The following is a 111,233-nucleotide window of genomic DNA, read 5'->3' on the forward strand; positions in this document are numbered from 1 at the left end:
TGGTCAGGGAGTCGGTAGAAATCTACAATACCCGGCGTCCGCATCTGTCGTTAAAATACAAAACGCCCGATGAAGTTCATCAGGCATTTTAAGGCTGAAAAGTGTCAACCTATATCAGGACTAGTCAATGCCATCAAGCATCCCACATTGTAATATTTATTAAACAACCAGCCATTTACCCTCCCCTGCCCACGCACTACACTAAGGCCTGCTTTTTATCTGAGGTGGTAATGAACGATTACAAAATGACGCCCGTCGAGTTACGTGCGACGTGGGGTTTAGGCACGGTATTTTCACTACGCATGCTCGGCATGTTTATGGTGCTACCGGTTCTTACTACTTACGGAATGGCGCTACAGGGTGCCAGTGAAGCGCTAATTGGTATTGCCATCGGCATCTATGGTCTTGCTCAGGCTGTCTTCCAGATTCCTTTTGGACTGCTTTCAGACCGTATTGGCCGCAAACCGCTAATTATCGGCGGCTTGCTGATTTTCGTGCTTGGTAGCGTTATAGCAGCGCTGTCTGACTCTATCTGGGGCGTTATCCTTGGCCGGGCATTGCAAGGCTCAGGTGCAATTGCTGCGGCTGTAATGGCGCTGCTTTCGGATTTAACCCGCGAACAGAATCGTACCAAAGCCATGGCGTTCATCGGCGTGAGCTTCGGCGTCACTTTTGCCATCGCCATGGTACTTGGCCCAATCATCACCCATAGCCTCGGCTTAAACGCACTGTTCTGGATGATTGCCGTATTGGCAAGTTGCGGCATTTTAATCACCCTGTGGGTGGTGCCAAACACCAAAAGCCATGTGTTGAACCGCGAGTCTGGCATGGTGAAAGGCTGCTTTAGCAAAGTGCTGGCCGAACCGAAACTACTGAAGCTGAACTTCGGCATCATGTGCCTGCACATCATGCTGATGTCGACGTTTGTCGCACTCCCAGGCCAACTCGAGCAGGCGGGTTTCCCGGCGTCTGAGCATTGGAAAGTTTACCTTTGCACTATGTTGATTGCTTTTGCTTCGGTGGTGCCATTTATCATTTATGCGGAAGTAAAACGCCGTATGAAACGTGTTTTTGTGGGCTGTGTTGCATTATTGCTAATCGCTGAAATTGTTCTGTGGGGTTCCGGCCCGCACTTCTGGGAACTGGTGTTGGGTGTCCAATTGTTCTTCCTCGCCTTTAACCTAATGGAAGCTATTTTACCGTCGCTTATCAGCAAGGAATCTCCGGCAGGCTACAAAGGCACAGCGATGGGGATTTATTCCACCAGCCAGTTTTTAGGCGTAGCCATTGGCGGTTCACTGGGCGGATGGATTGACGGGTTATTTGATTCGCAGACGGTATTCTTGATGGGCGCATTGCTGGCAATGGTGTGGCTACTGGTGAGTAGCACTATGACTGAGCCGCCCTATGTGGCAAGCCTGCGAATTGAACTACCGGAATATGTGACCGCAGATGAGTCACTAAAACAGCGTTTGCTGGCTCAACATGGCGTGAGTGATGTGAATATTATCGCGCAGGAACGCAGCGCTTACGTGAAGATAGACAGTAAGCTAACGAATCGATTTGAGATTGAACAGTTGGTGAAAGGGGCATAAAGCCCCTTTAAAAATCAGTCGCGGAAGTTTTTAAACTGGAACGGTTGCCCCAAATCACCACCACGAACCAGCGCCATTGCGGCCTGTAAATCGTCGCGAGATTTGCCGGTTACACGCAGCTCTTCGCCCTGAATCTGCACCTGAACTTTGGTCTTGCTGTCTTTAATCAGCTTCACAATTTTCTTGGCGATAGTCGATTCAATGCCCTGCTTGAGCTTCGCTTCAACGCTCCAGGTTTTACCGCTGTGCACGAACTCTTCCGGCACATCAATTGAAGCCCCTTCGATACCGCGCTTAAGCAGCTTGGCACGAAGAATATCCAACAGTTGGTTGACCTGGAAGTCAGACTCGCTGGCAACTTTGATGGACTGATTTTTCTCATTCAGTTCAAATGTTGCCGGCACATTACGGAAGTCAAAACGAGTAGCAACCTCACGTTCCGCGTTTTCAATCGCGTTACGCACTTCCTGGATATCAATTTCAGACACAATGTCAAAAGATGGCATGCTTTCTTCTCCCTCTCTTTTTGTTGCGTTGCATAATACCTGCTGGGCCGCGCAAAACAACCCGTTAAAGCAGGAGAGAGCCCTGTATAATATAGATTAAGCAAAACATCTGCTGCCAGGAGGCAAAATGAAAATCACCGTGCTAGGTTGCGGTGCGCTCGGCCAACTCTGGCTGGCATCGCTTTTTAAGCAAGGACATGAAGTTCAAGGATGGCTGCGCGTGCCGCAACCTTTTTGCCATGTCAATCTGGTCGAAACCGATGGTAGCGTGTTCAACCAAACTCTTATCGCCAACGATCCTGATTTTCTCGCAAGTAGTGATTTGTTGCTGGTAACACTTAAAGCATGGCAGGTTTCTGGCGCTGTAAAAGTCCTGGTGGGAAGACTACCGGCAAACAGCCCAATTCTGCTACTCCACAACGGTATGGGGACGCTCGAAGAGTTACGCAGCATACATCAACCCATTTTACTGGGCGTCACCACGCACGCGGCACGCCGCGACGGTAATGTGATTATCCACGTCGCCAATGGCATAACGCATATTGGGCCAGGAAACGCGGCGGGCCATAATTTCAGCTATCTCGCCGATACCCTGCACAATGTGTTGCCCGAAATAGCCTGGCACGACAACATCCTGCCTGCCAGTTGGAAGAAGCTGGCGGTAAATTGCGTGATTAACCCTCTCACCGCACTCTACAATTGCTCGAATGGTGATTTACGCCAGCATCAAAATGAAGTCAGCGATATTTGCCATGAAGTCGCTATGGTAATGGAACGCGAAGGCCACCATACAACGCCTGAAGACTTGATTTATTATGTCGGCGAAGTTATCGAAAGCACAGCGGAAAACATCTCGTCGATGCTTCAGGATGTGCGGGTCGAACGCCACACCGAGATTGATTACATTACTGGTTATTTACTGCAACGCGCGCGCGCCCATGGCCTTTCAGTGCCGGTGAACAGCCGCTTGTATGAGCAAATAAAGCGTAAGGAGAATGAATATGAGCGCTCGAGCACTGGTTTGTCTGGCTCCTGGGACTGAAGAGACTGAAGCCGTCACCACCATCGATCTTCTGGTCCGTGGTGGTATTAGTGTTACCACCGCAAGCGTTGCCAGCGATGGGGATCTGACGATTACCTGTTCGCGTGGGGTAAAACTGCTGGCTGACGCGCCGCTGGTTGAAGTGGCGGACGGTGAGTTCGATATCATCGTGTTGCCGGGCGGCTTAAAAGGTGCGGAATGTTTCCGCGACAGCCCACTACTGGTTGAAACCGTGCGCCAATTCCATCTTTCGGGGCGCATCGTTGCAGCTATATGTGCTGCAGCCGGTACGGTATTGGTTCCGCATGAACTGTTCCCAATCGCCAATATGACTGGTTTTCCGGGGCTGAAAGAGACGATTCCAGAAGCACAATGGCAAGATAAACGTATGGTCTGGGATCCGCGTTTTAACCTGTTGACCAGTCAAGGGCCAGGAACAGCGATGGATTTTGCCCTGAAGATAATCCATCTGCTGGCAGGGAAAGAAAAAGCCGCTGAAGTAGCGGCTCAGGTTGTATTGCCTCCGGGTATTTTCGATTATCGGGTCTAATTTGTAAGCGCCCTAAAACCAGGGCGCTCCGCTCATGACGTTGCCATAAAACAACATCCTTCCTGCAAATTCACCCGATAGAATTATCACTACCAGCAATATCCCTGCAAATAACGGGATTTTTCTACTGCCCGCGCGGGATAATAGCCAGCCACTTACGACAAGACTTGCCAGCAACTGCCACCAGAACAACGCACTGCCGGCATCCGCGCCGGGAATTCTGTATCGCATCCACAGGGACATTGCGACCAACGTGATTCCCAGCAACAACCCAACCTTAAGAGTAGCCGGGAGATTTTGCTGAACATAATTTGCCATGACGCTGACACTGGCAAATCCGAGCAATATTGAGGTGCCAAAGAAAGCGGACGGCGTGGCGAGTGTGTTCCACAATGGGTGCAGCGTCATCTGGTAATAGATCTGAGAACTGACAAGTATTGCGCCAATGCCCAGTAAACAAACGGCCCAGTTGGCGGCTTTCATCCATACTGAATCGTTCGCAAACCAGCACATTATGAGCCACAGCGTCAGAGCGCCATTAAGCAAAATAAAGGCAACGACTTCACGACTAAGCCATGAACGCCCTATACCAGCAAAAGCCCGATAGGCTCCCAATGGCGACCCCAAATGTGCCAAAGAAGCACAGGAACCTACTACGGTTACCAGCCAAAAAGCTGATGCAATTTTACGCATTGTTAGCGTATCAAAAACCCTATCTCTCCCGACCAGGCAAAGAGTTAAAGCGATGACACCACCTATCCCCCATTGCGCCAGAACAGTAAAAAATACGAGCGGTAATTCATAAATTTCCATATAAGCCCCTTATTCATCCGCAGGAATGATCACGATATTAGGCCCACTGATCCGGTGGTCAGGGAGACGATAACGTTTCTCCAGCCTTTCCCAGGGAGTTTGATACTCCGCTCGTAGTGCCGAAATTTCGCCAAAGCGCAGTACGCCTGCAGGGCAAGACTCAACACAACGCGGTAATAAACCTTCATCTAGCCTCTCGGCACAAAGATTACATTTACTCGTTTTACCTTCATTGGGATCGAACACTGGTGCGTTATATGGACAAGCCATAATGCACATACGGCAACCGATACAGCGCTCGTGATCCTGTACTACGATGCCATCAGGACGTTTATGGTAGGTATTCGCCGGGCAAACTTTTATGCATTGAGGATCGTCACAGTGGTTACAGGACATCGTAATAAATGCCTGACTATTTGGATCATCCGTTCGACATTCCCTTACACGTCGCCAAAGCACGCCCAGAGGTGTTTCGTTTTCTGATTTACACGCCATGCTGCATGTTTTGCACCCATAGCAGTTTTTCATATCGATGAGAAAACCATATTGTTTAGCCACAGTTACGCCTCCCTTCTCACATCAACTAACGTGCTGTTACAGCAATGTCCGTTGCTTAATGGTTCCACATGATCATTCGTCACATGACTACTACTACCGCCCTGCTGTTCCCACCAACCGTTATCTAACGACACCACACCACGCTTTATATGAGTGGTTACATCCGCAATCGCCCGATGTTCGCCGCGATGGTTATAAACAACCACCCATTCACCAGCGCTGATATCGCGCGAGCGCGCATCATCGGGATGAATCATCACGTTTGGACGGTTACGTTGAACCTCGAGGATCCATTCATTCATGCCGTGGCTAGAATGAACGCTGCGGGCCAGCTTTCGCTGCACCGCCATTAGAGGATATTTTTTCGCGAGCTCAGGAGAGCCTTTTACTGACTCAGAAACCTGCTTCCAGGTGACCACTGGTGAAAAGTTTTTCTTTTGCCACTCTTCTATAAACAGATTTGCTTTGCCAGTACTGGTCCGGAATTGCCCGTCTTTGAATGGAATCCAATCGCCCTCCGTTGGGCGAACAGGCCCTTTAGCCAGCATCTCACGAGTAATACCCGAACCTTCCAGGCAAGCATCGATGTAATGCTCTATTGGCTGGTTGAACACCTCACCAAACCCAAAGCGCTCTGCGAGTCGGGCAAAAATCCAATAATCAGGTTTCGCTTCACCCGGCGGTTCCACAGCCTTTTCCATCAATTGCACGTAATGACTACGCACACCAGCCATCAGGCTAACATCTTCAAAAATGGTCGTAACTGGAAGCACCAGATCCGCATACAGCGCCGAGGAAGTCATCAAGTTGTCCGCAACCACAACAAAAGGAACGCTTTTGAAGGCTTCCCGAACCTGGTTGGTATTGGGGAGTTGGGTCATAGCTCCCATCGTCATGTTCCACCAGAACTTAACAGGATGAGGTTTCTGCTGGACAATCCATTCCCCAATTTTCGATACCGGGATTGGAGCGATTTTTTTTGCATTTGGTGCTGGTGGGATAATGGGAGAGAACTTAGCCATCTGCCTTGCGCCACCGGCATCGCAAACACCTGCACCCCGTTTACCGATATTCCCAGTGAGCAATGCCAGATAGAATTGGCTTGCAGCGACATAAGTCCCAAATTCAGTGCGCTGCGCACCGGACATATTCTGGATAATCATCGAAGGTGTTGTGCTGGCATAATCACGAGCAAGGCGCAATACCGTATGTTTAGGGATATCCGTTTCTTCTGTTACTCGTTGAACATTCCAGGGCTCTGCTTCTTGTTTTATCTGGTCAAGAACGGTGGTAAACGCGCTGCCAACTGGCAATTCGTTGCTGAAAAGAGCAGGCATTACTCCGGGTAAGTCATGACGCACAACGCTCTGACTGTGGGTATCGAAGACCAGATAGCTATCCGGATCTTCAGCTTTTTCACGCAATAATTTTTGCTGTGCGTCTACCAGATAAACTGCACCGGTATGTGCCCTCAAAAACTCCGCGTCATAACGCTTTTCATCAATGATGATTTTGATCATCCCCAAAGCCAAAGCAATGTCAGTACCCGGAACAATAGGGATCCACTCATCTGCTTTTGCCGCCGTTTCATTGAAACGAGGATCGATAACCACCATGCGTGCGCCATTGCGCTGCGCCTGACTGTAATTTTTGAAATAAGCATGCATGGTTACTGCTGGATTGTTCCCCCAGCAAAGAATGTAACGACTGTCAGCTATCGTATCGCGTGTATCTGCATAGCGTAGGCCCAGCATTGGTATCATGGCTGCGGTCACCGCTGCACAGCAAAGAGATCCCGCCTGTTTAGTTGACCCTCCCAGATAATCGAAAAAGGCTTTCCCCATATCATTCTTGATGGAGTCCATATTCCCGGCATGGGTAGTGATTAACAGCCCTTCATTGCCATGAGCCTCAATCGTGTCACGAATCTTGTTTTCGATAAGATCGAGAGCTTCATCCCAACCGATCGGTTTAAAAATCCCTTTGCCTTTCTCACCGGTACGCAAAAGTGGCTGGGTCAAACGTAGTGGGTGATATACCCATTTGGTACGGCTAATACCGCGCAGGCAACATTTCACATTGAAATCTTTGCTTGCCTCGATTTTCATCAGACGGTCTTTCCAGACAAAGGCAGTCAAATTGCAATGCAAGCACTCCATTGCACAGGTGGAGCGGTAGGTCTTGTAATCCGAGAGTTTCAGGCGCACCCGGGGTAGTGGCTCGCCGTTTGCCTGACGTAAACCCAACATACAGGGTGTAAGTGAAGCTAACCCAATAACTCCCATCCCTTTAAGTAACATTCTTCGTTGTAATCGATATTTGCTCAACGCTTCCATGAAATACCTCCTGTTTTTAATCACCATTAGTGAATCACGGTAAACCAATGGTGAACTTGAGAGATGTCAACGATCGTTTAATCCCGCAATCAAGGTTTAAGGAATGTGAAGTCGGATCGATATCAGGGGGTTTAGTGATAGACTCAGCGAAGATTGAGAACGGGATATACCATGCCAGAAACGATACAAGGTGTTAATTCAGTCGATATTGCGGTCTCCATTATGGAGTACATCGCCACTCAGCATGGCCGGGCTAGAGCAACGGATATAGCAAAAGGTTGCGGTTTATCAAAAAGCCGTCTGCATAAGTATCTTGTTTCACTTTGCCGGACGGGAATGTTGTTTCAGGATGGCAGCGGGCAGTACTGCTTGGGTGACACGATTGTGCGGCTCGCCAGCAGTGCAGCAACTCACGCCGATCCACTCTCTTTGATCAACAACTTGCTGTGCGAGTTTCGCGATCGGATGAATCTCTCAACTGGTATGGTCATTGCTCAATCGGGCAATCTTGTTCTACGCCACTATCACCGCAGTTTTCGAAATGTCGAAATTGATTTTCGCGATAATACGCCAATCCCGCTTCACTTAAGTGCTGCCGGGCAAGTGTATATGTGCTTTGGCAATTACACGCCAGCGAATGAGCGAGAACAGCAATTAATAGAAGAGACAACAAAATTGGGATACGCCGTGCGTTATAAACCTGCGCAGGGAATTCCTGGCGCGCAATCAATCGCCTGCCCGATACTGAATCGTAAAGGCAACCTATTGGCTATTGGTGTCACAATGGGATTCTTCGAAAAAGAACAGATTCCTGATATTGCACGGGAATTGAATCAAGCGTTATCGACGCTGGAGTTGTGAAAGGGTCCTCCTGTGAGAAAGACCCTTGTCGAATCATTTAAGCGCGGTAAACCTTCACGTTCTCAAAACCTTGCTCACGCAAATACAGCGCCTGCAAACGGCTCATCACACCACGGTCGCACCACAGCAGATAGTTTTTGCTCTGGTCCAAATCGCCGAATGCAGTGCTCAGTTTATAGAATGGCAGTGATGCCACTTCCACGCCTTCTGGCTTAAATGGCTTATCGTCTTGTTCATCGATAGAACGAATATCCAGCAGCACGTCATTCGGGCCAAATGCATCAACGGTTTCAACTTCCGTTACCACTTCTTTGCTCTGATTGGCAATTTCACGGATATCGATGTTGCTGGCTTCTTCAATCACGCGATCGAGGATTGAGAAGTCAAAGTTAGCTTCTTCCGCTTCAATCTTCGCCTTCACCGCTTTAACGGTTGGGCTTTTTGAAATCACACCGCAATATTCCGGCATGGTACGCGCAAAATCAGCGGTACCAATTTCACGAGCCAGATCGATGATGTGCTCTTTATCGTGAGAGATCAGCGGACGCAGAATCAGCGTATCGGAAACGTTGTCGATTAAACGCAGGTTGGTCAGCGTCTGGCTGGAAACCTGGCCCAGTGCCTCACCGGTCACCAGTGCCTGCACGCCGTAGCGTTCAGCAACACGAGAAGCTGCGCGCACAAACATACGCTTAAGCACGACGCCCATCTGGCCGTCTTCGACTTTCTCGAGGATTTCGCCAACAACAGGTTCAAAGTTGATCGCCACGAAGCGCACACGGTGGGAGCTGCCAAAGCGGTTCCACAGATAGTGAGCAACTTGTTTAACACCGATTTCGTGCGCAGCGCCACCGAGGTTAAAGAAGCAATAGTGCACGCGGCAGCCGCGACGCATCAGCATGTAGCTGGAAACCCCGGAGTCGAAACCACCGGAAATCAGCGACAGCACATCTTCTTGCGTACCAATCGGGAAGCCGCCGATGCCTTCGTAACGGCCTTTCACCAGCAGCAGGCGATCGTTTTCGATTTCCAGATTCACGGTCACTTCTGGCTTAGTCAGTTTTACGCGCGCGGATTCAATATGCTGATTCAGGCCGCCGCCGACATAGCGTTCAACTTCAATCGAGCTAAACTCATGCTTACCACGACGTTTCACACGCACACAGAAGGTTTTGCCTTCCAGTTGCTCGCGATAAAGTTCCAGCGCCTGTTCGAAGATATTGTGCAAATCGGTAAACGGCACATCTTCAACTTCAAGAATGTGGTGAATACCGGGAATGCGGGTCAATGCTTCACGAATGGCAATACGCTGATTTTCATCTTTAGCGCGAACTTCAATGTTGTCCCAGTGGCGTACAACCGCCAGATCTTCATCGTAGTGTTTTAAAACGTTGCGAATGTTCCCAGTGAGCATCTTAATAAAGCGTATGCGCACAGATTGACTCTTGATTGTGATTTCCGGGAACAATTTAATGATAAACTTCATGGCGGCTTAGGTTCGATTCGTTGATGAGCCGTGCACGATGGCTATGAATCATGCGGGCTGAAAGACTTAAGAATTGCAACGGCAATAAGCGCCGCTACATCCGAGGCGCAAAAGTATATCACTAACAGCTTGCCATGGCGTTACACAAATGACTCCGCTACCATGGTGGGGTCGCAAAAATTATTAGAGTCAGACATTCACTATGCCGAAAAAAACCGAAGTCCCGGCCAGTTTTGAAACTGCGCTTGTGGAGCTTGAGCAGATTGTTACTCGTCTTGAAAGCGGAGATTTAGCGCTCGAAGAGGCGTTAAATGAATTTGAACGTGGGGTGCAGCTTGCGCGCCAGGGTCAAGTAAAACTGCAACAAGCAGAGCAACGCGTACAAATCCTGCTAAACGATAGCGAAGACGCCCCACTCAAGCCTTTTACCCCGGATATCGAGTAAATGGATTTTAACCATCAGTTGCAGGCCCACGCCGAGCGGGCCAACGATGCGCTGCTGCGTTTTCTGGCACCGCTACCGTTTCAGAACACTCCTCTGGTTGAGGCAATGCACTATGGCGCACTATTTGGTGGCAAGAGACTGCGCCCTTTCCTGGTTTATGCGACCGGGGAAATGTTCGGCATAGCGCAAGAGACGCTGGATGCACCTGCTGCGGCAATCGAATGTATCCATGCTTATTCATTGATTCATGATGATTTACCCGCCATGGACGACGACGATTTACGTCGTGGGCAACCGACTTGCCACATTAAATTCGGTGAAGCCAGCGCCATTTTGGCCGGAGATGCCCTACAAACGCTGGCGTTCTCTATACTCAGTGATGCCCCGATGCACGGCGTTGCTATTGCTGACCGACTGGCAATGGTGAAAGAGCTGGCACATGCCAGCGGTGTTGCGGGCATGTGCGGTGGGCAAGCGTTAGATCTGGAAGCCGAAGGCAAGCATGTCGATTTGCAAAGCCTTGAGCGTATTCATCGCCACAAAACCGGCGCGTTAATTCGTGCGGCGGTTCGCCTGGGCGCATTGAGTGCCGGGGATGCAGGCCGTAACGCCCTGCCATTGCTTGACCGTTATGCGGAAAGCATCGGCCTGGCGTTTCAGGTTCAGGACGATATTCTCGATGTCATCGGCGATACCGCGACACTGGGTAAACGCCAGGGCGCTGACCAACAGTTGGGTAAAAGTACTTATCCGGCCTTGTTGGGGCTTGAAAATGCCAAAGCTAAAGCTTGGGATCTCTACCAGGATTCTCTCCGGGCGTTGGAAGGCCTGGCTCACCAGTCTTTAGACACTACCGCACTGGAAGCGTTAGCGAGCTATATAATCCAACGTGATAAATAATTATTAACTTACCCTTTGGCATTCGGGCGCAGGCTTGAAGGATGAAGAGTAAACACCACGATGAGTTTCTAATGAGTTTTGATATTGCCAAATACCCGACCCTCGCACTGGTGGAATCAGCCCCTGAGCTACGCCTGTTGCCAAAAGATAGCTTACCGAAACTGTGTGACGAGCTGCGTCGTTACCTGCTCGATAGCGTAAGCCGTTCCAGTGGGCACTTTGCCTCTGGCCTTGGCACGGTCGAACTGACCGTAGCGCTTCACTACGTGTACAACACTCCGTTCGACCAGTTAATCTGGGATGTCGGTCATCAGGCTTATCCGCATAAAATCATTACGGGTCGTCGTGACAAAATTGGCACTATCCGCCAGAAAGGTGGTTTGCATCCGTTCCCGTGGCGCGCCGAAAGCGAATATGACGTATTGAGCGTGGGGCACTCTTCAACCTCAATCAGCGCAGGAATTGGTATTGCCGTTGCCGCAGGAAAAGAAGGCAAAGACCGCCGCACAGTTTGTGTGATTGGCGATGGCGCAATCACTGCGGGTATGGCGTTTGAAGCGATGAACCATGCCGGTGATATTCGCCCGAACATGTTGGTGATTCTTAACGACAACGAAATGTCGATTTCCGAGAACGTCGGCGCGCTGAACAACCACCTGGCGCAACTGCTTTCCGGCAAACTCTATTCCTCGCTGCGTGAAGGTGGCAAGAAAGTTTTCTCCGGCGTACCGCCGATTAAAGAACTGCTCAAACGTACCGAAGAACACCTGAAAGGCATGGTGGTTCCAGGAACGCTGTTTGAAGAACTCGGCTTTAACTACATTGGCCCGGTCGACGGGCACGATGTGGTCGGGCTTGTGAACACGCTCAAAAACATGCGCGACCTGAACGGCCCGCAATTCCTGCACATCATGACCAAAAAAGGTCGTGGTTATGCGCCTGCGGAAAAAGACCCGATCAGCTTCCATGCGGTGCCTAAATTTGACCCGCAAAGCGGCACGCTACCGAAAGCGTCTGGCGGCCTGCCGAGCTATTCGAAAATCTTCGGTAACTGGCTGTGTGAAACCGCCGCGCATGACGACAAGCTGATGGCGGTCACGCCAGCGATGCGTGAAGGTTCGGGTATGGTGGAGTTTTCACGCCAGTATCCGTCACAATATTTTGATGTCGCAATCGCCGAGCAACACGCCGTCACGTTCGCCGCAGGCCTGGCGATTGGCGGTTATAAGCCAGTGGTCGCGATTTATTCGACCTTCCTGCAACGCGCTTACGACCAGGTGATTCACGACGTCGCTATCCAGAAACTACCGGTGTTATTTGCTATCGACCGCGCAGGCATCGTCGGCGCTGACGGGCAAACTCACCAGGGTGCGTTTGATATCTCCTTCCTGCGCTGCATTCCAGAAATGGTCATCATGACACCAAGTGATGAAAACGAATGCCGCCAGATGCTGCATACCGGCTATCACTACAACGATGGCCCATCTGCTGTGCGTTATCCGCGTGGCAACGGCACAGGAGCTGAGTTGCAGCCGCTGGAATCCTTGCCAATCGGTAAAGGCGTGAAGAAACGTGAAGGTGAAAAAATCGCCCTGCTGAACTTCGGCACTTTGTTGCCAGAAGCTGAAGCGGTTGCGCAATCACTAAATGCAACGCTCGTCGATATGCGTTTTGTGAAACCGCTGGATGAAGCACTGATTCTTGAACTGGCCGCCAGCCACGAATCATTAGTGACTATTGAAGAGAATGCCATTATCGGTGGTGCAGGTAGCGGCGTGAATGAAGTGCTGATGGCAAACCGTAAAGTGGTTCCGGTTCTCAATCTCGGTCTGCCGGATTACTTTATCCCGCAGGGCACCCAGGAAGAAGCGCGTGCGGCTATCGGCCTGGATGCTCCAGGCATAGAAGCGAAGATTCGCGACTGGCTTAAATAATCCCCTGCTCCACTCCTGCTATGCTTAAAGAACCTGAATAGCCGGAGTGGAAGCATGCAATACAACACGTTAGGAAAAACAGACCTCAAGGTTTCCCGTCTTTGCCTGGGTTGTATGACCTTTGGTGAGCCAGACCGTGGCAATCACGCCTGGACGCTTCCCGAAGAGAGCAGCCGCCTCATCATCAAACACGCCATCGATAACGGCATTAATTTCTTTGATACCGCCAATAGCTATTCCGACGGTAGCAGCGAAGAGATTGTCGGGCGCGCTCTTAAAGATTTCATGCGTCGCGAAGATGTGGTTCTCGCCACCAAAGTCTATTTCCCGGTGGGTGATCTAACCGAAGGTCTTTCCCGTGCGCAGATACTGCGTTCAATCGACGACAGCCTGCGCCGCCTCGGAACCGATTACGTCGATCTCCTACAAATCCACCGCTGGGACTACAACACGCCCATTGAAGAGACGCTTGAAGCGCTCAATGACGTGGTGAAAGCGGGTAAGGCGCGTTATATCGGTGCGTCGTCGATGCACTGTTCGCAACTCGCACAGGCGCTGGCCTTGCAGGATCAACACGGCTGGGCGCGTTTCGCTACCATGCAGGATCACTACAATCTGATCTATCGTGAAGAAGAGCTGGATATGCTGCCGCTATGCTACGAGCAAGGGATCGCAGTGATCCCGTGGAGCCCACTGGCGCGAGGCAAACTCACCCGTCCCTGGGGCGATACTACCGCACGTTCAGTATCCGATGAAGTGGGTAAAAACCTGTACGACGGCAGTAAAGACAACGATGCGATGATTGCCGAACGACTGGCAAATGTGGCTGACGATAAAGGCGTGTCGCGGGCGCAAGTTGCGCTGGCGTGGCTACTGAGTAAACCGGGCATTGCAGCACCGATTATTGGCGTTTCTCGTGAGCATCAACTGGATGATTTGCTTGGCGCGGTAGATTTAACGCTGAAGCCGGAAGAGATTGCCGAGCTGGAAACGGTTTATCAGCCGCATGAAAGGGCTGGATTTAAGTAAAAAAATGGGCGGGTAACAGTAGTTATCCGCCCATTTCACATCAGAACAACCCAATCGGCCAGTGGTGCCCAATCAGGTAAATAATCCCCGCGGAGAAAACGCCCGCGACAATATCATCCACCATAATCCCCATTCCGCCGTGAACGTTACGGTCGAACCAACGGATTGGCCATGGTTTCCAGATATCGAGAATACGGAACACCACAAACCCTGCGGCTACCCAGCGCCAGTCGTTGATGGGCAGCGCCATCAGCGTAATCCACATGCCGATGAACTCATCCCACACGATACTGCCGTGGTCATGAACGCCCATGTCGCGTGCGGTCTGGTGGCAAAGATAAACGCCGATACAAATACCGAGCATAATGACCATGGAGTAAACCTGCCACGGCAGGAAGGTCATCAGGTACCAGAACGGGATCGCTGCAAGCGACCCCGCCGTTCCCGGCATAATCGGGCTTAAGCCACTACCAAAACCGGTAGCCAGTAAATGCCAGGGATTGCTGAGCTTGAGACGGCTTTTTGCCACATCTTTAGAGCGACGCAAAGTGGTCATATCCTTTTAAGTTCAACGTTACAGGTTTGCCGTTCTGCAAGAATTGTAGCCCTTCGGACTCAGGCCCAACCTGGCCGATGCAAGTAAATGGAATCCCAAGATTGCCAATGGCAACATCCAGCGCACCACGGTTAAGTTCCGGCACGGTAAAGCACAGCTCGTAATCTTCACCGCCAGAAAGCGCCCATTGCAGGGCCTGCTCGGCGCTGACGTTTGCTTTTACGGCGTCCGAATATGGCAGAGTGTCGAGATCGATACGCGCTCCGCATTCGCTGGCTTTAAGGATATGACCCAAATCGGAAATTAGCCCGTCTGAAAGATCAATCGCGCTGCTCGCTAAATCACGTAATGCCTGACCATGAAGGATTCGCGGCGTCGGTCGCAAATGGCGTTTTTTCAGATACGCAGATTGCGTAGCATCTTTAACGGCTAAACGATCCTGCAAAATAGCCAGACCTGCCGCGCTATCGCCAGGTGTGCCGGTGACATAAATCCAGTCGCCAGGGCGCGCTCCGCTACGTTTAAGCGCACGCCCCACCGGCACCAGGCCGTGGATACCCAGCGTCATCGCGAGCGGACCACGGGTGGTATCACCGCCGATGAGCTGCATATCGTAGTATTCGAGTTGTTCAAACAGACTATCGCTGAAGGCTTCAAGCCAGCTTTCATCGACTTCAGGAAGGGTAATAGCCAGCGTCAGCCAGGCCGGATCGGCGCCCATAGCAGCCAAATCGCTTAGATTAACCGCCAGAGCTTTGTAGCCCAAATCGCGAGGATCGATATCCGGCAGGAAGTGGATACCTGAGACAAGCGTATCGGTGCTTATCGCTAAAAGTTGCTTCTCGGCTACCGTCAGCAATGCACAATCATCGCCGATTCCGGTTTCCACATCGCGACGGGAACTGCTTACGCGATCAAAATAACGGGCAATTAAGGAAAACTCACCGCATGCCATTCGTTACGCCTCTGAATATACCCGTCATTCTGCAAGCTGCGGGGTTGTTCGCTGCAACTCGAATACTAACGGATATAGAATAAAAAAAGGCCGGGTATTCAATATTCTTTAGGCTACAGCGTTGTTAGCTGTAGCTCAAAAACTCATGAATAATCACCGGCCAGAAGATTACTTTTTGCGGGGACGAATCTGTGGAGCAGCCTTATCAAGCACACCATTTACGAACTTGTGGCTGTCTTCGGCACCGAAGGTTTTCGCAAGATCGATGGCTTCGTTGATTGCCACTTTGTATGGCACGTCATCACGTTTAGACAGTTCAAACAGTGCGATACGCAGGACCGCTTTTTCTACCTGGCCCAACTCTTCGAGTTGACGGGACAGGTAAGGCTTCATGAGCCCATCCAGATACGCGCTGTTAGTAGCCACCCCGATCAACAGCTCGCGGAAGTAGACAACGTCAACGTCTTTGACGTCCTGTTCCGCCAGGAACTGGTATTCGACATCAGCGATGTCATTTCGAGATAACTGCCAGGAGTATAGCGCCTGAACGGCACACTCACGGGCACGGCGACGAGCAGCAGGTTTCACAGATTTCCCCTTACAAAAAATCAGGCCTTGATGGCTTTCAATACATTAATCATTTCAAGCGCGGTCAGTGCAGCTTCTGCACCCTTGTTACCGGCTTTTGTGCCAGCGCGTTCGATGGCTTGTTCAATACTTTCGGTGGTCAGCACGCCAAAGGCGACTGGAATACCACTTTCCTGCGCAACATGTGCCAGGCCATTGCTGGCACCACCAGCAACATATTCAAAGTGAGCTGTGCCGCCACGGATAACCGTACCCAGCGCAATCACCGCGTCATAATTACCGGTTTTCGCCAGTGCATCTGCCGCCAGTGGCAACTCATAAGCACCCGGAACCCAGACCACGGTGATATTTTCATCCTTAACCTGGCCGATACGTTTCAGGGCGTCAAGCGCACCATCCAGCAGGCTGTCATTGATGAAGTTGTTAAAACGCGCGATGGTGATGGCGACGCGAGCGTCTGGAGTAGCAACGGCTGCTTCAATGATGTTCATATTCTTCCTTTACGGTTCTGTTTAGCCCCGTTAGGGGGGCGGATTTTATCATAAACTTTTCGTGCCCGCTTACGTTTTACTAGCGACTGTATCGCGGCGTCAAATGCAGGCACAAATCAGGGCCGACCTGGCGGACTTCACTAAAGCTAAATTCTGGCGCATCGGCTAATTTTTCAAGCCCTGGCAGGTTACATAAGCCACGTGCGTCGTTACCTAATAATTTCGGCGCTACATACACAATCAACTCATCAACCAGACCGGCTTGAAGTAATGCCCCACCAAGTGTTGCGCCCGCTTCCACCCAAATGGAATTCACCTGGCGTTTGCCCAGTAACATCATCATGACGACCAAATCGAGATGACCGTTATGCTCTGGCACGATAAATTGCTCAACACCATCAGGCCATATTTGCTCATCCGCTTTACAACGTGCAAGCCAGGTTTCACCTGCCTGAGCGACAATTTTGTGTTGCGGCGTCACGAGATTTTCACGATCGAGAATAATGCGCGTTGGCTGGCGTAAGTTTTCTTCGGCGTAAACTGCCTGAGTCGCGCTGTCTAATTCATTCCAACGCACAGTTAAAGACGGATCGTCAGCCAACACCGTTGCACTGCTGCTTAGAATCGATGCACTTTGCGCACGCAAGCGCTGCACATCACGGCGTGACGCAGGGGAAGTGATCCACTGACTTTCACCACATGCCATTGCGGTGCGTCCGTCCAGCGACGCGCCGAGTTTAAGTTGGATATATGGAAAGCCAGTGCGCATACGTTTCAGGAAGCCACGATTAATTACCTCAGCCTCGTTCATCATCAAACCATGGCTGACTTCAATGCCAGCTTCTTTCAGGCGATACAAACCACGCCCGGCAACTTGTGGATTCGGGTCTTGCATCGCGGCAACCACACGCGAAACACCAGCCGCAATTAACGCATCGCAGCATGGAGGTGTGCGACCGTGGTGACTGCAAGGCTCCAGCGTGACATACGCTGTTGCACCTTGTGCTTTGTCACCCGCCATCCGCAATGCGTGAACTTCTGCATGAGGTTCGCCGGCACGAAAATGGAAACCTTCACCGACGATTTCGCCATCTTTGGCGATCACGCAACCGACATTTGGGTTCGGCATGGTCGTAAAACGGCCACGCTTTGCCAATTGCAACGCGCGAGCCATAAACTTTTCATCAAGCGACATCAGCATTAATCCTGTAAACGGGCAATTTCTTCGCCAAATTCGCGGATATCTTCAAAGCTGCGATAAACTGAAGCAAAGCGGATATACGCCACTTTATCGAGTTTCTTAAGCTGTTCCATAACCAGATTGCCGATCATTTTGCTGGGTACTTCACGCTCGCCCGTGCCACGCAATTGGGATTTGATATGGTTTACTGCCATTTCAACGTCGTCAGAGCTCACTGGGCGTTTTTCCAGTGCTTTTAGAATACCGCTACGTAGCTTGTCTTCATTAAACGGTTCGCGAACATCATTACTTTTCACGACACGTGGCATCACTAGTTCCGCCACTTCAAAAGTCGTGAAGCGTTCATGACAAACCAGGCATTGACGGCGGCGACGCACGGATGACCCTTCGCCGACAAGCCGGGAATCAATCACTTTGGTGTCTACTGCGAAACAGAATGGGCAATGCATGGCGCGTCCTGAAGGATTATTTAAATGAACAATAGTTTACCGCGAAGTAGCGGGAGTACAAAGGTAACGCCACATCATCCCAACAAATATGACTTTTCATGAGCGACAAGCTACGCTTAAAACAGGACAGAACTTCAAGGAAAAATTAGATATGACAAAGAGTTACCTAAGAATCCTCCTGGTTACCAGCCTGGTGAGTCTCAGCGCCTGTGCCCAACAAACTGAAGTGCGCCAAATGAAGAGTGAAGTAGGCTCATTGAATAAAGAAATGACAAAGCTCACTGACCAGACAATCAAGTTGACGCAACAAAATGCGCTGAATGCGAAATCAACGACTGGCGTCTACTTGTTACCAGGTTCTAAAACCCCGGCACGCCTGAATAGTCAGTTAGGCAATTTGCAAATGTCACTGAGCAGCATGACTCCAGAAGCAAATGGCACCCGCGCGATGCTCGTTATCAAAGGCGAGTCTCACGATCCTCTGCCCGCTTTTACCGGCAAGGTAGAATGGGGACAAATTCAGGGCTCCACGGATAACTACCAGGAAGTGAACCTCCAGTCGCAGCAATTCAGTGCGCCAGCTAGCGTGTTAGCACCGAGCGATGTCAGTATCCCATTGTTGCTTTCAGGTCTTTCGCCGGAACAATTAGGTTTTGTGAGAATTCACGATATACAACCAGTCGACCCTTCTCAGGCACTACCAGCCCAATAATTGATAATTGCCTTCGCGCTTGCGGGGGTAACCCTCAGTAACATCTGCGTTTTTTGTTACAACTAAACAAATGAAACACGATCAGCGCCTTTCACTTCAGTGAATAAATCTAGTGATCTTAATCACATATATCTGTAACAGCGGACCAGCTATTTGCTTAAATTTCAGAAGCAGGTAGAATCTCGCCCGTTTTTAATGTGCGCAATTGAGAACGCAATCGATTACGTACTTAACGATAATGTGAAATGAAACATATTTTTGTGAGCAGGGATTTCTATAATAGGCGCGTCAATAAAAAGCCAAGTTAATGGTTGATGACCTTAGGTGATAAAACACCTCCTGCCCTCACGGGATCCATGTAAAAAACAGTGGCATATAAAATGAAAAAAATTATTTTGGCGGCTAGCACCGTCCTGGCGCTTTCAAGCTCTTTCACGGCTCAGGCTGAAGAAACAAAAAATACCGAATACCTCTCTGATTGGTGGCACCAAAGCGTTAACGTTGTGGGCAGCTACCACACCCGTTTCGGACCACAAATCCGTAACGATACCTACCTGGAATATGAAGCTTTCGCTAAGAAAGACTGGTTCGACTTCTATGGTTACATGGATGCACCAGTATTCTTCGGTGGTAACACTGACGCGAAAGGTATCTGGAACCACGGTTCTCCGCTGTTTATGGAAATCGAACCGCGTTTCTCTATCGACAAACTGACTGGCACTGACCTGAGCTTCGGTCCGTTCAAAGAGTGGTATGTTGCAAACAACTATATCTACGATATGGGTCGCAACAAAGATGGCCGCCAGAGCACCTGGTATATGGGTCTGGGTACCGACATCGATACTGGCCTGCCAATGAGCCTGTCCATGAACGTGTACGCGAAATACCAATGGCAGAACTATGGCGCATCCAACGAAAACGAGTGGGATGGCTACCGCTTCAAAGTGAAATACTTTGTACCGATTACTTCCCTGTGGGGTGGTAACCTGAGCTACATCGGTTTCACCAACTTCGACTGGGGTTCAGATCTGGGCGATGACAATTTCCTCGACCAGAAAGGCAAACAAGCTCGCACCAGCAACTCTATCGCTTCCAGCCATGTTCTTTCTCTGAACTACGATCACTTCCACTATGCAGTTGTTGCCCGTTACTGGCATAACGGTGGCCAGTGGAATGATGACGCAGATCTTAGCTTTATGAATGAGAACGTGCGCTCTACCGGTTGGGGTGGTTACTTAGTGGTTGGTTACAACTTCTAATAGCTGTCTGAATCTTTAAAAAGCCGATCCGCTAATTGCCGGTCGGCTTTTTTGTTTCTGGAATAGAACCTTCAATTTGCTGCAACTCAATAAAATGGTTTAGAGAACGGTCGGAACGCTCTGAGAAGTACAATCCTGTAGTTTTGACCGACAAGCAGCGATCCAGATCCACTCGAAAACTCCGATAAACTAGTCCCTCCTGACAGCATACTGTCAGCAGACTTTTATACTGGCGAAAAAAAACCGCAGCACCATGGCCGCGGTTTTTGATATCAGCAAATACCCTGACTATTAAGGCAGAATCGACGGTTGATCCGCACCTTCTTTCTCTACTTTCTGCTGCAACATGTGCTCACGCTTCATGCCCAGTTTCAACGCCAGTGCAGACGCCACGTAGATAGAAGAAACAGTACCGATAGAAACACCAATAAGCATGGTCAGTGAGAAGCCTTTCAGCATCGCACCACCAAACAGATAGAGCATCAGAATCACGACTAAGGTAGTACCGGATGTAATCAACGTACGATGCAGTGTCTGCGTCAAAGAAACGTTGAAGATTTCGTAAGGTGTTCCGCGACGAATCTTACGGAAGTTTTCACGAATACGGTCAGATACTACGATACTGTCATTCAGTGAGTAACCGATAACCGACATCAAAGATGCAACGATTGTCAGGTCAATCTCAATGTGGAATAACGACAACACACCCAGCGTAATCACCACGTCGTGCATCAACGCGATAACCACACCCGCAGCCAGACGCCACTCAAAGCGGAAGCCTACATAAACCAGAATAGAGATCAGTGCCGCTAACAGCGCCAGAGCACCATTCTGCGCCAAATCCGCACCCACGCTTGGGCCGACGAATTCGATGCGTTTTACACCGGCATTCTGGTTAGTCGCTTCGTTAATCACCTGAACAACTTTGCTGCCCAGCACTTGCCCGCCGGTTTCCCCTTGAGCAGGTGGCATACGCACCATAATATCGCGGCTGCTACCAAAGTTCTGAACCAGCGGCTCAGCAAAGCCAGCCTTCTGTAGTGCTTCGCGCATCTGGTCTAAATCCGCTGGTTTTTCCAGCGAGATTTCGATAACCGTACCGCCAGTGAAATCCAGACCCCAGTTAAAACCTTTCACGCCGATAATCACGACAGAAAGGATTAGCAGGAAACCGGAGATACCGAAAGCCCAGAAATCCCAGCGCATAAAGTCATGGACTCTACGGCCGTAGTTCAATTGTTCAACAGTATATTCCTGTGCCACAACGCACTCCTCAGATAGACAGCTTGTTGACGCGTTTGCCGCCGTACAACAGGTTTACGATGGCACGGGTACCGACGATAGCAGTAAACATGGACGTCGCCACACCAATACCGGTCGTGATCGCAAAGCCTTTAATTGCCCCGGTGCCTACGGCATACAGGATGATGACCTTGATAAGCGTCGTAATGTTGGCATCGAAAATAGAGCTGAACGCGCCCTGGTAGCCCTCGTGGATAGCCTGTTGTACCGAACGTCCGTTACTAAGTTCTTCCTTAATACGTTCGTTTATCAGTACGTTGGCATCGACGGCGACGGCAAGGGTTAACACGATCCCCGCAATCCCTGGCATGGTGAGCGTTGCCCCTGGCAGCAGGGACATAATCCCAACAATCATTACCAGGTTAACCAACAGTGCAGAGGTCGCAATCAGGCCAAACTTCTTATAGAAGAACAGCATAAAGATGATTGAAACGGCCAGACCTGCCAGACACGCTTCCAGACCTTGCTTGATGTTTTCCATACCCAAAGTTGGGCCGATGGTACGTTCTTCAACAATCTGAATTGGCGCAATCAGAGCACCCGCACGCAACAGCAGAGAAAGCTGGCGAGCTTCATTTGGATTGCTAATACCGGTGATACGGAAGCTGTTACCCAGACGCGACTGAATGTTCGCCACGTTAATAACTTCTTCTTGTTTCGCCAGAATTGCACGACCTGTGGAATCTTTCTTACCGCTGTCTTTGTACTCCACAAACAGGGTTGCCATCGGTTTACCGATGTTGTCCTTGGTGAAGTTAGACATGATGTTACCGCCAGCGCTATCAAGTGAAATATTCACCTGTGCCTGGTTGTATTCATCGGTGCTGGAAGTGGAGTCGGTGATATGGTCACCGGTCAGAATCACACGTTTGTACAGGACAACCGGTTGACCTTCACGGGTCTGTTTCACTTCGGAATCACCCGGTACACGGCCAGAAGCCGCAGCGGAAGCATCCACATTAGTGTTGACCAGACGGAATTCAAGCGTTGCAGTCGCGCCAAGAATCTCTTTCGCACGCGCAGTATCCTGAATACCTGGCAGTTCAACGACAATACGATCCGCACCCTGACGCTGTACCAATGGTTCAGCAACACCCAGTTGGTTTACACGGTTACGCAGGATATTGATGTTCTGTTGAACGGCATACTCACGCGCTTCACTCAGGCGAGCATCTGTCATTACAGCGCGCATTGCGTTGCTGCCTTGAGCAGAAATCACCAGATCACGATGGCGTGGAGTTAAATAGGAGATAGCTTGATCACGCGTTTGGCTGTCACGGAAAACAACATTGACGCCATAGTTATCGGCTTTACGCACGTTGGTGTACGCAATGCTCTTATCGCGAAGATCGCTACGCAGGTTATCGATGGTTTGTTCCTGCAACTTGCTCAGCGCGGTATCCATGTCCACTTCCATCAGGAAGTGCACGCCACCACGTAGATCAAGACCGAGTTTCATCGGTTCTGCGGAAATAGCTGATAACCAGCGAGGAGTGGCCGCAGCTAAGTTAAGTGCCACAACGTACTTATCGCCAAGGACGCTCATCAGAGCCTCACGAGCACGAAGCTGTGTATCAGTGGTGTCAAAGCGTGCAAGAATTGCACCCTCTTCCAGGGCCACAGACTTAGCGGGGATTTTTTCTGCGTTTAAGGTGTTCTGGACCTGGATCAGCGTTTGCTCACTGGCGGCGACGCCGCGCGCGCCAGTGATCTGAACTGCCGGATCCTCACCATATAGGTTGGGAAGTGCGTATAGCAGACCGACGATAAACACGACGATCAGCATGATGTACTTCCACAAAGGATAGCGGTTTAGCACGGTAGTTCCCTTAGGGAAAAACGAATATTACAGCGCCTTCATAGTGCCTTTCGGCAGAACGGCAGCTACGAAATCACGCTTGATAACCACTTCAGTGGTGTCGTTTAACGCGATAGAGATATAGCCAGTTTCAGCTACTTTCACTACGCGACCAACCAGACCACCAGTAGTCAGCACTTCATCCCCTTTAGAGATGGAGTCCATCAGCTTTTTATGCTCTTTGGTACGTTTTTGCTGTGGGCGCAAGATCATGAAATAGAAGATCAGACCAAATACCACCAGCATAAGAATCAAAGAGTACGGGCTACCCTGCGCCGGAGCACCTGTTGCAGCAACCGCATCAGAAATGATAAAGCTCATTAAAAATCCCTCATTATTAAATTAATCAACGTTCAAAGGTGGAACTGGTTTACCGATTCGCTCGTAAAAATCACTTACGAACTGCTCTAATTTACCCTCTTCAATGGCCTTGCGTAAACCTGCCATTAAACGCTGGTAATAGCGCAAGTTATGAATCGTGTTGAGGCGTGCACCGAGTATTTCGTTGCAACGGTCAAGATGATACAAGTAGGCACGTGAATAATTGCGACACGTATAGCAATCACACTCAGCATCCAGCGTCGAAGTGTCATCTTTATGCTTCGCATTACGGATTTTCACCACGCCATCAGTGACGAAGAGATGACCATTACGTGCGTTACGGGTTGGCATCACGCAGTCGAACATATCAATACCGCGACGAACACCTTCAACCAAGTCTTCCGGTTTCCCTACGCCCATCAGGTAACGTGGCTTATCAGCAGGAATTTGCGGACAAACATGTTCCAGAATACGGTGCATGTCTTCCTTCGGTTCACCTACAGCCAGGCCGCCGACAGCGTAGCCATCAAAGCCAATCTCTACCAGACCTTTTACCGAGATATCTCGTAAATCTTCGTAAACACTGCCCTGAATAATGCCGAACAGCGCATTTTTATTCTCAAGAGAATCAAAGCGATCGCGACTACGCTGTGCCCAACGCAAAGACATCTCCATTGAACGCTTAGCGTAATCCCAGTCAGCTGGATACGGGGTACATTCATCGAAGATCATTACGATATCGGAGCCGAGATCGTATTGAATTTCCATCGATTTTTCTGGATCGAGGAAAATTGCATCGCCGTTGATTGGGTTGCGGAAGTGCACACCAGCTTCGGTAATCTTCCGGATGTCACCAAGGCTAAAGACCTGAAAACCGCCGGAGTCAGTCAGAATTGGGCCTTTCCACTGCATAAAGTCATGTAAGTCGCCGTGCAACTTCATGATTTCCTGGCCTGGACGCAACCACAGGTGGAAGGTGTTACCCAGAATAATTTGCGCGCCAGTGGCTTCAACTTCTTCCGGCGTCATCCCTTTCACGGTGCCGTAAGTACCAACAGGCATGAACGCAGGCGTTTCTACAACGCCACGGTCGAACACCAGGCGGCCACGACGAGCGCGTCCGTCGGTAGTATTTAATTCAAATTTCACATTTCCTCCAGCATCAGAGAAACAGTCTGATGGTTAAGACAAAACGCCGTCGGAGTAACCGGCGGCGTAGAATTTAGTGATTACGCGCCTGGGCGCTCATCAATAGCCTGCGGATTGTACGTGATGAACATGGCATCCCCGTAACTAAAAAAGCGATATTCGGAACTTACGGCTTCTTTATAGGCGTTCATGGTGTTTTTATAACCAGCAAACGCAGAAACCAGCATGATCAGAGTCGATTCCGGCAGGTGGAAATTGGTCACCAGCGCATCAATCACTTTGTATTGATAACCTGGGTAGATGAAAATTTGTGTATCGCCAAAGAAAGGTTCGATCAGGTCATTTTTTGCGGCCTGTGCCGCGCTTTCTAACGAACGAACTGATGTCGTGCCAACCGCGATAACGCGATTACCACGTGCTTTACAGGCTAATACGGCATCAACAACATCTTGTGGCACTTCCGCATATTCGGAATGCATGATGTGGTCTTCGATGCTATCAACGCGCACTGGCTGGAATGTCCCGGCCCCTACGTGCAGCGTGACAAACGCTTGTTCAATACCCTTGCTGCGCAGTGCTTCCAGTAACGGCTCATCAAAGTGCAGACCCGCAGTCGGAGCCGCAACCGCACCTGGTTTCTGGCTATATACCGTCTGGTACAGCTCGCGGTCAGACTCTTCATCCGGACGGTCAATATACGGTGGCAACGGCATATGGCCGATACTGTTTAAAATATCGAGCACGCTGCGCTCGTCCTCAAACTGCACTTCGAACAGCGCATCGTGGCGCGCAACCATCGTGGCATGTACGCTTTCATCATCGCCCAACAACAACTCAGCGCCCGGTTTCGGTGCTTTAGAGGCACGGATATGCGCCAGAATGCGTTTGTCATCAAGCATGCGCTCGACCAGCACTTCAATCTTACCGCCGCTCGCTTTACGGCCAAAAAGGCGCGCCGGGATTACGCGGGTATTGTTAAAGACCAGCAAATCTCCAGGGTTGAGCTTACCGAGCAAATCGGTGAAAGTGCCATGCGTTAAATTACCCGTCGGCCCTTCCAGCGACAGCAAACGACACCCACTACGCTGTGCTTGTGGATAATGAGCAATCAAGGATTCAGGTAATTCAAAGGAAAAATCGGCAACGCGCATGGTTTAGAACTCAAGACTTAAAAAGTGGCGCTACAGTCTAGTGCCAGGGGACTTTCCCTGCAAGGAATAAGCCGCCCTTACGCTATTTACGAATAAGGTTACTATGAATTTTCTCGCCCATTTACATCTCGCAAGCCTTGCTGACAGCTCACTTCTGGGTAATTTGCTGGCTGATTTCGTACGTGGCAACCCGGATGAAAGTTTTCCAGGCGATGTGGTGGCAGGCATCCGAATGCACCGTCGTGTGGATGTTCTGACCGACGGTTTACCGGAAGTGGCGATTGCACGTCAATGGTTCCGCCCTGAAACGCGCCGTGTCGCACCGATTACGCTGGATGTTATGTGGGATCATTTCGTTTCACGCCATTGGCAAACGCTAAGCCCGAATATCCCACTACCAGAGTTTATCTCCAGCGCCCGCGCCAATATTGAACCGTTCTTATCGGACACCCCACCACGCTTTATCAATCTGAATCAATATCTGTGGGAAGAGCGCTGGATGGAGCGTTATAGTGATATGGCATTTATTGCTAATGTTCTCAATGGCATGGCTAGCCGTAGACCAAAACTAGATGCTTTGCGAGCTTCCTGGCAAGATCTTGATGCTCACTATGATGAACTTGAAGAGCTGTTCTGGCAGTTTTACCCGCGCATGATGGCGATGGCCGAGCAAAAGAATTTGTAGCCTGTCGCAGCCTCACGATTAAATTCTTGCCCTTTTACAAAAAAGGGCTATTTTGGATCGCCGCTGTGCCAATATTCATTTTTTGATAGGTAAATCCTATCTGATTAATCGGCGCAGTGTGCTTGAGTTAGAGGGATTGCCACCCCTATACTCCCCCCCGTTGCGTTAACACTCACTTTAACAAAATTAACAGGAGTACATATGGTCCTGGTTACTCGTCCAGCCCCTGACTTTACAGCTGCAGCCGTTCTTGGTAGCGGTGAAATCGTTGAAAACTTCAACTTCAAAGCACACACCAATGGTAAAACCACCGTTGTGTTCTTCTGGCCAATGGACTTCACTTTCGTTTGCCCGTCTGAGCTGATTGCTTTTGACAAGCGTTACGAAGAATTCCAGAAACGTGGCGTAGAAGTCGTTGGTGTATCTTTTGACTCCGAGTTCGTTCACAACGCATGGCGTAAAACCCCTGTTGAAAACGGCGGCATCGGTGAAGTGAAATACGCGATGGTTGCTGACATTAAGCGTGAAATTCAGAAAGCTTATGGCATCGAACATCCAGACGCAGGCGTTGCGCTGCGTGGTTCTTTCCTGATCGATAAAGCCGGTATCGTGCGTCACCAGGTTGTTAACGACCTGCCGCTGGGCCGTAACGTTGATGAAATGCTGCGTATGGTTGATGCGCTGCAATTCCACGAAGAGCACGGCGAAGTGTGCCCAGCTCAGTGGGAAAAAGGGAAAGAAGGCATGAACGCGTCTCCAGACGGCGTTGCTAAATACCTGAGCGAAAACGTTTCTAGCCTGTAATAGCTAAACGTTTTTGACAACAAAGGCCGCGCAAGCGGCCTTTTTTATTGCCTTTAAATTGCGCCTAAAACGCAAAACACGAACATCCCATCACGCCCCAGAAAGCACCTTCATCAGAAACCTGAATTGTCGATTTACGCGCTGCGTCATGTTGATGACCATGCACATTACAACTGCCACAACACTGATGAACCTGCGCCGTCATACCCACTTTTGCCGCAGCGGGCGGGTCAGCGCGATAATGCCCCGGAACGTTAACCACCGGCGACCATTCTGGCAGCACAGGAATCGACGGCGGTGCCAGTGGCGTAAACATGCCAGCGGCGTAAACCACTTTGCCATCCACCAGCGTCAGCACCGATTCGATGCCTTTGATTTCTTCTTCCGTCACCTTGAAATAATCTTTTGAAAGGACGACTAAATCGGCAAGCTGCCCGGCTTTAATGCGCCCTTTCTTGCCTTGTTCGCTGGAAAACCATGCACTGCCCGCCGTCCATAGCTCAAGCGCCACGTCACGCGACAGGCGATTGTTATCGTCGTACATTTGCATTCCGCCGACGGTGCGCCCCGAAACCAGCCAGTACAGCGCCGTCCACGGGTTATAGCTGGCGACGCGTGTGGCATCCGTCCCCAGGCCGACAGGTAATTCTGCCGCCAGCATTTTGGCAATCGGCGGAGTTTGTTTTACAGCTTCCGTTCCGTATCGCGCGGCATAATATTCCCCCTGAAACGCCATGCGATGCTGTACGGCAATCCCACCACCCAGCGCCTTTACGCGCTCAATGTTCTTCTCGCTGATTGTTTCCGCGTGGTCAAACAGCCAGTGCAAACCGTTAAAAGGAATATCGTGATCCACCTTCTCAAACACATCCAACATGCGGCTGATGGACTCGTTGTAGGTCGCGTGTAGACGGAACGGCCAGCGATGCTCAACCAGATGGCGCACCACACGTTCCAGTTCTTGCTCCATGCCGTCGGGCAAATCTGGGCGCGGCTGCAAGAAATCCTCAAAATCAGCGGCGGAAAACACCAGCATTTCACCCGCGCCGTTCGCACGATAGAAATCCGTTCCCTGCCCCGGTTTGAGCATATCCGTCCATTTTTCAAAATCTTCCAGCTCATGCTGTGGGCGCTGGGTAAACAGGTTGTAGGCAATGCGCACCGTCATCTGTTTTTGCGCGTGAAGCTGGTCGATAATCTGGTAATCCTCCGGGTAATTCTGGAACCCGCCCCCGGCATCAATCGCGCTGGTGATGCCCAGCCGGTTGAGTTCGCGCATAAACTGGCGCGTGGAATTGACCTGCATTTCCAGCGGAAGTTTTGGCCCTTTCGCCAGCGTCGAGTACAAAATCATCGCATTCGGTTTGGCTATCAACATTCCGGTTGGGTTGCCATTGCGGTCGCGCATGATTTCACCGCCCGGCGGATTTTGCGTCTCTTTGGTGTAACCCACCGCTCTAAGTGCCGCCTGGTTTAGCAGTGCACGGTCGTAAAGATGCAGCACAAAAACGGGCGTATCTGGAGCCGCCTCGTTGAGTTCTTCAAGCGTTGGCATACGGCGCTCAGCAAACTGAAACTCAGTCCACCCTCCAACCACACGTACCCACTGCGGCGAAGGGGTACGCAAAGCCTGCTCTTTTAGCATCCGCAGTGCATCCGCAAGAGATGGCACACCTTCCCAACGCAGTTCCAGGTTGTAATTGAGCCCACCACGAATAAGGTGCAAATGTGAGTCATTAAGGCCGGGTATTACCGTATGGCCTTGAAGATCAACTCGCTGTGTTTCCCCACTCGCAAAGCTCATCACCCACGACTCATTTCCTACTGCGATAATTTTGCCGTCTTTGATAGCCACCGCTTCAGCCAGCGGCGCTTCGCTATCGAGCGTGTGAAACTGCCCGTTGGTGAGAATTAGTGAAGCAGATTGCGACATAACCTGTTCTCCTCGGTGAAACGTTATTTTTTCAGCCAGCCCGCAAACAGACGCGTCATAATGGGCATCCACAGCCATACCACCAGCGCGACGACCAGCGCATCGTTGATAAAGTGCAGTAACAGCGAGCCGTGCATAGAGGGAAAAATCAGCGCAGTGATTCGCGGAACGATATTGGTGCTGGGGAAAATCACGGCCAGCGTTATCAGAAATTGCTTCCACTGTGCCGGACGGTTGATCGTTGGTGTTTCCGGGGTGAACCAAAATGCATTTTCGGTGCGCACTTCCAGATGATCGTCCTGGCTGAGGATCGGTTTGATCTCATCAACCAACGCTTCACGCTCAGCCGATTTCGTCCAGGTGGTGAGATTTTCTAGCGTGTCGAAGCGGATAACGATGTTGTACACATCATTTCCAGCCGTGGGGCGAATAACATGCACGCCGCGATGACCTGGATAACGAGCGGCTGCAGGCATGATTTTCTCAAGCCACTGCTCATAACGCGCGGCCTGCCCCGCTTTAAGGGCGTGAGTAATCACCAGCGTAACCGTGTTGTTGTCCGCCATAGATCAGGCTTTCCGTTCCGGCGCACCATGAACCATGGTGTAGGCGTAATCGACCCCAATGCCATACGCGCCGCTGTGCTCGCGTACCAGATCCATCACCGCATCGTAAGTGTCGCGTCGCGCCCAATCGCGTTGGTATTCCAGCAATACTTGCTGCCAGGTCACTGGCACCGCACCCGCCTGCACCATACGATCGATTGAGCGCTCGTGCGCATCCACCGACGTGCCGCCTGAGGTATCAGTCACTACGTAAACCTCGAAGCCCTCTTTTAGTGCCATTAGCGCCGGGAATGTCAGGCATACTTCGGTCCACAGCGCAGAGATAATCAGCTTCTTGCGCCCGGTCGCTTTCACCGCTGCAACAAAAGCAGCATCTTCCCAGGAGTTCATTGAGGTGCGTTCGATTGGGGTTATTTCAGGATGAACAGCCAGCAGTTCGGGCCAGATGTAACCGCTGAAGCTTTTAGTTTCGACCGAGGTATAAATGGTAGGAACGTTAAAGATCTTGCCCGCTTTTGCCAGTGCTACCGTGTTGTTTTTCAAAACTTGGCGGTCAATATTGGCGACGCCAAAAGACATTTGTGGCTGATGGTCGATAAAAATCAGAGTGGAGTTGTTCGGGTCGATCAGTTCACGTATAGACATAAAGTTTTCCTTAAATTTCATCTGATTGATTAGGGAGATAGTCCAAGCGGCTGCCTCCCAAACGGTATGAGATCTGGAAATGTCTAACTTAAGGGGATCTTATTGAAGGGAACGAAAACTAAGAATAGCACCGGTTTTCCCCTTCGCTCGGCAAAAGGGAAACCGGTTTCAGGGTACCTAATTACGCCACACTGAAACTGAAACCGCAGGCAGCAACAGTTCGCAGTTTTCAAACGTCGCTTCACCTTCCAGCTGCGTCCAGACTTTGTCGTTTAACAGCGGTTCCCACGGCAGCGTGAGCGCCGTTTGTTCACCACGGTTGAGCGCCACCAGTACGCGCTCGCCCTGGTAAACACGCACAAAGACCACCACGTCGCCTTCGGCGTAAATCACCTGACAGCCGCCGTGGCGCAAAGCACGGCTTTTGTGGCGCAATTTGCCAAGGCGCTGGTAAAGCGCCAGCAAATCCTGATCCTGCCGATCGGGGTCCCATGGGAATGGCTTGCGGCAGAACGGGTCGTTATTACCATCCAGACCGACTTCATCGCCGTAGTAAACACAAGGCACACCAGGCCAGCAATACAGCCACACTACAGCCAGCGGCAATCGCGCAACATCCTTACCGAGGATCGACTTGAAACGTGCAGTGTCATGACTATCAAGCTGGTTAAACATGCGCAATTGCTGCTGCTGAGAAAGCCCCGCACGATATTCATCCATCCAGGCCATACATGTTTGTGCGTCGATATGCTGCGGATCGTAAGAAATATCGGTGTTAGCGAGGAATCCCCAAATTGGGAAAGTAAATCCGCGATAGTTCATCGCCGCATCTTCGGCATCAGTCTGCAACCACTGGCGCGCATCGCCAAAATGCTCACCCAAAATATAGGCTTCGGGATTGGTTTCTTTCGCCGCTTTGGTGATACCGCTGACGTGCAGCAAATTGTTTTTTGCCCCGCCCGCTTCACCAAGCATATGCACCACATCAAGCCGCCAGCCGTCGATACCCCACGGTTCACGCAGCCAGTGGCGCACAACGCTGTCTTCGCCCTGGTAAATTTCATCAACTAGCGTGGCAGATTGATAATCGAGCTTTGGCAAACTGGAGTACCCAAGCCAGTCGAGCGCATGCCCCTCCTGGTTATAGCTGTAAAAATCACGCCATGGAGATTGTGGATTGTGGCTCGCCCCCTCTCCATGAGTTTGCTGCCTGTCAAACCACTGATGCGTATCACCACTGTGGTTAAATACCCCATCGAGCATCAGGCGCATACCGTATTTCTGAGTATTTTTACGCAAACGTAAAAAAGCGTGATCGCCGCCGAACTGCACATCTACGTGGCGATAATCCTGAGTATCGTATTTATGTACGCTCGGCGCGGTAAAGATCGGATTGAGATACAGCGCGGTGACACCCAGCTTTTTCAGGTACGGCAGGTTTTCGCTAATCCCATCCAGATCGCCGCCATAAAATGTCGATCCGCCGGCATCTCCACTGAGCGGTTCGTCCCAATTGCGCAAAACAATGTCGCGTTTTGCCGCATGGTGATAATAAACCTGATCCTGCTCGGGCGAGCGTTGCTCACTACGCGCAAAACGATCGGGGAAAATTTGATAGAAGATCTGATCTTGTACCCATTGCGGGCCGTCATCCGGAAGATCAACCGCAAACTGCTCAAGCCTTGCAGGTGGAATTGATCTCAAACCTTGCGGTGTTAGCCAGCGCTGTTTATCCAACCACAGCAGCTTGAAGCTGTAGCGTCGGCGCGGCTGCCCTTCGGTTAGATCAATCACGCCGCGCCATGCCACCACTCCCTCTTCGGGAGCCACTTTTTGGCGCGTCATCTGTATTGAGGTTTCTTCATTATCCTTTTCGTAACGCAGAACTACACGCTGCGGTAAATCATCGCCAGAAACCCACAGCGTGATATACAACTTGTCTTTACGTGTTTGTATGAAAGGGGGCACCGGAAGGTGCCATGCATTCAACATAATCGTATCCCCAGAAAATTTATTGCCGCCACCTTGCCACAGCGTAGTTGGCTATCACTCATCGTTGCTATTTTTATTGGGGGATGAAAGCGGGGGATGAGAAATTGAGCCGTTTGCTTAATAAGTTAGCGCTACCTATAGTGAGAATATTCTCACCGTTCAGGAGACCGTTATGTCTATCGTCCGAAATATTACGCTGCTTCTTTGCGTGGTCTGGTCTGCCAATTCTCTGGCAAATTCGGCTTACGAATCTCTGCAGTTTGGCAAATATAAACAGCAAATTATCAGTGACTTGAAGAAGACTTGCCACCCGCAGAAGAAGACATCTGATGAGGTTTGGGCGAATAAAATCCTCTCTAACGAGGATAACAAAGCCTATATCCGTGATGCGAGGATTGCGCTTGAGCGCAATAACGAGAAAAACTACTGGGATGCAATAAGTAAAGTGGAATGCCCGGAGATGTAAGCAAGAAGGTGGATGTCGCTTTCGCTAGTCCACCTGACAACGGTGATTATACTCCGTTGCTGCTTTCGCTTGCGGCGAGTATCTGGCGGCGTTTGAATAGCCAACCGACCAACAGCAAAACTATCCACACACAGCCAACATACAGTGAAATGCGGGTGTCCGGGTGCCAGCCGATAAGCGCGATAATAAACACCAGGAACACTAGCCCGACTGCTGTAGTTGCAACGCCGCCCGGTACCGGGAATTTCAGCGCCTTTGTTTGTTCTGGTGAGAGTTTGCGGCGGAAAGCAATCTGCGACAGCAAAATCATAATCCACACCCACACGGTGGCAAAGGTTGCCAGCGACGCAATCACCAGGAATACATTTTCTGGAATTAGGTAATTTAACACTACCGCCAGCAACAACGCGAAACACATCACTAAAACCGTCACCCAAGGGATGCCGTTACGTGAGGTTTTAGCGAAGACTTTCGGCGCGCTGCCCTGCTCCGCCATGCCGTGTAACATGCGACCCACGCCAAATACATCGCTGTTAATCGCAGAAAGTGAAGCGGTGATCACCACAAAGTTCAGAATGCCTGCCGCAGCCGTTATCCCCATATGCTGGAAAGTCAGCACGAACGGGCTACCTTCCGTCCCTACCTGGTTCCACGGGTAAATCGACATGATGACAAACAGCGTGCCCACATAGAACACCAGAATGCGTAGAGGAACAGAGTTGATCGCACGTGGAATCGACTTCTGCGGGTCTTTCGCTTCACCAGCAGTAATACCAATGATTTCAATACCGCCGTAAGCAAACATCACCATCTGCAACGACATAATCATGCCTATCCAGCCATTGCTGAAGAAGCCGCCATTGCTCCATAAGTTATGAATACCTGTTGGCTTGCCGCCGTTACCAATACCCCACACGATGATGCCAATGCCGGCAGCAATCATGATAATGATGGTGGCAACCTTGAAGAATGAGAACCAGAACTCCAGCTCGCCGAACACCTTCACGCTCATCAGGTTAATGGCACAAATAATCAGCACCACGCTCAATACCCAGACCCAATGGGGCACCGCGGGGAACCAGAGACCCATATAGATACCGAAGGCGGTAACATCCGCAATCGCTACTATCAGGATTTCAAAACAGTAGGTCCAGCCAGTGATATATCCGGCTAATGGGCCAAGGTTGTCTTGCGCATAACGTGAGAATGAACTGGCTGAAGGGTTATGAACCGACATCTCGCCGAGTGCACGCATAATGATATATGCCGCCACCCCGCCAATGATGTAAGCCAGCAATACACTTGGGCCAGCCATTTTAATTGCGTCTGCCGAGCCATAAAACAGCCCGGTGCCAATTGCCGAACCCAACGCCATAAAGCGTATGTGCCGGGTACTCAAGCCGCGCTTGAGTTTATTAGCGTTTTCCATTGATTCCATACCTGCTTAACAATAAAAAAAAACCACGGAGCTAAGCCCCGTGGTTGAACATAATTTTAATTTTTAGTGGGCGGCGGATGCCACCTGTCGCCCTGCGGCACGGTCCCAAATAATGGCAATAACCACCATGATGACCGTTGGTGCTAGCCATGCCAACCCTTGATCAGCAAGCGGCAAACGCGCCGTCCACGCTGGTAAAATATCACTGATTGCCGAAGCTTTAATCCCATCAAGGATACCGAACAAGGTACTGATGAGCATCGCCGGAGCGATAACGCGAGTTGAATTATGCCACCACGGACGGGTGAAACTCAGTACCACCAGCGCAATACACGGTGGGTAAATCGCCGTCAGCACGGGAATCGAAATCTGAATCAAATGGCTCAGGCCGAGGTTAGAAACCACCATCGAGAACAGGCCAAGGATAAACACCAGCGAGCGGTAAGAAAGCGGCAGATACTGGCTGAAGAACTCAGCACACGCACAAGTCAGGCCAATCGCCGTTACCATACACGCGAGGAAAATCAGCGCGGCAAGGAAGAAGCTACCGGCACCACCGAAGGTATGAGCAACATACGCATGCAGAATTGCGGCACCGTTCGCGTTTTGATCGCTAACCAGCGATGCGCTGTCAGAACCCAGACGGAACAGAGCAAGGTAAATCAGCGTTAAACCAACACCTGCAATCAGGCCAGCCCAGATTGTATAGCGCGTCAGCAAGCGAGATTCCGTAACGCCACGTGAACGCGCTGCGTTAACAATGACAATCCCGAAGACCAAAGATGCCAGCGTATCCATGGTCAGATAACCATTGACGAAGCCGTTAGAAAACGCCGCATGTTGGTACGCTTCCGTCGCGGTGCTGATACCGCCTGCAGGCCACAGAATCGCGCCGACTGACAACGCCAATAACGCGACAATTTTTACCGGAGCCAGCACGTGACCGACTGTGTCCAGCAATTTGCCCGGATACAAAGAGATGGCCATAACAATGGCAAAATAAACCAGGCTGTAGATAAACAGAGCAAGTTCACTGCTGCCAACCAGCGGCGCAATCCCCACTTCGAAGGAGACAGTCGCTGTACGAGGTGTCGCAAACAGCGGACCAACGGCCAGATAACAAACGGTGGCCAACAGCACACCAGCACGGCGGCCAATTGGCGAGCTCAGGCTATCAATACCACCACCAACGCGGGCGATAGCGACAATAGTCAGAACGGGCAGGCCAACTGCTGTGACCAGAAAGCCAAGGGAGGCAATCCAAACGTGTTCACCAGCCTGTAACCCCACCATTGGCGGGAAAATGATATTGCCTGCTCCAACAAACAGCGCAAAGGTCATAAAGCCCAGTGCGAGGATGTCACGAGATTTCAAATGATGGGTCATAAAATTTTGCAGCCTGTGGATGTGTGGTGTTGTTTGAAAGTATTCAAATTTCTATGTCTGGAAACTCAGCATAAAACCGGCAATCAGGAGTTACGACAGCGGAAAATCCTTTCCGGGATCGGTGGAGAAGAATAGTTGTTTGAATTACCACTCAAATCCAGTCGGTCTACTAATTACAGGGGCGCAATTAAAACGCTTATAGCGTTTGAAGGCAAGAAGGGATCCTAAAACCAGATTGATATCCTTAAATTAGCCAGGAAGTTAGAGGATAAGTTTATCCATCAGAAAATATCATGGTCGTTTGTGCGGTCAAATTATAACCGATCGAGGATTATTGATTTACATCTGAGCAAAAAAAACACAGACCAGAAAACTGGCCTGTGGAAAGTTTTTTTGACACTACGAGAGCAAACTACTCTGCCTGAACCACTTTTTCGTTAACGATAAGACGCTCAGGCAGTACAAAGGAAAAGGTGGTTCCTTTACCCAGTTGGCTTTCAATATGCAGACGTGCGTCGTGGTGGCTCAAAGCATGTTTCACTATCGCCAGTCCCAGCCCACTGCCACCGGTTTGCCGTGAACGCGCTTTATCCACGCGGTAGAAACGCTCGGTCAGGCGCGGAATGTGTTCTGCTGAAATGCCCGGCCCCGTGTCTGCAACACTAAAACACGCCCCGCCCGCCGCCCGTTTCCAGCTCACCGTAATATGCGTGCCATCTGGCGTATGGTTGACTGCGTTGTACACGAGGTTCGAAATCGCACTGCGCAGTTGCTCTTCGTTACCAAACACTTTTAAAGCCGGATCAATATCAAACTGTAACGTCTGTCTTTGTTGGCTGAGAGTCTGCGCTTCGCGCTCCACCACACGCAACATCAGTGGAACATCAATCTTTTCATTGAGCACCATCGCAGGTGCTGCTTCAATTTTTGATAGCGTGAGAAGCTGCTTAACCAGCCCTTCCATACGTGAAGTTTGTTCGCGCATCGTGCCCAGCGCTTTCTCGCGCAGCGGGCCTTCAAGGGTTTGATCCTGCATCATCTCCAGATAACCTTGCAGCACCGTTAACGGCGTACGCAGTTCATGGCTGACGTTGGCAAAGAAGTTGCGACGCGCTCCTTCAAGCTGGTGCATCTGAGTCACATCACGCGCCACCAGCAGCCACTGTTCGTCGCTATAAGGCATTACGCGAAATTCCAGATGACGGCCATTATTGAGTACGAGTGTCAGCGGGCGAGCAAAATCTTTCTGCGACAAATAGCGGGTAAATTCAGGGTAACGCAGCAAGTTCAGGATGTTCTGCCCGTTATCATCCGGCCAGCGCAAGCCCAGCAATTGTTGAGCCAGGCCGTTACACCAAAAAATCGTCCCTTCTTCGGTGGTGAGCACAACCGCATCGGGCAATGATTCTGCACCGCTACGAAAGCGCTTAATCAAATTGCCTAATTCTTTACGGCGCTTTTTATTACGCAGTTGCATCTGGTGAAGGCCGTACAACAGCGGGTCCCAACTCCCCCGCCCCGGCGGTGGCGTCATGCTGCGATCAACCCACAACCACCACGACAGACGCAGCAGATTCCAGAAATGCCAAACCAGCAGCCCAGTGACTGCCAGTAATAAAAACCAGGGTAAATGGCCAAAAATAAGGCCTAAAATGACGGCCGGTATACAACAGAGCACCAGCTCCAGTACCAGCCTTTTCCATGACAACCGTTCCAGCACGCGTCACTCTCCTGATAAGGAATTAAAAGCGGGTTGAGAACCGATAACCCGTACCGCGTACTGTTTGTACCATTCTGTCATGCCCACTATGTTCGAGCGCTTTGCGTAACCGCCGAATATGTACGTCCACCGTTCGGTCTTCGACATACACATTGGTGCCCCATACATGGTTTAGCAATTGTTCACGGCTATACACCCGCTCCGGGTGTGTCATAAAGAAGTGCAGTAGCTTAAATTCTGTTGGCCCCATATCCAATGGGTTTTCCCCGGTCATCACGCGATGCGACGACGGGTCGAGAATAAGCCCCTGCATATCGATCACTTCTTCTACTGCCATCGGAGAGATACGGCGCATCACAGCTTTAATACGCGCCACCAACTCTTTCGGAGAAAACGGCTTAGTAATATAGTCATCGGCCCCAACTTCGAGACCTCGCACACGGTCTTCTTCTTCCCCACGCGCAGTCAGCATCATCACCGGTATATCACGCGTCATAGCTTCACGTTTCAGGTGCTTAATAAACTGAATACCGGAGCCGCCTGGCAGCATCCAGTCCAGCAGAATCAGGTCGGGGAAAGGTTCGATAAGCAAGTTCACTGCACTGTCATAATCTTCCGCTTCAACTGGCTGAAAACCGTTTTGCTCAAGCACAAAACTGACCATCTCGCGGATTGGAGCTTCATCTTCTACGACCAGAATGCGTTTCGCCATGATTTGTCTTGTCCAGGGAATAATTATTGTTGTTTCAATGCGGTGCCATTATGCGTCAGATTTATGACAGATTTATGAAAAAAATGACCGTTCAGCAACCCATCAATTTCATTTATGACACAGAGACATATGCCGTTTTTTACCTTGTCCCCTTATAATCGGGACTTCATTGTTAAGCCACCGGACAGGTCATGCGCATAATTCACACATCAGACTGGCATCTTGGTCAAAATTTTTATACCAAAAGTCGCGGTCCTGAGCACCAGGCTTTTCTTGAATGGCTGCTCAAAGCTGCCGTTGAAAATGATGTGGATGCCATAATCGTCGCGGGTGATATTTTTGATACCGGCTCGCCACCAAGCTATGCGCGAGAACTCTACAACCGTTTTGTGGTGCAGCTCCAGGCGACGGGATGCTCGCTCGTGGTGCTGGCTGGAAACCATGATTCAGTGGCGACGCTCAACGAATCCCGCGAGCTTATGGCCTGCCTGAACACATATGTGATTGCCAGTGCCCGCCATGATGCCAGCCAGCAAGCTATCGTTCTTAATACCAAAAGCGGCAAGGCGGGTGCGATTCTCTGTCCAATCCCATTTTTGCGCCCACGCGATATTCAAAACAGCCAGGCGGGGCTGTCCGGCCATGAAAAACAGCGTTCTTTAATGGAAGCCATTAGCGAACATTATCAGCAGTGTTATCGCGCAGCCTGCGATTTGCGCGCTGACGCGAAGCTGCCGATTATCGCCACCGGGCATTTAACGACCGTCGGCGTGACAAAAAGCGATGCAGTACGTGACATCTATATTGGCACGCTTGATGCCTTCCCGGCGCAGCATTTCCCGGATGCCGATTACATAGCGCTTGGCCATATTCATCGTGCGCAATTAATTGGCGGCACCGAACATATCCGTTACAGCGGTTCACCTATTCCGCTAAGTTTTGACGAAACCGGCAAGACCAAGAGCGTTTATCTGGTTGAGTTTGCCGAGGGTAAACTTCATGAGGTCACCCCACTGACTGTTCCTGTTAGCCAGCAGTTAGCGGTCATTAAAGGTTCGCTGTCTGAAATTGAACAGCAACTAGAACAGTGGCGCGATGCCCCCGCAGAACCCAAAGTGTGGCTGGATATCGAAATCGCCACCGATGAATACCTGCATGATATGCAACGCCATATCCAGCAAATCACCGAAACGCTGCCAGTAGAAGTGGTGTTGCTGCGCCGTAGCCGTGAGCAGCGTGAACGCGTAATCGCCCAGCAGCATAAAGAAACCCTGAGTGAACTCACCGTTGAGGAAGTTTTTGAGCGCCGCCTGGTTCAGGAAGAGACCACGGAAGAGCGTGCACAGCGTTTGCGCACACTGTTTGCTCAAACCGTTGCCAGTCTGCATGACACGGAGGAACAGGCATGAAAATCCTTAGCCTGCGGTTAAAAAACCTCAACTCCCTGAAAGGGGAATGGAAAATTGATTTCACCAGCGAACCTTTTGCCAGCAACGGATTGTTTGCTATCACCGGGCCAACCGGTGCCGGGAAAACCACCTTGCTGGATGCGATTTGCCTGGCGCTTTACCACAAGACTCCGCGCCTCAATACCGTCTCGCAGTCGCAAAATGATCTGATGACACGCGATACAGCCGAATGTCTGGCAGAAGTGGAGTTTGAAGTTAAAGGTGTTGCCTACCGTGCTTTCTGGAGCCAGAACCGGGCGCGCAACGCGGTAAACGGCAATCTACAAGCCCCGCGTGTCGAGCTGGCAGAAGTGGAAAGTGGCAAGATTGTCGCCGATAAAGTGAAAGATAAGCTCGATATCACGGCAAAACTGACTGGGCTGGATTACGACCGTTTCACCCGCTCAATGATGTTGTCTCAGGGGCAGTTCGCCGCATTTTTAAATGCCGATGCCAATGACCGTGCCTCGCTGCTCGAAGAACTGACCGGCACTGAAATTTACGGCACCGTTTCTGCGGCCGTTTTTGAAAATCATAAAAATGTGCGCAGCCAACTTGAGAACCTGCAAGCCCAGGCTGCTGGTGTAGCGTTATTGAGCGAAGAGCAGCGCCAGCAGCTTGCTGAGAGTTTGCAGGCACTTACTACTGAAGAAAAAGTACAGCTTGCAGAACAACTTAAACTCCAGCAACACCAGCAGTGGCTCGGCCTGCTTTCACAGCTCACACAGAAGCATACACAGACCCAACAGGCCTTGAATGCTGCAACCCTCGCAATAACAGAGGCGGCACCGCAGTTAGAAAAACTCACCCGAGCGCAACCCGCAGAAAAACTGCGCCCGGACTGGAAACGGTTACAGGAATTACAAACCACTCTACAAGCCACGCGCATTAAAACTGAGGAAGTGAACACTCGCTTACTTCAGACAAAGGCACGCCGCCAGCAGACCCGGCTCGCAGCAGCAAGCCAGGCTGCAAAACTGACTGAAGATAATACTCAGCTTCAGGATTGGCTGAAAACCCACGGACATTTTCGCTTGTGGGGTGCAGAACTGGCAGGCTGGCGCATGGCTTTCGGCCAGCAACAGCGTGATGCCACTCAGCTACAAACTTTGCTACGAGATATAGACGCCAGCCAGAAAAAACTCGCTCTGCTGCCCGTCATTGAATTGTCTCTTAGCGCAGATGAAGTTAGTGCTCATTTACAGACGACGATTGCCGCACGCCCTCAGCGCCAGAGGCTTGCAACGCTTCAACCGCAGCTCTCCTCATTACTCAAGCGCAAAGCTCTTCAGCAACAAGAGCTCGCCATTCTTGAGAAACAGATTACCGAGGGCGATGCGCAGCTGGTGCTTAAACGCCAGCAATATAAAGAACGCCACCAGCATGAGCGTGATTTGGAGAAACTCTGCGAACGTGAAAAGCTTATTGTCAGCCTGGAAGCTGAACGCGCCCTTTTGCAGCCTGAGCAACCCTGCCCATTGTGCGGCTCCACGCAACACCCGGCGGTCGCTGATTACCAGGCGATACAACCAGGTGAAAACCAGCAGCGCCTGGATAAATTAAAACTGGAAGTGGCAAGCCTTGCAGAAGCGGGCTTTGCGATGAAAGGTCAGCTTGATACACAGCGTAAACAACGTGAAAACCTGATTCATACCATCAAGACCCTGGATGAAGAGGAAAATGAGCTACGTGCTCACTGGCAACAACTGTGTGCCAACCTGCAATTGGTGCTGGCACCCGAAGATGATATTCAGCACTGGCTCGAAAGTGAGGAGCAGCGCGAACAACAGCTGCATCAGCTTAGCCAGCGCATTGTGCTGGAAGAACAGCTAACTCAGGCGAAAGTCCAGCATCGTAAACTTGCCGATGAAATTGCAACCCAACGCGATGCGTTGAACACCGCCCTGGAAAATGTTGGCCTGCAACATCCCGCTCACGGTGAAGAAAATAACTGGCTGGCACAGAGACAGCAGGAATCGCAACTCTGGCAGCAACGCAGTGAACAGTTACCGCGTTTGCAGCAACAACTGGCGACCCTTGAGAGTGTGTTAAATGCCTTTGTTGATGATGGCACCCTGCCAGCGTTGCTATCCGAAAGCGAACAAATCGCAGCATTACAAAACTGGCACTCGTTGCACAGCGATTGCATCGCACTAGAGAGCCAATGGCAAACACTGCAACAGCAACTGCAACAAGAAGAAACCCGTGTTGCTCAGGCAAACACACAATTCCTGAGTGCGCTTGCCGCAAGTCCCTTTGCCGACGTGGAATCATTCCAGGCGGCTTTGCTGGATGAAAATGAACGCCAGATGCTTGAGCAGAAAAAGCAGCAGCTTGAGCAACAACACCAGCAGCAAACCGTGCTCTGCCAGCAGGCTGAGAAAGCGCTAGCGGAGCATATTGCGGCTCGCCCGCAAGCGCTGGCGGAAGATACACAGCTGAGCGAGCTGCAAGAACAGCTGGCTCAATGCAACCAACAACTGCGCGAGAACACCACTCAGCAAGGGCAAATTCAGCAACAGTTACAACATGACGTGGAAAACCGTCAGCGCCAACAAGGGCTGATGCAGGCAATTGTTGAGTGCCAGCAACAAGTTGAAGACTGGGGTTATCTCAATGCGTTGATTGGCTCAAAAGAAGGCGACAAATTCCGTAAGTTTGCCCAAGGGCTGACGCTCGACAACCTGGTATGGCTTGCCAACAACCAGCTCAACCGACTGCACGGTCGCTATTTGCTACAACGAAAAGACAGCGAAGCGCTGGAATTACAAGTGGTGGATACCTGGCAGGCTGATGCGGTGCGTGACACGCGTACACTTTCTGGTGGCGAGAGCTTCCTGGTCAGCCTCGCGCTGGCACTGGCGCTCTCCGATCTGGTGAGCCATAAAACGCGTATCGATTCGCTGTTCCTCGATGAAGGCTTTGGCACGCTGGACGCTGAAACATTGGATACCGCGCTAGATGCGCTGGATACACTTAACGCCAGTGGAAAAACTATCGGTGTTATCAGCCATGTTGAAGCAATGAAAGAGCGCATTCCGGTACAGATCAAGGTTAAAAAAATCAACGGATTGGGAGTGAGTCGCCTGGCGAAGGAGTTTGCTGTCGGGTGATTTTTGTCGATGACGCTGCGCTTATCTGAGCTACAGGCACAGCGTCATAGGCCCGCTTTTATTTCTCTAATGGCCACAACCATGCAGCACCACGGACACCGCTGGAATCACCGTGCACCGCTTTACGAATTGGGGTTTCGCACTCTCCACCAAATACCCATGGTTTCACTAGCTGCGGCACCGTTTTGTACAAGCGTTCGTTGTTGCTCATCCCACCGCCCAATACGATCACATCGGGATCGAGAATATTGACGATGTGCGCCAGTGATTTTGCGAGACGCATTTCGTAACGCGCGATCGCCAGCTCAGCGACAGGATCTTGTTGATCGACTAAATGCATGATCTCATTGCCTTTGAGCTGTTTTCCGCTCAGGCGATGGTAATCCGTGCCAAAGCCGGTACCGGAAATAAAGGTTTCGATGCACCCTTGTTTGCCACAGTAGCAAGGCACTTCCTCGCGAAAACGTAGCTCGTCTTCGTCCATCCACGGTAATGGGTTGTGCCCCCATTCGCCCGCAGTACCGTTACCACCAATCAAACTGCGACCATTAATGGCAATACCTGAGCCACAGCCGGTTCCGATAATCACCGCAAAAACAATCGCTGCCCCTGCTGCTGCACCATCTATGGCTTCGGAAACCGCCAGGCAGTTGGCATCGTTTGCCAAACGCACTTCACGGCTTAGCGCATCGCATAAGTCTTTGTCGAAAGATTGGCCATTGAGCCAGGTTGAGTTGGCATTTTTTACCACTCGGGTGTAGGGCGAAATCGAGCCTGGGATACCAACTCCGACCGTTCCCTTCTCACCTGTGGCCTCTTCAGCCAGGCGTACCAATTCAGCAATGGTGCCAATGGTTTGCTGATAATCATTTTTCGGTGTTGGCAGGCGATGACGGAAAAGTTGTTTACCATCATCCGCCAGTGCGATCACTTCTGTTTTTGTTCCACCTAAATCGATACCAATGCGCACAGCGATGCCCTCATTTAATTAGTGTTATCAACAGAATAGAAGTGTGGCCCTGTAAAGGCAATGAAACACAGCCGCTGATTCGCTATCATGCCCGCTGCGTTTAACTGACAGTCCGGGAAATAATCATGCTGTGGTTCAAAAATTTAATGGTTTACCGTTTAAGCCGTGACATCACGCTTTCAGCGGATGAGATGGAAAAACAGTTGGCCGCGTTTACTTTCACCCCATGTGGCAGCCAGGATATGGCAAAGACCGGCTGGGTGTCGCCAATGGGTTCGCACAGCGATGCATTAACCCATGTAGCCAACGGGCAGATTGTGATTTGCGCCCGTAAAGAAGAAAAAATCCTCCCGGCCCCGGTGATTAAACAAGAACTGGAAGCGAAGATCAGCCGTCTTGAAGCCGAACAAGCTCGTAAGCTGAAAAAGACCGAGAAAGATTCCCTAAAAGATGAAGTGCTGCACTCTTTGCTGCCACGCGCTTTCAGTCGTTTCAATCAAACCATGATGTGGATCGATACCGTCAACGGTTTGATCATGGTCGATTGTGCCAGTGCTAAAAAAGCTGAAGATACGCTGGCACTGCTGCGTAAAAGCCTCGGTTCGCTGCCTGTTGTGCCATTGGCGCTGGAAACCCCTATTGAGCTGACGCTGACTGAGTGGGTGCGTTCTGGCGACGTGCCTCCGGGCTTTGCGCTGATGGATGAAGCCGAGCTTAAAGCTATTCTCGAAGGCGGCGGTGTGATTCGCTGTAAGCAGCAGGATCTGGTTTGCGATGAGATTGCAGCCCATATCGAAGCTGACAAAGTGGTCACCAAACTGGCTCTCGACTGGCAAGAACGCATTCAGTTTTTGATTGCTGACGACGGTTCGATTAAGCGCCTGAAGTTTGCCGATACCCTGCGTGACCAAAATGAGGATATTGACCGTGAAGATTTCGGTGCTCGTTTTGATGCAGATTTTATTCTGATGACGGGTGAACTGGCGGCGTTGATTAAGAACCTGGTGGAAGCACTGGGCGGCGAAGCTCAACGCTAACATTTTTCAGAAGAGAATGTTTTACCCTAAATAATTCGAGTTGCAGGCAGGCGACACACCTGCAACTTGAAGTGTGAAGGGTAAATTATTTATCAGCTAAATAACGGCAAAGATACGACGTAGGTTCAGCGACTTGTAAATGGAATTCACTGTGTCCAGGAACATGGAACACGGTGCCCGCTGCATAAGTTTTCCACTCGGTTTCACCCGGTAGTAAAACGTGTAATGCACCACTGATGACGGTCATTTCTTCTGGTTGAGCCGTGCCAAAAGTGTATTCACCTTCAACCATGACCCCAACACTCGCGCGGCCAGTGCTGCTGCTTGTAAAACCAATAGATTTCACTTTACCGGAAAAGTACTCATTACTTTGAAGCATGACCAGGCCCTTTTTAAAATAGTTGAAAAAACAATATAGAGGGGAACTTGAGAGCCTGTCACGCAAATTATTACCTGTCGTTATGCGAGCAATTCCGAGGCTAAACGTGCAATCAACACGTTCGATAACAATACCGGGACATCTAATGATTTTTGCAACAAATCGCGATGTTTTTGATGGAATCCAAGGCAGTCCAGCACCAAAACATCTGCACCACTTTCTACCAGTTTTTTTCCTGCATCGATGAGATCTTGCTCAGTTCCATGAACAGGGTTAGCCAGTTCATACAGCGGCTCAATGGGGAGTAACTCCCATTTTTTATTCTGATATTTCATCATTTCGGGAACGGGAAGAATGATACCGACCTGGTGTCCATCGACTATTGAAGCCACAAGCGGTGGAATAATTCGCTCAGGCTCCAGCAAGATACCTTTACGCACCGAGAGGTTGGCTAAGCGGTGTGTGCTCATCAATAAAATGACATCGAAACCCTGGTTATCCAGCACCTCAATAACACTTTGCAACGCTCGCTCTACTTTCTGCTTCCCCACGTAAGCCAAAACATTACCGGTTAACAGCGTCAGAAGTTGTTCTTCATCGGGTGACGGTGAAAATTCTTCCATCACTTCGCCATAAGAAAGATTACCTAACAGACTGAAAGTTTTAATTTGTTCTTCAGAAATATGGTCTGTGAGTAACGGCAGTATTTCACTGACCGGGACGACACCAATGGTGAGAATTGCCAATGTTTGTTTCATGTTTCGTTCCGCCCTTGTCCCATATCAGTCCTTCACTGCTGCACTGGTATCTTTCCTGTGAATGATACTCTGCTGAAGGTCGCTCAATAATTAACCACAAAGCGTAGCAGCATAATTGCAGAGCATCTGCCGGAATGTTCAACGAAACGTCAACGACATATATACAACATCACGATAATGATTTGTTAACAACAAGATTAAACGAAAGGTGTGATTAGTGACCAGGTCATTGAGTTAATTCGGAAAACAGGGGGGTAATCATGGCGTCCATGCCGAGGTATTACGTTTTTTGCGGATCTTCATAACGCCGCTTCGCATCCAGCGCTTCTTGTTCTGTTTCGTGTTCACTAATCAGCGTATCAGGATGGGGATGGTCAGCACGGAGTTGATACCAGGTCACGGTCTGGTCAGTAGCGCCTTTTTCAACAGTAACAATTCGTGCTTCTCGGGGATAGGGAGGATTGCTCGCCATCGCTCTTCCTTAGGTTATGGATGAGCGTTAAGTATAGACAATGATTAGCTGGCACGAACCGTATGCAATGCTGTAATCACCGCTTCGACAATCTCGGCTGGCGGACGAGTGGCATCAATCACATGGTGTGCAGCCTGGTTGTACAGCGCTTCACGCGCCGCGAGAACATCAACGATTTCGTCGGTAATAGGTCTGCCAGTCAGTGTTGGGCGTTGGCCCTCTTCCGGGAAGGCTTCTAAACGTGAAGCAAGGATTTGCGCCGGTGCACGTAAATAGATAACCACACCATGTTCACGCATAAACTGGCGATTACTTTCAGCCAGTACCATACCGCCGCCGGTTGCGATGACCGTATTGGGGGCCGTGACACTTTTCAGTGCGCCAGATTCTCGGCGACGAAAACCGTCCCATCCTTCTTGCGCCACAATATCAGCAACACTCATCTTGGTGCTGGTTAAAAGGTAGTGGTCGGTATCAACAAAGTTACAGCCCAATGCCTGCGCTAATGCAACACCGACGGTTGTTTTGCCACAACCTCGCGCGCCGACTAAATAAATGGGTTGAGTCATCGGTGGCTAATCCTTAGAAGTCCGCCAAAGGTTGCCATCATACCAGCAAGCTAGTACGTGGAATAGAATTACATCGGTATTAAGCGCTTTTTGAACGACCGGCGACAAGCAGCCATTTCTCCAGTTCATTGGCAAACATCTGGCGGTCGCGCTGATTAAGACTATCAGGCCCACCAGTTTGCACTCCACTGGCTCTTAATGTATCCATAAAATCGCGCATCGTCAGGCGCTCACGGATGGTAGCAGGTGTGTAAAGCTCACCGCGAGGATTAAGAGCAATCGCCCCCTTTTCCAGCACATCCGCTGCGAGCGGTATGTCAGCCGTGACCACTAAGTCACCTTTTTCACAACGGCGCACAATTTCGTTGTCAGCCACATCAAACCCCGTCGCTACTTGCAGGGTACGAATAAAGCGTGAAGGTGGGGTTTTCAGCCCCTGATTGGCTACCAGTGTTACCACAATTTGCGCACGTTCAGCCGCACGAAACAGCACTTCTTTTATGACTTTTGGACACGCATCGGCATCCACCCAAATTTGCATGACGACTCCTGATTGTCAGTGGGAATGGGGCGATCTTGCCGTGATTTTCCGTCAATCGCCAACTTTATCTTTGCTTGCTGTTCCGCCTGGACGTAGCGTGAGCGCCTGAAAGCACGGTAAGCTATGCTCATCACACAACTCAAAAGATGGAGTGAGACTTTGGATAAGAAAATTGGATTTATTGGTTGCGGCAACATGGGAAAAGCCATCCTGGGTGGCCTGATAGCCAGTGGACAGGTACTTCCAGGTAATATCTGGGTCTACACACCGTCGCCCGATAAAGTGGAAGCATTAGGCGACCAGTACGGTATTAATGCGGCGCAAAGTGCACAAGAAGTGGCGCAGATCGCCGATATCGTCTTCGGTGCAGTGAAACCCAATGTGATGATAAAAGTTCTCGGTGAAGTTAATTCCAGCCTGAATAAAGATACCGTGGTGATTTCAATTGCCGCAGGCATTACGCTGGATTCGTTGGCTAAAGCATTAGGCCATGACCGCAAAATTATCCGCGCAATGCCTAACACACCAGCATTAGTGAATGCAGGTATGACCTCGATTACGCCAAACGCCCTGGTTACTTCAGAAGATATTGCCGATGCGGTGAATATTTTCCGCAGCTTCGGGCTTGCCGAAGTCGTCTCTGAAAACATGATCCACCCGGTCGTTGGTGTCAGTGGTTCAGCACCGGCTTATGTCTTTATGTTTATCGAAGCTATGGCTGATGCCGCAGTGCTAGGTGGAATGCCGCGCAAGCAAGCGTATCAGTTTGCAGCACAGGCAGTGATGGGTTCAGCCAAAATGGTATTGGAAACAGGCCAGCATCCTGGTGAGTTGAAAGATATGGTGTGTTCACCGGGCGGTACAACGATTGAAGCGGTAAAAGTTCTGGAAGAAAAAGGGTTCAGAGCCGCAGTGATGGAAGCCGTAGTGAAATGTATGGCCAAATCCGAGCACTTAGGTAAATCATAATTTTTCTGCCCTCTCCTGTAATCGGAGAGGGTTTTAAGCCGCTATATCGGCGACCTCTGTGCGGCTACGACCCAGGTTTTTGGCTTTATACAGCGCCACATCGGCCGCTTTTAGCCATTCGCGATAATTAATCATACTTTTATCAAATTCCGCCACTCCTACGCTGATGCGCAGCGAAATACGCGGTGCATGAGGTATGCGAAACTCTTCAAGATATTCCCGTACTCGTGCCATCGCCTGTATTGCGCTTTCTTGAGCCGTGCCAGACATAATTACGCCAAACTCATCCCCCCCAAAGCGCCCGATAACATCGGTAATACGCAGAGTCAGTTGCAGATGCTCGGTAAGCGCCAGAATAGCCTCATCCCCCACATCGTGCCCGTATGAATCATTAATTGATTTAAAGTAATCAATATCAATGAGTAACAAAGTGGCACTACGCTGGTAACGCTGGCAGTTATCATACTCGCCATGCAGCAGATGCTCCCAGTGGCGGCGGTTATATACACCCGTCATGCCATCGCGAGTGCTCATATACATTAAACGCCGTTTATGTTCGGAGAGTTTGAGGGCAGTTCGGTAACTGACCAGGCCAAAGTAAGTCGGGTAAATCAGCAGGAATGGCAGACAAATCCATACCTGTGATGGCATGGTTTGTAGATTGAGTGGCATGTGAAACAAACCCAACGTCAGCAGACAACTCAGCACAATTACACCCAAGCCACCCAGGAACAATTTCAATCCACCACAGCCGACGTTGTTCATACACAACATTGCGAGAATTAGCGCTGATGGTAAAGCGTTCAACCCCATCACCGCAATCCACACGCCACCCATCAAAGAATCGACCATTAAGTTACGGATTTCGGCTCGGGCGGGATCGGATGCACGATCTGCAGTTTGCCATGCGAAGTGTGGCCAGATAAAACTATAGGCGACCAATAGCAACCACCACCACCCCGACACCGGTTGCATAACGAGCACTGAGGAGACACAGAAAAAACCTGTCGCTAATCCTATGATTCGAGGGATGTAAAGTCGTCGGGCAAATCGTCGCGCCGAGCGATGCTTGTCCTCATCAAGGTACGTTGAGCTATCCATAAATCCCCCACGAAGCCATCTTCCAGAACTGTGTTCATCTTTCATGATAATTAGGAATATTCTGAAATATTTTCCGTAATTATAGAAAGCTTAATCCGGGGGAAAGTATGATTTTATGAGTGAGTCAGCGAACCGACTCACCCATTTAGGCTATCAGGATTGTTTTTTCAGGCAATTACTCATAAAAGTTTTTCGTGTATCACCGGATAATGTTTTTTTGCCTGCCTCAGCGTTACAGTCTTTCATTTTCTGCTGCTGCGGCGTCAAACTTTTATCTGCTGGCGCTGACTGACTATTTTTCAGGCAATTGCTCATATACGTTTTACGGGCGTCCCCTTTCAGAGTTTGAGAGGTCGCTTGTTGGTTACACGACGTCATACGTTGCTGCTGCGGCGTCATCGCTTTATCTGCTGCCGCAGCCGACCCTATCACACCCGCCATTAACACCATTATCAATACAGTTTTCATAGCACCATCCTTTTTATTGTGGTGCATTAATTTTGGTCTGTAGTTGGAAAAATGGCGAACCGGCAGGCCGTGTATTGCTCTGTCTATTGCTTAAGCGAAGCGATAAAGCGCAGCAATCGGCACAAGGTTTCAGGAGGATTAAAAAGTACCCGGAGAGATAAGATAGCTGGATGCTAATGTAGTTTAGTTATTCTAATTAATAATAAGAAAATAAATAATGTGAAACTCCCACAAAAGAAATTAAGAATAGATCAAATCAAGTAGTCAGAGGAGTCAATAATCGCGATAAATATTGTTTAAGCACAGTATTATCATTAGCAGTCACTGAATCATCAGGCTGAGTTTCATTTAAAGCATCTTCAATATTTGTGATTATTGCTAGTCGTTCGCTGCGCTCCATTCTTTCGAGCATGGCGAAAATCACTATTTCCAGGGCTTCTATCTGTGCAACAAACTCTTTTGACTCTTCTTCTTTTTCAGCGAGTTTAGTCAGTAACTCAGAAATAAGGTTTTTCATAGTTCTAACCACCAGGGATTTGAAGCATGACGTTAGCATTATGATTTCAGATTGCCTAGAGGCTGAAGCGAATATTTTTATATGACTTATTAAATATGTGCCGGAGCCCAAAAATATTATCAGGTAACTATTCCGACACTAAAATGAATGACAACTATGGTATAGTAATTTCATGACTGACCATTTTTTAAGCAAAAAATAAAAAAATAGCTTCAGAATAAATGGGATAAATTATGAGCCAAACTGTTTTCTCTGGGCATCTTGTTGCTTTTTGCGCCGTAACATTACCGCCAGTTGCCAGACATTCAGCAATACAACCAACGCGGTAGCAAGAAATACCCAACGGTAACCCGCCATCGCGGAAACGCCAGCCCCCATGAGCGGCCCAACAACGTTTCCAAGATACATAAATGACTGATTATATCCAAAAATTCTTCCTGTAACCTGGTCACTGGAATACTTAACCAGCAAAGTTTGAACCGCAGGTAGCATCGCACCATCTGCAAAGCCAAGTAAAAAGCGCAATACAGCCAATTGCAGCGGTGATGTTACCCAGGACATAGCAAAAAATAATATTACTGCAAAGATTAGCGTCGCCATTAATACTCTGGCTGTGCCGATTCTGTCTCCTAACTTGCCTAATCTGGGAGCAGAAATAAGAGCTGATATACCTGGAACGGCAGCAATAAAACCACTAATGAATGCAATATTATTGCTTTCAGGGGAAAGATGCTTGATGAAAAGGGCAAGTATTGGCCCGACTGAACCATTACAAAGTTGAATGACCATCGTAGTGACGAACAGACTTATCATTAATTTAGGATAAGGTAATGACGCAAACACAGCTTTACCCGATAAACGATCGGCCTTGCTAATATTGGGACGCGCGCCTTCTTTTATCAGAAATAACGTCACTAAAAAACTTACCATCAACAATGCAGCCGTGACGTAGAAGACCATCCGCAACCCAAGGGTATCAGCCATATATCCACCCAAAAGTGGACCAACAATAACACCACTGATTTGTGCGGTGGAAAGTGTACTTAACGCCCAGCCACTGCGTTCTCTTGGAACTTGAGAAGCCACCAGCGCCATCGCGTTTGGAATATAACCGGAGGTTAACCCCATCACAGCGCGTAAAATAAAGAGTTGCCAAACATTAGTCGCAAATGCCTGTAGCAAAATAGCGACCGCCATACCCAGAGAAGCACGCAGCAGCATTAATTTTCGGCCTTTGCGGTCAGCAAGGCTTCCCCACATCGGAGAAACAATGGCGGACACCAGAAACGTCACGCTAAAGGTCAGACCCGACCACATTGATAACGCCTCGTGAGAAGTCACACCAAGTTGTTCTACATAAAGCGGTAAAAACGGCAGTATTTGGCTAATGGCAAGCCCGGTAAAAAAACAACCGAACCACACCGAGATAATGTTGACCTTCCAGGATTCCATACCGTTTACGCTTTATTAATGGGATAAAAAGATCTGCAGAATAATGTGAAGTTTATCATACAAATTAATTTTATCGACAAAGCCCATGGCCGCGCATCCCCATATGAAAATGATTGGCATGAGCAGCGTTATATTCGGGCCCCAACGCATTGCCAAAAAATGAACAACCGTTTTCGAATACCATATGAAGATATTCACGTTCCTTCCCAGTACTCCTCCAGTCTTTCAGGACACTGATTTGTTGCTGATTGGCAAAGCTAAAACCGCTGATATCCAACGCATCTGCTGTAGCATGCTCACTGCGTCGAGCCCCTTCACGGTTGTAGATATTTCGACAGGCAAAACTCCCCAGATGGTTAATGCGCGTAAGCCTGCTGCCCATTTCAGCTTGTGCCAGCGGAACGGCGCGTTGATGAATAAACATCGTGCTGCTGAGCGCAAGCGAGCAACTTGCCAGAAAGCTGCTGTTAAGCCCTACGCTGCCAAAATCCACCACCCTAACTACGCCAGTTAGTGGGCAATTACCTTGGGTATCCGCAGACTTGCGGAAATTTATCTGTCCACGCGCCTGCGCCTGCTGCAACAACGCAAGGCAGCCTTGCGGATCGTTAACCATCTGGCGCAATTTGTAGCGAGTAACCTGCGTTGGTGGATCATCAATAGATAGTGGCGCAAAGGGATTGTATTGCGCAGGCAGGCGCTGATAGAGCCAGAACCCCACTGCGGCCATAATGGCTATGACAATCACAGTTTTCACTCCTTTCACCATCCTTTCACCCGATTTTGTTTACGGAATAATCATTATAGAAGCCGGTCGGTTTTAAGAGGCAGGAAGCACATGAATCCTCGTTATGAGCGTGGTATGTTGTCCGCCTTTGTACTGTTTAAGGATGGATTTTGGCATGGCAAAACTGCGGGTTGGTATCGTGTTTGGGGGCAAGTCAGCTGAGCACGAAGTATCATTACAGTCGGCGAAAAATATTGTCGACGCCATTGATAAATCAAAGTTTGAAGTCGTGTTACTGGGTATTGATAAACAAGGCCAGTGGCATATCAATGATGCGTCCAACTATCTGTTAAATGCAGAAAACCCGGCATTAATCGCTCTGAATCGCTCAGGGACAAATGTTGCCGTGGTGCCTGGTCAAACAGAAAACCAACTGATTGAATCCTCCTCCGCTGCATTTTTAGCGCCTGTAGATGTCATTTTCCCGATTGTTCACGGCACTTTAGGCGAAGATGGCTCTTTGCAAGGTATGCTGCGCATGGCAAACCTACCATTCGTTGGCTCCGGTGTGCTGGGTTCAGCCGTAAGCATGGACAAAGATGTCACTAAGCGTCTATTACGTGACGCTGGTCTGAATGTTGCTCCATTTATTACCCTCACCCGTTCAAACCGAAACAAAACCAGCTTTGCCGAAGTCGAAGCAAAACTTGGCCTGCCATTGTTCATTAAACCTGCCAACCAGGGTTCTTCCGTGGGCGTCAGCAAAGTAAATACCGCTGAGCAATATGAAACGGCAGTCACGTTAGCCTTCGAGTTTGACCATAAAGTTGTGGTGGAAACCGGCATTAAAGGCCGTGAGATTGAATGTGCTGTGTTGGGTAACGATGAGCCACAAGCGAGTACCTGTGGTGAAGTGGTGGTAAGCAGTGATTTCTACTCTTACGACACCAAGTACATTGATGATAAAGGCGCGCAAGTTGTTGTTCCTGCGTCAATTCCGGAAGATATTAACGACAAAATCCGTGAGATTGCAGTACGTGCTTATCAGACCCTGGAATGCAGCGGAATGGCGCGAGTTGACGTATTCCTGACAGCTGATAATGAAGTCATTATCAATGAGATCAACACACTGCCAGGTTTTACCAATATCAGCATGTATCCAAAACTGTGGCAGGCAAGCGGTTTAGATTATCAGACACTGATTACCCGTTTAATTGAACTGGCTCTTGAGCGCCATCGCCAAGATTGCGCTCTGAAGAGTTCGATTACCGCCTAAGCCCTACTCTTTCGCCGTCTCCGTATCCTCGGGTTCCGGACGACGGCGAATAATAAACCCAGCCAGCCAGAAACAAATTACCCACGTCACAAGCCCAACAGCATAATTTTGCCAGCCTTCGGTTTTAAACCCCAGCAAGCCAATCACACCATTCAAAATAAAGATCAAACCAATCGCTACAGCGTAATAGTGCCAGTCACGGCGCATTTTTAAAGAGAGTGTTTTCGCAGACATGGTGCAATCCGTCAGGGCAAAAAGAGGACTTATTGTGGCATAGGCTTAGACGAGAATCCGCACGTTAATGCGTCTCCCAAAGGATATTGTTACAGAAATTTCACCTAAGTTACAAATATGTGATCTCAAACATACATTCACAAACCAGGAGCATTCCGCCCGCTAAATTACCAACAATCTGATATTGACAACCCATATGACCTGCCAAACTCAACGCAATTGAAGTAGCAGGCCGCAGCCTGAATCGTTTTACTGTTGCATGGGAGGTCGTGATGGCTGATATGAGTTTGTCGAAACAGGTTGTTCCTGTAATAACCACGATTTCAACAACGAAAGCAGAGGGATCTACCCAGAGTAATCTGGCTTACGCTGTGTTCATTTTGTTCTGCTTTTGGGTCGGTACGCAGATACTGGGTTTGATAGTTCACTCTCCTGGAGTGCTTGAACATCTCGCGCAGGGTAATGATGCGTCACGTCCGCACATTGAAATGGGATTCGCAGTAAGCACTGTATTTGGTCTGGTACCATTCCTCGCGGGATGTACGGTAATCGGTTTGATTAGCCTTGCGCTAAAATTCTACCAACGCCACCATTTTTAAAGGTGTCTTATCCAATGCAGAGTCGAAAACTTCGTTCGTAGGGCGGGTAAGCAAAGCATCACCCGCTTAGCCACCCTACCAGTCTGACTTACAATTTCATACACGCCGCACGCCGCTCATCAACCCGCTTTGCAAACCATGCTGTCGTCAAATTTCGAGTAATTTTCGGACTCTCAAGCGTAATACCCGGCAACATTTCACGCGGCAATTTCTTGCCGGTTTTTTTCTCTGCTATCGCATAAACCTGCTGGTATAAGTCCGTTTTCTCAAAATCTATACTGTCACCTTTCTCCAGCGCGCGATGAATCTGGCTTTCACTCATATCGAGTTTGCCTGCCAGTTTCCTTACAGCCAACTCAGTGCTGCCTGCTTTATCGGTGTTGTACAGAATTAAATCGCCATCCAGCGCCAGTTTCACACCGGTTGCCTTACTGACCGCACTCTGGAATGCAGCATTACGGCTGGCATACCATCCCGCATTGAAGTCGGCAAAACGATATAGCGGCTGAGTATAATTTGCCGGGTAATTCAGCAAATGATAGGTACCGAACCATAATCCACCACGCCGAGTGAACACTTCCTGGCGCACTGTGCCTTCCATCTTCCAGGGGTAACCTGAAGTGTGCTGCTCAGCAAAGGCAATGCTGACTTGCATTGGCCCGCCAGTGTGTACCGGGTTAAGATTGCCGAAAAGTTTCTGCCCCATTGGTACCATGTCGATAAAATCATCAAATATCGCACTCAGCTGTCCTTCTGTTTTCACATTATCCAGGCGCTCGCTGTAGCTCTTTCCATTTGGCGATTCAATTAATAACGCGGTGTGGACCAGAAAAACCGGGATATGCATTTTTTCAGCGCGACGGTCTATCTCCTTCCAGGCAATTTTGCTCAGATTGGGCACCGCAGGATCAGCAACCAGATTGGATTCCTGCTGTGCGACTGCCAGTACCGAGCAAATATTCTCTTCGCTAGGCGCAATATTCTGGCTCTTGAACGTGACCGCTAAATCTTTCGCCCAACTGTTGCGGTCTTTCACGCTGGCAGGGATTTTTTGCTTCACTACACTTTCAACATCAACAGGTTTTTGGGTTTCTGAAACAGAGGGTGTGCTTTTAGTGGTACACCCCGCCAGGACAAAAATAGCACCGAGGCTGAGGGCAAAAAGCCCATGCTGTCTGCTTAAAGTGACTGTGGTCATAACGTTCCGTTGTAATTGTTTTCTAAGGCAGGATGAAACAATAGCAGTTCTGCAATCTGCCGTTTATCAGAGATTGACTGATATATGCTAAGGGCCATCGGCTCGCTGACATAAAGTGCGATCTTCTTGACATAAACTTGACACTTGATTGCCTGGTCAGTAATTTCACATGTAATTACTGACCAGGCAAATATCATGAAAAACAATCCGGGTATTATCGACAACAAATTTCATCTCGGTTTGCTTATCCACCTTGCGAACCAGTTTAAAGACCAGCTTATCAGCCAATACTTCTCTGGTATGGATATTACCGCCGCACAATTTAAGGTGCTGATTAATATTTATAAAGGTGTCACAAGCCCGGTCGAAATCAGCAAAACTCTAGTGATGGATGCTGGCGCAATGAGCCGCATGGTTGATCGTATGGTCAAACGTGAACTGATCGTTCGCTCCCCAAATCCACACGATAAGCGCCAGGTTATTCTGGCTCTTACAGATAAAGGCCAGATGATTTGCGATCGTTTTCAGAACGAGGCACTCACCTCAATTATCAGCGACCTTACCGCACGCCTGACGCAGGATGAATCCCAACAGCTGGTGACTTTGATTACCAAAATGCTGCCGGATGACATTACAGCGCCGCACCGATAACACCGAATAAAGGCCAAAAGATGGAAACCACCCCAGAAGAACACGTTAAGCGCTCCAGTAAACGCAAACGTAACTTTATTATTCTTATCCTGATTCTCATGCTGGCAGCCGCGGGCTGTCTGGCATGGTATTTCTTATATGCTCGTTATTACGAATCAACAGATGACGCCTACGTAAATGGCAACCAAGTGGCGTTAACGCCACAGATTGGTGGCACAGTGACTCAAGTTACTGCTGACGAAGGAGACTTTGTCGAGAAAGGCCAGCGACTCGTGTTGCTAGACCCAAGCGATACCAAAATTGCGCTTCAGCAAGCAGAAGCAAACCTTGCCAATACCGTGCGCCAGGTTCGCGGTTTGTACAGCACGGCTGATAATTACCGCGCTCAGGTCGCAGCAAAACAGGTTGCTCTGCAAACTGCACAAAATGACTATGCTCGCCGCCAGAAAATTTTCTCAACCGGAGCAATTGCGGCTGAAGATCTCTCGCATTATCGCGATGCAGTATCTAGTGCACAAAGTGATTTGGCTGCCGCACAACAGGCGTTACGCACCAACCTTGCGATGGTTGATGACACGGTGATTGATAGTCACCCTGAAATCAAAACCGCAGTAGCGACACTGCGCCAGCGCTATCTTGATAATGCGCGTACCACCATTGTTGCCCCTGTCAGCGGCTATGTTGCGAAACGCGCGGTGCAGTTAGGGATGAGAGTGACTTCCGGTACAACATTACTTGCCATCGTGCCACTGAATGAGGTTTGGGTTGATGCCAACTTCAAAGAAAGCCAAATGAGCACCATGCGCCTTGGGCAAAAAGTGACGCTTAGTGCCGATCTCTACGGCGATGATGTTGAGTACCACGGAACCATTGAAAGTCTGGGTATCGGCACCGGCAGCGCGTTCTCTTTGTTGCCAGCCCAGAACGCCAGCGGTAACTGGATCAAAATCGTTCAGCGTTTACCTGTGCGCATCACGCTTGACCCGCACGATATGCAGAAGCACCCGTTGCGCGTTGGCTTATCGATGAATGCCCGTGTAGATATTCGCAACAATGAAGATGGCCATCTGCTGCCACAACAAACTGTTAGCACGCCTCGCTTTACCACCGATGTTTATAAAGATTCGCTGGAAGCGGCAGATAAACTTGTGGCAAAAATCCTTCATGACAACAGCAATGCGGTAGCTTCAAGCGCCCATTAAGAGAGACGTTATGCAAGATAAAGCCGCATTTACGCCTCCCAATATGTGGCTGGCGGTGCTCGCGCTATCGCTGGCTACATTTATGCAGGTGCTGGATTCCACCATCGCCAACGTGGCGTTGCCGACCATCGCCGGTAATCTCGGCGTGAGTGCGGATCAAGGCACGTGGGTTATCACTTCGTTTGCGGTGTGTAACGCTATTGCCCTACCGCTGACCGGCTGGTTTACCCGGCGCTTTGGGCAGCTCAAGCTGTTTATTGGCTCGGTGGTGATGTTCACCCTCACCTCGTTCCTGTGCGGTTTTGCACACAGCATGACCGAGCTGATTTTCTTCCGCGCCCTGCAAGGTTTCTTCGCTGGCCCAATGTTCCCGATGTGCCAGACGCTCCTGCTGGTTATCTTCCCCTCCAGCAAACGCAGTATGGCGCTGGCGCTGTTATCGATGGTGACCGTGGTTGCGCCGATTGTCGGGCCGATTACCGGCGGCTGGATAACCGATAATTACTCGTGGCCGTGGATTTTCTATATCAACGTACCAATCGGGATTTTTGCTTCTATCGTCGTCTGGACGCAACTGCGTAGCCGTGAAGAAACCACGACTCATTCGCCCATCGACTACATCGGTATCGCTCTGCTCGTCCTCGGTGTTGGGCTATTGCAGGTAGTTCTGGACAAGGGAAATGATCTCGACTGGTTCGCCTCGTCGCACATTATTATCATGTCAACGATCTCCGCTATCTCGTTGGTGTCGTTTGTTATTTGGGAATTGGGTGAGCGCCATCCGATTGTTAACCTACGTCTGTTCAAGGACCGCAACTTTGCCATCGGTACGATTTCGCTGACGCTGGGCTACGCCGCGTTCTTCGCCATCAACATCATTTTGCCCCAGTGGCTGCAAACGCAGATGGGTTATACGGCTATCTGGGCGGGTCTTGCTGCCGCGCCAATGGGAGTGTTGCCGCTAATGATGACGCCGATTATCGGGCGCTACGCCAGCAAGTTTGATTTGCGGATCCTGGCCTCGCTGTCATTCCTGACCATGGGGGCTTCGTGCCTTATCCGTGCGCAATTCAATACCGATGTGGATTTCCGCACTATCGCCGAAGTGCAGCTGTTTATGGGGATTGGCGTAGCCTTCTTCTTTATGCCTATTACCACGATTGTGCTGTCGAACCTGAATGGCGCACAAGTGGCAGAAGGTTCCGGTCTGGCAACGTTCTTCCGTGTGCTGGGTGGTTCTTTTGCGTCATCACTCACTACGTGGATTTGGTCACGCCGTGAAGTGTTCCACCACGCAAATCTGACCGAAAGCGTGTCGATTTATAACCCTTCAGCGGTTGATTATCTGGATAAGATGGGTGGCGCGACGCAGCAGCATCTGGCGTTTGTAGATAAGACCATTGAACAGCAAGCCTACATGATGTCGACCATCGACTACTTCTGGATTTTAGGTTGGGGGTTTATGGCGCTGATTGTCGTTATCTGGTTCGCTCGACCACCGTTTGTACGTTCGGGCGCACCAGGTGCTCAGTCTGCGGGGCATTAAATCAATCTGGCGGGAATACCCGCCAGATTTCTCTTTTTAGACCGACTCACCTGCCGCTTCTACCGGAATATCCTGCAACGTGCGCTCAAAACTACGCAGACGTTTATAGATAGACATCAGCTCAACAAGCGTAGTCCACGAGCTAATCAAATACTGGAATGAACCACGAACCTGACCGAACACGTTGGTGATTTGCGTCATCAGGCCAAGCGTAATAGTCCCAGCCACAATCGATGGGAATAGCAGGAACAAGCCGAACACATTATCAACCTGCAAGTAGAGAATACGAGCAATGTTGAAGTACATGTAGTGGAAATAGAGTCGGAAATAGTTTCTGCGCACGCCATCAAACAGCTCTTTTACAGTTGGTGGAGAAGCACGAGATGGGTCGTCCTCGCCATAAACCAGCTCTTTACGATACGCCGCTTCAACACGCTGATTTTTGAACTCAAGCCCTGGCAGTTTAATCCCTACCACAGCCAGCAATCCTGTGCCCAGAAGTGACCAGATAATGGCAGCAATCACCAGGCCGTAAGGAATATGCCCAACGATCGGTAAATCTGGAACGTGAGCTGACAGAGTGACTAACACAGGCAGGAAGGCAATTAACGTCATAATCGCGTTAATAAAGCTGACACCCATATCTTCGAGAGTGGAGGCAAAGCGCATGGTATCTTCCTGCACACGCTGCGCGGCACCTTCGATATGGCGCAGCATCTGCCAGTTCTCCATGTAGTATTCGTTCATCGCGGTACGCCAGCGGAAGACATAGTGGCTGACGAAAAAGTTATTCATCACGCCAACAATCACCGCAATCAGTGCAATACCGAGAAATACGCCAACTTCATGATAGAACTGCTCAATAGTCACTTTATGGGGAGAACTAAGCGCAGTCTGAATTAAATCGTAGAATGGGGCATACCACGCATTCACCGCCACCCCCACTTCCACCAGGAACCAAGTCACGAAAATAATCAGCGAGGAGCCGAGAATGGACCAATACTGCCAACGGTGCGGGCTGTAGATAAACCAGAATAGTGCAAATATACCTACGCAAAGAGCGTAGTAGGCGTAAAACACCAGATAGCCCATCGACCAGAAACGAGCAGCACTGATTGGCACTTCGCCACTCGCGCCGGTGATATGCTCAAGCCAGTTGCCTCCACCAGCCTGCCAGAAAATAACGGCGATCATTGCCCAGATAAAAGCCGACAGGAAAAAAGCTGTCGGGCGTGGGAAAAACGATTTAAACATTACAACACTCCTGAAAACACACTCTTATTGTTATAACTTTCCCGGAAAAATAAGGCTCACTGAATGTTGTATCAAGAGATGTAAGGGTTAGTGCAGCTCTACCATTGCTCAAGGATTTCTGCGGTAGATTTTACCCGCAGGGTATTTCCAGGAATCGTAAAGTTACGCCAGACATCGTTGTAATGCTCGATCAACACTTCAGCAAGAGCCGCCGGACGATTTGCTGTGGTATGGGCGTCAAGGGCAACAGTCATGGCATAGCCGCGACTGGCTCCATTTTTAATAGTAGCGTCCACGCAATAATCTGTGGCACAACCGCACACCACAAATTCGTTTATTTTGTGGCGTTGAAGCAGTTCATCAAGTTCCGTGCGATAAAAAGCGTCACAGGCTGTTTTGGTTACATACAGCGCATCGGCTGGCTGTATTAGCTCAGGTAACAAACTAAACGCCGTGCTCCCCTGCTCAAAACCAGGTTCTGTATGTTGGATGAAAATAACTTTTTCTGCGGCATCGATCAGTTGGTTAATACGAGTCGTGCAGGTTTCACGGTTAAAACGTGGGGTATCAAATACCCCGTTTTGCATATCGATAACCATCAGTACACGTTGGGCAGGCATAATTAAGCTCTCAATGAACAAGGAAGTCATGAGCGTAGCATAAGCCTGGTTTTGCTTTAAACCGTGTAAAGTTTGGGTTGACCGTCAGGCCGGGTTTTAAAACGACGATGCAACCAAAGGTACTGTTCTGGCGCACGCATAATTTCATGCTCAATTTTACGGTTCATATATGCCGCTGCGGCTTGTTCATCATCGAGCGGGTAATCATTCATCTCAGGCCCAATAACCAACTGATAACCTGAGCCATCCGATTTACGGTACAGAACAATTGTAAGAAGCACGGGCTTCGCCAGACGGGCAATAGTGTAAGTCCCGTTAGTGGTTGCTGCCTGCGGTACAGCGAAGAAGGGTGCAAATGAACTGCCTTTTGGGCCGTAATCCTGATCGGGTGCAAACCACACCGCTTCACCGGACTTAAGCGCCTTCACCATGCCTTTCAAGTTACGCCTGTCGATCATGGCTTTATTGGAACGAGAGCGACCACGGGTCTGCACGAACTCCATCGCTTTATTATTGTGTGGGCGATACATCGCCATCATTGGTCGGCAAAGGCCCATGACGCGGCCACCTAATTCCAGCGACATGAAATGCACGCCAATGGCCAGAACACCTTTCCCTTTATCACTAGCTGCAGTGATGTGTTCAAGGCCGCTAACATCAAACCATTTCCGAACCCGCGCATCAGGCCAAAACCAGGCCATTCCTGTTTCAATCAACCCCATCCCCAACGAGGAGAAATTCTGCTTAACGAGTTCTTCAATTTGCACGTCGCTATAATGCGGGAAACAAAGTTTGAGATTCTGACGAGCAATAGAAACCCGGCGTTTAAGAAAACGCATTGATGCCCGACCAATTAAGTCACCCATTTTAAGCAGCACGGGATATGGCAGTTGCACCCAAAGCCACAAGATGGCAAGACCAAACCAGGTCAGCCAATAGCGAGGGTGAAGGAGATCTTTTCGAAATGACGGTTTGCTAGACATTTTCTGCTTCTTTATGCGTAATTGGTGTGTATCGCATAAGGAGTTAAATCATTAGCGGTACAGCGAGGTGCCATAACTAAGACGCGATCGGGCAGTAATAGTTGCAGCACAGTAATCAATGTTCCGCTGATGATACGCATTTTCTGATCAAGCTATGTATAGGAGTTGTCAGTTTTTTTGCTTATTTCCTACAATTACATCAGCAACAGGCGTTATACGCACTTTTAAGCTCAAAAAACAGACAACAAAAGTCTGATTTTGTTCTTTCTATGGTAAAACGCAACCAATCACTCCCCCATTTCTGATGAATAAATTTTCATCTTTTCACCTGTCGCAAACCGATATTTGTGCCAATACTTATTGGGATTTCCCTACATACTTCAGGAACCTGGCCCTATGAAAAAACTAACATTAGCCTTACTTTCAAGCACTCTTTTGTTCGCATCCGCAGGAGCATTTGCCGAAAACCCAGCTACCAGTACCTCAGGTATGCAGGCTGAGAAAGAACAACTCAATAACCCGGGCCATATTATTGATGACTGCCGTGCAGCTGGAAACGAAAACAAAAAAGGCTGCGAATCAGGGCACGAAATGCGTTCTGAGCACAAAGGCGACGATAAAATGCTTAAAAAAGGCGGCACAACTGACGACGTAACGCAGAAAGACGTACAAAAAACTAACTAATATCAGGTGCACCACGGCGACAAGCAGCGGTGCATTACTGAGCGAAAAACTCGTTGAAATGGCGCGTTACGCTTTTTCTTATCACATTCCTCATTTTCCGCGTTTGCGCAGCGCCATAGAGTAGTATAAATACGATCAATATCGCTTCTCTTCGTTTATGGATTACCTGCGTTGAAAATTCTTCTCCCGCGTCTTGCGGCGCTCGTTATTGCTGCGCTGCCAATTTTGAGCTTTGCACAAACATCTCCCGATCCGGTTTTTGCCTCCGAGATTGCAGACCGTTATGCCAACCATATTTATTACGGCAGCGGAGCTACCGGTATGGCGATGGTAGTGATTGATGGTAATCAGCGCGTTTTCAGAAGCTTTGGTGAAACACGGCCCGGAAATAACGTCCGTCCGCAGCTTGACTCTGTTATCCGCATTGCGTCGTTGACCAAGCTGATGACCAGTGAGATGTTGGTAAAAATGTTGGATCAGGGAAAAGTTCAGCTTAATGATCCATTAAGTAAATATGCCCCGGCGGGAGCCAGAGTCCCAACATACAATGGTAACCCTATCACTCTTGTTAATCTGGCTACGCATACAAGTGCCTTACCCCGTGAACAACCCGGCGGAGCGGCTCATCGAACTGTGTTTACCTGGCCGACACGCGATCAACGCTGGAACTGGCTTGCCACTGCAAGTTTAAAGAGCTCTCCAGGCACTATCGCCGCTTATTCAAACCTTGCTTTTGACTTGCTGGCTGATGCCCTGTCTCAGGCAGCAGGGAAACCGTATCCCGCACTGTTCGAAGAACAAATAACTCGCCCACTAGGGATGAAGGACACCACGTTCACTCCTTCACCTGACCAGTGCAAACGCCTGATGGTCGCTGAAAAAGGAGCGAGCCCGTGCGATAACACACTTGCGGCAATTGGAAGTGGTGGTGTTTACTCCACGCCTGATGACATGATGCGCTGGATGCAGCAATTCCTGAGCTCTGATTTCCATCGCCGTAATACCCAGGCAGACAGAATGCAGACGCTTATCTATCAACGTACTCAACTGACTAAAGTGATCGGCATGGATGTCCCAGGAAAAGCAGATGCTTTAGGGCTTGGCTGGGTATATATGGCGCCTAAAAATGGCAGACCAGGTATTGTGCAGAAAACTGGTGGTGGTGGTGGCTTCATCACTTATATGGCAATGGTCCCGGAAAGCAATGTCGGCGTTTTTGTCGTTGTCACTCGCTCATCATTAACTCGCTTCGTGAATATGAGTAACGGTGTGAATGATTTAGTTTCAGAATTAAGTGGGTTTACCCCACAGACTAGCCCCGCCTCTTAAGTGGTAAAGCAGGTCGGTATACCGACCTGCTTGTTTTTTAATAGCTAGTCGGTAAACGATTGACTGATTTAAGCTTGCCTTTATCCATCTCAATATAATTACCTTTGCGTAGAGCAGATAAAATTTCTGCAATAACTGAGCGTGATATTTTAGTTCTTTTTTGTACAAACGTTATGACACCGGTACGCTCACGTAATTCAGGGCTCCATGAGTCCATAATGAGCAAGGTTGCTCGAATTTGAGAATACTTTGTTGCACCAATGAAACGAGCATCACGATTCTCAAGATTATGTAAAAGGAAGGTTGTCCAGTGACAAACCGGTTGCCATAGTTTATTTTTTTCGATGATTTCAAAAGCATGGCTTATAGGAATAGTAAATCCCTGACAATCAGTTTGAGTAATTACTCGATATTTAAACTGAGAGGGCTTCAATATATTCGCCAGACCAATACATGTTGGTGCCGATACAAGATCCATCAATAGGTCATCCATTTCCCGATGTAGTACAATCGTTCCCTCACTAAAAAACAAAATAAGTTGTTCGTTATTTTCATTGAACATACCTAATTCACTGTCTGCTGGCAAATTGAAGCTCTTGCCCGCGTCCACCAACCTGCTGCGAATAGCTTCGAGCTGGGTTAATGGTTTCATATACATATCGATATTCCTTTATCTTAAGAACCACAAGAAAATGCCTGTCTCTATTCGAGACAGGCATTTATTACTGTTAATTTATTCAGATTAGATATGATTCATATTATCCCTTGAACCATATCGCTCATTATATTATTACCAGATGTATTTAACACCAACGTTTGCTGACCAATCCTGATCAACATCGCCACCACCAAGGTAGTTAGTGTCAGCATAAGCTGCGAAGTTTTTGGTGAAGCTGAATTGACTACCCAGACCTACACGTACAGCAGAACCTTCAACGCCATTGTCGATGTCATCACCGTTGACATTAGCACTGTTGCCGTTTGAATCATCATAGACATACGCCAGTTTGAAGTAAGGAGTCAGAGCTTGATCACCGTAGTTGAAGGTGTAACCCGCATCCATACCCAGTTCATAACGCATGCTGTCATAAGACTGGCTTCCCACTTTCATATCATTGCTGAGCTGATAGTTGTCGCCATCCTGGAACAAGCCAGAAATAGAAGCATATGGAGTCAAGTAACCTTGCTGATTAATCTGCCAGTCATAGCCGAGTTTCATACCGAAGCCCCAGGCATCAGAAGAAATATCGCCATCAACCGCAGATCCGTTACTCATGCGTGCAGTCAGATCATTGCTGTAGTGGCTATAGCTCAACGTAGAATCCAGGAAAATATTGTTCTGGAAACGAGCTGAAGAATAGATACGAGCAGATTGGCTGTCTTGATCGACATTACCGCTGTTATCGCTGATGCTGCCTTTCGCAAAGCCTGCTGCTGCACCGACAGTCCATTTAGCAGAGTTGCCGTCGATCTGCTTATCCAGACCAACCATGATGCCATTAACGTCTTGATCGTAGTTCAGCGTACCGTTATCGCCAGAGAAGCCACCGCCGATATAAGTAACCCATGCACCACCAGTATCACCATTTGGAGTATGGCGACCATTCGCCAGACGAGTCGCCAGAGCGTCTTGTTCCAGATTCCAGGTATTAGTGTTAGCAGAAGGGATGCTTAATGCCATATTAGCGTAATCAGTCAAACGATCCTGCTTCAGAACTACAGTATTACCTTTCTGCTCAGCTTGGTAGGTATAGGCACCCAAGTCAGCTTTATTAGCAGCAGAGAAGGTTGCACTGCTGTTCTTATCGTTAACATAGATCAGCTCATTACCTTTATAATCAGCAACAGAACCGGTACCAGTCGCGTTATCGACACGCACTTTATAGTTGCCGGTAGCAGCAGCTACAACGTCACCTACGTTATCAACTTCGTTTTGGCCTGCTTCTGTCTGATTTGTGTCATAAGCGTCGCCATTACCATTAATGGTCAGGTGACCATCAGAATTCATAGCGATAACACCATAGCCGTAGTTAGACTTAGAAGTATCGTTGGTGCGGTCATTGCTCAGATCAGCATCGAGCACATAACGGTTACTGTGAATGTCGAATGTACCTGCATGGATATTGCCAGCACTATCAGTTGTACTGGTTACATTCAGTACATCAGTACGGAACGAACTAACATTAGACTGATTAGTTTTCACATCAAAAAGACCATTGTTGGTCACAGTGATTGTGTTTGCATACAAAGCAGCATCATCCGTAGTCCAGCCCGCAGACACATCACTAGCAAGAGATACTGTACTATTATTGATAGTCAGAGAATCTGTTGCAACATGACCGTCTTCACCGATATTCAGAGAAGAACCGCCGGTCAAAGCAATAGAGTCAGAAACCAAGGAAGAATCTACAACATTTACCCGAGAACCGCTGTTGATGCTCAACGTATCAATCAGAGATGCTTTAGTCGTATCCCATTCTGAACGCCCATTCAACGTAACATTGAACAGACCGCTCTGATAAACTCCGTTACCAGCAACGTGACCTTCATTGTATGCAGTATCAGAGTTATCGATACCAATAGTTGATGATGGCCACAAGCTGTTAGCTGTGATATCGATCAATCTTGCAGTTGCATCGGTACCTGATGCATAAGTGTCGAACACACCATCACCATCAGTATCCACCTGATGTACAGACATTGCTGCACCGACCCATTTGCTACCATTATTTAGGGTAACATCCATACGGTCGGTACCATCCCAGCCGTTAGTATCAACATTGGCATCGGTATCGCGATAAGAATCAGCACCGTTCGGGAAGAAGTTCTCATCAAAGTTACTTGAGAAGAGAACATCACCCATCAGCGTGGAATTACTGAGGTTAACAGTTGTCTGCATGGCATTGTCAGCATACGGGTTGGCAATCGCAGAGATCGCAATATCATTACGAGTATCAGTGTTGCTATAATCACTTGCATTTTTGGTATTACCAAACCAGCCAGATGTACCTTCATCTGTCCATGAACCTGAAGTCACGGTAGAATCGGCCACAGTAATGGTATTATTGAACACCTCACCGCTATTTACGCCAGTGCTAACAGTGTTGTCATCAATATCTTCCCACTCATAACCCTGAGTCAGCGTAATACCCGCAACGTGTGAGTTATTTTTAATGGACAGATCAACTTCCTGATCCAGAGTGATGGCTGTACCTTTATTGTATACATTTATAATATGCGTATCTGCTGCATCATTATACGTACCGTTATAGGTATAGTGTTCGTAGTTGTCATCAATCGTTGAATTATCAACGGTCAATGCCAAGCGATCGTAGACATAACCAGTAGTGCGTTCAACACATTCAGTGGTCATACAATCGGAAGTTATCATACCGTGAATGGTACTATTTGCGATTGTCAGACTATTTTTATTGGTGTTGGTAGAAATACCATCATCCAGGTAATACGTGGAAATAACACCATTTACGGTAGATTTATTGATTACTGGGTAAATATCACCATTGTAAACACTGTCAGTACCATAGTTATTCCAGCCCGCATACCCCTGATAGTAAACACCGTCAGCGAAAGTAGAATCATTATAGTGAACGAAAGTATTGTATGTCGTACCTGAGATATCTTTAACTTGCAGCATGTGCCTGAGAAGCAATTGCCAAAGTGCAGGCTAATGCAAGTTGTGATACAACGAGTTTCTTTTTCCAAGAGTGCATTTATCATCCCTCCTCAGGGACTAGATCTTATGTTGGTCCATCAATAGTCAATGCATTAAGCGGTTATCACTAATAGATGTAATGATGTTAGCGGAAAGATTATTATGCCCCGATAGCGAATGGTTCAATTAATTTATTTAGTAAGTACGAAAAAGGACAAATAAAACAAAAATGCTGCAAGCACTTAGAACCAACAATTGTTTACATATTAACGACATGCAAAAATAAAAAACAAATCATACATAAAATGAATCAATTATCTTTATTAATATATTATTTAAATGAAGAACATTAACATTAGGTTAGCGTGATATATAATATTGACAACATGTAAATTACTGATGGTTTTTATACGCAGAAGTACAGAATTGAACAGTAAAGATATTGATTCATTTAAGAATCAAATGTGCTAGATGCATTTAATTTAAGAAAGTGATGGGTAATACATATAAGCTTATAATTTCCAGATTTATATGTATTACCTTTATATCAATTATTCACGAATGGTATCGTCGCCGAATCCGATCCATTTATAAGTGGTTAGTGCTTCAAGACCCATTGGACCACGTGCGTGAAGTTTTTGCGTACTTACAGCCACTTCAGCACCTAAACCAAACTGGGCGCCGTCGGTGAAACGCGTTGAAGCATTCACGTAAACAGCTGAAGAATCGACTTCATTCACAAAGCGATTCGCATGGCTTAACGTACGCGTCAGAATTGCATCTGAATGCTGTGTGCCATGCTGCCGAATGTGATCGATAGCGTCATCGATATCAGCAACAACTTTCACATTCAGATGGAGTGACAACCATTCATCGTCGTAATCTTCTGCTTTCACTAGCAGCACTTCTGCCGGGCCGTTTTGCAAAAGCAGCAACGATTTTTCATCCGCATGTAACGTAACGCCAGATTCTGCCATTTGCTTACTTAAAGCCGGAAGGAAGGTTTCGGCAATTTCCTGATGCACCAGCAAAGTTTCCACCGTGTTACAGGTACTTGGGCGTTGTGTTTTCGCGTTTACGATGATTTTAAACGCGGGAGAAAACTCCGCACTTTCATCGACAAAAATATGACAAACACCGATACCACCCGTTATCACCGGAATGGTGGATTGCTCACGGCAAAGTTTATGTAAACCAGCACCACCGCGCGGAATTAACATGTCTACGTAGCGATCCATACGCAGTAACTCGTTCACTAAGGCACGATCCGGGCTTTCAATTGCCTGAACTGCCGCCGCAGGTAAACCGCACTCCATGAGAGCTTGCTGAATAACTTTTACCGTCGCGGCGTTTGTACGCCATGTTTCTTTACCACCACGTAGAATCGCTGCATTACCTGTTTTTAGACATAATGAGGCTACATCAACCGTTACGTTAGGACGGGCCTCATAAATTACCCCTACGACACCTAATGGAACACGGCGACGTTCGAGACGCAGGCCGCTATCAAGTAAGCCCCCATCAATCACTTGGCCAACAGGATCGGCCAGATTACAAACCTGGCGAACATCATCGGCGATGCTTTTCAGACGTGAAGGTGTAAGTTGTAGGCGATCGAGCATAGCTTCGCTCAAACCATTGTCTTTTGCTTCAGCTAAATCCTGCTCGTTGGCCGTTAAAATTCCTTCGGCTTGTTCTTCCAGATAATCTGCAATTCGTTCCAGCGCACGATTTTTTTCACGACTGGAGAGCAGGGCCATCTGATAAGAAGCCGCTTTAGCGGCTTTGCCCATTTGTTCCAGCATTGCCTGCTCCTTAATTAACAATCATATCGTCGCGATGAACCGCTACTGGGCCGTATTCGTAGCCAAGGATTTCACCGATCTTTTGAGAGTGATACCCCGCAATACGGCGTAACGCATCGCTGTTATAGCGGCAAACCCCATGGGCAATATCACGTCCTTCGAGGCTACGAATGCGAATAACTTCTCCACGAGAGAAGTTGCCTGTCACATTCTTGATACCCTTCGGCAGTAAAGAACTACCACGTTCAAGAATCGCGGCCAGCGCGCCATCATCAACCGTAATTTCACCTGCTGGTGGTGCGCCAAATATCCAACGCTTACGATTTTCTAATGGGGACTGCTGCGCATGGAAACGTGTTCCGACAGGAGTCCCCGCCATCACATCACCAATAACGCCAGGTTTGCTTCCTGCTGCAATCACAACATCTATGCCAGCGCGGCAGGCAACATCTGCAGCTTGTAATTTCGTGCCCATACCGCCGGTCCCAAGCCCGGAAACACTATCACCGGCGATGGCGCGCAACGCATCATCAATGCCATGGACTTCTTTAATTAATTCAGCGGCTGGATTATTACGTGGGTCAGCAGTAAATAACCCTTGTTGATCTGTCAGCAGGAGCAACTTATCGGCACCCGCAAGAATAGCGGCCAGCGCAGAAAGGTTATCGTTATCGCCAACTTTAATTTCTGCTGTCGCAACAGCATCGTTTTCATTGATTATAGGTACGATATTGTTGTCCAGCAGCGCTCGCAGGGTATCACGTGCATTCAGGAAACGTTCGCGATCTTCCATATCGGCCCGCGTGAGCAGCATCTGCCCAACATGAATGCCATAGATAGAAAATAGCTGTTCCCAGAGTTGGATCAGCCTGCTTTGACCTACGGCGGCCAGTAATTGTTTCGACGCAATAGTTGCGGGGAGCTCGGGGTAGCCCAAATGCTCACGTCCTGCGGCAATCGCCCCAGACGTCACAATAACGATACGGTGCCCGGAGGCATGAAGTTGTGCGCATTGGCGCACCAGCTCAACAATATGAGCCCGATTCAGGCGGCGTGAGCCACCGGTTAATACGCTCGTGCCTAGTTTTACCACCAGCGTCTGACTGTCACTCATGATTCTCTGCCGTGTTAGCGAAATTGGAAATTTAAAATGCCAAATGACGTTGTAACAGGAGTCGCGATGAATGCCAACTGCCCCGGCACGGAAAACGGTTAACTTCGCGTAAACGATCGATAACCGTAACGGTAAATTTTGACAATTTTATGACAAATATAAATTATTACGTTTATTTAAACTTTCTCTTACCATGTCATAAAACTTTCATCTCAAAGCGATAAAACTCTCTGCGTTTTTTAACGGGATATTTCCCGATTAAATTTTAGCGCGTATACATTTTTGGGATGAGAAAATGAAAAAAAGCACACTGGCATTAATGGTATTGGGTTTTCTGGCGTCATCGACTTCTTCGCAGGCAGCGGAAATTTATAATAAAGATGGCAATAAACTCGACCTTTACGGAAAAGTAAAAGCAGAACACTATTTAAGTGATAATAACGCTGTAGATGGCGATCAATCTTATGTCCGCCTGGGGTTTAAAGGCCAGACCCAAATTAACGACCAACTAACTGGTTTCGGGCAGTGGGAATATCAAGTTGCCGCTAACAAAGCCGAAGGTGATGTTAATACCACCAAAACTCGTCTGGCATTTGCTGGGTTAAAAGCGGGTGATTTTGGTTCATTTGATTATGGCCGTAACTACGGCGTGTTATACAACATCGCTTCCTACACCGATATGATGCCAGAGTTTGGTGATGATTCTTACACCAAAACCGATAACTTTATGACTGGTCGTGCTAACGGAGTTGCTACCTATCGCAATAACACCTTCTTTGGTCTGGTTGATGGCCTGAAACTTTCCCTGCAATATCAAGGAAAAAACGAGAATGACGGTCGTGCAACCAGCAAACAAAACGGTGACGGTTTTGGTACTTCACTGTCTTATGATATTGGCGATACTGGCCTGACAGTTGGTGCTGGTTATGCCAACTCCAACCGTACTTTGGCGCAGAAAAATCAAGCTTACGGCAAGGGTGACAATGCCGAAGCCTGGACTACCGGCGTGAAATATGACGCGAATAAAGTATATCTGGCTGCAATGTATGCCGAAACACGTAATATGACGCCAATTTCTGGTACTGCATCAATTAATGGCATAAATAGTAGCATCAGCGGCTTTGCAAATAAAAACCAGGCGTTCGAGGTTATTGCACAGTATCAATTTGACTTTGGTCTTCGTCCATCAGTGGGTTATGTCCAGTCAAAAGCCAAGGATATTGAAGGGGTTGGTGATGCCGATCTGGTGAAATATATCGATGTCGCGGCTACTTATTACTTTAACAAAAACATGTCTACTTATGTTGATTACAAAATTAACCAACTCAGTGATGATAATGCATTAAATCTGAATAGTGATGATGTTGTTGCCATCGGTATTGTTTATCAATTCTAATTAGCAAAAGAAAACCCCCATCCTTCATGGGTGGGGGTTTTTTATTTCAGACCGAAAGCTTTACTGGTTTTTCCGCAAAGTTTTCTGCGGGCACCAAATCCAGACCCAGAGTGCTTAATAACTCGCGCAGACGCTCATGGAAACCACGCAGTGTTTGCTCAAGTCTTTCATCTACTTCTTTATCTTTTGCTGCTGTTGCAGTCCACTTACCATCTTTGTCGAACAGACCAAAACGGTATGTATAGGTAAATTGCTTTTCCTGTGCTTCCAGTTCCATCCACCAGCCCCAGAATTCACGTTTTTCTGGTGCAGGCTTCACATTAACGCACACAGCCAGGCAATCGAAGAAGAAACGGTTATCTTCACATTGCTCTTCCCGGATATATGGGCCAAGCGAGGCGAATTTTTTAATCAATCTACTTTTCGGGTGTCCACTCGGTAACGTCATTGCGATCTCCTGTTGTGAAGCAACTGTTTTACCAAACCAATGAAATTTAGCAAATCATTAACGTAATCTATGCTTGATCCATCCGGTAATTTCTTTCAGCGCTTTGTCAAAGTTGCGATACACCGGGTTAAACGGGATCGCTAGCAACTTACCATCCGCAGATGACGAAGCGATTAAACGAGAGTCTTCTTCCGGGCTGAATGGATCGTTTGCCCAATAACCAGACAGCATTGGCGTTGGGCAATGGCGCCCTAACAGTCCCTGGGTTTTTAATGAATAGCGATTCAACTCCACGCGCAAGGCGCTATCTGATGCATCATTCATCCCAAGGCGACTCGCCAGTACATCAATATACATCTCCGGCACCTGTGCCTGACGTGATGCATCGCTCAGTAAGCTGTGAACAACGGGCCCAAGGCATGCCACAGCTTTCAAACGTGGTGCTTCGATATATCCCAGCCGTACTGCTACGTTAGCACCAAACCGAAAACCAAACGCCGCAACACGAGTGTGATCGACCCACGGAATATTCGGTAACGCCTTCAGAACGTGCTGGTGTAAAAGACTGGAATCCTGAGTCAGTTTCCATTTTGAAGAGAAGCCAACCGATGGCATATCGATGGTCAACATCGCCATACCTTCAGGTGCAAAATACTTATCAAACAAGTTGTAATAATCGCTCTGCAAAGCGTCAAGGCCACCGCAAATTAACACAGTCGGGAATGGCCCCTGCCCCTCTTTTGGAAGGTGTAAGAATCCGGTTATTGTTCCGCCACCAGGAATTGGGAACTCAAGTTCGCGCAAGCCTCCGGAAAGACGCGGAGCCGCTTCTTCATACGCGCGATTTGCCAGAACTTGTGCCTGTTCTGCAAGTTGATCACCTTTCAGATGCGGGTAGGCTGCAATGCTATAAAGATTAGCGGCCTGTAACCAATACTTGCCGCTAAGTACCTTGTCTGTTTCCTGGTTAGCTCGCTGTTGCCATTGCATCGCTTGCTTTGACCATTCATAGATCCAGTTCCCACCACGATAGCCAATGACCGTATCAAATAACTCATCATTGGTACGTTCGGCCTGGCAAATGGCAATTCGCGACTGTACTTCGAGGATTTCGAGAGGATCGACACCGCGCCAAACCCAGAGCAGGCGGTTGATCATACGATACCACTGGGGGGCTGTTGCACCGTCCAGAGCAGACTGGATAACGGGGGCCGCTTGATGCTTAGCGCGCCGAACCAGAGTTGAAGTTTCGGGGTGCTTAAATCGTGGTTTAAACAGGGTTTCGCTAAGATTGGCCTGTGACATCGTTTCTGCCTCCATACAAACGTCAGGAATGAGGCTATTGTACTCTGTCAGCATCCAAATAACACAAACGCCCGGCTATGCCGGGCGTAAATCACTGCAAATACTTAAACTACCAATAACCTAAATCATTTGAGCTGTAGCTAACGCCACTGCGACTCAAAAGGATGACGGTTATTAACGACCAGCTAAAGGTGGCACGAACACAACGCCCATATCCCACGGCTGTTCAATCCAGGTATCTTGCGGGATATCGATAACATAATCGTCAACCAAAGGCTGACCAGCAGGCTTGGCGAAGATAGTTACGAAATGCGCTTTTGGATACATTTCACGGATAGCAACAGCGGTACCCCCAGTGTCTACCAGGTCATCGATAACGATGAAGCCTTCACCATCACCTTCAGCACGTTTCAGCACAGTCAGCTCACGCTGGTTGTCGTGGTCATAGCTGGAGATGCATACGGTATCAACATGACGAATCCCCAGTTCACGCGCCAGCAGTGCGCCAGGAACCAGGCCGCCACGGCTAACAGCAATAATGCCTTTCCACTGTTCAGCAGGAAGCAGACGGCTTGCCAACTTACGCGCGTGAATCTGCAACATGTCCCAGGTGACGATGTATTTTTCGCTCATGTGAAATTATCCCAGCCAGTTATTAACGGCTTAAAAATGTTCAAAGGGGTTTTGGTTGCGCGAGATTATAGAGATCTGACGCACTAAAAACCAGTACTGTAGGCCAGTCCCCCTCGTTTTTACGTGCTTTAGGTCGTCACAGCCTTAGTTATAGTGGTATTCTCAGGCCAGCGCACAATGCTTACTTGTGTTGTATTTCATTAAGATCAATCCTGCGCTCTGCGAACCAAAATTGTCAGCAGAGTCTGATGTCAAGGAGACTTATCGTGTCTGAATTGTCTCAATTATCTCCGCAACCGCTGTGGGATATTTTTGCCAAAATCTGTTCTATTCCGCACCCTTCTTATCATGAAGAACAACTCGCGGAACATATTCTGTCCTGGGCAAAAGAAAAAGGCCTGCATGTTGAGCGTGACCAGGTTGGTAATATCCTGATCCGCAAACCTGCAACAGCTGGTATGGAAAACCGTAAAGCGGTCGTCCTGCAAGCTCACCTTGATATGGTGCCGCAGAAAAATAACGACACTGTCCATGATTTCACCAAAGATCCGATTCAGCCGTATATCGACGGCGAGTGGGTTAAAGCCCGCGGCACAACGCTGGGTGCGGATAACGGTATCGGTATGGCATCTGCATTGGCAGTGCTGGCTGATGACTCCGTGTCTCATGGCCCGTTAGAAGTCCTGCTGACCATGACCGAAGAAGCGGGTATGGATGGCGCTTTTGGCCTGCAAGCTGGCTGGTTACAAGCTGATATCCTGATCAATACCGATTCTGAAGAAGAAGGTGAGATCTACATGGGTTGTGCTGGCGGGATTGATTTCATCTCCACGCTGCCACTGCAACGTGAAGCGATTCCAGCAGGTTACGAAACCTACAAACTGACCATCAAAGGTCTGAAAGGTGGTCACTCTGGCGCTGAGATCCATTTAGGTTTGGGCAATGCAAACAAATTGCTGGCGCGTTTCCTGTTCGCTCACGCAGCAGAACTGGATGCTCGTCTGATTGATCTGAACGGCGGTACGCTGCGTAACGCAATCCCTCGTGAAGGTTCAGCTATCCTTGCTGTACCTGCCGATAAAGCAGCACAACTCAAGCAATTGGCAGCGCAGTTCTTGTCAATTCTGCAAAATGAGCTGGGTGCCGTTGAGAAAAACACCACCGTTCTGGTTGAAGCGACCAGCACAGAAAAATCTGCGCTGACAGTAAAAAGCCGCGAAACTTTCATTAATTTGCTCAACGCAATGCCGAACGGCGTTATCCGCAATTCCGACGCTGTAAAAGGCGTAGTTGAAACCTCACTGAACGTGGGTGTGGTGACAATGACTGACGAAAGCGCAGAAATCATCTGCCTGATTCGTTCGTTGATTGATAGCGGTAAAGATTATGTGGTGGGCATGCTTCACGCACTGGGTCAGCTTGCTGGCGCAGAAAGTGTTGCCAAAGGCAGCTACCCTGGCTGGCAGCCGGATGCTAAATCCCCGGTAATGGCACTGGTTCGTGAAACTTACGAAAAGCTGTTCAACAAGACGCCAAACATCATGGTTATCCATGCCGGTCTGGAATGTGGTCTGTTCAAGAAGCCTTACCCTGAGATGGATATGGTTTCTATTGGGCCGACCATTACAGGTCCGCACTCGCCTGATGAACAAGTTCATATTGCAAGCGTTGGCCAATACTGGATCCTGCTGACTGAGTTGCTGAAAGCGATTCCAGCTAAATAAGCCAAATACATGTTGATCAAAACCCTCCATTGAGAGGGTTTTTTTATAATCCCAGAACAAGTTGACGCTCCAACTGTGGGTCAAGTAACGTGACATGCAGCCCCACCAGCCTTACGCCTCGCCCTCCCCGGCGCTCTTCCCATGTTTTCTTCGCCGTTGCGATTAAATCGGCTTTATTTAGCTGCGGCCAGACATGTTCCTGAGTGGTTTGCTGGAAATCATTAAACTTGAGTTTGACTCCCTGACGAGCAATCAATAAATCTGGTTTCACCTTTTTCAGCCGTCGCTCAAGTTCAGCATAAAGCTGCTCAATAATGGCTTCACACTCATGCCATTCATGAATATCCTCAGCCAGGGTTTTCTCAACGCCGACTGATTTGCGCTGCCGCTCGTTGTTAATCTCACGCTCATCAATACCCTGACTCCTTTCCCAAAGTACACGCCCAAATTTCCCAAAACGTTTCAGTAACGAAGCTAAATCAGTTTTTTGTACATCGGCACAGGTGTGCAGCCCCAGGCTTTCCAGTTTTCCAGCGGTGACTTTGCCCACGCCTGGAATCTTACCCAACGGCAAGGTTGCTAAAAATGCAGGGATTTCATCGGGCGTAATGACGTACTGCCCGTTAGGCTTATTAAGATCGGAAGCAATTTTGGCGAGAAATTTTACCGGGGCTATCCCCGCAGAAGCTGTGAGATTAAGTTCGTCAGAAATCGTCTGACGAATTTCCTGCGCCATGAGCGTTGCGGAGCCGTGGCAGTTCAGGCTATCGGTAACATCCAGATAAGCCTCATCAAGAGATAGCGGTTCAATAAGATTGGTGTAGCGGCTAAATATCTCACGAATATGATTTGATGCATCTTTGTATGCGTCAAAACGCCCAGGTAGAAGTGTCAGGTGTGGGCATAATTTGAGTGCCAGCGCTGTCGACATTGCGCTGTGTACACCGAATTTTCGTGCTGGGTAATTTGCGGTACTGATCACTCCACGTCGCTGCGCGCTGCCGCCAATAGCTAGCGGGATATCCCGCAGGTTGGGGTTATCACGCATCTCCACCGCTGCAAAAAAGCAGTCCATATCGACATGAATGATTTTACGCATACTTTTTCACACCAGTTATTTCACTGGATAAGTATACAGTCAATTAGTGAGAGGGGGAAAGTCTGTATCAAAGAAATCCTCCCGAAAAGCGGGAGGATTTAAGAGGCTCATATGATGCGATTTTGCTGAATTTTTGCCAGTCGTTCGGCTTTCGCCATACGTTTTTTACGCGCATCGCAAGGTTCAGGACAGTTGCAAACCTTCTCCATACCGAGTGCTGCAATGCCACCACAGCTACCCTGAAGCGCTTTGCGCTTCACGATAACGCCCAGTGACATACCAAATATCACCAGCAAAAATATAACGAAGGTGGCTAAAAATACCGTCAGCATAATGGCTCCCGTCAGCCGCCAAAGTCGTCGAGCATGATGTTTTCATCCTCTACGCCCAGATCTTTAAGCATTTTAATCACTGCGGCGTTCATCATCGGCGGCCCACACATATAGAATTCACAGTCTTCTGGGGCCGGGTGGCTGCGAAGATAGTTTTCCAGCAATACGTTATGGATGAAACCGGTGTAACCCGTCCAGTTATCTTCTGGCTGTGGATCAGAAAGCGCCACATTAAAGCTAAAGTTCGGGTTCTCCTGCGCCAGCTTTTCAAACTCTTCTTCGTAGAACATTTCACGCAACGAACGCGCACCGTACCAGAAGCTGATTTTGCGCGTGCTATGCAGGCGTTTAAGCTGATCAAAAATGTGCGAACGCATTGGTGCCATACCGGCACCACCGCCGATAAACACCATTTCTGCATCCGTATCTTTGGCAAAGAATTCACCAAACGGCCCGGAAATTGTCACTTTATCGCCGGCTTTCAGCGACCAGATATACGAGGACATAATACCCGGAGGTGCATCTGGCACATTTGGCGGCGGAGTCGCGATACGCACGTTCAGCATGATAATGCCTTTCTCATCCGGGTAGTTCGCCATGGAGTAAGCGCGAACACAGGGTTCTTTCACCACAGATTTGAAACGGAACAGGTTAAATTTATCCCAGTCGCCACGGTATTCCTGCGGAACATCGAAGTCCAGGTAGTTAACTTCATGAGGTGGGCTTTCAATCTGGATATACCCCCCCGCACGGAACGGCACCACATCGCCATCAGGAATACGTAATTTAAGCTCTTTAATGAACGTCGCTTTGTTATCGTTGGAGATAACTTCGCATTCCCATTTTTTAACGCCAAAGATTTCCTCTGGCAGCTCAATTTTCATATCCTGCTTAACGGCAACCTGGCAGGCAAGACGGCAACCCTCTTTCGCTTCACGCTTGGTGATATGCGAAAGTTCGGTAGGCAGAATATCACCCCCACCTTCTTTAACCGTGACACGGCACTGGCCGCAAGAACCACCACCACCACAAGCCGAGGAGATAAATATCCCTTGGTTTGATAACGTGTTGAGCAGTTTGTCGCCCGCCGGAGCATGGAACTTTTTGTCTGCTTCGTTGTTAATCTCAATCAGCACATCGCCGGAGTTAACAAGCTTTGACTTAGCAAACAGAATCATCAGTGCCAGAGCCAAAACAATAAGCGTGAACATCACCACGCCAAGAATAATTTCCATACCTTTCCGCCCTTATAGCTGCACACCGGAGAATGACATGAAACCTAGTGCCATCAATCCAGTGGTGATAAAGGTGATTCCTAAGCCACGCAATCCTGCGGGCACATTGGCATATTTCATCTTCTCGCGAATACCGGCCATCGCGACGATAGCCAGCATCCAGCCCACACCGGAACCGACACCATAAACGATGGATTCGCCAAAGCTGTAATCACGCTGCACCATAAACGATACGCCACCGAAAATGGCGCAGTTAACGGTGATAAGCGGCAGGAAGATACCCAGCGCGTTATAGAGAGCCGGGAAGAAACGATCGAGGATCATTTCAAGGATTTGCACCAGCGCTGCAATCACACCAATGAAGGTGATGAAATTCAGGAAGCTGAGGTCAACACCTTCAACCAATGCACCGTCGCGAAGCACAAGGTTATAAACCAGGTTATTCGCCGGAACAGCAATCCCTAAAACAACGGTAACCGCCACACCCAAACCAAATGCCGTGGAAACCTTCTTGGAAACCGCCAGGAAGGTACACATGCCAAGGAAGAACGCGAGCGCCATGTTTTCAATAAACACGGCACGCACAAACAGACTAATCATATGTTCCATAGTCAGTTAGTCCTTTTCCTGCTGCGCAGGCTTCAGCGTACGCAGTGCCCAAATCAACAGGCCGATAATGAAGAACGCACTCGGCGCCAGCAGGAACATCCCGTTTGGCTGGTACCAGCCACCGTTTTGAACCGTTTCAAGCACCGTGATACCAAACAGTTTGCCGCTTCCTATCAGCTCACGCAGGAAACCAACCAGCAGCAGAATCACGCCATAACCCAGGCCGTTACCGATGCCATCCATAAAGCTCGCCAGCGGCGGTGACTTCATGGCGTAGGCTTCGGCACGCCCCATCACAATACAGTTGGTGATGATTAGGCCAACGAATACCGAAAGCTGTTTGGAGATCTCGTAGGCGTAAGCACGCAGAATCTGATCTACGACGATAACTAACGAAGCAATGATCGCCATCTGTACGATGATTCGCACACTGTTTGGGATCAGGTTACGGATCATCGAGATGAACATGCTGGAGAACGCTGTCACCACTGTTACCGCGATGGTCATTACGAATGCTGTTTCCAGCTTCGTTGTTACAGCCAGCGCCGAACAGACACCGAGTATTTGCAAGGCAATAGGGTTGTTATCCACAAGAGGACTAACCAGTACCCGTTTGACCTCTTTCATGTCTGAAATATCAGCCATTGTTGAGCGCTCCTTCACGTACTTGTTTCAGGAATGGACCAAAACCAAGTTCACCCATCCAGAAATCAAAAGTGTGTTGTACACCGTTTGCTGTGAGCGTGGCACCGGATAAACCATCTACCCCGTATTCATCGCCCTGACGCGCACCACCTTTCACAACACGAATTGCAGGCTTGCCATTATCATCAAGCAGCTTCTTGCCAATCCACTGCGCACGCCAGTTCGGGTTTTCAACTTCACCGCCCAAACCCGGGGTTTCACCCTGGTCATAGTAAGTGATGCCTTTAACCGTACGGCCATCGGTTTGCAGAGAAACGAAGGCATACATCATCGACCACAAGCCTTTGCCATACACGGGCAAGACAACTTCCTGGATTTTGTTTTGCTCATCTCGCACCAGGTAAATCTCAACAATATTGCTGCGATTTTTTATCCCGGCACGATCTTCGTCAGATGTGAGTGCTTTGCTCTGATTAGGGTCACGTAATGCTGCCGCCTGGTCGAATTTAGACGAGTCTGTATCCAGTAACTCGCCACTTTTCAAATCCAACAAACGCGGTGTAATGCGTGATTCAAAGACTGCTTTAACATCTTCACCTGTCATTTTTGGTGTGGCTAAGCCCGCAACATCAAGAATGTTACGTTGCTTATCGAGGGCTTTTTGCTCTTGCTGACGAGCTTTAAGCCCAACAGCAGAACCTGCCACCACAACGGAGCAAACCAGGCAAAGCACCAGCACCACCAGCAGTGTTCTGCCAATGCTATCGTTACTTTTTACTTCAGCCACGCGACTTCCTCCGCTTGATATTGGCTTGCACCACCAGGTAATCGAACAACGGTGCAAAGAGGTTGGCGAACAAAATCGCCAGCATCATCCCTTCTGGATAGGCCGGGTTTACAACTCGAATTAACACACACATCAGGCCGATGAGTGCCCCATACCACCATTTACCTTTGTTGGTAAACGAGGCCGAAACCGGATCGGTCGCCATAAACATCATGCCGAAAGCAAAACCACCCAGCACCAGATGCCAATACCACGGCATCGCAAATAACGGATTGGTTTCAGAACCGATGAAGTTAAACAGGGTTGCAGTGGCAATCATACCGAGCATAACGCCCGCAACGATGCGCCAGGATGCGACTCGACCGAACAGGATAATCGCCCCGCCAATCAGAATCATCAGCGTTGAGACTTCACCAATCGAACCGGGAATGTTGCCGAGGAAAGCATCCATCCAGGTGACAGGCTGGCCAGAGACAACATTAACCAGCGCTTCACCACCGCCATGGGACCATTGTGAAAGCGGAGTTGCTCCAGAGAAACCGTCAGCCGCGGTCCACACCAGGTCGCCCGAGATTTGCGCTGGATAAGCGAAGAACAGGAATGCACGGCCAGCCAGTGCAGGGTTCAGGAAGTTACGGCCTGTTCCACCGAAAATCTCTTTGGCGATAACCACACCGAAACTGATACCGAGGGCGGCTTGCCACAAAGGCATAGTTGGTGGCACCACCAGCGCAAACAGAATCGAAGTCACGAAGAAGCCTTCGTTAATCTCGTGTTTGCGAATGATAGAGAACAGCACTTCCCAGAAACCGCCTACCAAAAATACCGTGATGTAGATTGGCAGGAAGAAGACAGCGCCCAGCGTCATCATGCTGAGCCAGCCAGCATCAGGCGTAAAGTTCACTCCCAGCCACTGCGCAATCACATAATGCCAGTCGGATGAAATCACCTGCTGGAGTTGTTCTGCGCCATACATCTTGTTCAGGGCAGGAATAGTTTGCAGCCCGACGTTGTACATGCCCCAGAACATTGCCGGGAATACAGCGAACCACACCAGGATCATCATGCGTTTCAGATCGATAGCATCACGAACGTGGGAGGCGCCAGGCGTAACGATACCAGGCGTATAAAACAGAGTCGCCGTCGCTTCAAAGAGCGGATAGTACTTTTCTAGCTTTCCGCCTTGTGTGAAGTGCGGCTCTAGTTTTTCAAATAAATGCTTCAAGCCCATGACTTATCCTTCCTGCTCGATGCGGGTTAATACCTCGCGTAGCACCGGGCCATACTCATATTTCCCCGGGCAAACGTAGGTACAAAGCGCCAAATCTTCTTCATCCAGCTCCAGACACCCCAGCAATTGAGCGCTGTCAGTATCTCCTGCCAGTAAGTCGCGCAATAACATCGTGGCCAGAATATCCAGTGGCATGACACGTTCATAGTTGCCAATCGGCACCATTGCGCGTTCGCCACCATTGGTATCGGTTGAGAAGTTAAATAGTTTGCGCTTCAGGAAGTGGCCAACCGTGGTGCGTGTAATTGAATATTTATCGGCACCCGGCATTACCCAGCCAAATAGTTCTTTTTCACGCCCTTCTTTCAGAACCGTGACCTGCAGGTGGAAACGACCAAGCCAGGCTCGAGAACCAGCGGCCATGGTTCCACTTAATACAGAACCGGATACGATGCGGTTTTCACCTTCTTCCAGCTCACCGGCTGTGAGTACTTCCAGACAGGCCCCCAGGCGAGTGCGAATCAGGCGTGGTTTTTTAACCTGCGGACCGGCTAACGCAATAACACGTTCGGTCCACAATTCACCTTCAACAAACAATTTGCCGATGGCAATCACATCCTGGTAATTAAGATGCCATACCGTTTTTTGCAGGCTAACGGGCTCAAGGAAGTGAATGTGTGTGCCCACTAACCCAGCAGGATGAGGGCCAGCAAATTCATTAAACGTCACTTGTCCGGAAACATGGCTGCCCAATTTACCGCCACCAGCCTGGCAGACATGGACTTTTCCATCAGTGAGCCGTGACAACAGTGTTAAGCCCGCGTCAAACATTTCGCGATGTGCACGAATAATGGGTTGCGGATCGGCCGCCAGCGGATTGGTATCAATAGCGGTCACAAAAATGGCCGCGGGAACACTCGCAGGTTGCGGTGCTTTACTGAATGGTCGCGTACGAAGTGCAGTCCACAGGCCCGAAGATAGAAGTTGTGCCTGAACTGTTTCACGCGGCAGTTTGCCAAGGTTTTCTGGTGCAAATCGTTCAAAAACGACCTGTTCATCACCCTGAACCTCAATAACCAGCGATTGCAGTACGCGACGTTCACCACGATTAATCGCCGTGACCGTTCCACTCGCAGAAGCGGTAAAGAGCACGCCACGGTTCTTTTTATCTTCGAAGAGAGGCTGGCCTTTCAATACCTTGTCGCCTTCCTGCACAAGCATAGAAGGGCGCATGCCGACATACTCTTCTCCGAGCAGAGCCACGAAAGGTATCGCTGGGCCGTCATGGATTTGCTGTTCCGGTAAACCGGCAATAGGCAAGTCCAGACCTTTTTTGATTTTTATCATAAGGTTATCACGTTTAAAATTGGCTTAAACATACCGACAAAAAACTGTAGCCGACAACGGATGGGTCGAATAAGGGTTCAACCGATGCGACATATAAGGCAGATAAAACAGGAAACGCATCCATTCACTATTACGAGAGGGAGGTATAAGTCGCCCGAGTAACCGGAACAACTGACTTATGGATAGTTTCCTTTCATATCCGCAGGTCAACATTCGCGAAGGATTTTAGCATCATTAGCCCGCTGAAGGGGCAGAAATCAGCATAGAGATATCCAGCAATGCGAGCTGTTACGCAAAACGCGTGCTCTCCCGCTATCCAAAAGTATTCTATAAAGTCCAATTTTATAGCTTAATACGCTCTGCTTTAGGGTTGCGAAAATTCATAACGATGCTAATGTGAGCGCTCCTAATACAGAGTAATCTGATTTCGGGTCTCTTTTTGCCGTCCTGGCATTTGGTCTAAGCTTTATCAAGGAATCAAGCAGTATGCGTAAGATCGCACTTATTATTGCGATGCTTCTGATACCGTGCATGTCGTTTGCCAGCCTTTTAAGCGGCAACTCGTCTAACACGCCTGTCAGTAAAGAATTCAAGCAACAACTTATGGGCTCTCCGGTTTATATTCAGATATTTAAGGAAGAGCGCACGCTAGAGTTATACGTGAAGATGGGCGAGAAGTTCCAGTTGCTCGACAGCTATAGCATCTGTAACTATTCCGGTGGATTAGGTCCAAAACAGCGTCAGGGTGATTTTAAAAGTCCTGAAGGTTTTTATAACGTGACTCGCAGTCAGTTAAAACCTGATAGCCGCTTCTATAAAGCCATTAATATCGGCTTCCCGAACGAGTTTGATCGCCAGCATGGTTATCAGGGTCAATATCTGATGATTCACGGTGCTTGTGTGTCCGTCGGCTGCTACGCCATGACCGACACCAACATTGATGAGATTTTCCAGTTTGTGACCGGCGCGTTAGTCTTCGGCCAGCCGAGCGTACAGGTCAGCATCTATCCGTTCCGCATGACAGATGCCAATATGCAGCGTCACAAGTACTCTTATTACATCGACTTCTGGAAACAACTTAAGCCGGGTTATGACTACTTCATGGCGAATCACCAGCCGCCGGGCGTTTCAGTTGTTAGCGGTAATTACGTGGTTAGTAAGCCGGTTACGCCATCGACGCAACCGCAGTTGGCATCAAACTACGCGATCCCCGAGACAAAATAGTTCAGACTCACCTGGTGCAATTTTGTGCCAGGTTTCGTTGCCAGTCAGGGGCTGAGTCGCAATTACAGTGACCACATCGTTGAGTGTGGTCTCTTCCTGAAAATCAATTTCCACATCCTGGTCCAACAGTTTTGCCACGCCAAACGGTGCCCGTCGGGTTATCCAGTATAAATTGGTGGAACAGAACGCCATCACGTAGCGCCCATCCGACAACAACATATTGAACACGCCCTTCTCACGCAATTGCACCGCAAGTTCGGTGATGTAGCGGAACACCGCCTCCATATTGCCAGGTGTGCGTGGATAACGTTGCGTCAATTTATGAAGCAGCCAGCAAAATGCTTGCTCGCTGTCGGTTTCACCAATCGGGCGAAACGGGCCGGTATCGAGTGAACGATGCCCTTTGAGCTGGCCATTGTGGGCATAGGTCCAGTTACGACCCCATAACTCGCGCGTAAAAGGGTGGGTATTTTCAAGCGCCACTTTGCCGCGGTTAGCCTGACGAATATGCGCGACCACTGAACAAGATTTGATCGGATAATCTTGCACAAGTTTTGCGATGGGAGAGTTAAAACTCGGTTGCGGATCTTTGAACGTACGACAGCCTTTACCTTCGTAGAAAGTAATACCCCAGCCGTCTTTATGCGGCCCCGTTCCCCCGCCACGCTGCACCAGACCGGTAAAACTAAAGCAAATATCCGTCGGCACATTGGCGCTCATCCCGAGCAGTTCGCACATCTTAACCTCCCACAACTTAATACAACCCTCTCCGTTTCGGGAGAGGGGAACTTGTTAAGCCTTAACCATCTCTTTTTCAATCAACTGAATCAGGATATGAATCACTTTGATGTGAATTTCCTGAATACGGTCAGCGTAGCCAAAGTGTGGAACACGAATTTCAACATCCGCTGTTCCATCCATTTTGCCGCCGTCTTTACCGGTCAGGGTAATGACTTTCATGCCTTTCGCACGCGCAGCTTCAATGGCTTTAATTACGTTGCCGGAATTGCCTGAAGTGGAGATCCCCAGTAACACGTCGCCTTCACGCCCTACCGCTTCAACATAACGAGAGAAAATGTGGTCGTAGCCAAAATCGTTGCCCACGCAAGAGATGTGGCTAACATCAGAAATCGCAATCGCCGGGTAACCCGGACGGTTTTCGCGATAACGCCCAGTCAGTTCTTCAGCAAAGTGCATGGCGTCACAATGTGAGCCACCGTTGCCGCAAGAAAGCACTTTACCGCCCGCCTTGAAGCTATCAGCCAGCAGCACCGCCGCACGCTGAATGGCGTGAATGTTAGCGTCATCTTTCAGGAAGTTAGCCAGCGTTTCAGCCGCTTCATTCAATTCATTACGAATAAGATCCTGGTACATGAGGATGTCCTTCAGTATTTTTCGATTGATTAACCCCAGCAGTTTACCGGATAGCGCGAGAAGCGCCATATCCTCCTGCTTTTGCTGTTCCGTGCGGTAACAATGTGAGCTGAGTTGTAATTATTTTGTGAATATATTGCTAAAAAAAACCACATGAACTAAAACCAATACATCCAAGTGGTCAGACCTCCTACAAGCAAGGGAGTTTCCTTTATGTTGATTTTGAGTATTGTCGCAACCGTTGTTCTCCTCGGTGTGCTGTTCTATCACCAGGTCAATTTGCTGCTCAGTAGCGCAATTCTGCTGGCGTGGACAGCCGCGCTTGGTTTTACTGGTATATGGTCTATCTGGGTATTGGTTCCGCTGGCGATTATTCTGGTGCCGTTGGTCTTTACGCCGATTCGTAAATCTTTGATTTCCGCTCCGGTGTTCAGCAGCTTCCGCAAAGTCATGCCGCCGATGTCGCGTACGGAAAAAGAAGCTATCGATGCTGGTACCACCTGGTGGGAAGGCGATCTTTTCCGCGGTAAACCAGACTGGGAAAAGCTGCACAACTATCCGCAACCAAAGCTGACTGAAGAAGAACAGGCCTTTATCGACGGCCCGGTTGAAGAAGCCTGCCGTCTGGCGAATGATTTCCAGATCACCCACGAAATGGCCGATTTGCCGCCTGAACTGTGGGCATATTTAAAAGAACATCGCTTCTTCGCGATGATCATCAAGAAAGAGTACGGCGGCCTCGAGTTCTCTGCTTACGCACAATCTCGCGTGCTGCAAAAACTGTCTGGGGTTTCCGGGATTCTGGCGATTACCGTCGGTGTGCCTAACTCATTAGGCCCGGGCGAATTGCTGCAACATTACGGTACTGACGAGCAGAAAGATCATTACCTGCCACGCCTGGCGCGTGGGCAAGAGATCCCATGCTTTGCACTGACCAGCCCTGAAGCAGGCTCCGATGCGGGCGCGATTCCAGATACTGGCGTTGTGTGTATGGGCGAATGGCAGGGTCAGCAAGTTCTCGGTATGCGTCTGACCTGGAACAAGCGCTACATTACGCTGGCCCCTATCGCTACCGTTCTTGGTCTGGCATTCAAACTGTCTGACCCGGATAAACTGCTGGGCAATGAAGAAGATCTTGGCATTACCTGTGCGCTGATCCCAACGCACACGCCGGGCGTAGAAATTGGCAAACGCCACTTCCCACTTAACGTACCATTCCAGAACGGTCCGACCCGCGGCAAAGATATTTTCGTACCGATTGATTACATCATCGGCGGCCCGAAAATGGCCGGTCAGGGCTGGCGTATGCTGGTTGAATGCCTGTCCGTTGGCCGTGGTATTACCCTGCCATCCAACTCTACTGGCGGCTTGAAATCTGTGGCGATGGCAACGGGTGCTTACGCGCACATTCGCCGCCAGTTCAGGATCTCTATCGGTAAAATGGAAGGGATTGAAGAGCCATTAGCGCGTATTGCCGGTAACGCTTATGTGATGGATGCGGCGGCTTCGCTGGTGACTTACGGGATTATGCTCGGTGAAAAACCGGCGGTGCTGTCGGCTATCGTGAAGTACCACTGTACCCACCGCGGCCAGCGCGCGATTCTCGACGCGATGGATATTCTCGGCGGTAAAGGCATTATGCTCGGCAACTCCAACTTTGTGGCGCGAGCGTATCAAGGCGCTCCAATCGCCATCACTGTTGAAGGGGCGAATATCCTGACCCGCAGCATGATTATCTTCGGTCAGGGTGCGATTCGTTGCCATCCGTATGTTCTCGACGAGATGAATGCGGCGCAAAACAATGACGTCAACGCGTTCGATAAGCTGCTGTTCAAGCATATCGGCCACGTCGGCAGCAACAAAATGCGCAGCCTGTGGCTTGGCCTGACTAACGGTTTGACCAGCGCCACGCCGACCAAAGACTCAACCAAACGCTACTACCAGTATATGAACCGCCTGAGCGCCAACCTGGCGTTGCTGTCAGACGTTTCCATGGCGGTATTGGGCGGCAGCCTCAAGCGTCGCGAGCGCATTTCTGCTCGCCTGGGTGATGTGTTAAGCCAGCTGTACCTCGCCTCTTCCGTGCTGAAACGCTACGACGACGAAGGCCGTAACGAAGCAGATTTACCGCTGGTTCACTGGGGTGTGCAGGATGCGCTGTATCAGGCCGAGCAAGCGATTGACGACCTGCTGCGTAACTTCCCGAATGCATTTGTGGCTGGCATGTTGCGCGTAGTTATCTTCCCGCTGGGCCGTCGTTACGATGCTCCATCGGACAAGCTGGACCACAAACTGGCGAAGATCATGCAGATCCCATCCGCTACCCGTTCACGCATTGGTCGCGGCCAGTATCTGACGCCAAGCGAGTTCAACCCGGCTGGCCTGCTGGAAGAAGCATTGATGGACGTGATGGCTGCTGAGCCAATCCATCTGCGCATCAGTAAAGAAACCGGGCGTAACCTGTCGTTTACCCGTCTTGATGAGCAGGCCAAACAATGGCTGGCAGAAGGGAAAATCAACGCTGAAGAAGCAGCGATTCTGACCAAAGCTGAAGCGAGCCGTCTGCGCAGTATCAACGTTGATGAGTTCGAGCCGGAGGAGCTGGCAACCATGCCGGTAAAGGTGCCGGAAAAGCATCGCAAGATTGAAGCGGCATAAGCCTTCTTAAAACCCCGTTCGCGGGGTTTTTTCTTTTCTACTCATGCTAAAGTGAATGAAACACTGTTTATCATGAGGCTTCCGATTGTGTCTGGTTTGAAAATCACCGTTCTGCAACAACCGCTGGTCTGGATGGACGGCGCGGCAAACTTGCGTCATTTCGACGTGCTGTTAGACGACATTCTCGGCCGCGACCTGATTATCCTGCCGGAAATGTTCACTACCGGTTTTGCAATGGAAGCCGCAAAACAATCGCTTGCTGAAGAAGAAGTCATCGACTGGATGCAGTTTAAAGCCCAGCAAACTCAGGCGATGATCGCCGGAAGCGCTGCCCTGCAAACCGAACGCGGGCCGGTAAACCGTTTCCTGCTGGTTCAGCCCGACGGCAAAGTCCATTTCTACGATAAACGCCATTTGTTCCGCATGGCGGATGAACATCATCATTATCAGGCCGGTAACGAGCGTGTCATCGTCGAGTGGCGTGGCTGGCGCATTCTGCCGCAGGTTTGTTACGACTTACGCTTCCCGGTTTTTTCACGCAACCGCAACGATTACGATCTGGCGTTATATGTGGCGAACTGGCCAGCCCCGCGCTCTTTGCACTGGCAAAGTTTGCTGGTGGCTCGCGCCATTGAAAACCAGGCGTATGTCGCAGGCTGCAACCGTGTTGGCACCGACGGTAACGGGCATCATTACCGTGGCGATAGCAAAATTATTAATCCGCAGGGTGAAATTCTGGCGAATGGCGAAACCCATCAGGCGATGCGGCTCGATGCCGATTTATCGCTGATTGCATTGCAAGAATACCGCGAGAAATTCCCTGCCTGGCAAGATGCCGATCCGTTCAGCCTTTAACTACGAACCTCTGTAAGTCGACCACGACCACGGGGAAATCAGAAACGGCAGGTGATAATGCCCGCCGTTTTGCGGTATCACGAAATCGATTTGCGCGGTGGGATACAGGGTTTCTCTGTGTGTTGCTGCGAAATAAAGCCCGATTTCTGCCGTCAGCCGATATCGCCCCGCCGCCAATGGTACCGGGGCGAAATCTTTTAGCCGCCCATCGGTATCCGTAACACCCTGCCCCACAATCTCCCAGGTATCGCCAAGCTGTTGCTCAAGGCGAATAGCCACATCTGCCGCCGGTTTCCCTAGCGCAGTATCAAGAATATGCGTACTTAACTGGCTCATTGGGCAAACACTCCTTCGAGACGTAGTAACGTGATTTGGCGTAATTGCTCCAGCGCTTCAGTTTCTTCCTGTGCAGGGGAATTGTTCAGGCGGCGATGGAGTTCAGTGAGAATATCTTCACCACTTCGCCCTTTCGCACGAATAAGAAACACGCGCCCAAACCGCTCTTCATATTCAGCATTACCCTGTGCCAGTGCGAGAGTTAACGCGCTATTTTGCGTATCTACAGCAGACTGCTCGCCTTTAGAAAATAGGGCTTCTTTGCCGTCGCCCTGTGCTTTTTCACCGATACGCGGATGTGCCGCCAGCGCATGATTCAACTCCTCCCCTCCCCAGTCCAGCGTCAGTTGCGAAGCGTAATGCTGTAACACGTGGACGTTTAAATATGGACGCGCTGCTACCAGCTTTTCGGTCCATGCAGGAATTGCCACACATGGTGCTATCAGGTTTAGGGCTTCATTCTCTGAGCCATCGTTAAATTCAATCAGGGTATTTTTCGCAGCCAATGCCATAACCGTTTGCGTATAAGCCCTCACAGCTTGCATCACATCAGCTTCCATCACTGACTCTGCAGGATGGTGGCTAATTCCACGGTCACAACGCGCAAACAACATACCCACTGGCCAGAGTTGTGCAATGGCGATAGCATCATGCCCCGCGCCACTTGGCAGAGATAAACTACGCCCCTGCACCGAAGCAATGGCTGATGTTAACTGGCGCTGTAAACCCGCGTCGCATGGCGTGGCGGGAATCGAATAATAGATTTCAGAGTCGAACGTCACACCTCGTTGAGCGGCGATTTGTTGCGCTTCGCTTAACAAGTTTCCCAGCAATGCTTCCAGATCTGCATCTCTCGGGCTGCGAATATCCAGCGTGAGCAGGACTTCACCTGGAATAACATTCGCCGCGCCCGGCAAGCATTGCAGCGAGCCGACTGTCGCAACAATATCTGGGGCGTAAATGGCAGTCGCGCTTTCGATGTAAGTCATCCAATTAGCGGCGGCCGCGAGCGCGTCTTTACGAATAGTCATCGGCACCGTGCCTGCATGCCCTGCTTCGCCAACAAAGCGGCATTTCAGACGGCGAGCGCCGTTAATGGCGGTCACCACGCCGAGCGCCAGATTTTCACGCTCCAGCACCGGCCCTTGTTCAATATGCAGTTCGAGATAGGCACTAAACTCTTCCGGACTACGGGCAGCACTTTTAATTCGTGAAGGGTCAAAACCGGCATTGACCAATGCTTGTGCAACGCTAATCCCTGCAGCATCAACACATGCCAGCCAGTTATCCGGCCAGGTTCCGGTCACCCCACGGCTACCTAATAGCGTGATACCAAAGCGCGTCCCTTCTTCATCGCCAAAGCCAACGATTTCAATCGCCTGCTCTAATTGAAGATTGTTTTCATAGAGAAATGCGACCACTTCCAGCGCGGTGAGTACGCCCAACATGCCGTCGTAACGCCCGGCATTGCGCACCGTGTCGAGGTGCGAACCCAGCAAAATAGCCTGAGCGCCTTCACTTGCCCCTTCGTAACGCCCACAAATATTACCCACTGCATCTTGCCAGGTGGCCATACCGATTTGTTCCATCCAGGCCCCAACCATGTGGTTGGCCCGCAGATGTTCAGGGGAGAGATAAACCCGCGTGAGCTGGCCCGGTGTTTCGCTAATTTGCGCGAGTTCATCCGCTCGCTGCATAACCCGGCTAGCGGCGGCGCTGGCCTGCGCGGCATTCATGACATGTTTAACCATCAGCGATTTTCCTGAGAATACACGTCCCACGCCGACTGCATTGCTGCCCCTTGCGTCGACTTGAACCCAAGACGATTAAGCACCGCCTCCAGCGCCGTCAGCGTTTGCAGCACACAATCTTTGCGCGCGTTATAACCCATGGTGCCAATGCGCCAGATCTTGCCTTGCAGCGGGCCAAACGAGGTGCCGATTTCAATATGGAAATCTTCCAGCAGCATTTTGCGTACTTCTTCGCCGTGAACGGCGGAAGGAATAACCACGCCAAGTACGTTATTCATTTTGTGTTGGAGGTTTCCGAAGGTTTCCAGACCCATACCTTGTATACCGGCCACCAGCGCCCTCCCGTGCAGTTCGTGGCGAGCAATCCCCACATCCAACCCTTCTTCCAGAATAATGCGCGCGCACTCACGGGCGGCGAACAACATACTGGTCGCTTCCGTGTGGTGGTTCAGGCGCTCCGGGCCCCAGTAATCCATCACCATGCCGAGATCGAAATAATTCGAGTAGATCATTTCGTCATCGCCATCCTGATGCGCGGAAGTACGAATGCCCTCTTCCACACATTTACGGCGGCGGATCACTTCTTCCATTTGTGCGCTGAGGGTGATCGGCGAACTGCCGGACGGGCCTCCGAGGCATTTTTGCAACCCTGCTGAAACCGCATCTAAACCCCAGGCGTCAGTTTCCAGTTTGTTGCCACCAAATGACGCCGTGGCATCGGTGTAAAACAGCACGCCGTGGCGGCGGCAGATTTCACCGAGTTCTTCCAGGGGCTGTAGCATGGTGGTGGATGTATCGCCCTGAACCGTCAGCAGCAAACGCGGTTTTACCGTTTTGATAGCATCTTCGATTTGGTCGGGTGTGAATACTTCTCCCCACGGCACTTCAATGGTGTGAACTTCAGCACGGCATCGACGTGCTATTTCACAAAGCAGATGGCCGAAACGGCCAAATACCGGCACCAGCACTTTGTCGCCGGGGCGAATCGCAGAAAGCAAAATCGCTTCGATGCCGGAGCGAGAAGTGCCATCCACCAGCATCGTCCAACGGTTTTGGGTACGGAAAAGTTCGCGATACAGCACCATCACTTCATTCATATAGCCAGTCATCACCGGGTCATACTGCCCAATCAATTGGCTCGCCATAGCTCGTAATACGCGGGGATCGGCATTGATTGGACCCGGCCCCATCAACAAACGGTGTGGCGGATTAATTTGCGCGAAGTGCTGAATATCTAACATGGCATTTCCTTTAGTTCAAAATGAAACAAAAGATTCTTTATAAAAATATTCTGCAACTAATGTGCCATTCATTTTCATCAGTGGCAAAGAAACAAAAGCCGATACTTAGCGTAAATAATGATACTTACCAAACCAGGTTAATGAACCAGAATGGTTCCCACGATGTGTGCAAAAGCACCATCATGGTGCACTAGCGTTGCTCTAACTCATCAAGCTCAGTATAGAGTTCGGCAATATGATGAATGCGCTGACGACCAGTGGTTAACGCTTCATGTAGCACTGCGTTGGCTAACAGATTCACCAGACTCATCGCACTGCTGTAACTATCGAAAGCTGAAACGCTGTCCAGCGGGGCGGCAAAATGCCAGCGGCAATAAGGCGTCAGGCCCGAACCCTGCGCTTCACTCATTACCAAAAGCGGCACCTGCCGCTGATGCAGATTCGCCAGCAGCGGCTTGATAATGCGCGGACGCCTGCGGAACGCGATAGCGATAACACAATCTTGTTCGCTGATATCCACCACTTCTTCGGCCAGCGTCTGCCCCGGCTGCGGCAATAAATAAACGTCGCTACGTACCTGCAATAACTGTTGGCGCAGGTGCATTGCGACCGGCCACGAGTTTCTTAAGCCGATAATAAAAATACGTTTTGCCGTCGTCAGCGCCGTCACAACTTCGGAAAATTGCTGCGTTTCGAGCAGGCTGACCCACTGCGTCAGATTCGCCATTTCCTGTTTATAATGCCGCGCCAACAGCGTGTTACCTTGCACCGCATCACGGTTTTCTGTGAGCGGCATTCCGCTCTGACGCAGGTTGCGCAGTTCTTCACGCATATCTTTATAACGGTCGTAGCCAAGGCGCTTAAACAGACGGCTTACCGTCGCTTTTGATACGCCAGAAAGACGGGCCAGTTCGGCGCTGTTGTAGCTAATCAGGTCATCAAAATGATCGACAATAAACGCAGCAACTCGCTGTTCCTGCGGGGAAAGCTGTTCGTATGTCGCCCTTAAGCGTTCATCTAATTGTTTCATCATGGCCTCTGTAACTTTTGTTTCACTCGAGCCTGGCACAGTGAAACTAACCGAGTCAACCTGGAACATCTCTTGCTAGAGATACACTTAAGCTTCCATTCTGAGAGATAAAACGATGATGCAAAGCAATATGGCCCCGTCCGGTATGGCGGTCACACCGCACCATTTAGCCAGTGAAACCGCATTATCCGTGCTGCGCCACGGTGGCGATGCTATCGAAGCGATGGTGGCTGCGGCGGCAACGATTGCCGTGGTTTATCCCCACATGAATGGTATTGGCGGTGATGGTTTCTGGCTGATAGTACCGCCGGAAGGTGAGCCGATTGCGATTGATGCCAGCGGTGCTGCGGGCTCGCTCGCATCGCTGGCATTTTACGCAGGCGAAACATCGATTCCTCATCGTGGCCCTAAAGCCGCGTTAACCGTGCCTGGAACCCTTAGCGGTTGGGACGAAGCGCTAAAAATTGCCGCACAGCTTGGTGGTGGGCAACTACCGCTCTCGCGCTTACTGGCCGATGCGATTCGCTATGCGGCTGATGGCATTCCGGTGACCCAATCTCAAACGCTTGCAACCCATAGCAAATACGACGAGCTGGTTAATATCTCCGGTTTTGCTGAGACTTTTTTAAATCGCGGTGAAATTCCGCGAGCGGGTAGCCGCTTCACCCAGCCACGTCTTGCACAAACGCTGACACGCCTTACCGTTGAAGGGCTTGATAGTTTTTATCGTGGGCCGTTAGCCGCGCTAATCGCCGAAGAGTTAGCGGATTTAGGGATGCCGATAAATTTGCAGGATCTCGCGGCACAGCGTGCTAAACGCCGTATTCCTCTGCATCTTAGCCACCAGCAGGGTGATATTTATAATATGACGCCACCCACTCAGGGGCTGGTGTCGTTGGCGATCCTCGGGATCACCGATCATTTAGATATGGTGCAGGCAAACGAAACTCAAACTGTTCATCGCATCGTTGAGGCCACCAAAAAAGCTTTTGCACTGCGCGACAAATACATCACCGACCCACGCCATATCACCACTTCAATTCAAAGCCTGCTGGAGCCCGAGCCACTCACCGCACTGGCCGCAGAAATTGACGACACCAAAGCTGCCAATTGGGGAACCGGCAAAGGCCCCGGCGACACGGTCTGGATGGGAGTGATTGATAGCAGCGGGTTGGCAGTGTCGTTTATTCAAAGTATTTACCACGAGTTTGGCAGCGGCGTGGTGCTGCCCAAAAGCGGTGTTCTGTGGCAAAACCGTGGTGCGGCGTTCAGTCTCAAACCCGAAAGTTTATTAAGCCTTGCTCCAGGAAAACAACCATTCCATACCCTGAATCCGGCAGCCGCCCGGCTTGCCGATGGCAGAACGATGGTTTACGGCTCGATGGGTGGCGACGGGCAACCGCAAACTCAGGCGGCTATTTTTACGCGCCACGTAATTCAGGGCATACCGTTGCAAGAAGCCGTAACCGCGCCAAGATGGTTATTAGGCAGAACCTGGGGGCAAGCCTCCGACAGCCTGAAATTAGAAGGTCGGTTTAGCCCGGAAACTTTCAAAGCACTGCGTGAATTGGGTCATGAAGTCGAAGCATTGCCAGATTTTAGCGAAGCTGTGGGCCATGCCGGAGCCATCGTGCGCCATACCAACGGCATGCTTGAGGGCGCATACGATCCACGCAGCAACGGCAGCGCCGCCGGATTTTAAGGAGAACAAAATGCTATTAAATTCTATCGACTGGCCCGCGTACATCAAAGTCATGGAGCAACTGCTTGACGTTCCTCTTGATGAGCCACGCCGCCAGGAACTTGAAGTGCAATTGACTCGCATGGAGAAACTGGCAGAACCGCTAATGGATTTTCCATTGCCTGAACGCCAGGAAGTCGCGGGGATTTATAAGCTATGAATGCACTCTCCATTCGCGATATTCAGCAAGGATTAGCTATTGGCGAGTTTTCCGCACAGGAACTGGCGCAGCTTACGCTTGCGAAAATCGAGCAAGCCAATTCTGAAATTAACGCGTTTACGGAAATCACCGCCTCGCGTTTATTGCAAGAAGCCGCCGCCATTGACCAACTCCGTGTGCGCGGGGAAACGCTGCCGCCATTGGCTGGCGTGCCTTATGCGGTAAAAAATCTCTTTGATATTAAAGGGGTCACCACGCTTGCAGGTGCCGAGATTTTTAGTACCCAGCCACCAGCACTTGACGATGCGTTTGCCATCAATCAATTGAGTGCCGCCGGAGCAATGCTCACAGGCGCGCTGAATATGGATGCCTACGCATACGGTTTCACCACCGAAAACAGCCACTACGGAGCTACCCGAAACCCGCTTGATTTAGCCAGAATTGCCGGCGGTTCATCCGGAGGTTCAGCAGCAGCCGTTGCCGCTGGGATGGTGAACTTTAGCCTGGGCACTGATACTAACGGTTCGATTCGGGTTCCGGCTTCGCTGTGCGGCGTGTTTGGTCTGAAACCTACTTTCGGCCGCCTTTCGCGTAGCGGCAGCCAGCCGTTTGTTGCCAGTCTCGACCATATCGGCCCATTGGCACGTAACGTGGATGACTTAGCCCGTGTATATGACGCGCTTCAGGGAAGCGACGCAACAGACCATTTCCAGTCATCCCGCAATATCGAGCCCGTGGCCGATAAACTGGAAAAAACCGCTGGCTTGCGTAGCGCCGTATTAGGAGGCTTCTTTGAAACCTGGTGCGATAATGATGCAAAAGCGGCGGTGGCAAGAGTGGCTAAAATACTTGGGACCGACGAATGCATTATGTTGCCTGAAGCTGAATTAGCTCGCTCGGCAGCATTTTTGCTCTCTGCCGCTGAAGGTGGAAACCATTACTTACCGGCACTACGTGAACAGGCAGAACGTTTTGAGCTTAACTCCCGTGAACGCCTCCTGGCTGGAGCGATGACACCATCAGCCTGGTACACTCAAGCGCAACGCTTCCGATCATGGTTCCGGGATAAAACGTTAACGCTCTTCGAAAAGTATGATCTGCTTATCGCACCAGCAACACCCTGTAGTGCCACACTAATTGGACAGCAAACCATGCAAATTAACGGAACGGATCTTCCCGTGAAAGCCAGCATGGGTATGTTGACACAACCTATTTCATTCCTTGGTTTACCAGTCGTCACGGTGCCATTGATGAGTGCAAGTGGGCATCCCATCGGTGTGCAGCTCATTGCACCACCATGGCGGGAAGATATCTGCCTGAGAGCTGCCCATCAGCTTGAAATACAGGGTATGCTGGCAGGGAAAACCACCAGGTAAGGTAAATACTATGATGCGTGACAATATTGATCGCCCGGCAATCGTGAATGAGGTGAGTGCCGCTTTTTACCGCTACGAACAGGCGTTGATCAGCAACGATGTTGCGGTCTTAGATGAGTTGTTTTGGGCCGATCCCCGTACCGTTCGCTTTGGTGCGAGTGAAAATCTTTATGGTATCGATGAGATAAGAGCTTTCAGAAATGCTCGCTCATCTCAAGGGCTAGACCGGCTTTTGCAAAATACCACCATCACCACCTATGGCGATGATATGGCTGTTGCCAGCACTGAATTCACCCGCGAGGGAAGCGACAAAATTGGCCGCCAGATGCAAACATGGGTCAAATTTCCTTATGGCTGGCGAATTGTTGCCGCACATGTCAGCGTGATGGGTTAAAGACCGTGGGCGGGAAACGAAATGTCACCCGCCGCCACATCATTTATTCACAATATGGATGCGTCTTCACCCAATGCTCGGCAATATCCTGACGACGGCAAATCCACACATCATCATGCTGTTGCACATAATCAAGAAAACGCTGCAACGCTCTGAAACGACCCGGCCGCCCCAGTAAACGGCAGTGCATACCGATAGACATCATTTTCGGTGCAGTTTCCCCTTCTTCGTACAACACATCAAAGCTGTCTTTCAGATAGGTATAAAACTGTTCGGCGGTGTTAAAACCCTGCGCGGTTGCAAAACGCATATCGTTGGCATCAAGCGTGTAAGGCACCACCAAATGCGGTTTTGTCGAACCATCGCTACAGCTAACTTTGCTCCAGAATGGCAAATCGTCGCCGTAATAATCGCTGTCGTAAAGGAAGCTGCCATTTTCCACCACCAGCCGACGCGTATTCGGACTATCGCGGCCGGTATACCAACCGAGCGGTTTGCTGCCGAACAAATCTTCGAGGATTTCGATGGCCTGGTGCATATGCTGGCGCTCAGTTGCCTCATCCAGATTTTGATAGTGGATCCAGCGCCAGCCGTGACTTACCACGTCGTAATCAGCTGCTTTTATTGCTTCAACAATTTCAGGGTTACGCGCCAGTGCCATTGCTACGCCAAATACCGTCATGGTCAGGCCACGTTTTTGGAACTCGTTATGGATGCGCCAGAACCCGGCTCGCGAACCGTATTCATAGAGAGAATCCATCGACATATGGCGGTCAGGGAAACTGGCCGCACCGATGATATCGGAAAGAAATTGTTCCGAGCCGCTGTCACCATGCAGAACGTGGTTTTCCCCCCCCTCTTCAAAATTGAGAACGAACTGCACAGCTACGCGTGCGTTATTTGGCCATTGCGCATGTGGCGGCTTACCCGCATAACCTTTCATGTCACGCGGGTAGTTTTCAGTGAAGTGATAGTTTTTAGTTTTCGGTACTTCATTCATGGTTCGGTTCCTTATGAGCCGAGCCAGAATTTCAACTCAGCATGTCAAAACAGCCTGATAACGGCTTTTTATTCGGATACGCGAGGTCACCATGTTTGCTGGTTCCAAGCCCAAGAGCGATGAGGGACTCGACCATTTTCACAGCTGCTGTTACGCCATCAATTACGGGAATACCCAACTCAGCAGTCAGTTCCCGTGCAAGATTAGCCATTCCGCCACAACCGAGCACAATCGCTCCGCTGTTATCTTCTTTCATGGCTTGTATACAACGCTCGCGCACCTTCATCTGAGCAAGACCCGTGCCATCTTCCAGAGCAAGTACCGGTAAATCGATCGCATGCAGCGCTGCGCAGTGGTGCTCGAAGCCATACTGGCGTAATAAATGACGCGCAATAATCACAGTGCGCGGCAAAGTGGTGACGATAGAAAAACGTGTCGCAACCATAGTTGCAACATGCATCGCAGCTTCGGCGATGCCGATAACCGGGCCACTGGCGAGTTCACGTGCGGCCAGTAAACCAGGATCGCCAAAGCAGGCGATGACGTGACCACTGACCCCCTGCTCTTTGCCAAATTTGATTTGCTCAAGCACACCAATAGCCGCTATCGCTTCATCAAAATGTCCTTCTATTGACTCCACGCCCTGTGATGGGCAAACCGCGATGATTTCGCTGGAAGGTGCAGCGACACTGCGCGCCGCTTGCGCGATGGTGTGCGTCATTGCCACGTTAGTATTCGGGTTAATCACCTGAATCAAATGTTTCGTCATGTTGAGTCCTCTGTATTTTTGCCACCGGTTTAGCACCAGATCCGGGCAACGAAATGTTCAAATGCACCATAGTAAAGCGCAATAAGTAATCACACGGCCTTATTAATGCACCAAAAAGCCTGAATAATCCATTTGTTCCACAAAACATGAAACCTGGCCCGGTTAATGCAACTAAAGTTGCAGACATTCCGTCAGCATCTGTTTTTAAAGGAGCAGATTTCATGCCAAACAATGAAAATACGTCATCAGCTTTGACCGAGAGCGCCAATGCCGGCTACAGCCCGCGCCTGTGTAATGATGATCTGGCGCCAACGCGCAACCAGACATGGTCCTGGTACAATATTTTTTCTTTCTGGATGTCCGATGTTCACAGCATGGGTGGCTATGTGGTGGCTGCCAGCTTCTTCACACTAGGGCTGGCAAGCTGGCAGGTTTTGCTTTGCTTGCTGGTAGGGATTTGCATCGTACAGCTGTGCGCGAACCTGGTAGCAAAACCTAGCCAAATGGCGGGCGTACCCTACGCAGTAATTTGCCGCCAGGCATTTGGCGTGTTCGGTGCCAATATTCCGGCAGTGATACGCGGGTTAATCGCGTTCGCCTGGTACGGTATCCAGACTTATCTGGCCGCAAATGCATTGATGCTCGTTATGCTGAAATTCTGGCCCTCGCTTGCGCCAATGACCACCGGGCATTTCCTGGGGCTGTCGCATCTCGGCTGGGTTTGCTTCGGCATTATGTGGGTGCTTCAGGCGATGGTGTTCTGGCACGGCATGAACGCTATCAAACGATTTATTGATATTGCAGGGCCTGCGGTATACATCGTGATGATGGCGTTGGCGGGCTGGATTTTGTATCAAACTGGATTTGACGGAATTTCATTTACGCTTGCCAGCAAACAACTTAGCTCTGGTGAGCAGACGTGGCAGATGCTGACCGCAACAGCACTGGTCGTTTCATACTTCTCAGGCCCATTGCTAAACTTCGGTGACTTTTCGCGTTACGGCAAGAGTATGAAAGAGATCCGTCGTGGTAACCGCTGGGGGCTGCCGTTTAACTTCCTGCTGTTCTCTATCGTGACCGTGGTGATTGTTTCCGGTACACAATCCCTGTTTGGCAAAATGATCACCGACCCTATCGAAACGGTAAGCCATGTGGGCAATAGCCTCGCGATGGCCATCGGTTTGCTGACCATGATCACCGCCACTATCGGTATTAATATCGTGGCAAACTTTGTATCACCTGCTTTCGACTTCTCGAACTGCTCGCCGCAAAAAATCAGCTTCCGTACCGGTGGGATGATTGCAGCCGTGGGATCTGTACTGCTGACACCGTGGAACTTGTTCCAGTCACCAGAACTTATTCACTACACGCTGGATGTGTTGGGTGCGTTTATTGGGCCACTGTTCGGTATTCTGCTGACTGACTTCTACATCATTAAACGCAGCAAAATCTATATCGACGATCTGTTTGATGACACGCCAAAAGGCCGCTACTGGTACAAAAGTGGTTTCAACCCAAAAGCGATTCTCGCACTGCTGCCATCGGTTGCCATTGGCTTAATCATCAGCTTTATTCCGGCACTGCATGAGGTGGCTAACTTTAGCTGGTTTATCGGCGCATTCCTAAGTGCAGGCTGTTATCGCTGGTTGGCACGTGCAGATAAAGTGAGTGACGTTGCGGGATACAATGGACAGGTTGTAGTTTCGAAGGAATAAAACGACGAAAGCCTGAATCATTTCTGATTCAGGCTTTCTAATTGTGGCGGAACGGACGGGACTCGAACCCGCGACCCCCTGCGTGACAGGCAGGTATTCTAACCGACTGAACTACCGCTCCGCGTTTTGTTCCCCGTCGGGAACGAGGCAGATAATACGTATAGGGCTGATGAGCGTCAACGTTTTTTCTTATTAAACTAATCGTTTGCCGTTAATTTCACCCAAACGGTGATTTTTAATGCATTTGCGCTGCTTTTATAAACGCCACAGGCAACTTCCGCCCTTTTTTTCCACCAGGTCGAGTCGCGATTCATGCGCTTCCAGTTCTGCATCGCTGGCACGAATGACGCGTATACCCGAACTGCGGCGTACAACACGTTGAATTCCGTTATCTCCACTACGCTGTTGCACATCCCCTTCCATCGCAAACTTCAGAGAAGTTTGTCCACCCGTCATCATTAAATAGACGTCGGCCAGAATTTGGGCATCGAGCAATGCGCCGTGCAACGTTCGCTTGCTGTTATCTATTTCATAACGTGAGCAAAGTGCATCGAGGCTATTACGCTTGCCCGGGAACATTTTTCGGGCGAGAGCGAGGCTATCGGTAACTTTGCAGAAGGTATTAGTTTTTGGAATATCGCGTTTGAGTTTGCCGAACTCATAATCCATAAACCCGATATCAAACGATGCGTTATGGATGACGAGCTCTGCGCCGCGAATATAGTCCATAAACGAATCAGCAACCTGGTCGAAGGTTGGTTTGTCTGCCAGAAACTCATCGGCAATTCCATGCACGCCAAAGGCTTCCGGGTCTACCAGACGATCAGGTTTCAGGTATACGTGGAAATTATTACCCGTCAGGCGGCGGTTGATGACTTCAACCGCACCGATTTCAATAATGCGGTGCCCTTCGTAGTGAGCACCGATTTGGTTCATACCGGTGGTTTCTGTATCGAGGACGATCTGTCGTGTAATTGCTGTGCTCATGGCGCTCGTTTATGTCAGACTTGGTTTTTTAATCACAGGAAGTCTACCAGAGATGCGCAAACAGGTAGAAATTTTCACCGATGGCTCTTGCCTCGGCAACCCGGGCCCGGGTGGATATGGTGCTATTTTACGCTACAAACAGCACGAAAAAATTTTTAGCGTCGGCTTTCGCCTGACCACAAACAATCGCATGGAAATGATGGCGGCAATCGTTGCACTTGAGGCGTTGGTCGAGCCTTGTGACGTTGTACTTAGCACCGACAGCCAATATGTTCGTCAGGGTATTACCCAATGGATTCATAACTGGAAAAAACGTGGCTGGAAAACAGCCGATAAAAAACCAGTCAAGAATGTCGATTTATGGAAGCGACTGGATGCTGCCTTAAGCGAGCACAAAATCAGTTGGGAATGGGTGAAAGGCCATGCCGGTCACCCTGAAAACGAACGTTGTGATGAACTCGCCCGTGAAGCAGCTTCTAATCCAACTCTCGAGGACGTGGGTTATCAGCCAGAGACGGCGAAGCCTTAGTTGCTTCACGAAATTGCCGTGTTGCCCCCACAGCTGAGCGGATTTGCGTTTTTGCTTTCCGGCTTTTCATTGGATTGAGCGTAAGAGGCAATGTCCGCTTACGCGCCACAATGACATGCATGCATCCCAACGCAGGAAGATGGGTACTGAGCATTTTCCCGCCTTGTTTACTCCAGGGTAAAACCTGAAAACTGCGTTGGTGCATCACTTCAAAATTCAGCAATGCCAGCCAATCGAACATCCTCATCGGCGTAAACATTCGGCAGTGGTATGGCGCACGTTTGCGGATAAATGGCACGACTTTACCTAAACCTAATAAACTCACCGGGTTGAAACTGCTGATAATTAGCCAGCCATCATCAATTAATACCCGGTCAGCTTCACGCAATAACCCATGAGGATCCTGGCACCACGGCAATGTATGAGCCAACATACATGCATCGACTGATTTACCCGCAAAAGGCAAATACAGCGGATCGGCATTCACCTGGAGTCGTTCGCCTTGTAAGGCAACATTCACCTGGTGTGAAATAGCACAGGCTTCTGTGTTGATTTCGGTGCTTAAGTTACCGATTTTCAGTAAGTGGAAACCAAACATCTTAGCAAACCACGGCTGAAGTTGGGATTCCAGCGCCTCACGGTAGTACTCGCCCCAGGGCAGTTCTCCCCAATGATGCGGTGAAATGAAATTTACAGGTATCCTTGCCGGTTTCATCACTACCTTCTTAGCGCAATACAGAGAGGTTGAATTATGAATCTTAACAGTATTTCTGCGTTCCAGGATAACTACATCTGGGTTCTGAATGATGAGCAAAGCAGATGCATCATCGTCGACCCGGGCGAAGCTCATCCAGTACTAAAAGCCATTGAAGATAACCACTGGCAACCAGAAGCTATTTTACTGACCCACCACCACAACGACCACGTTGGCGGCGTAAAAGAACTTCTTAAAAAGTACCCAGGCCTTGTGGTATACGGGCCCGAGGAGACACAAGATAAGGGAACGAACCGGGTAGTTAAAGACGGCGATCTGGTCAATATTTTGGAGTATGAATTTACTGTAATTGCCACACCGGGTCACACTTTAGGACATATCTGTTTCTATAGCGCACCTTATCTTTTTTGCGGTGACACGATGTTTTCTGGCGGCTGCGGAAGGCTTTTTGAAGGCACGGCTAGAAATATGTATGATTCTTTTCAAAAACTTAACAAATTACCCGCCGATACGTTAATTTGCTGCGCACACGAATACACTCTTTCAAATATGAAGTTTTCCTTATCTATCCTTCCAGACGATGAGAAGTTAAACCGATACTGTCGAAAAGTTAATGAGTTACGTGCAAAAAACCAATCAACCTTACCAAGTTCTCTGGCAAATGAACGTGAAATAAATTTATTCTTAAGAACAGATGATATTGATTTAAAAAGAAAAATAAACAAAGAAACAAACTTGCAACAACCACAGCAAATATTCGCCTGGTTACGGACAAAGAAAGATACCTTCTGAATTTTTTGGTTGTGTTGTTTTAAAGTGGAAGGTATTCTTGCTCGTCTTTTAAGCAACCATTTGACACACACATGAAGGCAAAAGCGATATTACTCGCCTCTGTTTTGCTTGTGGGGTGCCAGGCGTCAAGGCATGACGGCAACATCCAACAGCACGCACAGAGTCTGTCTGCAGCTGGTCAAGGTGAAGCAGGAAAGTACACAGGTTCGCGATGGATGGACGATGGGACATACCTCGCGGATAACCAAAACTTGTGGAACTTCATTGGCGACGAGCTAAAGATGGGGGTACCGGAGAATATCCGGATCCGCGAACAGAAACAGAAGTACCTGAAGAATAAGAGCTATCTCCACGATGTAACATTACGGGCAGAGCCGTATATGTACTGGATTGCCGGGCAAGTTAAGAAACGTAACATGCCAATGGAACTAGTACTGCTACCCATAGTGGAGAGCGCTTTTGACCCCCACGCTACCTCTTCTGCGAATGCCGCTGGCATCTGGCAGATTGTACCGAGTACGGGTCGAAATTATGGTTTAAAACAGACCAAAGCATACGATGCACGTCGTGATGTAGTGGCTTCCACCACTGCCGCACTCGATATGATGCAGCGTCTGAACAAGATGTTTGACGGCGACTGGTTATTAACCGTGGCGGCGTACAACAGCGGCGAAGGTCGTGTACTGAAGGCAATGAAAGCGAATAAAGCTCGTGGTTTACCAACGGATTTTTGGTCGCTTTCACTGCCACGGGAAACCAAAATTTACGTACCAAAAATGTTGGCTTTGAGTGATATTCTCAAAAACAGCAAAAAGTACGGCGTACGCTTACCAACTACTGACGAAAGCCGTGCATTAGCACGCGTAGAAGTCAGCGATCCGGTTGAGCTTACGCAGGTTGCCGAAATGGCAGGTATATCATTAAGCACGCTGAAGACATTCAACGCCGGGGTGAAAACTTCCACCGTTGGCAAGAATCAGCGTTATGTAATGGTGCCTAAAAAGCATGCTGATCAGCTAAAAGCCTCTTTGGCTTCTGGTGAAATTGCAGCAGTGCAGCCTCGGCTAGTCGCTGATAACCGCAGTACTGCAGGTGGCAGCAAATCTTACCGTGTTCGTTCAGGTGATACCTTGTCGAGCATCGCTTCACGCTTAGGCGTGAGTGCAAAAGATTTGCAAAGCTGGAACGGCATACGCGGCGCGCACATTAAAGTCGGCCAAACACTCAGCGTCAAAAATGGCGTACAGAGTTTAGCTAAGAACGATAGCATCACTTATAAGGTGCGTAAGGGTGACTCGTTGTCGAGTATCGCGAAACGTCACGGTGTGAACATCAAGGATGTTCTGCGCTGGAACGACGATACAGACGATCTGAAACCTGGAGATCAGTTGACGCTATTCGTTAGCAACAACTCTACACCTGATACTTGATTGTTAATCAAAGAAAAAGGCACCTTTTTGGGTGCCTTTTTTATTTCTATTTCAAAACATCAAACCTTTTTGGCTTCCACCATAATAATGTCACTGGTGAAAGAGCCATCTCCCTGCAACTCAAAATAGTGCTGCACTTCGTCTGATGCACTCTGTTGGTAGATTCGAATAGCGTCAGCCAGAGCTTCAGGTGTTCTCATTCTGGCAATCCAGGATGTGAACTCCAGATTCAATCGGTCGCATAAGAGGTTTTGCGAGACCAGGCCCGCATCATTAAACAGGCTCAACCACTCGCCACTGGAATAATTCCGAACGTGAGATGTATCGCGCAATGCTTCAACCGTTTGCAGCCAGATATCGAGAACTGGATGGCCTGGAGACATCACATCCATAAAAATAACTACACCACCTGGTTTCAGGACTCGTTTTACTTCACGCAATGCTTTACCAACATCATGCCAGTGATGAGCTGAATAGCGGCTAATCACCACATCAAAAGAGCCATCATCAAACGGCAACACTTCTGCATAACCCTGTCGAGTCGTGATGTTGAAGATGCCACGCGTTTTAGCAGCATCATTGACCACACTCAGCATCTGTTCTGAGAGATCATAAGCAATCACCTCTTTCACCTGAGCGGCCGCAATAAAGCTCGCATGCCCCGCCCCACACCCCATATCGAGCAGACGTGCATCAGGGAAATCAGCCAGACGCGCGCTTAGACGCTCCAGATCGCGGCCAGCAGCGTGCACAGCACTTTTCAGATAGGCACTGGCCTGCGAGCCAAACTGTTGATCGACTTTGTCATGGTGAGATTGTGTTGTCATTGTATTGTCCTTGCAGATGATTGTAAGTAAGGGCAGCACATAGTCTGCCCAATGGCAGACCTGACTTACCTTACTTCAGCTCAGGTTTGCCGGGACGGAATTCGACTAGTAGAGGATTGTGATCGGACGCACGAGTGACCAAAACAGAGGCTTCCGCAACGTTTAAACCACGGTAAAACACGAAATCAAGCGGACGACCGAAAGCACGGCGGCGATGGTCATCGGTGAAGCGTACTTCCCGCAAAGTCATTTCACGAGCGAAGCGGTAAAGCGCATTCATACGTGGACGGCTCCAGGCGTTAAAATCACCCGCCATAATAACCGGCCCATTATGGTGACCAATTTGATCGCCAATCGGCCCAAGCTGTTTGCTGTAGACATCGACACCAAGACTGAAATTGACCGCGTGGATATTTACAACCATCAACAGCCGACCATCAGGCAGTGGATATACGGTCACTAATGCGGATTTGGACAAGCGTAAAATCGGCTCACGTTCACGTAGTGGGCAACAATAAACAGGATGAGCAGCAGAAAGTGTCATAACACCTGAGGGGTGTTGAGGCAGAACAAATGCCGGCACCTGGTCAGCAGCCAGATAATTACTGGTGGCAAACTTTACCAGTTCAGGGGTCGTTTGTGCCTCCTGCAATAAAACAAGGTGAGCATCTTTACCGAAGTTTTGCAGTACAGAAAGCCATTCTGCACGCTGCTGTTTGAAGATATTCCACACCAATACTTTTAGTGAACCTCCACTTGGTAAAGGTTCTCCGGGCGGCAATGCCTGACCGATAGTTGCAAAGGAGCCAGGAGGCAGAATGCGTTCTGCTGGCTGACCGGCAACATATCTCATGGCATAAGTATTTTTGCGCACGTTTTTACTAATGACCTCTGTAACCAAAGAAGCCTCCAAATCGAAGGCTGTCTTTCAGTTATAGGGACTTTGGTGTCGAGTTTCAACGACCAATTCAAACCATTGACGAACAAGACCGTAAGTAATTGCTAACAGCCTTGTTCTGATTGACTAACTGATAGCAACTTCACGACGTGTATCTAGTCGACCACTGATGGTAACTAAGAACAGTGCACCAACAACAATTACGGCCCCAATCCACGGAGTCTGAGCTAAACCAAAACTTTGAACTGTTTGACCACCAATAACAGATCCTAATGCAATCCCGACGTTAAAAGCGGCAATATTCAGTCCAGAGGCAACATCCACAGCATTTGCCGCATATAACTCTGCTTTCTGCACAACATATACCTGCAATCCCGGTACATTACCGAATGCAAAGACGCCCATAATCAACACCGTCACTAAAGCGCCAATATGTGAACTCGCAGTAAATTGGAAGACCAGTAGTAATGCTGCAAGTGCTGCAAAAATGAATTTCAAAGCAGGCACTGCACCATGGCGGTCGGCAAGTTTCCCGCCCCAGATATTACCGATAGCAACAGAGACACCGTAGCCCAGCAAAATCCAGCTCACTGCCGCTGGTGAATAACCTGCAAGGTTTTGCATCATCGGAGCCAGGAAGGTAAATGCAGTAAACACGCCACCATATCCCAGAGCCGTTATCGCATAAATAATCAATAGGCGGGGATGAGTCATCACTTTCAGTTGATCTTTTAAGCTAGCAACCGCACGTGTTGGAATATTTTTTGGGATCAGAATAGTGCTACTGATCAAGGCAATAACACCAATAGCTGAAACGGCGAGGAATGTTTCGCGCCATCCGAAATGCTGGCCGATAAATGTTCCGAGGGGCACACCTGTAACCAATGCAACGGTTAAACCACCAAACATAATGGCAATTGCGGTAGCAGCCTTTTCTTTAGGTACCAGACTGGTTGCAATAGTTGAACCAATTGAGAAGAAAACACCGTGTGCGAGGCCTGTAAGTAGACGAGCAACGACCAGAGTTTCATAATTTGGTGCAAGCCAGGCAAGTAAATTACCTGCCGTGAATAGCGCCATCAAGCCAATCAGTAGCTGTTTACGAGGCAACTTTCCTGTCAGAGCGGTTAGCACAGGAGCGCCAACCGCAACCCCTAATGCATAAATTGAAACCAGCAATCCCGCAGAAGGGAGCGAAATTGAAAGTTGGTCAGCAATAGTTGGTACCAGCCCAACAATCACAAATTCGGTGGTACCGATTGCAAATGCACTGATAGTCAGTGCCCAAAGCGCCAGAGGCATAATTTACTCCATAACGGGTGTCTTTTGATGACACGCATTATGGCAAGATGGTTAAATAACAAAAATATGCAAAATCTCAATAGAATATTGTCTCAGGAGCAATAATGAAGGCCACCTCAGAAGAACTGGCGATTTTTGTCGCTGTCGTAGAAAGCGGGAGTTTTAGTCGCGCAGCGACCCAGCTCGAGATGGCAAATTCGGCAGTCAGTCGCTCGGTAAAGAAATTAGAAATGAAGCTAGGTGTGACTCTGCTAAATCGTACAACGCGCCAACTGAGCCTCACAGAGGAAGGCGAGCGCTACTTCCGTCGTGTTCAACAGATTTTGCAGGAAATGGCTGCTGCAGAAAATGAGCTGATGGAGACCCGACAAAGCCCTCGTGGTTTACTACGCATCGATGCTGCAACGCCTGTCATGCTGCATCTTTTAATGCCGCTGATTAAGCCCTTTCGTGAACGCTATCCAGAGGTGACACTTTCCCTCATCTCATCTGAGACATTTATTAATTTGATTGAGCGAAAAGTCGATGTAGCGATACGAGCGGGCACTTTAACAGACTCAACGTTGCGGGCACGGCCTCTTTTTTCCAGCCGCCGTAAAATTATTGCCTCGCCGGAATATTTAGCGCAGTTCGGTATGCCACAATGTGCTGAGGATCTTCGGGATCATATCTGTCTGGGATTTTCTGAAACAGAGAGCTTGAACAAATGGCCAGTCGCTCAGGCTGATGGGCTGCGTTATGACATCACGCCCGGAATAACATCGAATAGTGGTGAAACACTTAAGCAACTATGCCTGACGGGAAATGGGATTGCGTGTCTCTCTGACTATATGATTAATACAGAAATAGCTGAAGGGAAGTTTGTGGAATTGCTGACAGACAGACTGCTGCCCGTAGAAATGCCATTCAGTGCGGTGTATTACAGCGATCGCGCTGTCAGTAGCCGGATTAGAGCATTTATTGATTTTCTAAGTGAGCATGTACAACAGCCCCCGCAGGGGCTGTAATGAAAAATTAATCCCAGTGTGGAGCCAGACCTTCCGGGCTAACCAGTCGATCGTTACAGTCCAGTTTACTTATATCCATCATATCTTCCTCATCGAGCATGAGAGCCTGCGCTTGTAGATTACTTTGCAGATTCTCACGTTTTGTAGATGAAGGAATCACCGCATAACCCAACTTCATTGCCCATGCCAGGATGACCTGTGCAGGCGCTGCATTGTGCTTCTGCGCAATGCGGCCAATCACTTCATCTTCCAGCGCTTTACCATAAGCCAACGTCATATAAGAGGTGATATGGATGTTATGTTCATGTGCCCAATCAACGACTTTACGGTTGTGCAAATACGGTGAAAGCTCAATTTGGTTGGTCGCTATATTTTCTGCCCCCACCGCATCAATAGCCTGCTGCATCAGGTCGATAGTGAAGTTAGAAACACCAATTTTGCGCGTCAGTCCTTCTTTTTTCGCTTCAAGTAACGCCTGCATAAACTCTGCAACCGGCACTGAATCGTTTGGTGATGGCCAGTGAATTAGAGCCAAATCGACATAATCTGTACGCAATTTGCGCAGACTTTCTTTCAAACTTGTGATTAATTTTTCTTTGTTAAGATTCTCGATCCAGATTTTGGTGGTGATAAAAAGCTCACTGCGTGCAACACCACTTTCTTCAATCGCCTGCCCTACAGCAGCTTCATTGTCATAAATCTGTGCGGTATCGACCGCGCGGTAACCTAATTCAAGCGCTGTTTTTACTGATGCGATAACTACGTCGTCTTTTAAACGGAAAGTACCTAAACCAAATGCAGGAATTGTCATTATTAACCTCGTTGGGGACGTATCTTTGTCTTTCGAGGATTATGAAGGGTTTAACTTTGGTGAAAAAGATGGATAAATGCAGAAGATAATTGCGCAAAAAGCAACAATAGGAAAAACTTCATGAATTTTATGTATAAAAAAAGCCCTGAGTCTAAAAGACTCAGGGCTTAATTAAGTGGCGGAACGGACGGGACTCGAACCCGCGACCCCCTGCGTGACAGGCAGGTATTCTAACCGACTGAACTACCGCTCCACCGAATTTCTTTCTTATTACCACCAGATGTCACATTCTGGCTTTTACTGCTTTGAATTTGGAGCCTGGCAGTTCCCTACTCTCGCATGGGGAGACCCCACACTACCATCGGCGCTACGGCGTTTCACTTCTGAGTTCGGCATGGGGTCAGGTGGGACCACCGCGCTGTTGCCGCCAGGCATAT

The 111,233-nt window shown here is 49.4% G+C and carries 107 protein-coding genes, 2 tRNA genes, 1 rRNA gene and 2 pseudogenes; 39 read left to right on the plus strand and 73 right to left on the minus strand.

What is annotated here, in order from left to right:
* Both GC128_RS18520 and GC128_RS18525 read left to right on the plus strand, forming a co-directional pair.
* Nucleotides 1-92: integrase core domain-containing protein (locus tag GC128_RS18520; RefSeq protein ID WP_151993624.1), on the plus strand; the 92-nt coding region annotated here is incomplete at its 5' end.
* 138 nt (nt 93-230) lie between these two features.
* Nucleotides 231-1,595 carry an MFS transporter gene (locus GC128_RS18525; RefSeq protein WP_151995528.1) on the plus strand — a complete coding sequence of 455 codons (1,365 nt, stop codon included), beginning with the start codon at nt 231-233 and terminating at the stop codon, nt 1,593-1,595.
* A gap of 14 nt (nt 1,596-1,609) precedes the next feature.
* Here GC128_RS18525 and GC128_RS18530 read toward each other — a convergent pair whose 3' ends face one another.
* Nucleotides 1,610-2,101, minus strand: a complete 492-nt coding sequence (locus GC128_RS18530) for a YajQ family cyclic di-GMP-binding protein (protein ID WP_064516617.1) — start codon at nt 2,099-2,101, stop codon at nt 1,610-1,612.
* 127 nt (nt 2,102-2,228) lie between these two features.
* Here GC128_RS18530 and panE point away from each other — a divergent pair, with 127 nt between their 5' ends.
* Together panE and yajL are read left to right on the plus strand one after the other, a co-directional pair.
* Entirely contained in the window at nt 2,229-3,143 is a 915-nt protein-coding gene (gene panE, locus GC128_RS18535) for a 2-dehydropantoate 2-reductase (RefSeq protein ID WP_151995529.1), read from the plus strand.
* Nucleotides 3,103-3,693 (plus strand): protein deglycase YajL, encoded by a 591-nt coding sequence (yajL, locus tag GC128_RS18540; protein WP_151995530.1) that lies wholly within the window; start codon nt 3,103-3,105, stop codon nt 3,691-3,693. Before panE ends, yajL begins: the two co-directional genes overlap by 41 nt.
* A 12-nt stretch (nt 3,694-3,705) precedes the next feature.
* Here the strand turns inward: yajL and GC128_RS18545 are convergent, their stop codons facing one another.
* From GC128_RS18545 to GC128_RS18555, 3 genes are read right to left on the minus strand one after another with little or no spacing between them, the layout of a single operon-like run.
* The gene (locus GC128_RS18545) at nt 3,706-4,506 is read right to left on the minus strand and encodes a dimethyl sulfoxide reductase anchor subunit family protein (RefSeq protein ID WP_151995531.1); all 801 of its coding nucleotides are present in this window, start codon (nt 4,504-4,506) and stop codon (nt 3,706-3,708) included.
* 9 nt (nt 4,507-4,515) lie between these two features.
* On the minus strand, nt 4,516-5,064 hold the full coding sequence (locus GC128_RS18550) for a 4Fe-4S dicluster domain-containing protein (protein ID WP_226812178.1): 549 nt from the start codon (nt 5,062-5,064) through the stop codon (nt 4,516-4,518).
* 2 nt (nt 5,065-5,066) lie between these two features.
* Nucleotides 5,067-7,400: a molybdopterin-containing oxidoreductase family protein gene (locus GC128_RS18555; protein ID WP_151995532.1), complete on the minus strand. Its 2,334-nt coding sequence runs from the start codon at nt 7,398-7,400 to the stop codon at nt 5,067-5,069.
* Between the two features lie 171 nt (nt 7,401-7,571).
* Here GC128_RS18555 and GC128_RS18560 point away from each other — a divergent pair, with 171 nt between their 5' ends.
* The gene (locus GC128_RS18560; RefSeq protein WP_151995533.1) at nt 7,572-8,261 is read left to right on the plus strand and encodes an IclR family transcriptional regulator; all 690 of its coding nucleotides are present in this window, start codon (nt 7,572-7,574) and stop codon (nt 8,259-8,261) included.
* Between the two features lie 37 nt (nt 8,262-8,298).
* Here GC128_RS18560 and thiI read toward each other — a convergent pair whose 3' ends face one another.
* A complete protein-coding gene (thiI, locus tag GC128_RS18565; protein WP_151995534.1) occupies nt 8,299-9,747 on the minus strand; it encodes a tRNA uracil 4-sulfurtransferase ThiI in 1,449 nt (482 codons plus the stop codon).
* 202 nt (nt 9,748-9,949) lie between these two features.
* Between thiI and xseB the strand changes: the two genes are divergently transcribed.
* From xseB to GC128_RS18585, 4 genes are all read left to right on the plus strand, one after another.
* Nucleotides 9,950-10,192 (plus strand): exodeoxyribonuclease VII small subunit, encoded by a 243-nt coding sequence (xseB, locus tag GC128_RS18570; RefSeq protein ID WP_151995535.1) that lies wholly within the window; start codon nt 9,950-9,952, stop codon nt 10,190-10,192.
* The gene (gene ispA / locus GC128_RS18575) at nt 10,193-11,092 is read left to right on the plus strand and encodes a (2E,6E)-farnesyl diphosphate synthase (RefSeq protein ID WP_151995536.1); all 900 of its coding nucleotides are present in this window, start codon (nt 10,193-10,195) and stop codon (nt 11,090-11,092) included. It begins immediately after the preceding gene.
* A gap of 71 nt (nt 11,093-11,163) precedes the next feature.
* Nucleotides 11,164-13,026 carry a 1-deoxy-D-xylulose-5-phosphate synthase gene (dxs, locus tag GC128_RS18580; protein ID WP_151995614.1) on the plus strand — a complete coding sequence of 621 codons (1,863 nt, stop codon included), beginning with the start codon at nt 11,164-11,166 and terminating at the stop codon, nt 13,024-13,026.
* Nucleotides 13,027-13,080: 54 nt separating this feature from the next.
* On the plus strand, nt 13,081-14,055 hold the full coding sequence (locus GC128_RS18585) for an aldo/keto reductase (protein ID WP_151995537.1): 975 nt from the start codon (nt 13,081-13,083) through the stop codon (nt 14,053-14,055).
* 40 nt (nt 14,056-14,095) lie between these two features.
* On the opposite strand, the gene pgpA is transcribed toward GC128_RS18585, so the two are convergent.
* The 6 genes from pgpA to nrdR all read right to left on the minus strand — a co-directional run bounded on the left by pgpA (nt 14,096) and on the right by nrdR (nt 18,295).
* A complete protein-coding gene (gene pgpA, locus GC128_RS18590) occupies nt 14,096-14,611 on the minus strand; it encodes a phosphatidylglycerophosphatase A (RefSeq protein ID WP_151995538.1) in 516 nt (171 codons plus the stop codon).
* Nucleotides 14,589-15,566 carry a thiamine-phosphate kinase gene (thiL, locus tag GC128_RS18595; RefSeq protein WP_151995539.1) on the minus strand — a complete coding sequence of 326 codons (978 nt, stop codon included), beginning with the start codon at nt 15,564-15,566 and terminating at the stop codon, nt 14,589-14,591. The genes pgpA and thiL overlap by 23 nt, the downstream gene beginning before the upstream one ends.
* 168 nt (nt 15,567-15,734) lie before the next feature.
* Complete coding sequence (nusB, locus tag GC128_RS18600; RefSeq protein ID WP_120066690.1) at nt 15,735-16,154, minus strand: transcription antitermination factor NusB; 420 nt, start codon at nt 16,152-16,154, stop codon at nt 15,735-15,737.
* A gap of 20 nt (nt 16,155-16,174) precedes the next feature.
* A complete protein-coding gene (ribH, locus tag GC128_RS18605; RefSeq protein WP_034457942.1) occupies nt 16,175-16,645 on the minus strand; it encodes a 6,7-dimethyl-8-ribityllumazine synthase in 471 nt (156 codons plus the stop codon).
* Nucleotides 16,646-16,724: 79 nt separating this feature from the next.
* Nucleotides 16,725-17,840 carry a bifunctional diaminohydroxyphosphoribosylaminopyrimidine deaminase/5-amino-6-(5-phosphoribosylamino)uracil reductase RibD gene (gene ribD / locus GC128_RS18610; RefSeq protein WP_151995540.1) on the minus strand — a complete coding sequence of 372 codons (1,116 nt, stop codon included), beginning with the start codon at nt 17,838-17,840 and terminating at the stop codon, nt 16,725-16,727.
* 5 nt (nt 17,841-17,845) lie between these two features.
* Nucleotides 17,846-18,295, minus strand: a complete 450-nt coding sequence (gene nrdR, locus GC128_RS18615; protein ID WP_064516598.1) for a transcriptional regulator NrdR — start codon at nt 18,293-18,295, stop codon at nt 17,846-17,848.
* 151 nt (nt 18,296-18,446) lie between these two features.
* Between nrdR and GC128_RS18620 the strand changes: the two genes are divergently transcribed.
* Nucleotides 18,447-19,007 carry a SadB/YajI family lipoprotein gene (locus GC128_RS18620; RefSeq protein ID WP_151995541.1) on the plus strand — a complete coding sequence of 187 codons (561 nt, stop codon included), beginning with the start codon at nt 18,447-18,449 and terminating at the stop codon, nt 19,005-19,007.
* 380 nt (nt 19,008-19,387) lie between these two features.
* The gene (locus GC128_RS18625; protein WP_151995542.1) at nt 19,388-20,266 is read left to right on the plus strand and encodes a nucleoside-specific channel-forming protein Tsx; all 879 of its coding nucleotides are present in this window, start codon (nt 19,388-19,390) and stop codon (nt 20,264-20,266) included.
* A 291-nt stretch (nt 20,267-20,557) separates the two neighbouring features.
* Here GC128_RS18625 and secF read toward each other — a convergent pair whose 3' ends face one another.
* The 5 genes from secF to queA all read right to left on the minus strand — a co-directional run bounded on the left by secF (nt 20,558) and on the right by queA (nt 26,047).
* Nucleotides 20,558-21,529 carry a protein translocase subunit SecF gene (gene secF / locus GC128_RS18630; protein ID WP_120066277.1) on the minus strand — a complete coding sequence of 324 codons (972 nt, stop codon included), beginning with the start codon at nt 21,527-21,529 and terminating at the stop codon, nt 20,558-20,560.
* 10 nt (nt 21,530-21,539) lie between these two features.
* Nucleotides 21,540-23,387: a protein translocase subunit SecD gene (gene secD / locus GC128_RS18635; RefSeq protein ID WP_151995543.1), complete on the minus strand. Its 1,848-nt coding sequence runs from the start codon at nt 23,385-23,387 to the stop codon at nt 21,540-21,542.
* Between the two features lie 27 nt (nt 23,388-23,414).
* Nucleotides 23,415-23,747, minus strand: a complete 333-nt coding sequence (gene yajC / locus GC128_RS18640; RefSeq protein WP_034457929.1) for a preprotein translocase subunit YajC — start codon at nt 23,745-23,747, stop codon at nt 23,415-23,417.
* Nucleotides 23,748-23,768: 21 nt separating this feature from the next.
* Nucleotides 23,769-24,896, minus strand: a complete 1,128-nt coding sequence (tgt, locus tag GC128_RS18645; protein ID WP_151995544.1) for a tRNA guanosine(34) transglycosylase Tgt — start codon at nt 24,894-24,896, stop codon at nt 23,769-23,771.
* An 80-nt stretch (nt 24,897-24,976) separates the two neighbouring features.
* The gene (gene queA / locus GC128_RS18650; RefSeq protein WP_151995545.1) at nt 24,977-26,047 is read right to left on the minus strand and encodes a tRNA preQ1(34) S-adenosylmethionine ribosyltransferase-isomerase QueA; all 1,071 of its coding nucleotides are present in this window, start codon (nt 26,045-26,047) and stop codon (nt 24,977-24,979) included.
* A gap of 103 nt (nt 26,048-26,150) precedes the next feature.
* On the opposite strand from queA, the gene acpH reads away from it, so the two are divergent.
* Nucleotides 26,151-26,732 carry an ACP phosphodiesterase gene (gene acpH, locus GC128_RS18655; protein ID WP_151995546.1) on the plus strand — a complete coding sequence of 194 codons (582 nt, stop codon included), beginning with the start codon at nt 26,151-26,153 and terminating at the stop codon, nt 26,730-26,732.
* Between the two features lie 201 nt (nt 26,733-26,933).
* A complete protein-coding gene (locus GC128_RS18660; RefSeq protein WP_120066281.1) occupies nt 26,934-27,536 on the plus strand; it encodes a peroxiredoxin C in 603 nt (200 codons plus the stop codon).
* Nucleotides 27,537-27,600: 64 nt separating this feature from the next.
* Here the strand turns inward: GC128_RS18660 and GC128_RS18665 are convergent, their stop codons facing one another.
* The 4 genes from GC128_RS18665 to malZ form a co-directional block, all read right to left on the minus strand.
* Nucleotides 27,601-29,469, minus strand: coding sequence for an amidohydrolase (locus GC128_RS18665; RefSeq protein ID WP_151995547.1), 1,869 nt, complete (start codon nt 29,467-29,469; stop codon nt 27,601-27,603).
* Nucleotides 29,470-29,492: 23 nt separating this feature from the next.
* Nucleotides 29,493-30,035, minus strand: coding sequence for an antibiotic biosynthesis monooxygenase (locus GC128_RS18670; protein ID WP_151995548.1), 543 nt, complete (start codon nt 30,033-30,035; stop codon nt 29,493-29,495).
* Between the two features lie 3 nt (nt 30,036-30,038).
* A complete protein-coding gene (locus GC128_RS18675) occupies nt 30,039-30,680 on the minus strand; it encodes a hydrolase (protein ID WP_151995549.1) in 642 nt (213 codons plus the stop codon).
* Between the two features lie 177 nt (nt 30,681-30,857).
* On the minus strand, nt 30,858-32,672 hold the full coding sequence (gene malZ, locus GC128_RS18680; RefSeq protein WP_151995550.1) for a maltodextrin glucosidase: 1,815 nt from the start codon (nt 32,670-32,672) through the stop codon (nt 30,858-30,860).
* 172 nt (nt 32,673-32,844) lie between these two features.
* Here malZ and GC128_RS18685 point away from each other — a divergent pair, with 172 nt between their 5' ends.
* Nucleotides 32,845-33,138: a YicS family protein gene (locus GC128_RS18685; protein WP_151995551.1), complete on the plus strand. Its 294-nt coding sequence runs from the start codon at nt 32,845-32,847 to the stop codon at nt 33,136-33,138.
* Between the two features lie 46 nt (nt 33,139-33,184).
* Here GC128_RS18685 and proY read toward each other — a convergent pair whose 3' ends face one another.
* From proY to phoB, 4 genes are all read right to left on the minus strand, one after another.
* A complete protein-coding gene (proY, locus tag GC128_RS18690; protein ID WP_151995552.1) occupies nt 33,185-34,567 on the minus strand; it encodes a proline-specific permease ProY in 1,383 nt (460 codons plus the stop codon).
* Nucleotides 34,568-34,639: 72 nt separating this feature from the next.
* The gene (brnQ, locus tag GC128_RS18695; RefSeq protein WP_151995553.1) at nt 34,640-35,962 is read right to left on the minus strand and encodes a branched-chain amino acid transporter carrier protein BrnQ; all 1,323 of its coding nucleotides are present in this window, start codon (nt 35,960-35,962) and stop codon (nt 34,640-34,642) included.
* A 412-nt stretch (nt 35,963-36,374) separates the two neighbouring features.
* Complete coding sequence (phoR, locus tag GC128_RS18700) at nt 36,375-37,682, minus strand: phosphate regulon sensor histidine kinase PhoR (RefSeq protein ID WP_151995554.1); 1,308 nt, start codon at nt 37,680-37,682, stop codon at nt 36,375-36,377.
* 22 nt (nt 37,683-37,704) lie between these two features.
* Nucleotides 37,705-38,394, minus strand: a complete 690-nt coding sequence (gene phoB / locus GC128_RS18705) for a phosphate response regulator transcription factor PhoB (protein WP_064516559.1) — start codon at nt 38,392-38,394, stop codon at nt 37,705-37,707.
* Nucleotides 38,395-38,585: 191 nt separating this feature from the next.
* Here phoB and sbcD point away from each other — a divergent pair, with 191 nt between their 5' ends.
* Nucleotides 38,586-39,803 carry an exonuclease subunit SbcD gene (sbcD, locus tag GC128_RS18710; protein ID WP_151995555.1) on the plus strand — a complete coding sequence of 406 codons (1,218 nt, stop codon included), beginning with the start codon at nt 38,586-38,588 and terminating at the stop codon, nt 39,801-39,803.
* Nucleotides 39,800-42,955, plus strand: coding sequence for an exonuclease subunit SbcC (gene sbcC, locus GC128_RS18715; protein ID WP_151995556.1), 3,156 nt, complete (start codon nt 39,800-39,802; stop codon nt 42,953-42,955). Before sbcD ends, sbcC begins: the two co-directional genes overlap by 4 nt.
* 58 nt (nt 42,956-43,013) lie before the next feature.
* Here the strand turns inward: sbcC and mak are convergent, their stop codons facing one another.
* A complete protein-coding gene (gene mak / locus GC128_RS18720) occupies nt 43,014-43,925 on the minus strand; it encodes a fructokinase (protein WP_151995557.1) in 912 nt (303 codons plus the stop codon).
* Between the two features lie 125 nt (nt 43,926-44,050).
* Here mak and rdgC point away from each other — a divergent pair, with 125 nt between their 5' ends.
* Nucleotides 44,051-44,962, plus strand: a complete 912-nt coding sequence (gene rdgC, locus GC128_RS18725) for a recombination-associated protein RdgC (protein ID WP_064516551.1) — start codon at nt 44,051-44,053, stop codon at nt 44,960-44,962.
* An 85-nt stretch (nt 44,963-45,047) separates the two neighbouring features.
* On the opposite strand, the gene ppnP is transcribed toward rdgC, so the two are convergent.
* The 5 genes from ppnP to GC128_RS18750 form a co-directional block, all read right to left on the minus strand.
* Nucleotides 45,048-45,341, minus strand: coding sequence for a pyrimidine/purine nucleoside phosphorylase (gene ppnP, locus GC128_RS18730; RefSeq protein WP_034457894.1), 294 nt, complete (start codon nt 45,339-45,341; stop codon nt 45,048-45,050).
* A gap of 80 nt (nt 45,342-45,421) precedes the next feature.
* The gene (locus tag GC128_RS18735; protein WP_151995558.1) at nt 45,422-46,099 is read right to left on the minus strand and encodes an AroM family protein; all 678 of its coding nucleotides are present in this window, start codon (nt 46,097-46,099) and stop codon (nt 45,422-45,424) included.
* Nucleotides 46,100-46,379: 280 nt separating this feature from the next.
* The gene (locus GC128_RS18740; protein ID WP_151995559.1) at nt 46,380-46,571 is read right to left on the minus strand and encodes a YaiA family protein; all 192 of its coding nucleotides are present in this window, start codon (nt 46,569-46,571) and stop codon (nt 46,380-46,382) included.
* A gap of 44 nt (nt 46,572-46,615) precedes the next feature.
* The gene (aroL, locus tag GC128_RS18745; RefSeq protein WP_151995560.1) at nt 46,616-47,140 is read right to left on the minus strand and encodes a shikimate kinase AroL; all 525 of its coding nucleotides are present in this window, start codon (nt 47,138-47,140) and stop codon (nt 46,616-46,618) included.
* Nucleotides 47,141-47,219: 79 nt separating this feature from the next.
* Nucleotides 47,220-47,681 (minus strand): YaiI/YqxD family protein, encoded by a 462-nt coding sequence (locus tag GC128_RS18750; RefSeq protein WP_064553011.1) that lies wholly within the window; start codon nt 47,679-47,681, stop codon nt 47,220-47,222.
* A 159-nt stretch (nt 47,682-47,840) separates the two neighbouring features.
* On the opposite strand from GC128_RS18750, the gene proC reads away from it, so the two are divergent.
* Entirely contained in the window at nt 47,841-48,650 is an 810-nt protein-coding gene (proC, locus tag GC128_RS18755) for a pyrroline-5-carboxylate reductase (RefSeq protein ID WP_151995561.1), read from the plus strand.
* A 33-nt stretch (nt 48,651-48,683) separates the two neighbouring features.
* Here proC and adrA read toward each other — a convergent pair whose 3' ends face one another.
* From adrA to GC128_RS18780, 5 genes are all read right to left on the minus strand, one after another.
* Nucleotides 48,684-49,811 carry a diguanylate cyclase AdrA gene (gene adrA, locus GC128_RS18760; protein ID WP_407643535.1) on the minus strand — a complete coding sequence of 376 codons (1,128 nt, stop codon included), beginning with the start codon at nt 49,809-49,811 and terminating at the stop codon, nt 48,684-48,686.
* Nucleotides 49,812-49,904: 93 nt separating this feature from the next.
* The gene (locus GC128_RS18765) at nt 49,905-50,219 is read right to left on the minus strand and encodes a PsiF family protein (RefSeq protein ID WP_151995563.1); all 315 of its coding nucleotides are present in this window, start codon (nt 50,217-50,219) and stop codon (nt 49,905-49,907) included.
* A 256-nt stretch (nt 50,220-50,475) separates the two neighbouring features.
* The gene (gene iraP, locus GC128_RS18770) at nt 50,476-50,736 is read right to left on the minus strand and encodes an anti-adapter protein IraP (RefSeq protein ID WP_151995564.1); all 261 of its coding nucleotides are present in this window, start codon (nt 50,734-50,736) and stop codon (nt 50,476-50,478) included.
* A gap of 231 nt (nt 50,737-50,967) precedes the next feature.
* Entirely contained in the window at nt 50,968-52,188 is a 1,221-nt protein-coding gene (locus GC128_RS18775; RefSeq protein WP_151995565.1) for a multidrug efflux MFS transporter, read from the minus strand.
* Nucleotides 52,189-52,258: 70 nt separating this feature from the next.
* Nucleotides 52,259-52,957, minus strand: a complete 699-nt coding sequence (locus GC128_RS18780; protein ID WP_151995566.1) for an extensin-like domain-containing protein — start codon at nt 52,955-52,957, stop codon at nt 52,259-52,261.
* A gap of 133 nt (nt 52,958-53,090) precedes the next feature.
* Here GC128_RS18780 and ddlA point away from each other — a divergent pair, with 133 nt between their 5' ends.
* Nucleotides 53,091-54,191, plus strand: a complete 1,101-nt coding sequence (gene ddlA, locus GC128_RS18785) for a D-alanine--D-alanine ligase (RefSeq protein WP_151995567.1) — start codon at nt 53,091-53,093, stop codon at nt 54,189-54,191.
* A 3-nt stretch (nt 54,192-54,194) separates the two neighbouring features.
* Here the strand turns inward: ddlA and GC128_RS18790 are convergent, their stop codons facing one another.
* The gene (locus GC128_RS18790; protein ID WP_134184091.1) at nt 54,195-54,425 is read right to left on the minus strand and encodes a DUF2754 family protein; all 231 of its coding nucleotides are present in this window, start codon (nt 54,423-54,425) and stop codon (nt 54,195-54,197) included.
* A 272-nt stretch (nt 54,426-54,697) separates the two neighbouring features.
* Here GC128_RS18790 and GC128_RS18795 point away from each other — a divergent pair, with 272 nt between their 5' ends.
* Nucleotides 54,698-55,024: a DUF2755 family protein gene (locus tag GC128_RS18795; RefSeq protein WP_407643533.1), complete on the plus strand. Its 327-nt coding sequence runs from the start codon at nt 54,698-54,700 to the stop codon at nt 55,022-55,024.
* Between the two features lie 88 nt (nt 55,025-55,112).
* On the opposite strand, the gene GC128_RS18800 is transcribed toward GC128_RS18795, so the two are convergent.
* Entirely contained in the window at nt 55,113-56,222 is a 1,110-nt protein-coding gene (locus GC128_RS18800; protein ID WP_151995568.1) for a DUF1615 domain-containing protein, read from the minus strand.
* A gap of 195 nt (nt 56,223-56,417) precedes the next feature.
* Here GC128_RS18800 and GC128_RS18805 point away from each other — a divergent pair, with 195 nt between their 5' ends.
* The 3 genes from GC128_RS18805 to GC128_RS18815 are packed head-to-tail and all read left to right on the plus strand — an operon-like array spanning nt 56,418 to nt 59,621.
* On the plus strand, nt 56,418-56,873 hold the full coding sequence (locus GC128_RS18805; protein WP_151995569.1) for a MarR family transcriptional regulator: 456 nt from the start codon (nt 56,418-56,420) through the stop codon (nt 56,871-56,873).
* A gap of 20 nt (nt 56,874-56,893) precedes the next feature.
* Complete coding sequence (locus GC128_RS18810; RefSeq protein ID WP_151995570.1) at nt 56,894-58,075, plus strand: efflux RND transporter periplasmic adaptor subunit; 1,182 nt, start codon at nt 56,894-56,896, stop codon at nt 58,073-58,075.
* A 10-nt stretch (nt 58,076-58,085) separates the two neighbouring features.
* Nucleotides 58,086-59,621, plus strand: coding sequence for a DHA2 family efflux MFS transporter permease subunit (locus GC128_RS18815; protein WP_151995571.1), 1,536 nt, complete (start codon nt 58,086-58,088; stop codon nt 59,619-59,621).
* 36 nt (nt 59,622-59,657) lie between these two features.
* On the opposite strand, the gene sbmA is transcribed toward GC128_RS18815, so the two are convergent.
* The 3 genes from sbmA to lpxP form a co-directional block, all read right to left on the minus strand.
* A complete protein-coding gene (gene sbmA / locus GC128_RS18820; RefSeq protein WP_151995572.1) occupies nt 59,658-60,875 on the minus strand; it encodes a peptide antibiotic transporter SbmA in 1,218 nt (405 codons plus the stop codon).
* 98 nt (nt 60,876-60,973) lie between these two features.
* Nucleotides 60,974-61,495, minus strand: coding sequence for an isochorismatase family protein (locus GC128_RS18825; RefSeq protein ID WP_151995573.1), 522 nt, complete (start codon nt 61,493-61,495; stop codon nt 60,974-60,976).
* Nucleotides 61,496-61,551: 56 nt separating this feature from the next.
* Nucleotides 61,552-62,478, minus strand: coding sequence for a kdo(2)-lipid IV(A) palmitoleoyltransferase (gene lpxP, locus GC128_RS18830; RefSeq protein WP_151995574.1), 927 nt, complete (start codon nt 62,476-62,478; stop codon nt 61,552-61,554).
* 396 nt (nt 62,479-62,874) lie between these two features.
* On the opposite strand from lpxP, the gene GC128_RS18835 reads away from it, so the two are divergent.
* Nucleotides 62,875-63,162 (plus strand): hypothetical protein, encoded by a 288-nt coding sequence (locus tag GC128_RS18835; protein WP_151995575.1) that lies wholly within the window; start codon nt 62,875-62,877, stop codon nt 63,160-63,162.
* Between the two features lie 177 nt (nt 63,163-63,339).
* On the plus strand, nt 63,340-64,491 hold the full coding sequence (ampH, locus tag GC128_RS18840) for a D-alanyl-D-alanine-carboxypeptidase/endopeptidase AmpH (protein WP_267901653.1): 1,152 nt from the start codon (nt 63,340-63,342) through the stop codon (nt 64,489-64,491).
* Nucleotides 64,492-64,528: 37 nt separating this feature from the next.
* Here the strand turns inward: ampH and GC128_RS18845 are convergent, their stop codons facing one another.
* The 4 genes and pseudogenes from GC128_RS18845 to proB form a co-directional block, all read right to left on the minus strand.
* Nucleotides 64,529-65,149, minus strand: coding sequence for a helix-turn-helix domain-containing protein (locus GC128_RS18845; RefSeq protein ID WP_151995577.1), 621 nt, complete (start codon nt 65,147-65,149; stop codon nt 64,529-64,531).
* A gap of 132 nt (nt 65,150-65,281) precedes the next feature.
* Nucleotides 65,282-68,222, minus strand: a pseudogene (ehaB, locus tag GC128_RS18850) (autotransporter adhesin EhaB).
* Nucleotides 68,223-68,715: 493 nt separating this feature from the next.
* Nucleotides 68,716-69,969, minus strand: a complete 1,254-nt coding sequence (gene proA, locus GC128_RS18855) for a glutamate-5-semialdehyde dehydrogenase (protein ID WP_151995578.1) — start codon at nt 69,967-69,969, stop codon at nt 68,716-68,718.
* A gap of 10 nt (nt 69,970-69,979) precedes the next feature.
* A complete protein-coding gene (proB, locus tag GC128_RS18860) occupies nt 69,980-71,083 on the minus strand; it encodes a glutamate 5-kinase (protein WP_151995579.1) in 1,104 nt (367 codons plus the stop codon).
* A gap of 295 nt (nt 71,084-71,378) precedes the next feature.
* On the opposite strand from proB, the gene GC128_RS18865 reads away from it, so the two are divergent.
* Nucleotides 71,379-72,479: a porin gene (locus GC128_RS18865; RefSeq protein WP_151995580.1), complete on the plus strand. Its 1,101-nt coding sequence runs from the start codon at nt 71,379-71,381 to the stop codon at nt 72,477-72,479.
* A gap of 46 nt (nt 72,480-72,525) precedes the next feature.
* Here GC128_RS18865 and crl read toward each other — a convergent pair whose 3' ends face one another.
* From crl to gpt, 3 genes are all read right to left on the minus strand, one after another.
* Nucleotides 72,526-72,927 carry a sigma factor-binding protein Crl gene (gene crl, locus GC128_RS18870; protein WP_151995581.1) on the minus strand — a complete coding sequence of 134 codons (402 nt, stop codon included), beginning with the start codon at nt 72,925-72,927 and terminating at the stop codon, nt 72,526-72,528.
* Nucleotides 72,928-72,984: 57 nt separating this feature from the next.
* The gene (gene frsA / locus GC128_RS18875; RefSeq protein WP_151995582.1) at nt 72,985-74,232 is read right to left on the minus strand and encodes an esterase FrsA; all 1,248 of its coding nucleotides are present in this window, start codon (nt 74,230-74,232) and stop codon (nt 72,985-72,987) included.
* 174 nt (nt 74,233-74,406) lie between these two features.
* Nucleotides 74,407-74,865 carry a xanthine phosphoribosyltransferase gene (gpt, locus tag GC128_RS18880; RefSeq protein ID WP_034457839.1) on the minus strand — a complete coding sequence of 153 codons (459 nt, stop codon included), beginning with the start codon at nt 74,863-74,865 and terminating at the stop codon, nt 74,407-74,409.
* Between the two features lie 266 nt (nt 74,866-75,131).
* Here gpt and pepD point away from each other — a divergent pair, with 266 nt between their 5' ends.
* Complete coding sequence (gene pepD, locus GC128_RS18885) at nt 75,132-76,589, plus strand: beta-Ala-His dipeptidase (RefSeq protein WP_151995583.1); 1,458 nt, start codon at nt 75,132-75,134, stop codon at nt 76,587-76,589.
* A 43-nt stretch (nt 76,590-76,632) separates the two neighbouring features.
* Here the strand turns inward: pepD and dinB are convergent, their stop codons facing one another.
* The 8 genes from dinB to GC128_RS18925 all read right to left on the minus strand — a co-directional run bounded on the left by dinB (nt 76,633) and on the right by GC128_RS18925 (nt 83,874).
* On the minus strand, nt 76,633-77,688 hold the full coding sequence (gene dinB / locus GC128_RS18890; RefSeq protein ID WP_151995584.1) for a DNA polymerase IV: 1,056 nt from the start codon (nt 77,686-77,688) through the stop codon (nt 76,633-76,635).
* 107 nt (nt 77,689-77,795) lie between these two features.
* Nucleotides 77,796-78,020: a (Na+)-NQR maturation NqrM gene (nqrM, locus tag GC128_RS18895; RefSeq protein ID WP_034461602.1), complete on the minus strand. Its 225-nt coding sequence runs from the start codon at nt 78,018-78,020 to the stop codon at nt 77,796-77,798.
* Nucleotides 78,021-78,031: 11 nt separating this feature from the next.
* Nucleotides 78,032-79,255 (minus strand): NADH:ubiquinone reductase (Na(+)-transporting) subunit F, encoded by a 1,224-nt coding sequence (nqrF, locus tag GC128_RS18900; protein WP_151995585.1) that lies wholly within the window; start codon nt 79,253-79,255, stop codon nt 78,032-78,034.
* Nucleotides 79,256-79,267: 12 nt separating this feature from the next.
* A complete protein-coding gene (nqrE, locus tag GC128_RS18905; protein WP_034461600.1) occupies nt 79,268-79,864 on the minus strand; it encodes an NADH:ubiquinone reductase (Na(+)-transporting) subunit E in 597 nt (198 codons plus the stop codon).
* A 6-nt stretch (nt 79,865-79,870) separates the two neighbouring features.
* A complete protein-coding gene (locus GC128_RS18910; protein ID WP_081908371.1) occupies nt 79,871-80,509 on the minus strand; it encodes an NADH:ubiquinone reductase (Na(+)-transporting) subunit D in 639 nt (212 codons plus the stop codon).
* The gene (locus GC128_RS18915) at nt 80,502-81,296 is read right to left on the minus strand and encodes a Na(+)-translocating NADH-quinone reductase subunit C (RefSeq protein ID WP_151995586.1); all 795 of its coding nucleotides are present in this window, start codon (nt 81,294-81,296) and stop codon (nt 80,502-80,504) included. Before GC128_RS18915 ends, GC128_RS18910 begins: the two co-directional genes overlap by 8 nt.
* Nucleotides 81,289-82,527, minus strand: a complete 1,239-nt coding sequence (locus GC128_RS18920) for an NADH:ubiquinone reductase (Na(+)-transporting) subunit B (protein ID WP_151995587.1) — start codon at nt 82,525-82,527, stop codon at nt 81,289-81,291. The genes GC128_RS18915 and GC128_RS18920 overlap by 8 nt, the downstream gene beginning before the upstream one ends.
* 3 nt (nt 82,528-82,530) lie before the next feature.
* Nucleotides 82,531-83,874, minus strand: a complete 1,344-nt coding sequence (locus tag GC128_RS18925; RefSeq protein ID WP_151995588.1) for a Na(+)-translocating NADH-quinone reductase subunit A — start codon at nt 83,872-83,874, stop codon at nt 82,531-82,533.
* Between the two features lie 486 nt (nt 83,875-84,360).
* On the opposite strand from GC128_RS18925, the gene dpaA reads away from it, so the two are divergent.
* Nucleotides 84,361-85,098: a peptidoglycan meso-diaminopimelic acid protein amidase gene (dpaA, locus tag GC128_RS18930; RefSeq protein ID WP_151995589.1), complete on the plus strand. Its 738-nt coding sequence runs from the start codon at nt 84,361-84,363 to the stop codon at nt 85,096-85,098.
* On the opposite strand, the gene GC128_RS18935 is transcribed toward dpaA, so the two are convergent.
* Together GC128_RS18935 and lpcA are read right to left on the minus strand one after the other, a co-directional pair.
* Nucleotides 85,069-85,836: a class II glutamine amidotransferase gene (locus GC128_RS18935; RefSeq protein WP_151995590.1), complete on the minus strand. Its 768-nt coding sequence runs from the start codon at nt 85,834-85,836 to the stop codon at nt 85,069-85,071. The genes dpaA and GC128_RS18935 overlap by 30 nt on opposite strands.
* 54 nt (nt 85,837-85,890) lie before the next feature.
* The gene (gene lpcA, locus GC128_RS18940) at nt 85,891-86,472 is read right to left on the minus strand and encodes a D-sedoheptulose 7-phosphate isomerase (protein ID WP_064553165.1); all 582 of its coding nucleotides are present in this window, start codon (nt 86,470-86,472) and stop codon (nt 85,891-85,893) included.
* A gap of 213 nt (nt 86,473-86,685) precedes the next feature.
* Here lpcA and fadE point away from each other — a divergent pair, with 213 nt between their 5' ends.
* Together fadE and GC128_RS18950 are read left to right on the plus strand one after the other, a co-directional pair.
* The gene (gene fadE / locus GC128_RS18945; RefSeq protein ID WP_151995591.1) at nt 86,686-89,130 is read left to right on the plus strand and encodes an acyl-CoA dehydrogenase FadE; all 2,445 of its coding nucleotides are present in this window, start codon (nt 86,686-86,688) and stop codon (nt 89,128-89,130) included.
* Nucleotides 89,131-89,217: 87 nt separating this feature from the next.
* On the plus strand, nt 89,218-89,985 hold the full coding sequence (locus GC128_RS18950; protein WP_151995592.1) for an amidohydrolase: 768 nt from the start codon (nt 89,218-89,220) through the stop codon (nt 89,983-89,985).
* On the opposite strand, the gene uraH is transcribed toward GC128_RS18950, so the two are convergent.
* From uraH to GC128_RS18970, 5 genes and pseudogenes are all read right to left on the minus strand, one after another.
* Nucleotides 89,986-90,321, minus strand: a complete 336-nt coding sequence (gene uraH, locus GC128_RS18955) for a hydroxyisourate hydrolase (RefSeq protein WP_151995593.1) — start codon at nt 90,319-90,321, stop codon at nt 89,986-89,988.
* Nucleotides 90,318-90,833: a 2-oxo-4-hydroxy-4-carboxy-5-ureidoimidazoline decarboxylase gene (uraD, locus tag GC128_RS23230; RefSeq protein WP_233782222.1), complete on the minus strand. Its 516-nt coding sequence runs from the start codon at nt 90,831-90,833 to the stop codon at nt 90,318-90,320. The genes uraH and uraD overlap by 4 nt, the downstream gene beginning before the upstream one ends.
* Nucleotides 90,819-92,072 (minus strand): annotated as a pseudogene (gene hpxK / locus GC128_RS18960) (allantoate amidohydrolase); the annotation flags it as partial. The gene uraD and the pseudogene hpxK, both read right to left, overlap by 15 nt.
* Nucleotides 92,072-93,313, minus strand: coding sequence for a pyridoxal-phosphate-dependent aminotransferase family protein (locus tag GC128_RS18965; RefSeq protein ID WP_151995595.1), 1,242 nt, complete (start codon nt 93,311-93,313; stop codon nt 92,072-92,074). The pseudogene hpxK and the gene GC128_RS18965, both read right to left, overlap by 1 nt.
* A gap of 190 nt (nt 93,314-93,503) precedes the next feature.
* A complete protein-coding gene (locus GC128_RS18970; RefSeq protein ID WP_151995596.1) occupies nt 93,504-94,343 on the minus strand; it encodes a MurR/RpiR family transcriptional regulator in 840 nt (279 codons plus the stop codon).
* Between the two features lie 115 nt (nt 94,344-94,458).
* Here GC128_RS18970 and GC128_RS18975 point away from each other — a divergent pair, with 115 nt between their 5' ends.
* The 4 genes from GC128_RS18975 to hpxZ are packed head-to-tail and all read left to right on the plus strand — an operon-like array spanning nt 94,459 to nt 98,014.
* A complete protein-coding gene (locus tag GC128_RS18975) occupies nt 94,459-96,045 on the plus strand; it encodes a gamma-glutamyltransferase family protein (RefSeq protein ID WP_151995597.1) in 1,587 nt (528 codons plus the stop codon).
* Between the two features lie 10 nt (nt 96,046-96,055).
* On the plus strand, nt 96,056-96,244 hold the full coding sequence (hpxX, locus tag GC128_RS18980) for an oxalurate catabolism protein HpxX (RefSeq protein WP_151995598.1): 189 nt from the start codon (nt 96,056-96,058) through the stop codon (nt 96,242-96,244).
* Nucleotides 96,241-97,620 (plus strand): AtzE family amidohydrolase, encoded by a 1,380-nt coding sequence (locus tag GC128_RS18985; protein ID WP_151995599.1) that lies wholly within the window; start codon nt 96,241-96,243, stop codon nt 97,618-97,620. Before hpxX ends, GC128_RS18985 begins: the two co-directional genes overlap by 4 nt.
* 10 nt (nt 97,621-97,630) lie before the next feature.
* Nucleotides 97,631-98,014 (plus strand): oxalurate catabolism protein HpxZ, encoded by a 384-nt coding sequence (hpxZ, locus tag GC128_RS18990; protein WP_151995600.1) that lies wholly within the window; start codon nt 97,631-97,633, stop codon nt 98,012-98,014.
* Nucleotides 98,015-98,057: 43 nt separating this feature from the next.
* Here the strand turns inward: hpxZ and puuE are convergent, their stop codons facing one another.
* Both puuE and hpxA read right to left on the minus strand, forming a co-directional pair.
* On the minus strand, nt 98,058-99,014 hold the full coding sequence (gene puuE / locus GC128_RS18995; protein ID WP_151995601.1) for an allantoinase PuuE: 957 nt from the start codon (nt 99,012-99,014) through the stop codon (nt 98,058-98,060).
* A 31-nt stretch (nt 99,015-99,045) separates the two neighbouring features.
* Nucleotides 99,046-99,783, minus strand: a complete 738-nt coding sequence (gene hpxA / locus GC128_RS19000) for an allantoin racemase (RefSeq protein ID WP_151995602.1) — start codon at nt 99,781-99,783, stop codon at nt 99,046-99,048.
* A 221-nt stretch (nt 99,784-100,004) separates the two neighbouring features.
* On the opposite strand from hpxA, the gene GC128_RS19005 reads away from it, so the two are divergent.
* Complete coding sequence (locus tag GC128_RS19005) at nt 100,005-101,498, plus strand: NCS1 family nucleobase:cation symporter-1 (protein ID WP_151995603.1); 1,494 nt, start codon at nt 100,005-100,007, stop codon at nt 101,496-101,498.
* Between the two features lie 44 nt (nt 101,499-101,542).
* Here the strand turns inward: GC128_RS19005 and GC128_RS19010 are convergent.
* Both GC128_RS19010 and dnaQ read right to left on the minus strand, forming a co-directional pair.
* Nucleotides 101,543-101,619: transfer RNA gene (locus GC128_RS19010), tRNA-Asp, on the minus strand.
* Nucleotides 101,620-101,753: 134 nt separating this feature from the next.
* Nucleotides 101,754-102,485, minus strand: a complete 732-nt coding sequence (gene dnaQ / locus GC128_RS19015) for a DNA polymerase III subunit epsilon (protein WP_151995604.1) — start codon at nt 102,483-102,485, stop codon at nt 101,754-101,756.
* Here dnaQ and rnhA point away from each other — a divergent pair.
* Complete coding sequence (gene rnhA / locus GC128_RS19020; protein ID WP_193216283.1) at nt 102,439-103,014, plus strand: ribonuclease HI; 576 nt, start codon at nt 102,439-102,441, stop codon at nt 103,012-103,014. The genes dnaQ and rnhA overlap by 47 nt on opposite strands.
* Here the strand turns inward: rnhA and GC128_RS19025 are convergent.
* The gene (locus GC128_RS19025; RefSeq protein ID WP_151995606.1) at nt 102,962-103,729 is read right to left on the minus strand and encodes a methyltransferase domain-containing protein; all 768 of its coding nucleotides are present in this window, start codon (nt 103,727-103,729) and stop codon (nt 102,962-102,964) included. The genes rnhA and GC128_RS19025 overlap by 53 nt on opposite strands.
* A gap of 36 nt (nt 103,730-103,765) precedes the next feature.
* Between GC128_RS19025 and gloB the strand changes: the two genes are divergently transcribed.
* Together gloB and mltD are read left to right on the plus strand one after the other, a co-directional pair.
* Nucleotides 103,766-104,521, plus strand: a complete 756-nt coding sequence (gene gloB, locus GC128_RS19030; RefSeq protein ID WP_151995607.1) for a hydroxyacylglutathione hydrolase — start codon at nt 103,766-103,768, stop codon at nt 104,519-104,521.
* Between the two features lie 71 nt (nt 104,522-104,592).
* On the plus strand, nt 104,593-105,951 hold the full coding sequence (gene mltD / locus GC128_RS19035; protein ID WP_151995608.1) for a murein transglycosylase D: 1,359 nt from the start codon (nt 104,593-104,595) through the stop codon (nt 105,949-105,951).
* 59 nt (nt 105,952-106,010) lie between these two features.
* Here mltD and GC128_RS19040 read toward each other — a convergent pair whose 3' ends face one another.
* From GC128_RS19040 to GC128_RS19050, 3 genes are all read right to left on the minus strand, one after another.
* Nucleotides 106,011-106,778 carry a class I SAM-dependent methyltransferase gene (locus tag GC128_RS19040; protein ID WP_151995609.1) on the minus strand — a complete coding sequence of 256 codons (768 nt, stop codon included), beginning with the start codon at nt 106,776-106,778 and terminating at the stop codon, nt 106,011-106,013.
* A gap of 70 nt (nt 106,779-106,848) precedes the next feature.
* Nucleotides 106,849-107,652 carry an endonuclease/exonuclease/phosphatase family protein gene (locus GC128_RS19045; protein ID WP_151995616.1) on the minus strand — a complete coding sequence of 268 codons (804 nt, stop codon included), beginning with the start codon at nt 107,650-107,652 and terminating at the stop codon, nt 106,849-106,851.
* A 150-nt stretch (nt 107,653-107,802) separates the two neighbouring features.
* On the minus strand, nt 107,803-108,978 hold the full coding sequence (locus tag GC128_RS19050; protein ID WP_151995610.1) for an MFS transporter: 1,176 nt from the start codon (nt 108,976-108,978) through the stop codon (nt 107,803-107,805).
* A 104-nt stretch (nt 108,979-109,082) separates the two neighbouring features.
* Between GC128_RS19050 and yafC the strand changes: the two genes are divergently transcribed.
* Nucleotides 109,083-109,985: a DNA-binding transcriptional regulator YafC gene (gene yafC / locus GC128_RS19055; RefSeq protein WP_151995611.1), complete on the plus strand. Its 903-nt coding sequence runs from the start codon at nt 109,083-109,085 to the stop codon at nt 109,983-109,985.
* Between the two features lie 7 nt (nt 109,986-109,992).
* Here yafC and dkgB read toward each other — a convergent pair whose 3' ends face one another.
* The 3 genes from dkgB to rrf form a co-directional block, all read right to left on the minus strand.
* Nucleotides 109,993-110,796, minus strand: coding sequence for a 2,5-didehydrogluconate reductase DkgB (gene dkgB, locus GC128_RS19060; protein WP_151995612.1), 804 nt, complete (start codon nt 110,794-110,796; stop codon nt 109,993-109,995).
* Nucleotides 110,797-110,972: 176 nt separating this feature from the next.
* A tRNA-Asp gene (locus GC128_RS19065) sits at nt 110,973-111,049 on the minus strand.
* A gap of 63 nt (nt 111,050-111,112) precedes the next feature.
* Nucleotides 111,113-111,228, minus strand: a 5S ribosomal RNA gene (gene rrf / locus GC128_RS19070).
* Between the last annotated feature and the right edge of the window lie 5 nt (nt 111,229-111,233).

It is taken from the genome of Buttiauxella massiliensis (genome assembly GCF_902500225.1).
GTDB lineage: Bacteria > Pseudomonadota > Gammaproteobacteria > Enterobacterales > Enterobacteriaceae > Buttiauxella > Buttiauxella massiliensis.

Bases quoted from the DNA above. Each gene is read 5' to 3' on its own strand.
- GC128_RS18620 (WP_151995541.1), top strand. From the start codon at position 18,447: ATGACAAAGAGTTACCTAAGAATCCTCCTGGTTACCAGCCTGGTGAGT.
- GC128_RS18845 (WP_151995577.1), bottom strand. From the start codon at position 65,149: ATGTATATGAAACCATTAACCCAGCTCGAAGCTATTCGCAGCAGGTTG.
- puuE (WP_151995601.1), bottom strand. From the start codon at position 99,014: ATGAATGAAGTACCGAAAACTAAAAACTATCACTTCACTGAAAACTAC.
- GC128_RS19050 (WP_151995610.1), bottom strand. From the start codon at position 108,978: ATGCCTCTGGCGCTTTGGGCACTGACTATCAGTGCATTTGCAATCGGT.
- nrdR (WP_064516598.1), bottom strand. From the start codon at position 18,295: ATGCATTGCCCATTCTGTTTCGCAGTAGACACCAAAGTGATTGATTCC.
- GC128_RS18835 (WP_151995575.1), top strand. From the start codon at position 62,875: ATGAAAAAACTAACATTAGCCTTACTTTCAAGCACTCTTTTGTTCGCA.
- GC128_RS18665 (WP_151995547.1), bottom strand. From the start codon at position 29,469: ATGTCGCAATCTGCTTCACTAATTCTCACCAACGGGCAGTTTCACACG.
- GC128_RS18920 (WP_151995587.1), bottom strand. From the start codon at position 82,527: ATGGGCTTGAAGCATTTATTTGAAAAACTAGAGCCGCACTTCACACAA.
- GC128_RS18750 (WP_064553011.1), bottom strand. From the start codon at position 47,681: ATGCAAATTTGGGTGGATGCCGATGCGTGTCCAAAAGTCATAAAAGAA.
- thiI (WP_151995534.1), bottom strand. From the start codon at position 9,747: ATGAAGTTTATCATTAAATTGTTCCCGGAAATCACAATCAAGAGTCAA.
- GC128_RS19040 (WP_151995609.1), bottom strand. From the start codon at position 106,778: ATGACAACACAATCTCACCATGACAAAGTCGATCAACAGTTTGGCTCG.
- GC128_RS18810 (WP_151995570.1), top strand. From the start codon at position 56,894: ATGGAAACCACCCCAGAAGAACACGTTAAGCGCTCCAGTAAACGCAAA.
- hpxX (WP_151995598.1), top strand. From the start codon at position 96,056: ATGCTATTAAATTCTATCGACTGGCCCGCGTACATCAAAGTCATGGAG.
- GC128_RS18825 (WP_151995573.1), bottom strand. From the start codon at position 61,495: ATGCCTGCCCAACGTGTACTGATGGTTATCGATATGCAAAACGGGGTA.
- aroL (WP_151995560.1), bottom strand. From the start codon at position 47,140: ATGACTCAACCCATTTATTTAGTCGGCGCGCGAGGTTGTGGCAAAACA.
- GC128_RS18740 (WP_151995559.1), bottom strand. From the start codon at position 46,571: ATGGCGAGCAATCCTCCCTATCCCCGAGAAGCACGAATTGTTACTGTT.
- GC128_RS18970 (WP_151995596.1), bottom strand. From the start codon at position 94,343: ATGAAACAATTAGATGAACGCTTAAGGGCGACATACGAACAGCTTTCC.
- GC128_RS18530 (WP_064516617.1), bottom strand. From the start codon at position 2,101: ATGCCATCTTTTGACATTGTGTCTGAAATTGATATCCAGGAAGTGCGT.
- thiL (WP_151995539.1), bottom strand. From the start codon at position 15,566: ATGGCATGCGGTGAGTTTTCCTTAATTGCCCGTTATTTTGATCGCGTA.
- panE (WP_151995529.1), top strand. From the start codon at position 2,229: ATGAAAATCACCGTGCTAGGTTGCGGTGCGCTCGGCCAACTCTGGCTG.
- GC128_RS18865 (WP_151995580.1), top strand. From the start codon at position 71,379: ATGAAAAAAAGCACACTGGCATTAATGGTATTGGGTTTTCTGGCGTCA.
- GC128_RS18925 (WP_151995588.1), bottom strand. From the start codon at position 83,874: ATGATAAAAATCAAAAAAGGTCTGGACTTGCCTATTGCCGGTTTACCG.
- GC128_RS18780 (WP_151995566.1), bottom strand. From the start codon at position 52,957: ATGGTGAAAGGAGTGAAAACTGTGATTGTCATAGCCATTATGGCCGCA.
- ddlA (WP_151995567.1), top strand. From the start codon at position 53,091: ATGGCAAAACTGCGGGTTGGTATCGTGTTTGGGGGCAAGTCAGCTGAG.
- GC128_RS18985 (WP_151995599.1), top strand. From the start codon at position 96,241: ATGAATGCACTCTCCATTCGCGATATTCAGCAAGGATTAGCTATTGGC.
- dxs (WP_151995614.1), top strand. From the start codon at position 11,164: ATGAGTTTTGATATTGCCAAATACCCGACCCTCGCACTGGTGGAATCA.
- crl (WP_151995581.1), bottom strand. From the start codon at position 72,927: ATGACGTTACCGAGTGGACACCCGAAAAGTAGATTGATTAAAAAATTC.
- malZ (WP_151995550.1), bottom strand. From the start codon at position 32,672: ATGTTGAATGCATGGCACCTTCCGGTGCCCCCTTTCATACAAACACGT.
- GC128_RS18660 (WP_120066281.1), top strand. From the start codon at position 26,934: ATGGTCCTGGTTACTCGTCCAGCCCCTGACTTTACAGCTGCAGCCGTT.
- proA (WP_151995578.1), bottom strand. From the start codon at position 69,969: ATGCTGGAACAAATGGGCAAAGCCGCTAAAGCGGCTTCTTATCAGATG.
- sbmA (WP_151995572.1), bottom strand. From the start codon at position 60,875: ATGTTTAAATCGTTTTTCCCACGCCCGACAGCTTTTTTCCTGTCGGCT.
- brnQ (WP_151995553.1), bottom strand. From the start codon at position 35,962: ATGACCCATCATTTGAAATCTCGTGACATCCTCGCACTGGGCTTTATG.
- GC128_RS18670 (WP_151995548.1), bottom strand. From the start codon at position 30,035: ATGGCGGACAACAACACGGTTACGCTGGTGATTACTCACGCCCTTAAA.
- lpxP (WP_151995574.1), bottom strand. From the start codon at position 62,478: ATGTCTAGCAAACCGTCATTTCGAAAAGATCTCCTTCACCCTCGCTAT.
- GC128_RS18545 (WP_151995531.1), bottom strand. From the start codon at position 4,506: ATGGAAATTTATGAATTACCGCTCGTATTTTTTACTGTTCTGGCGCAA.
- proY (WP_151995552.1), bottom strand. From the start codon at position 34,567: ATGGAAAACGCTAATAAACTCAAGCGCGGCTTGAGTACCCGGCACATA.
- GC128_RS18685 (WP_151995551.1), top strand. From the start codon at position 32,845: ATGTCTATCGTCCGAAATATTACGCTGCTTCTTTGCGTGGTCTGGTCT.
- nqrM (WP_034461602.1), bottom strand. From the start codon at position 78,020: ATGCTGACGGTATTTTTAGCCACCTTCGTTATATTTTTGCTGGTGATA.
- GC128_RS18560 (WP_151995533.1), top strand. From the start codon at position 7,572: ATGCCAGAAACGATACAAGGTGTTAATTCAGTCGATATTGCGGTCTCC.
- GC128_RS18790 (WP_134184091.1), bottom strand. From the start codon at position 54,425: ATGTCTGCGAAAACACTCTCTTTAAAAATGCGCCGTGACTGGCACTAT.
- uraH (WP_151995593.1), bottom strand. From the start codon at position 90,321: ATGAGCCAGTTAAGTACGCATATTCTTGATACTGCGCTAGGGAAACCG.
- nqrE (WP_034461600.1), bottom strand. From the start codon at position 79,864: ATGGAACATATGATTAGTCTGTTTGTGCGTGCCGTGTTTATTGAAAAC.
- uraD (WP_233782222.1), bottom strand. From the start codon at position 90,833: ATGGCATTGGCTGCGAAAAATACCCTGATTGAATTTAACGATGGCTCA.
- xseB (WP_151995535.1), top strand. From the start codon at position 9,950: ATGCCGAAAAAAACCGAAGTCCCGGCCAGTTTTGAAACTGCGCTTGTG.
- lpcA (WP_064553165.1), bottom strand. From the start codon at position 86,472: ATGTACCAGGATCTTATTCGTAATGAATTGAATGAAGCGGCTGAAACG.
- proB (WP_151995579.1), bottom strand. From the start codon at position 71,083: ATGAGTGACAGTCAGACGCTGGTGGTAAAACTAGGCACGAGCGTATTA.
- GC128_RS18910 (WP_081908371.1), bottom strand. From the start codon at position 80,509: ATGGCTGATATTTCAGACATGAAAGAGGTCAAACGGGTACTGGTTAGT.
- GC128_RS18775 (WP_151995565.1), bottom strand. From the start codon at position 52,188: ATGGAATCCTGGAAGGTCAACATTATCTCGGTGTGGTTCGGTTGTTTT.
- frsA (WP_151995582.1), bottom strand. From the start codon at position 74,232: ATGTCACAGGCCAATCTTAGCGAAACCCTGTTTAAACCACGATTTAAG.
- GC128_RS18765 (WP_151995563.1), bottom strand. From the start codon at position 50,219: ATGAAAACTGTATTGATAATGGTGTTAATGGCGGGTGTGATAGGGTCG.
- gloB (WP_151995607.1), top strand. From the start codon at position 103,766: ATGAATCTTAACAGTATTTCTGCGTTCCAGGATAACTACATCTGGGTT.
- hpxZ (WP_151995600.1), top strand. From the start codon at position 97,631: ATGATGCGTGACAATATTGATCGCCCGGCAATCGTGAATGAGGTGAGT.
- nqrF (WP_151995585.1), bottom strand. From the start codon at position 79,255: ATGGAAATTATTCTTGGCGTGGTGATGTTCACGCTTATTGTTTTGGCT.
- mltD (WP_151995608.1), top strand. From the start codon at position 104,593: ATGAAGGCAAAAGCGATATTACTCGCCTCTGTTTTGCTTGTGGGGTGC.
- sbcC (WP_151995556.1), top strand. From the start codon at position 39,800: ATGAAAATCCTTAGCCTGCGGTTAAAAAACCTCAACTCCCTGAAAGGG.
- gpt (WP_034457839.1), bottom strand. From the start codon at position 74,865: ATGAGCGAAAAATACATCGTCACCTGGGACATGTTGCAGATTCACGCG.
- iraP (WP_151995564.1), bottom strand. From the start codon at position 50,736: ATGAAAAACCTTATTTCTGAGTTACTGACTAAACTCGCTGAAAAAGAA.
- phoB (WP_064516559.1), bottom strand. From the start codon at position 38,394: ATGGCGAAACGCATTCTGGTCGTAGAAGATGAAGCTCCAATCCGCGAG.
- GC128_RS18975 (WP_151995597.1), top strand. From the start codon at position 94,459: ATGATGCAAAGCAATATGGCCCCGTCCGGTATGGCGGTCACACCGCAC.
- GC128_RS19025 (WP_151995606.1), bottom strand. From the start codon at position 103,729: ATGAAACCGGCAAGGATACCTGTAAATTTCATTTCACCGCATCATTGG.
- GC128_RS18805 (WP_151995569.1), top strand. From the start codon at position 56,418: ATGAAAAACAATCCGGGTATTATCGACAACAAATTTCATCTCGGTTTG.
- yajC (WP_034457929.1), bottom strand. From the start codon at position 23,747: ATGAGCTTTATCATTTCTGATGCGGTTGCTGCAACAGGTGCTCCGGCG.
- rdgC (WP_064516551.1), top strand. From the start codon at position 44,051: ATGCTGTGGTTCAAAAATTTAATGGTTTACCGTTTAAGCCGTGACATC.
- GC128_RS18675 (WP_151995549.1), bottom strand. From the start codon at position 30,680: ATGTCTATACGTGAACTGATCGACCCGAACAACTCCACTCTGATTTTT.
- GC128_RS18735 (WP_151995558.1), bottom strand. From the start codon at position 46,099: ATGAAACAAACATTGGCAATTCTCACCATTGGTGTCGTCCCGGTCAGT.
- GC128_RS18935 (WP_151995590.1), bottom strand. From the start codon at position 85,836: ATGTGCGAACTGCTCGGGATGAGCGCCAATGTGCCGACGGATATTTGC.
- GC128_RS18815 (WP_151995571.1), top strand. From the start codon at position 58,086: ATGCAAGATAAAGCCGCATTTACGCCTCCCAATATGTGGCTGGCGGTG.
- GC128_RS18965 (WP_151995595.1), bottom strand. From the start codon at position 93,313: ATGTTAGATATTCAGCACTTCGCGCAAATTAATCCGCCACACCGTTTG.
- GC128_RS18555 (WP_151995532.1), bottom strand. From the start codon at position 7,400: ATGGAAGCGTTGAGCAAATATCGATTACAACGAAGAATGTTACTTAAA.
- ispA (WP_151995536.1), top strand. From the start codon at position 10,193: ATGGATTTTAACCATCAGTTGCAGGCCCACGCCGAGCGGGCCAACGAT.
- hpxA (WP_151995602.1), bottom strand. From the start codon at position 99,783: ATGACGAAACATTTGATTCAGGTGATTAACCCGAATACTAACGTGGCA.
- dnaQ (WP_151995604.1), bottom strand. From the start codon at position 102,485: ATGAGCACAGCAATTACACGACAGATCGTCCTCGATACAGAAACCACC.
- ppnP (WP_034457894.1), bottom strand. From the start codon at position 45,341: ATGCTTCAAAGTAATGAGTACTTTTCCGGTAAAGTGAAATCTATTGGT.
- yafC (WP_151995611.1), top strand. From the start codon at position 109,083: ATGAAGGCCACCTCAGAAGAACTGGCGATTTTTGTCGCTGTCGTAGAA.
- sbcD (WP_151995555.1), top strand. From the start codon at position 38,586: ATGCGCATAATTCACACATCAGACTGGCATCTTGGTCAAAATTTTTAT.
- fadE (WP_151995591.1), top strand. From the start codon at position 86,686: ATGTTGATTTTGAGTATTGTCGCAACCGTTGTTCTCCTCGGTGTGCTG.
- queA (WP_151995545.1), bottom strand. From the start codon at position 26,047: ATGCGCGTTGCCGATTTTTCCTTTGAATTACCTGAATCCTTGATTGCT.
- GC128_RS18625 (WP_151995542.1), top strand. From the start codon at position 19,388: ATGAAAAAAATTATTTTGGCGGCTAGCACCGTCCTGGCGCTTTCAAGC.
- dinB (WP_151995584.1), bottom strand. From the start codon at position 77,688: ATGCGTAAAATCATTCATGTCGATATGGACTGCTTTTTTGCAGCGGTG.
- yajL (WP_151995530.1), top strand. From the start codon at position 3,103: ATGAGCGCTCGAGCACTGGTTTGTCTGGCTCCTGGGACTGAAGAGACT.
- dkgB (WP_151995612.1), bottom strand. From the start codon at position 110,796: ATGACAATTCCTGCATTTGGTTTAGGTACTTTCCGTTTAAAAGACGAC.
- GC128_RS18525 (WP_151995528.1), top strand. From the start codon at position 231: ATGAACGATTACAAAATGACGCCCGTCGAGTTACGTGCGACGTGGGGT.
- GC128_RS18800 (WP_151995568.1), bottom strand. From the start codon at position 56,222: ATGACCACAGTCACTTTAAGCAGACAGCATGGGCTTTTTGCCCTCAGC.
- GC128_RS18795 (WP_407643533.1), top strand. From the start codon at position 54,698: ATGGCTGATATGAGTTTGTCGAAACAGGTTGTTCCTGTAATAACCACG.
- ribD (WP_151995540.1), bottom strand. From the start codon at position 17,840: ATGTCGCTTGATGAAAAGTTTATGGCTCGCGCGTTGCAATTGGCAAAG.
- acpH (WP_151995546.1), top strand. From the start codon at position 26,151: ATGAATTTTCTCGCCCATTTACATCTCGCAAGCCTTGCTGACAGCTCA.
- GC128_RS19005 (WP_151995603.1), top strand. From the start codon at position 100,005: ATGCCAAACAATGAAAATACGTCATCAGCTTTGACCGAGAGCGCCAAT.
- ribH (WP_034457942.1), bottom strand. From the start codon at position 16,645: ATGAACATCATTGAAGCAGCCGTTGCTACTCCAGACGCTCGCGTCGCC.
- pgpA (WP_151995538.1), bottom strand. From the start codon at position 14,611: ATGACCACTTTGCGTCGCTCTAAAGATGTGGCAAAAAGCCGTCTCAAG.
- GC128_RS18585 (WP_151995537.1), top strand. From the start codon at position 13,081: ATGCAATACAACACGTTAGGAAAAACAGACCTCAAGGTTTCCCGTCTT.
- dpaA (WP_151995589.1), top strand. From the start codon at position 84,361: ATGCGTAAGATCGCACTTATTATTGCGATGCTTCTGATACCGTGCATG.